This is a genomic window from Sporolactobacillus caesalpiniae, assembly GCF_040513385.1.
Lineage (GTDB): Bacteria > Bacillota > Bacilli > Bacillales > Sporolactobacillaceae > Sporolactobacillus.
In genome coordinates this window covers 57,672-173,014 of the sequence record NZ_JBEVCB010000005.1, presented here as the reverse complement: position 1 = coordinate 173,014, position 115,343 = coordinate 57,672, and the positions used below count along the sequence as shown (strand labels likewise).

The 115,343-nt window shown below is 44.9% G+C and carries 113 protein-coding genes and 1 riboswitch (2 of these 114 cut by a window edge); of the genes, 74 read left to right on the top strand and 39 right to left on the bottom strand.

The features are described from left to right. From ABWW58_RS11240 to ABWW58_RS11230, 3 genes are all read left to right on the top strand, one after another. Positions 1-379: the 3' end of a sensor histidine kinase gene (locus tag ABWW58_RS11240; protein ID WP_353869231.1), read on the top strand. Its footprint begins 623 nt before the window's first position; 379 of the gene's 1,002 nt are visible here — the last part of the coding sequence; its start codon lies beyond the left edge, outside the window; the stop codon is at positions 377-379. A 74-nt stretch (positions 380-453) separates the two neighbouring features. Next, positions 454-1,203, top strand: a complete 750-nt coding sequence (locus ABWW58_RS11235; protein WP_353869230.1) for an ABC transporter ATP-binding protein — start codon at positions 454-456, stop codon at positions 1,201-1,203. After that, positions 1,200-3,191, top strand: coding sequence for an FtsX-like permease family protein (locus ABWW58_RS11230; protein ID WP_353869229.1), 1,992 nt, complete (start codon positions 1,200-1,202; stop codon positions 3,189-3,191). The genes ABWW58_RS11235 and ABWW58_RS11230 overlap by 4 nt, the downstream gene beginning before the upstream one ends. 73 nt (positions 3,192-3,264) lie before the next feature. On the opposite strand, the gene ABWW58_RS11225 is transcribed toward ABWW58_RS11230, so the two are convergent. The 3 genes from ABWW58_RS11225 to ABWW58_RS11215 all read right to left on the bottom strand — a co-directional run bounded on the left by ABWW58_RS11225 (position 3,265) and on the right by ABWW58_RS11215 (position 5,878). Beyond that, positions 3,265-4,410 carry a YhgE/Pip domain-containing protein gene (locus ABWW58_RS11225; protein ID WP_353869228.1) on the bottom strand — a complete coding sequence of 382 codons (1,146 nt, stop codon included), beginning with the start codon at positions 4,408-4,410 and terminating at the stop codon, positions 3,265-3,267. A gap of 71 nt (positions 4,411-4,481) precedes the next feature. Beyond that, entirely contained in the window at positions 4,482-5,126 is a 645-nt protein-coding gene (locus ABWW58_RS11220) for a TetR/AcrR family transcriptional regulator (protein WP_353869227.1), read from the bottom strand. Positions 5,127-5,275: 149 nt separating this feature from the next. Further along, a complete protein-coding gene (locus tag ABWW58_RS11215; protein ID WP_353869226.1) occupies positions 5,276-5,878 on the bottom strand; it encodes a TetR/AcrR family transcriptional regulator in 603 nt (200 codons plus the stop codon). A 188-nt stretch (positions 5,879-6,066) separates the two neighbouring features. Here ABWW58_RS11215 and ABWW58_RS11210 point away from each other — a divergent pair, with 188 nt between their 5' ends. Continuing rightward, positions 6,067-7,539 carry an MDR family MFS transporter gene (locus tag ABWW58_RS11210; protein ID WP_353869225.1) on the top strand — a complete coding sequence of 491 codons (1,473 nt, stop codon included), beginning with the start codon at positions 6,067-6,069 and terminating at the stop codon, positions 7,537-7,539. A 137-nt stretch (positions 7,540-7,676) separates the two neighbouring features. Here the strand turns inward: ABWW58_RS11210 and ABWW58_RS11205 are convergent, their stop codons facing one another. Continuing rightward, complete coding sequence (locus tag ABWW58_RS11205) at positions 7,677-8,534, bottom strand: DMT family transporter (protein WP_353869430.1); 858 nt, start codon at positions 8,532-8,534, stop codon at positions 7,677-7,679. A 250-nt stretch (positions 8,535-8,784) separates the two neighbouring features. On the opposite strand from ABWW58_RS11205, the gene ABWW58_RS11200 reads away from it, so the two are divergent. Then, positions 8,785-10,452: an alpha-keto acid decarboxylase family protein gene (locus ABWW58_RS11200; protein WP_353869224.1), complete on the top strand. Its 1,668-nt coding sequence runs from the start codon at positions 8,785-8,787 to the stop codon at positions 10,450-10,452. A gap of 25 nt (positions 10,453-10,477) precedes the next feature. Here the strand turns inward: ABWW58_RS11200 and ABWW58_RS11195 are convergent, their stop codons facing one another. The 3 genes from ABWW58_RS11195 to ABWW58_RS11185 form a co-directional block, all read right to left on the bottom strand. Beyond that, a complete protein-coding gene (locus ABWW58_RS11195) occupies positions 10,478-11,908 on the bottom strand; it encodes a transposase (protein WP_353867738.1) in 1,431 nt (476 codons plus the stop codon). Positions 11,909-12,559: 651 nt separating this feature from the next. Then, positions 12,560-12,925, bottom strand: a complete 366-nt coding sequence (gene crcB / locus ABWW58_RS11190) for a fluoride efflux transporter CrcB (RefSeq protein WP_353869223.1) — start codon at positions 12,923-12,925, stop codon at positions 12,560-12,562. Beyond that, positions 12,922-13,311, bottom strand: coding sequence for a fluoride efflux transporter FluC (locus tag ABWW58_RS11185; RefSeq protein WP_353869222.1), 390 nt, complete (start codon positions 13,309-13,311; stop codon positions 12,922-12,924). The genes crcB and ABWW58_RS11185 overlap by 4 nt, the downstream gene beginning before the upstream one ends. A 78-nt stretch (positions 13,312-13,389) precedes the next feature. Continuing rightward, positions 13,390-13,456: riboswitch (Fluoride riboswitch) on the bottom strand. A gap of 284 nt (positions 13,457-13,740) precedes the next feature. Here ABWW58_RS11185 and ABWW58_RS11180 point away from each other — a divergent pair. From ABWW58_RS11180 to ABWW58_RS11145, 8 genes are all read left to right on the top strand, one after another. Then, the gene (locus ABWW58_RS11180) at positions 13,741-14,547 is read left to right on the top strand and encodes an SDR family oxidoreductase (RefSeq protein ID WP_353869221.1); all 807 of its coding nucleotides are present in this window, start codon (positions 13,741-13,743) and stop codon (positions 14,545-14,547) included. Between the two features lie 49 nt (positions 14,548-14,596). Next, the gene (locus ABWW58_RS11175) at positions 14,597-16,516 is read left to right on the top strand and encodes a BglG family transcription antiterminator (protein WP_353869220.1); all 1,920 of its coding nucleotides are present in this window, start codon (positions 14,597-14,599) and stop codon (positions 16,514-16,516) included. 20 nt (positions 16,517-16,536) lie between these two features. Continuing rightward, a complete protein-coding gene (locus ABWW58_RS11170; protein WP_353869219.1) occupies positions 16,537-17,007 on the top strand; it encodes a transcriptional regulator GutM in 471 nt (156 codons plus the stop codon). 5 nt (positions 17,008-17,012) lie between these two features. After that, positions 17,013-17,567, top strand: a complete 555-nt coding sequence (srlA, locus tag ABWW58_RS11165) for a PTS glucitol/sorbitol transporter subunit IIC (RefSeq protein WP_353869218.1) — start codon at positions 17,013-17,015, stop codon at positions 17,565-17,567. 13 nt (positions 17,568-17,580) lie between these two features. Further along, on the top strand, positions 17,581-18,588 hold the full coding sequence (srlE, locus tag ABWW58_RS11160; protein WP_353869217.1) for a PTS glucitol/sorbitol transporter subunit IIB: 1,008 nt from the start codon (positions 17,581-17,583) through the stop codon (positions 18,586-18,588). A gap of 32 nt (positions 18,589-18,620) precedes the next feature. Further along, positions 18,621-19,013 carry a PTS glucitol/sorbitol transporter subunit IIA gene (locus ABWW58_RS11155; protein ID WP_353869216.1) on the top strand — a complete coding sequence of 131 codons (393 nt, stop codon included), beginning with the start codon at positions 18,621-18,623 and terminating at the stop codon, positions 19,011-19,013. 689 nt (positions 19,014-19,702) lie between these two features. After that, positions 19,703-21,763 carry a YcaO-like family protein gene (locus tag ABWW58_RS11150; protein WP_353869215.1) on the top strand — a complete coding sequence of 687 codons (2,061 nt, stop codon included), beginning with the start codon at positions 19,703-19,705 and terminating at the stop codon, positions 21,761-21,763. A gap of 15 nt (positions 21,764-21,778) precedes the next feature. After that, positions 21,779-22,162, top strand: coding sequence for a hypothetical protein (locus tag ABWW58_RS11145; RefSeq protein WP_353869214.1), 384 nt, complete (start codon positions 21,779-21,781; stop codon positions 22,160-22,162). Positions 22,163-22,217: 55 nt separating this feature from the next. On the opposite strand, the gene istB is transcribed toward ABWW58_RS11145, so the two are convergent. Further along, entirely contained in the window at positions 22,218-22,961 is a 744-nt protein-coding gene (gene istB / locus ABWW58_RS11140) for an IS21-like element helper ATPase IstB (protein ID WP_353868040.1), read from the bottom strand. Then, positions 22,958-24,508 carry an IS21 family transposase gene (istA, locus tag ABWW58_RS11135; protein ID WP_353868039.1) on the bottom strand — a complete coding sequence of 517 codons (1,551 nt, stop codon included), beginning with the start codon at positions 24,506-24,508 and terminating at the stop codon, positions 22,958-22,960. Before istA ends, istB begins: the two co-directional genes overlap by 4 nt. 69 nt (positions 24,509-24,577) lie before the next feature. Here istA and ABWW58_RS11130 point away from each other — a divergent pair, with 69 nt between their 5' ends. Both ABWW58_RS11130 and ABWW58_RS11125 read left to right on the top strand, forming a co-directional pair. After that, positions 24,578-25,513, top strand: coding sequence for an arginase family protein (locus ABWW58_RS11130; RefSeq protein ID WP_353869429.1), 936 nt, complete (start codon positions 24,578-24,580; stop codon positions 25,511-25,513). Then, positions 25,497-26,171, top strand: a complete 675-nt coding sequence (locus ABWW58_RS11125; protein WP_353869213.1) for an MFS transporter — start codon at positions 25,497-25,499, stop codon at positions 26,169-26,171. The genes ABWW58_RS11130 and ABWW58_RS11125 overlap by 17 nt, the downstream gene beginning before the upstream one ends. Here ABWW58_RS11125 and ABWW58_RS11120 read toward each other — a convergent pair. Further along, positions 26,154-27,515: an IS4 family transposase gene (locus tag ABWW58_RS11120; protein ID WP_353867754.1), complete on the bottom strand. Its 1,362-nt coding sequence runs from the start codon at positions 27,513-27,515 to the stop codon at positions 26,154-26,156. The genes ABWW58_RS11125 and ABWW58_RS11120 overlap by 18 nt on opposite strands. A 75-nt stretch (positions 27,516-27,590) precedes the next feature. On the opposite strand from ABWW58_RS11120, the gene ABWW58_RS11115 reads away from it, so the two are divergent. From ABWW58_RS11115 to ABWW58_RS11090, 6 genes are all read left to right on the top strand, one after another. Next, complete coding sequence (locus ABWW58_RS11115) at positions 27,591-28,271, top strand: MFS transporter (RefSeq protein ID WP_353869212.1); 681 nt, start codon at positions 27,591-27,593, stop codon at positions 28,269-28,271. Beyond that, the gene (locus ABWW58_RS11110; protein WP_255747571.1) at positions 28,252-28,599 is read left to right on the top strand and encodes a DUF6176 family protein; all 348 of its coding nucleotides are present in this window, start codon (positions 28,252-28,254) and stop codon (positions 28,597-28,599) included. Before ABWW58_RS11115 ends, ABWW58_RS11110 begins: the two co-directional genes overlap by 20 nt. Before the next feature lie 205 nt (positions 28,600-28,804). Continuing rightward, the gene (locus ABWW58_RS11105; protein WP_255747573.1) at positions 28,805-29,374 is read left to right on the top strand and encodes a recombinase family protein; all 570 of its coding nucleotides are present in this window, start codon (positions 28,805-28,807) and stop codon (positions 29,372-29,374) included. A 31-nt stretch (positions 29,375-29,405) separates the two neighbouring features. Then, a complete protein-coding gene (locus ABWW58_RS11100) occupies positions 29,406-30,848 on the top strand; it encodes a TnsB C-terminal domain-containing protein (protein WP_255747575.1) in 1,443 nt (480 codons plus the stop codon). Continuing rightward, on the top strand, positions 30,841-31,653 hold the full coding sequence (locus ABWW58_RS11095; protein WP_255747577.1) for an AAA family ATPase: 813 nt from the start codon (positions 30,841-30,843) through the stop codon (positions 31,651-31,653). Before ABWW58_RS11100 ends, ABWW58_RS11095 begins: the two co-directional genes overlap by 8 nt. 17 nt (positions 31,654-31,670) lie before the next feature. Continuing rightward, positions 31,671-32,237 (top strand): recombinase family protein, encoded by a 567-nt coding sequence (locus ABWW58_RS11090; RefSeq protein ID WP_255747578.1) that lies wholly within the window; start codon positions 31,671-31,673, stop codon positions 32,235-32,237. 243 nt (positions 32,238-32,480) lie between these two features. Here the strand turns inward: ABWW58_RS11090 and ABWW58_RS11085 are convergent, their stop codons facing one another. From ABWW58_RS11085 to ABWW58_RS11065, 5 genes are all read right to left on the bottom strand, one after another. Continuing rightward, the gene (locus ABWW58_RS11085; RefSeq protein ID WP_353869211.1) at positions 32,481-33,575 is read right to left on the bottom strand and encodes a metallophosphoesterase; all 1,095 of its coding nucleotides are present in this window, start codon (positions 33,573-33,575) and stop codon (positions 32,481-32,483) included. A 166-nt stretch (positions 33,576-33,741) separates the two neighbouring features. Then, a complete protein-coding gene (locus ABWW58_RS11080) occupies positions 33,742-34,185 on the bottom strand; it encodes a ferritin family protein (protein ID WP_353869210.1) in 444 nt (147 codons plus the stop codon). A 206-nt stretch (positions 34,186-34,391) separates the two neighbouring features. Further along, the gene (locus ABWW58_RS11075) at positions 34,392-35,429 is read right to left on the bottom strand and encodes a DUF5808 domain-containing protein (RefSeq protein ID WP_353869209.1); all 1,038 of its coding nucleotides are present in this window, start codon (positions 35,427-35,429) and stop codon (positions 34,392-34,394) included. Next, the gene (locus ABWW58_RS11070; protein WP_353869208.1) at positions 35,426-35,815 is read right to left on the bottom strand and encodes a GntR family transcriptional regulator; all 390 of its coding nucleotides are present in this window, start codon (positions 35,813-35,815) and stop codon (positions 35,426-35,428) included. Before ABWW58_RS11070 ends, ABWW58_RS11075 begins: the two co-directional genes overlap by 4 nt. Before the next feature lie 295 nt (positions 35,816-36,110). Beyond that, the gene (locus tag ABWW58_RS11065) at positions 36,111-36,461 is read right to left on the bottom strand and encodes a winged helix-turn-helix transcriptional regulator (protein WP_353869207.1); all 351 of its coding nucleotides are present in this window, start codon (positions 36,459-36,461) and stop codon (positions 36,111-36,113) included. A 118-nt stretch (positions 36,462-36,579) separates the two neighbouring features. On the opposite strand from ABWW58_RS11065, the gene ABWW58_RS11060 reads away from it, so the two are divergent. Both ABWW58_RS11060 and ABWW58_RS11055 read left to right on the top strand, forming a co-directional pair. Beyond that, a complete protein-coding gene (locus tag ABWW58_RS11060; RefSeq protein ID WP_353869206.1) occupies positions 36,580-37,599 on the top strand; it encodes a zinc-binding alcohol dehydrogenase family protein in 1,020 nt (339 codons plus the stop codon). A 523-nt stretch (positions 37,600-38,122) separates the two neighbouring features. Then, complete coding sequence (locus ABWW58_RS11055) at positions 38,123-41,152, top strand: efflux RND transporter permease subunit (protein ID WP_353869205.1); 3,030 nt, start codon at positions 38,123-38,125, stop codon at positions 41,150-41,152. A 145-nt stretch (positions 41,153-41,297) separates the two neighbouring features. On the opposite strand, the gene ABWW58_RS11050 is transcribed toward ABWW58_RS11055, so the two are convergent. Beyond that, positions 41,298-41,939, bottom strand: a complete 642-nt coding sequence (locus tag ABWW58_RS11050) for a DUF421 domain-containing protein (protein WP_353869204.1) — start codon at positions 41,937-41,939, stop codon at positions 41,298-41,300. Positions 41,940-42,094: 155 nt separating this feature from the next. Here ABWW58_RS11050 and ABWW58_RS11045 point away from each other — a divergent pair, with 155 nt between their 5' ends. The 3 genes from ABWW58_RS11045 to ABWW58_RS11035 all read left to right on the top strand — a co-directional run bounded on the left by ABWW58_RS11045 (position 42,095) and on the right by ABWW58_RS11035 (position 45,195). Next, on the top strand, positions 42,095-43,015 hold the full coding sequence (locus ABWW58_RS11045; protein ID WP_353869203.1) for a ketopantoate reductase family protein: 921 nt from the start codon (positions 42,095-42,097) through the stop codon (positions 43,013-43,015). A gap of 105 nt (positions 43,016-43,120) precedes the next feature. Further along, positions 43,121-44,161 carry a DUF1835 domain-containing protein gene (locus ABWW58_RS11040; protein ID WP_353869202.1) on the top strand — a complete coding sequence of 347 codons (1,041 nt, stop codon included), beginning with the start codon at positions 43,121-43,123 and terminating at the stop codon, positions 44,159-44,161. Positions 44,162-44,166: 5 nt separating this feature from the next. Further along, on the top strand, positions 44,167-45,195 hold the full coding sequence (locus ABWW58_RS11035; RefSeq protein ID WP_353869201.1) for an NADH:flavin oxidoreductase/NADH oxidase: 1,029 nt from the start codon (positions 44,167-44,169) through the stop codon (positions 45,193-45,195). A gap of 157 nt (positions 45,196-45,352) precedes the next feature. Here ABWW58_RS11035 and ABWW58_RS11030 read toward each other — a convergent pair whose 3' ends face one another. Both ABWW58_RS11030 and ABWW58_RS11025 read right to left on the bottom strand, forming a co-directional pair. Continuing rightward, entirely contained in the window at positions 45,353-45,685 is a 333-nt protein-coding gene (locus tag ABWW58_RS11030) for a helix-turn-helix domain-containing protein (RefSeq protein ID WP_353869200.1), read from the bottom strand. A gap of 22 nt (positions 45,686-45,707) precedes the next feature. Further along, positions 45,708-46,286 carry a hypothetical protein gene (locus ABWW58_RS11025; RefSeq protein WP_353869199.1) on the bottom strand — a complete coding sequence of 193 codons (579 nt, stop codon included), beginning with the start codon at positions 46,284-46,286 and terminating at the stop codon, positions 45,708-45,710. A gap of 709 nt (positions 46,287-46,995) precedes the next feature. Here ABWW58_RS11025 and ABWW58_RS11020 point away from each other — a divergent pair. From ABWW58_RS11020 to aac(6'), 5 genes are all read left to right on the top strand, one after another. Beyond that, positions 46,996-48,471, top strand: a complete 1,476-nt coding sequence (locus ABWW58_RS11020; RefSeq protein ID WP_353869198.1) for an MDR family MFS transporter — start codon at positions 46,996-46,998, stop codon at positions 48,469-48,471. Positions 48,472-48,499: 28 nt separating this feature from the next. Then, positions 48,500-49,102 carry a DUF4811 domain-containing protein gene (locus ABWW58_RS11015; protein WP_353869197.1) on the top strand — a complete coding sequence of 201 codons (603 nt, stop codon included), beginning with the start codon at positions 48,500-48,502 and terminating at the stop codon, positions 49,100-49,102. Between the two features lie 363 nt (positions 49,103-49,465). After that, the gene (locus ABWW58_RS11010; protein ID WP_353869196.1) at positions 49,466-50,932 is read left to right on the top strand and encodes an MDR family MFS transporter; all 1,467 of its coding nucleotides are present in this window, start codon (positions 49,466-49,468) and stop codon (positions 50,930-50,932) included. A 146-nt stretch (positions 50,933-51,078) separates the two neighbouring features. Then, positions 51,079-52,443: an amino acid permease gene (locus ABWW58_RS11005; protein ID WP_353869195.1), complete on the top strand. Its 1,365-nt coding sequence runs from the start codon at positions 51,079-51,081 to the stop codon at positions 52,441-52,443. Between the two features lie 175 nt (positions 52,444-52,618). Beyond that, a complete protein-coding gene (aac(6'), locus tag ABWW58_RS11000; protein WP_353869194.1) occupies positions 52,619-53,056 on the top strand; it encodes an aminoglycoside 6'-N-acetyltransferase in 438 nt (145 codons plus the stop codon). A 41-nt stretch (positions 53,057-53,097) separates the two neighbouring features. On the opposite strand, the gene ABWW58_RS10995 is transcribed toward aac(6'), so the two are convergent. Both ABWW58_RS10995 and ABWW58_RS10990 read right to left on the bottom strand, forming a co-directional pair. Then, positions 53,098-53,721 carry a cupin domain-containing protein gene (locus tag ABWW58_RS10995; protein ID WP_353869193.1) on the bottom strand — a complete coding sequence of 208 codons (624 nt, stop codon included), beginning with the start codon at positions 53,719-53,721 and terminating at the stop codon, positions 53,098-53,100. 77 nt (positions 53,722-53,798) lie between these two features. Next, positions 53,799-54,677 (bottom strand): cation diffusion facilitator family transporter, encoded by an 879-nt coding sequence (locus tag ABWW58_RS10990; RefSeq protein WP_353869192.1) that lies wholly within the window; start codon positions 54,675-54,677, stop codon positions 53,799-53,801. Positions 54,678-54,809: 132 nt separating this feature from the next. Between ABWW58_RS10990 and ABWW58_RS10985 the strand changes: the two genes are divergently transcribed. Both ABWW58_RS10985 and trpB read left to right on the top strand, forming a co-directional pair. Continuing rightward, on the top strand, positions 54,810-55,196 hold the full coding sequence (locus ABWW58_RS10985; protein ID WP_353869191.1) for a DUF2500 domain-containing protein: 387 nt from the start codon (positions 54,810-54,812) through the stop codon (positions 55,194-55,196). A gap of 140 nt (positions 55,197-55,336) precedes the next feature. After that, a complete protein-coding gene (gene trpB / locus ABWW58_RS10980) occupies positions 55,337-56,512 on the top strand; it encodes a tryptophan synthase subunit beta (protein ID WP_353869190.1) in 1,176 nt (391 codons plus the stop codon). A gap of 353 nt (positions 56,513-56,865) precedes the next feature. Here the strand turns inward: trpB and ABWW58_RS10975 are convergent, their stop codons facing one another. Next, entirely contained in the window at positions 56,866-57,369 is a 504-nt protein-coding gene (locus ABWW58_RS10975) for an AAA family ATPase (RefSeq protein ID WP_353869189.1), read from the bottom strand. 30 nt (positions 57,370-57,399) lie between these two features. After that, positions 57,400-57,840, bottom strand: a complete 441-nt coding sequence (locus ABWW58_RS10970; protein WP_353869188.1) for a hypothetical protein — start codon at positions 57,838-57,840, stop codon at positions 57,400-57,402. Between the two features lie 161 nt (positions 57,841-58,001). On the opposite strand from ABWW58_RS10970, the gene ABWW58_RS10965 reads away from it, so the two are divergent. Then, positions 58,002-58,943, top strand: coding sequence for a hypothetical protein (locus tag ABWW58_RS10965; RefSeq protein WP_353869187.1), 942 nt, complete (start codon positions 58,002-58,004; stop codon positions 58,941-58,943). Between the two features lie 266 nt (positions 58,944-59,209). On the opposite strand, the gene ABWW58_RS10960 is transcribed toward ABWW58_RS10965, so the two are convergent. Continuing rightward, positions 59,210-59,896, bottom strand: a complete 687-nt coding sequence (locus ABWW58_RS10960; RefSeq protein ID WP_353869186.1) for an NAD(P)H-dependent oxidoreductase — start codon at positions 59,894-59,896, stop codon at positions 59,210-59,212. 325 nt (positions 59,897-60,221) lie between these two features. On the opposite strand from ABWW58_RS10960, the gene ABWW58_RS10955 reads away from it, so the two are divergent. Then, the gene (locus ABWW58_RS10955; protein ID WP_353869185.1) at positions 60,222-60,863 is read left to right on the top strand and encodes an NUDIX hydrolase N-terminal domain-containing protein; all 642 of its coding nucleotides are present in this window, start codon (positions 60,222-60,224) and stop codon (positions 60,861-60,863) included. Positions 60,864-60,870: 7 nt separating this feature from the next. Here ABWW58_RS10955 and ABWW58_RS10950 read toward each other — a convergent pair whose 3' ends face one another. After that, the gene (locus ABWW58_RS10950) at positions 60,871-61,071 is read right to left on the bottom strand and encodes a hypothetical protein (RefSeq protein ID WP_353869184.1); all 201 of its coding nucleotides are present in this window, start codon (positions 61,069-61,071) and stop codon (positions 60,871-60,873) included. A gap of 342 nt (positions 61,072-61,413) precedes the next feature. On the opposite strand from ABWW58_RS10950, the gene ABWW58_RS10945 reads away from it, so the two are divergent. The 3 genes from ABWW58_RS10945 to htpX all read left to right on the top strand — a co-directional run bounded on the left by ABWW58_RS10945 (position 61,414) and on the right by htpX (position 64,312). After that, a complete protein-coding gene (locus ABWW58_RS10945; RefSeq protein WP_353869183.1) occupies positions 61,414-62,190 on the top strand; it encodes a tyrosine-protein phosphatase in 777 nt (258 codons plus the stop codon). A gap of 673 nt (positions 62,191-62,863) precedes the next feature. Continuing rightward, entirely contained in the window at positions 62,864-63,409 is a 546-nt protein-coding gene (locus ABWW58_RS10940; RefSeq protein WP_353869182.1) for a LemA family protein, read from the top strand. A gap of 12 nt (positions 63,410-63,421) precedes the next feature. Further along, entirely contained in the window at positions 63,422-64,312 is an 891-nt protein-coding gene (gene htpX, locus ABWW58_RS10935) for a zinc metalloprotease HtpX (protein WP_353869181.1), read from the top strand. A 113-nt stretch (positions 64,313-64,425) separates the two neighbouring features. On the opposite strand, the gene ABWW58_RS10930 is transcribed toward htpX, so the two are convergent. Genes ABWW58_RS10930 through ABWW58_RS10915 form a run of 4 tightly spaced genes read right to left on the bottom strand, consistent with a single transcriptional unit; the run spans position 64,426 to position 67,347 of the window. Then, on the bottom strand, positions 64,426-64,647 hold the full coding sequence (locus ABWW58_RS10930) for a hypothetical protein (RefSeq protein ID WP_353869180.1): 222 nt from the start codon (positions 64,645-64,647) through the stop codon (positions 64,426-64,428). Next, the gene (locus ABWW58_RS10925; protein ID WP_353869179.1) at positions 64,644-66,053 is read right to left on the bottom strand and encodes an ABC transporter ATP-binding protein; all 1,410 of its coding nucleotides are present in this window, start codon (positions 66,051-66,053) and stop codon (positions 64,644-64,646) included. Before ABWW58_RS10925 ends, ABWW58_RS10930 begins: the two co-directional genes overlap by 4 nt. After that, the gene (locus tag ABWW58_RS10920; protein WP_353869178.1) at positions 66,050-66,739 is read right to left on the bottom strand and encodes an energy-coupling factor transporter transmembrane component T family protein; all 690 of its coding nucleotides are present in this window, start codon (positions 66,737-66,739) and stop codon (positions 66,050-66,052) included. Before ABWW58_RS10920 ends, ABWW58_RS10925 begins: the two co-directional genes overlap by 4 nt. Continuing rightward, positions 66,736-67,347, bottom strand: a complete 612-nt coding sequence (locus ABWW58_RS10915) for an MptD family putative ECF transporter S component (protein WP_353869177.1) — start codon at positions 67,345-67,347, stop codon at positions 66,736-66,738. Before ABWW58_RS10915 ends, ABWW58_RS10920 begins: the two co-directional genes overlap by 4 nt. 374 nt (positions 67,348-67,721) lie before the next feature. Between ABWW58_RS10915 and ABWW58_RS10910 the strand changes: the two genes are divergently transcribed. From ABWW58_RS10910 to levB, 7 genes are all read left to right on the top strand, one after another. Next, the gene (locus ABWW58_RS10910; RefSeq protein ID WP_353869176.1) at positions 67,722-68,330 is read left to right on the top strand and encodes an MptD family putative ECF transporter S component; all 609 of its coding nucleotides are present in this window, start codon (positions 67,722-67,724) and stop codon (positions 68,328-68,330) included. An 18-nt stretch (positions 68,331-68,348) separates the two neighbouring features. Then, entirely contained in the window at positions 68,349-69,017 is a 669-nt protein-coding gene (locus ABWW58_RS10905; RefSeq protein ID WP_353869175.1) for an energy-coupling factor transporter transmembrane component T family protein, read from the top strand. Positions 69,018-69,046: 29 nt separating this feature from the next. Further along, positions 69,047-70,516, top strand: a complete 1,470-nt coding sequence (locus ABWW58_RS10900; protein WP_353869428.1) for an ABC transporter ATP-binding protein — start codon at positions 69,047-69,049, stop codon at positions 70,514-70,516. Between the two features lie 22 nt (positions 70,517-70,538). Beyond that, the gene (locus tag ABWW58_RS10895) at positions 70,539-72,359 is read left to right on the top strand and encodes an ABC transporter ATP-binding protein (RefSeq protein WP_353869174.1); all 1,821 of its coding nucleotides are present in this window, start codon (positions 70,539-70,541) and stop codon (positions 72,357-72,359) included. Continuing rightward, entirely contained in the window at positions 72,356-73,942 is a 1,587-nt protein-coding gene (locus tag ABWW58_RS10890; RefSeq protein ID WP_353869173.1) for an ABC transporter ATP-binding protein, read from the top strand. The genes ABWW58_RS10895 and ABWW58_RS10890 overlap by 4 nt, the downstream gene beginning before the upstream one ends. Before the next feature lie 1,226 nt (positions 73,943-75,168). Then, entirely contained in the window at positions 75,169-76,626 is a 1,458-nt protein-coding gene (gene sacB / locus ABWW58_RS10885) for a levansucrase (RefSeq protein WP_353869172.1), read from the top strand. A 561-nt stretch (positions 76,627-77,187) separates the two neighbouring features. Then, on the top strand, positions 77,188-78,672 hold the full coding sequence (gene levB, locus ABWW58_RS10880; RefSeq protein ID WP_353869427.1) for a 2,6-beta-fructan 6-levanbiohydrolase: 1,485 nt from the start codon (positions 77,188-77,190) through the stop codon (positions 78,670-78,672). 269 nt (positions 78,673-78,941) lie between these two features. On the opposite strand, the gene ABWW58_RS10875 is transcribed toward levB, so the two are convergent. Next, positions 78,942-81,875 (bottom strand): insulinase family protein, encoded by a 2,934-nt coding sequence (locus ABWW58_RS10875; protein WP_353869171.1) that lies wholly within the window; start codon positions 81,873-81,875, stop codon positions 78,942-78,944. 184 nt (positions 81,876-82,059) lie between these two features. Here ABWW58_RS10875 and ABWW58_RS10870 point away from each other — a divergent pair, with 184 nt between their 5' ends. From ABWW58_RS10870 to ABWW58_RS10860, 3 genes are all read left to right on the top strand, one after another. Further along, positions 82,060-82,497: a DUF1801 domain-containing protein gene (locus ABWW58_RS10870; protein WP_353869170.1), complete on the top strand. Its 438-nt coding sequence runs from the start codon at positions 82,060-82,062 to the stop codon at positions 82,495-82,497. A gap of 200 nt (positions 82,498-82,697) precedes the next feature. Then, a complete protein-coding gene (locus ABWW58_RS10865; protein ID WP_353869426.1) occupies positions 82,698-83,492 on the top strand; it encodes an aldo/keto reductase in 795 nt (264 codons plus the stop codon). Positions 83,493-83,957: 465 nt separating this feature from the next. Beyond that, a complete protein-coding gene (locus ABWW58_RS10860) occupies positions 83,958-84,470 on the top strand; it encodes a coiled-coil domain-containing protein (protein WP_353869169.1) in 513 nt (170 codons plus the stop codon). Positions 84,471-84,851: 381 nt separating this feature from the next. Here the strand turns inward: ABWW58_RS10860 and hemH are convergent, their stop codons facing one another. Beyond that, positions 84,852-85,841 (bottom strand): ferrochelatase, encoded by a 990-nt coding sequence (gene hemH, locus ABWW58_RS10855; protein ID WP_353869168.1) that lies wholly within the window; start codon positions 85,839-85,841, stop codon positions 84,852-84,854. Between the two features lie 144 nt (positions 85,842-85,985). Here hemH and ABWW58_RS10850 point away from each other — a divergent pair, with 144 nt between their 5' ends. Beyond that, the gene (locus ABWW58_RS10850) at positions 85,986-86,489 is read left to right on the top strand and encodes a P-loop NTPase family protein (protein ID WP_353869167.1); all 504 of its coding nucleotides are present in this window, start codon (positions 85,986-85,988) and stop codon (positions 86,487-86,489) included. 238 nt (positions 86,490-86,727) lie between these two features. Beyond that, positions 86,728-87,912 carry an RNA-guided endonuclease InsQ/TnpB family protein gene (locus ABWW58_RS10845; RefSeq protein ID WP_353869166.1) on the top strand — a complete coding sequence of 395 codons (1,185 nt, stop codon included), beginning with the start codon at positions 86,728-86,730 and terminating at the stop codon, positions 87,910-87,912. A 242-nt stretch (positions 87,913-88,154) separates the two neighbouring features. On the opposite strand, the gene ABWW58_RS10840 is transcribed toward ABWW58_RS10845, so the two are convergent. Beyond that, a complete protein-coding gene (locus ABWW58_RS10840; RefSeq protein WP_353869165.1) occupies positions 88,155-88,298 on the bottom strand; it encodes a hypothetical protein in 144 nt (47 codons plus the stop codon). Positions 88,299-88,725: 427 nt separating this feature from the next. On the opposite strand from ABWW58_RS10840, the gene ABWW58_RS10835 reads away from it, so the two are divergent. From ABWW58_RS10835 to ABWW58_RS10805, 7 genes are all read left to right on the top strand, one after another. Further along, the gene (locus ABWW58_RS10835) at positions 88,726-88,938 is read left to right on the top strand and encodes a helix-turn-helix transcriptional regulator (RefSeq protein ID WP_353869164.1); all 213 of its coding nucleotides are present in this window, start codon (positions 88,726-88,728) and stop codon (positions 88,936-88,938) included. Positions 88,939-88,940: 2 nt separating this feature from the next. Further along, on the top strand, positions 88,941-89,342 hold the full coding sequence (locus tag ABWW58_RS10830; RefSeq protein ID WP_353869163.1) for a hypothetical protein: 402 nt from the start codon (positions 88,941-88,943) through the stop codon (positions 89,340-89,342). A gap of 171 nt (positions 89,343-89,513) precedes the next feature. Then, entirely contained in the window at positions 89,514-89,849 is a 336-nt protein-coding gene (locus ABWW58_RS10825; protein WP_353869162.1) for a winged helix-turn-helix transcriptional regulator, read from the top strand. Positions 89,850-89,932: 83 nt separating this feature from the next. After that, the gene (locus tag ABWW58_RS10820) at positions 89,933-90,544 is read left to right on the top strand and encodes a nitroreductase family protein (protein WP_353869161.1); all 612 of its coding nucleotides are present in this window, start codon (positions 89,933-89,935) and stop codon (positions 90,542-90,544) included. 215 nt (positions 90,545-90,759) lie between these two features. Further along, on the top strand, positions 90,760-91,575 hold the full coding sequence (locus ABWW58_RS10815) for a basic amino acid ABC transporter substrate-binding protein (RefSeq protein ID WP_353869160.1): 816 nt from the start codon (positions 90,760-90,762) through the stop codon (positions 91,573-91,575). 79 nt (positions 91,576-91,654) lie between these two features. Continuing rightward, entirely contained in the window at positions 91,655-92,314 is a 660-nt protein-coding gene (locus tag ABWW58_RS10810) for an amino acid ABC transporter permease (protein WP_353869159.1), read from the top strand. Further along, positions 92,314-93,036, top strand: coding sequence for an amino acid ABC transporter ATP-binding protein (locus tag ABWW58_RS10805; protein WP_353869425.1), 723 nt, complete (start codon positions 92,314-92,316; stop codon positions 93,034-93,036). Before ABWW58_RS10810 ends, ABWW58_RS10805 begins: the two co-directional genes overlap by 1 nt. A gap of 115 nt (positions 93,037-93,151) precedes the next feature. Here the strand turns inward: ABWW58_RS10805 and ABWW58_RS10800 are convergent, their stop codons facing one another. From ABWW58_RS10800 to ABWW58_RS10775, 6 genes are all read right to left on the bottom strand, one after another. Continuing rightward, entirely contained in the window at positions 93,152-93,898 is a 747-nt protein-coding gene (locus ABWW58_RS10800) for an EcsC family protein (RefSeq protein WP_353869158.1), read from the bottom strand. A gap of 20 nt (positions 93,899-93,918) precedes the next feature. Then, positions 93,919-94,353 carry a DUF4064 domain-containing protein gene (locus tag ABWW58_RS10795; RefSeq protein WP_353869157.1) on the bottom strand — a complete coding sequence of 145 codons (435 nt, stop codon included), beginning with the start codon at positions 94,351-94,353 and terminating at the stop codon, positions 93,919-93,921. Positions 94,354-94,366: 13 nt separating this feature from the next. Next, complete coding sequence (locus ABWW58_RS10790; RefSeq protein WP_353869156.1) at positions 94,367-95,047, bottom strand: DUF1129 family protein; 681 nt, start codon at positions 95,045-95,047, stop codon at positions 94,367-94,369. A 12-nt stretch (positions 95,048-95,059) separates the two neighbouring features. Then, positions 95,060-95,752: a DUF1129 family protein gene (locus tag ABWW58_RS10785; protein WP_353869155.1), complete on the bottom strand. Its 693-nt coding sequence runs from the start codon at positions 95,750-95,752 to the stop codon at positions 95,060-95,062. Then, a complete protein-coding gene (locus ABWW58_RS10780; protein ID WP_353869154.1) occupies positions 95,718-96,080 on the bottom strand; it encodes a PadR family transcriptional regulator in 363 nt (120 codons plus the stop codon). The genes ABWW58_RS10785 and ABWW58_RS10780 overlap by 35 nt, the downstream gene beginning before the upstream one ends. Before the next feature lie 495 nt (positions 96,081-96,575). Further along, on the bottom strand, positions 96,576-97,532 hold the full coding sequence (locus ABWW58_RS10775; RefSeq protein ID WP_353869424.1) for a nuclease-related domain-containing protein: 957 nt from the start codon (positions 97,530-97,532) through the stop codon (positions 96,576-96,578). A gap of 254 nt (positions 97,533-97,786) precedes the next feature. On the opposite strand from ABWW58_RS10775, the gene ABWW58_RS10770 reads away from it, so the two are divergent. From ABWW58_RS10770 to ABWW58_RS10760, 3 genes are all read left to right on the top strand, one after another. Next, positions 97,787-98,239: a hypothetical protein gene (locus tag ABWW58_RS10770; RefSeq protein ID WP_353869153.1), complete on the top strand. Its 453-nt coding sequence runs from the start codon at positions 97,787-97,789 to the stop codon at positions 98,237-98,239. Positions 98,240-98,365: 126 nt separating this feature from the next. Next, on the top strand, positions 98,366-98,824 hold the full coding sequence (locus ABWW58_RS10765) for a hypothetical protein (protein WP_353869152.1): 459 nt from the start codon (positions 98,366-98,368) through the stop codon (positions 98,822-98,824). A gap of 143 nt (positions 98,825-98,967) precedes the next feature. Then, positions 98,968-99,333 (top strand): hypothetical protein, encoded by a 366-nt coding sequence (locus tag ABWW58_RS10760; protein ID WP_353869151.1) that lies wholly within the window; start codon positions 98,968-98,970, stop codon positions 99,331-99,333. A gap of 30 nt (positions 99,334-99,363) precedes the next feature. Here the strand turns inward: ABWW58_RS10760 and ABWW58_RS10755 are convergent, their stop codons facing one another. After that, a complete protein-coding gene (locus ABWW58_RS10755; RefSeq protein ID WP_093672299.1) occupies positions 99,364-99,735 on the bottom strand; it encodes a ParB N-terminal domain-containing protein in 372 nt (123 codons plus the stop codon). Positions 99,736-99,912: 177 nt separating this feature from the next. Between ABWW58_RS10755 and ABWW58_RS10750 the strand changes: the two genes are divergently transcribed. The 6 genes from ABWW58_RS10750 to ABWW58_RS10725 all read left to right on the top strand — a co-directional run bounded on the left by ABWW58_RS10750 (position 99,913) and on the right by ABWW58_RS10725 (position 106,182). Then, the gene (locus tag ABWW58_RS10750) at positions 99,913-100,404 is read left to right on the top strand and encodes a YbaK/EbsC family protein (protein WP_353869150.1); all 492 of its coding nucleotides are present in this window, start codon (positions 99,913-99,915) and stop codon (positions 100,402-100,404) included. Positions 100,405-100,637: 233 nt separating this feature from the next. Next, the gene (locus tag ABWW58_RS10745; RefSeq protein WP_353867754.1) at positions 100,638-101,999 is read left to right on the top strand and encodes an IS4 family transposase; all 1,362 of its coding nucleotides are present in this window, start codon (positions 100,638-100,640) and stop codon (positions 101,997-101,999) included. 73 nt (positions 102,000-102,072) lie between these two features. Then, on the top strand, positions 102,073-102,912 hold the full coding sequence (locus ABWW58_RS10740; protein WP_353869149.1) for a DUF4097 family beta strand repeat-containing protein: 840 nt from the start codon (positions 102,073-102,075) through the stop codon (positions 102,910-102,912). Between the two features lie 152 nt (positions 102,913-103,064). Beyond that, entirely contained in the window at positions 103,065-104,465 is a 1,401-nt protein-coding gene (locus tag ABWW58_RS10735) for a DHA2 family efflux MFS transporter permease subunit (RefSeq protein ID WP_445783437.1), read from the top strand. A 50-nt stretch (positions 104,466-104,515) separates the two neighbouring features. Further along, positions 104,516-104,683, top strand: a complete 168-nt coding sequence (locus ABWW58_RS10730) for a hypothetical protein (protein WP_353869147.1) — start codon at positions 104,516-104,518, stop codon at positions 104,681-104,683. Between the two features lie 263 nt (positions 104,684-104,946). Next, positions 104,947-106,182, top strand: a complete 1,236-nt coding sequence (locus ABWW58_RS10725; protein WP_353869146.1) for an AGE family epimerase/isomerase — start codon at positions 104,947-104,949, stop codon at positions 106,180-106,182. On the opposite strand, the gene ABWW58_RS10720 is transcribed toward ABWW58_RS10725, so the two are convergent. Beyond that, positions 106,153-107,499, bottom strand: a complete 1,347-nt coding sequence (locus ABWW58_RS10720; RefSeq protein ID WP_353869145.1) for a glycosyltransferase family 2 protein — start codon at positions 107,497-107,499, stop codon at positions 106,153-106,155. The genes ABWW58_RS10725 and ABWW58_RS10720 overlap by 30 nt on opposite strands. Before the next feature lie 312 nt (positions 107,500-107,811). Between ABWW58_RS10720 and ABWW58_RS10715 the strand changes: the two genes are divergently transcribed. The 8 genes from ABWW58_RS10715 to ABWW58_RS10680 form a co-directional block, all read left to right on the top strand. Beyond that, on the top strand, positions 107,812-108,306 hold the full coding sequence (locus ABWW58_RS10715) for an RrF2 family transcriptional regulator (protein ID WP_353869144.1): 495 nt from the start codon (positions 107,812-107,814) through the stop codon (positions 108,304-108,306). Beyond that, on the top strand, positions 108,306-108,671 hold the full coding sequence (locus tag ABWW58_RS10710) for a response regulator (protein WP_353869143.1): 366 nt from the start codon (positions 108,306-108,308) through the stop codon (positions 108,669-108,671). Before ABWW58_RS10715 ends, ABWW58_RS10710 begins: the two co-directional genes overlap by 1 nt. Positions 108,672-108,806: 135 nt before the next feature. Next, positions 108,807-109,637 (top strand): aldo/keto reductase, encoded by an 831-nt coding sequence (locus ABWW58_RS10705; RefSeq protein ID WP_353869142.1) that lies wholly within the window; start codon positions 108,807-108,809, stop codon positions 109,635-109,637. Positions 109,638-110,327: 690 nt separating this feature from the next. Beyond that, positions 110,328-111,755, top strand: a complete 1,428-nt coding sequence (locus tag ABWW58_RS10700; RefSeq protein ID WP_353869141.1) for an MDR family MFS transporter — start codon at positions 110,328-110,330, stop codon at positions 111,753-111,755. 41 nt (positions 111,756-111,796) lie between these two features. After that, positions 111,797-112,495: a YwaF family protein gene (locus ABWW58_RS10695; RefSeq protein WP_353869140.1), complete on the top strand. Its 699-nt coding sequence runs from the start codon at positions 111,797-111,799 to the stop codon at positions 112,493-112,495. Between the two features lie 29 nt (positions 112,496-112,524). Next, complete coding sequence (locus ABWW58_RS10690; protein ID WP_353869139.1) at positions 112,525-113,544, top strand: nuclease-related domain-containing protein; 1,020 nt, start codon at positions 112,525-112,527, stop codon at positions 113,542-113,544. Between the two features lie 727 nt (positions 113,545-114,271). Next, positions 114,272-114,541 (top strand): sporulation transcriptional regulator SpoIIID, encoded by a 270-nt coding sequence (spoIIID, locus tag ABWW58_RS10685; RefSeq protein ID WP_353869138.1) that lies wholly within the window; start codon positions 114,272-114,274, stop codon positions 114,539-114,541. A gap of 160 nt (positions 114,542-114,701) precedes the next feature. Beyond that, positions 114,702-115,343 carry the 5' portion of a rod shape-determining protein gene (locus ABWW58_RS10680; RefSeq protein ID WP_353869137.1) on the top strand. Its footprint extends 360 nt past the window's final position, so the window shows 642 of its 1,002 coding nt (coding positions 1-642); it begins with the start codon at positions 114,702-114,704; the stop codon falls past the right edge of the window.

Sequence of the window (115,343 nt, the reverse complement as noted above, 5' to 3'; positions counted from 1 at the left end):
CGCTGAAGAGGCAATCATTAAGACTGATAAAAAATGGTTTCAGTTCGCGATTGGCCAACTAATCACCAATGCCATCAAATACTCGCCAACAACCGGAAGCAAAGTCACTATTAAAGCAATCAGCCGCCGGCAAAATCTGTACCTAACGATTACAGATCAGGGCATCGGCATTGAATCGTCGGATTTACCGCGCGTTTTCAATCCCTTTTTCACCGGAGAGAACGGGCGTAACTATGGACAATCAACGGGTATGGGGCTCTACTTGGTCAAAGAAATATGCACGCATCTCGGCTATACGATCAAAATTACCTCCACGGTAGGCGCTGGTACAACAGTATGTATTGAAATTCCTCATGAGTCATCTCTTACAAAAATGTAAGCTTTCCGTCATCTACATCAATAGGACAGATCCCGTGATCACGCTAAACTTGCACTAACAGGGAAGGTGATTCGATGGTGTTATTAAAAATAAATCATTTAAATAAAATCTATAATGGAAAAGTCAATGTCCGGGCAATTTCAAACTTAGATCTGGAAGTCGAAAAAGGTGAATTCCTTGGAATCATGGGTCCGTCCGGAAGCGGAAAAACATCACTACTGAACATGATCGCGACCATTGATCCACCGACTTCAGGAAGCATCCGTTTAAACGGGAAAGATCCTTACGCACTGAATTTTGACCAGCTGGCCGCGTTTCGGCGTCAAAAACTCGGGTTCATCTTTCAGTCCTTTAACTTATTAGACACGTTGACTGTTAAAGAAAATATTTTCCTGCCGTTGACGCTGGACGGTGCGCCACTTTCAGAAATGAACGCGAAACTGGAACGGATTGCCGAGAGACTAGGAATCAAGCATATTCTTGAAAAACGAACGTACGAGATTTCAGGCGGTGAGGCGCAGCGAACGGCAATTGCGCGCGCAATCATTCACAACCCGGAACTTTTCTTGGCTGATGAACCAACGGGAAATCTGGATTCGAAAAACAGCGCTGAGGTCCTGCAACTGCTCGAACAACTGAACAGCGAAGAAGAGGCAACCATCCTGTTGGTTACTCATGATCCGCAAGCGGCAAGTTTCTGCAGCCGGGTGGTGTTTATCAAAGACGGTTCGCTCTATAACGAAATCTATCGAGGAGATAGCCGGACGGATTTTTACCAGCGGATTATGGATACTCTGAAACTGCTGGGAGGGGGTCCAAGATGACCTTTTTCCGTTTCGCGATGCTTAATGTCAAACGTAATCCAAAGGTCTATGGGCCTTACTTTTTCAGCAGCTTTTTCGCTGTATCAATGTTTTTTGTTTATGCGCTGCTCATTTTTCATCCCGATTTATCCGGACAAATCAACTCAGTGAATGGGAGCATGAGCGAGCTTGCGACGATCGGTTTTCAAATCAGCCAGGTCGTGATCGTGATTTTTTCTGCGTTTGCAGTTTTTTACGCAGTCAGTACTTTTTTAAAGATGAGAAAGTATGAGTTTGGTATTTTATTTATTCAAGGGCTTTCCAGAAAACAAATGGTTCGTCTGATCTTTACGGAAAATGTCTTGACCGGATTCGCGGCCATAATTGCCGGTATCTTCTTTGGTTTTGCTTTTTCAAAAGTGATCTTGCTTGTCTGCTCAAATCTGCTGGCGCTCGATCATTCACTCGCTTTTTATCTTCCGTGGAAGCCGATTGCCATCACAGTTCTCGTCTTCGGCGTGATGTTTGTGCTGATTAGTCTGCTCACGACACTGACCGTGCGCACGAGTCATGTTCGTACATTGATTGATGCGAAACGCATGCCGAAAAAGGAACCGCATGCGCATGCAGCGCTCGCTGTATTTGCAGGCCTTCTGATTGCGTCCGGATACGGTATCGTTTTAAACATATCAAACAGAATATCCTTTTCTTTTCTTCCGCTTTTCGGAGGCGTTATTCTTGTTGTCATCGGAACCTATTTCTTCTTCAGTCAACTGCTCGTTTACTTGCTCCATATGTTAAAAAAACAGGAAAAGCTCTATTTTCATCGAACCAATCTGCTCAGTTTATCCGAACTGATTTTCCGTATGAGCGATAATGTCCGTACGCTTTTCATTATTGCCATTATCTTTGCGACAGCGATGACTGCTGTAGGTACAAGTACGGCAATCGGAAGTTCGGAGCTGACAACTGAGGTGAGCAGTCCCTACGCATTCACGTACATAAGTGATCGGGCAGTTGCCCTTTCGCTCATTGATGGGGCGGATCATGAATTGAGGGCGACAGGAATTAATGATTACAAAAAGGCCTATGGGCAGATCTACACGAGTCACATTATTGATACATCAAAGAGCACCGGTGAGTTGATCAGGAATTCAGATTATAATCAATTGCGCGCTTTGCAGGATAAAAAAGCGGTGCACTTAAAAAAGAATGAGACAGTTCTTGTTCCCTATACAGCGGTTGCGGAAAAGCATTTGAAATCGATGGAGTTGCCAAAAATGATGACCATGAGGATTAACGGAGCCATGCATTCGATGAAAGTCCGAAGTGTTGCCGCCTTGAATCGCTTTCCGGCATTGGTCGGCGTCAGCACAGACAATCCGAACGCCTATGTCACGATTGTTCCCGATAAAGTGATTGATCAGCTGGATAAAAAGGAAAAACAGAAAAATTATTCAGTAATGAATTATGTCGTTCTGCATACATCTCAATGGAGAGAAACCATTCAGGCATCGAGGAAAATTGAAAACAACTATTATCGATTTACTCACAGTAAAAAGTATGCAAAAAATGGCTATTATCTTAATTTTGATTCTCTGGCACTGAACTGGCAGCGGACGAATCAGCAAAACGGCTTGCTGCTGCTCTTGACGGTTCTGTGCGGTATTGTTTTTTACACCTTTGCCGCAGGATTCCTCTATCTGCGCCTTTACAGTGATCAGAAGCGCGACATCAGCCAGTATCAAATGCTGAATAAAATTGGCTTAAAGCGGGTTGAGCTCAAAAAAATTGTCACCAGTCAGCTCGCATTTCTGTTCTTTCTTCCGCTCATTATTGCGATACTGCACAGTGGCGTCGCGTTTATCGCACTTCATAACCTGATTCACTTTTCGATTAGCGGAAGTGTGATTGCCGTCATCGGTTCATTCCTGGTACTTCAAATCATCTACTTTTTTGTCGTCAGGCACCACCACTTGCGACTGTTGAAGCTAGCGATGCAGGCTTAAACGAAGGACAAGTTTAGAGCACAAAAAAAGATGAGACTGTCTCTATTAGACAGCCTCATCTTTTTTATTAACTTTAGATTGATTTGAGATTCTTCCGTCCTTGCCACCATCCGGCACCAAGTACAAAAATGAGTGCGCCAAGTCCGATATAACCGAGGATTGAAGCCATCGTCCATAAATCCGCTTTTGCACCAAAGTAGAGCACATCTTTGATCGTGTCCATGCCGAAACGTACTGGCACCCAACTGTGAATCCAGTAGCGGAAGAAATGGTTCAGCATTTCCGGAGGGTAAGGGAGAAGCGGTGATCCGAAGAACCAGATCAGAATGACAATTGGCCATCCCTTGAACCCGAGCCAGTCCAGAACTGCTGTTTGAATCAAATAATAAACGAATGCACTGAATGTGAGCGCCCAAATCAGGTTCGATGTGTCAGGCACATGAAGATTCATCATGCCGCTGACCACAGTGAGCAGCGTGAGCGCCTGAGTGAAGGAGAGGACAAGACCTGCGAGCGTTTGCCCAACGGTGAGGCGCAGCGAAAGCGAACCATTGCCCATCTTTTTGAAGGTGCGCCACATAAGCAGTGAGCTGATGAGTCCGCCGAGCCAAACGAGCATCGTCAAAAGTACCGGAGCGTTGCCACCTGCGCTGTGCGTGCCGACCTTATTCATCAGATGGGTTTCAGTGGTGATCGGCTGAGCCAGCACCTTTGCCTGTGCAGGAGTTAGTTTCAAATGATGTGCATCTGCTGCTTGAAGTGTCTGATTGCTAATGGTCGCCGTTAATTTCGTGGATACTTTAGCGAAAATCGTTTGAACGGCTGTTGCGGCTTGGGCGTTCATGCCTTGGTTTACCCATAATTCAATCCTTGCTGCTTGCGGGTTTACGGTTTGGAGCGTTGTGAGCTTCTCCGTAAAATTTTCAGGAATAATGACTGCCGCATAATAGTCTTTGTTTTCCATTCCTTTTTTTGCTGAATGGAGACTGCTGCGAGAAACCCACTTTATCGGCGCGTCTGATTTGTCGAACGTGTCTTGCAGCTTTTCCTTAATGACTTTTCCGTTTGGCCCCTGATCTTCATTAACCAGGGCAACCTTTAAACCTTTAATTTTTGATGTGCTCGATGGACCAAATTGAGCGAAAGAAAAGATCGAGAGAACCAAAACGACGATGACAAGATACAGCCAAAATGATTTTCGAGTAAAAATACGTAGCATATGAAGCCTCCTATATATTCATTGACCAATCAGTGAATAAAAATGCAATTTTATACCGGAGGCTTTTTCATTCATTTCCAGCATTCAAGCAGAAAGTCGATGTTCGTCAAAAAGTAGCGCTCGGAATCCTCGGTTAATTTATACTCGCCCAAGATGAAGACACGCTCAAAAAGGTAACTCTGAAAGAGGGCAGACAGCTGGCGGGCCATCAGTCGGCAGTTGAGTGGACGAAGCTCCCCGTGCTGTACCCGTTCTTCAAGCAGTTCGGCAATTTGCTCAATGACTGAATGAAAGGTATCAATGATCCAAGAGGTCTGTTCTTTTTTCAGCAGCGGTTGTTCGTGAAACATGATTAATAGTACTTTTCGGTTACTGTCGGTAGTTATCAGTGCCCACATAGAACGTAATAGTCCAACAAGCATGTCGCGAACTGAATCGTCAGGATTCACGTTCTGTAAGATTTGACTGATAAATTCCGCTTTGCTTTCAGTCGCTTCCTGAATGACCGCATCGAGAATCTGCTGCTTTCCCTCTGGAAAATAATAGTACATGAGTCCGTCTGCCATGCCAATTGCTCGATTAATCTCTTTTGTCGAGGTATTGTGAAAGCCTTTTTCAGCAAATAAATTCCGCGCAGAGTCGAGCAACTGCTTTTTGCGTTCAATGGCTTGCAAATCTCGACTGGTTAATTTCTTTTTCTGTGTTGATCCGTTCATCGATTCATTCACCTCATGGTCAATGTTAGCCAAGTTGAGTAGGTGACGTCAAGCTGGAGGCAGAATCAAATTATATTTTCATTAACTGATCGGTCAATGAAAATATAAACGACTTTTCATTTGGTGTCAATATTTAATTACAAACTATGTTAAGAAAACAGCGGATCAATTAATGTTTTGTTCATATTTTCGATCATAGCAGCCTCGCTGTATCCATTCTTTTGGCGAAGAAAGAGGTAGACCTTGGGGTTAAGTGCCGCGATCAATATATGAGCAGTAAAATCCGTATTGACTGGTCTCGCTGCTTTCGTCTTAATTGCTTCATTGAGCAGGTCACAAATCGTTTTGTGACTAAATTGATAGGGCTTTGATTCGAAAAATGTTTTCTTTTTTCCCATACAGGTCATGAAGTTATGAATGGTTTCAATAAGTGCAACATGGGTCTCCAGAAAGTGTATATGTTCTTTAAGCAACGTCTGCAATCGTTCTTTTGCAGGCTTTGATTGTGATTTCTCTAAGTATGCGGCGGTTTTTGCCTGCATCAGGTTGAACTGTTCATGCAAGAGCTCCATGCAAAGATCACCTTTGTTTGCGTAGCGTCGATACATTGTGCCTTGTCCTACATTTGCAGCTTTGGCAATCTGATGCATGCTGACATTCTCAACACCGTGTTTCGAGAATAGGGCTTCAGTTGTTTGCAAAATAGATTCGCTTATCTCGTTGGCATCTTTGCGCTGCGCTCGATCAGGCATACAAAACAGGTCTCCTTTTTTGTCAGGGTCAATCATTTGACAAGCGGACAATTGTCCGATACTATTTCTATGCAAGCGGACAATTGTCCGCAGTGACTAACTTTTCTCTTGATTTATTGTAAACATTAAATGAAAACAGGTCAATAATGAGGTCACAGGATAAAGGCACGTAAAATGGAGGATGACAGATGGCTTTAAAGAAAACATCAGACATTCGTTCTGGTCAGGCAACGTCGATAAAAGCGATTATTGCGCCACTTCTCGCAATCATTGTCGGTATGTTCATGGTCATTTTGGATGGAACGGCAATGAATGTCGCCCTTCCCGGACTCGTAAAAGATTTTGACAGCAAGATTTCTGTTGTTCAGTGGGCGGTAACAGGGTATGCGCTCGCCCAGGCAGCGGTTATTCCGCTTGCCGGCTGGCTTTCCGATCGTTTTGGAGCAAAACGGATTTTTCTCTTTTCGGTAATTATGTTTACGGTTGGATCCGGGTTATGCGCGCTTTCTACAGGCGTTGAACAGTTGATCATCTTCCGAGTGATTCAGGGACTGGGCGGTGGAATGGTTGCGCCCATCGCGATGGCCTTTGTTTATCGGCTGAGTCCTAGGGATAAAGTTGGCGCTGTAATGGGGATGATCGGTATTCCGATGCTGCTCGCCCCGGCACTCGGCCCGGTTTTATCAGGATGGCTCGTTGATTATGCGAGCTGGCATTGGATTTTTCTTATTAACCTTCCTGTCGGTGTGCTCGCCGTTATTGCGGGCATTCGTACGATGCCGAATCTGGAGCGTCAATCCGTTCCTGCGCTGGATTTCCTAGGAATGATTCTCGCGCCGATTGCCTTTGCTTCAATTGCCTATGGTGTGAGTGAAGGCGGGACAAGTTGGACATCTGCGAAGACGATTACCGGATTGGTTGTCGGTGGGATTGCACTTAGTTTATTTGTTATTGTGGAACTGCGTCGCAAGCAGCCGCTGCTGGAGCTTCGCGTTTTTCGTTCCGCTGATTTTAGACGAGGGATCATTGTTCAGTGGATCACACAAATCGCATTGTTCGGAACGATGTTTCTCATTCCTCTGTTTCTTCAGCAGGGTAAGGGATTCAGCGCGTTTGAGTCAGGATTAGCAGTACTTCCGCAAGCGATTGCGGCAGGCATTTTCATGCCGATTGGCGGGCGATTGTTTGATCGACTCGGCGCGCGACCCGTTGTCATTACCGGCTTAGTATTTATTACATCAGCGGCCTATCTGTTATCGGGGATTTCAGCGGAAGACGGATCGAGGGCGTTGATTCTTCCACTGGCACTGCTGGGCGGAGGAATGGGCCTATCAATGATGCCGTTAAATACACATATTATCCAGGCTGCTCCGCAGAACATTGTCAGCCGTGTCACATCGCTGACAAACGCTGCGCAGCAAGTCATGATGTCTTTCGCAGTTGCAGGATTATCGACCATTCTTTCACAGCGAATGGAGCAACATTTGAAAGATGGCAGTCAGCCGCTTCAGGCACTGTCCACATCTTTTGGTGACACATTTTTTGTTTTGATGGGAATCGCCATTGTCGGGATGATCCTGAGTCTCATGCTGAAGCGTCCGAAAAAAGATACGGATGGAACAGAACCTTCAAAAGCGCCAGTTGTGGCGGAGCAAAATTGATTAAAGATAGTGGAAAAAGAGAACAGGCAGAGAAAATCGAAAATGATTTTCTCTGCCTGTTTTTGTGTAACTATAGGAATTAGTGTTGATCTGCACGACATGCCGGGTATGAAAAGCTAGCTTCCTTCTAAAAGGTGCTAGTTTTCGGTGTGGTTTTTTCCGCTGGAATCTGCCGGTTTCTGCTCAATGAATGTATAGGATAATGCGATGAAAATCAGCAGTACACCCGCGATCTGCAAAGCGGTGGGAACAAACCCGGTGATCACGACATCAAGTAGGATCGCAACGAGCGGATCCAAGTATGTGAGTGCTGAAATGATGGGCGTCGAAAGTGACCGAATGCTTCCATAAAAAAGCAGATATACGATGCCGGTGTGGACGATACCGGTGAAAATGCTGTAAAACCAGTTGGCTGCAGTTAGATGTGTGAAAAATGAGTAATGAACAAATGGCAGGAGCATGAGCACACCGATAAATGTTTGGATGATCGTTACCAAATAGGGACTGGCATAGTTAATATACTTTCCGGTGATGATCACCAACGCGTAAAGACATGCGGCAATTAAGGCGTAGACCGGTCCGGCAATCGATGTTCTGCTCATTAGGTCGCTTGGATGGACCCCTGAAATCAGCACGGTGCCAATAAAAGCAAGTGTAACTGCGCCAACACCGATCCATTTGATTCGATCTTTGAAAAAGAGCCAGCCGATCACCAGAACAAGAATTGGCGCTAAATTGTAAATCGAGATGGCGACAGTGACCGCTGTTTTTTCAAATGAAGCGAAGAAAAAAATCCAGTTCAAGACAAGAAAGACGCCGCCGATTATGATGGTGGCCATTTCTTTTCTCTGCCACTTTTCTTGCCGGTAGTGCCCGCTGATTAGCCAGTAGGCGGAGAGAAAAACAGTCGCACTGATGCAGCGAACAAAAACCAATTCCATAGACGGAAGACCGGTTAAACGCGAGAAAAAGCCAATCGAACCAAAAATGGTCATGGCGATGCTCAATTTTATAAAAGCAGATTTAGTCACAGAATTATTGCTCCTCAAATAGCGATGCCGTCGGGCAATGGCTATGCGCGTGGTTAATGTCTTTTCATTATATAGGGTCAAACGAAAACGGTACACTATGTAAATCGATTTTGTTGAAACAACGCAGTAATCGGAGCTATGGACATTCATACATATCTCTTACCCGCTTGGTAAAAATAAGGCACATGACAAGTCTTAACAAGGGGGCAGAGTGATGCAGGTCGGTGAATTTTTGTTGGAGTGCTTGAAAAACGAAACCATTACAGACATTTTCGGGGTCCCGGGTGATTATAATTTTTCATTGCTTGATCAGATTGAAAGGGATGGAGAACTTAATTTTGTCCACTGTCGGAATGAGTTGAATGCGGGTTATGCGGCTGATGGCTATGCGCGTGTAAAGGGGATTGGTGCACTGATCACGACGTTCGGCGTTGGTGAATTGAGCGCATGCAACGCAATTGCCGGTGCCTATAGTGAATCGGTGCCGATCATCCATATTGTCGGTGGCCCGAAAGCGATAATGCAGACGCAGCACAAACTGATGCATCATACGCTGCTCGACGGTAATTTTGACACGTTTAAAAAAGTGTACGAGCAAATTACGGCCTATGCGGCCGCCATCACTCCGGAAAATGCCGGTGTTGAGATCCCCAACGCAATCGCCAAGGCTCGGGAAACAAAGAAACCTGTTTATTTGACGATCCCTACGGATGTTGTGACCGCAACGATGACTTCGAGAGCGGGAAATCCGCAGCGAAAGAAAACGGATAAAGCTTCATTAAAAGAAGCTGTCCGAATGATTTCCGCGCGCTTGCAAACCGCCGAACGCCCCATTATCCTTCCTGATGTTTACGCAATGCACTATGGACTTGGTGAGCGGGTAGAAGAACTTGCTCAGAAAATGAATGTTCCATTTGTCACGATGATGATGGGAAAAGGGGCTTGTGACGAGAGCTTGCCTAACTATGCGGGCTTTTACTGTGGACAACTTGGCAGCAATGAAGCAGCGCGGCAGCTCGTTGAACACTCGGATTGTGTGCTTGCGTTCGGAGCGGTTTGGAACGATTACAATACCGGACTGTTTACCGACACCATTGATCCGCTCGCGGTCATCAATGTGATGCCTAATTATGTTCAAATCGGAAAAACAATGTATCCGAACATTATCATTGATGATATGATTGACGCGTTTCCAACAGGGGATCATTCATGGACCTTGCCGCAGCAGCCGGTGTTTCCTTTTGATCACCAAAAGACGGACGATGGCACGCTATCTGCGGATGGCTACTATCCGCAGTTCCAGACTATGTTTCAGGAACGGGACATTGTTGTTACCGAATCCGGAACATTTGCTTGGGGATTGGCGGAGACTCGATTGAAAAAAGGAGTTACCTATATCACGCAAGGCGGATGGGGCGCGATCGGTTATGCGCTTCCGGCGGCATTCGGCGCATGTGTCGCTGCTCCGAACCGACGCGTCCTGCTCTTTACGGGTGAAGGCTCGATGCAGATGAACGTGCAAGAATTAAGCTCAATGCTGGAAAACGACTGCAAACCAATCATCTTTGTGCTGAACAATAAAGGCTACACGATTGAAAAATACATCAATACAGTAAAAAGCACGGTATATAATAACTTTCCTGACTGGGATTATCATAAATTGCCCGAAATCTTTCGCCATGAAGCATTCACTGTTCAAGTATCCACAGACAGTGAATTGCGTCAAGCAGTTACTGAAGCAGAGAAAAAATGTACCAGGCAGCTCTGCATCATTGAGATGATAGCCGACCCAATGGATGCACCGCAAATCATTCATAAAATGCATGAGCAGGTACTTGCAATGGAGAACAAGAGCAAGGGCCTGCTTTCCGTATTTAAATAACTGGGCAGTCAAAAGTTCTAGGCTCTTAAGAAATCATTAATTCGTCCTGTAACTCAGGTGTTTCCTGCTTTTCTCGAATTATTTGCGTTATGGCTAAATGCTGATTTCGGGCAAACCGTTGAAAAATCGTCTGACGTAAATGAGCCATAATGGTTGCTTCTGAAGCTGCTCCCTTGGATGGGGTTCGTAAAAAGCGAAAAAGATTCTTTTGTCTCTTCGTGTCATGACGCAACGCAATCATCTGAAGCAAGCCCATCGCGATGCAGTGGCACATCATGGATCCTTCAATCGCTTTGACCGTTTGAACAATCCGTTTTTGTGCGCGGTCTTCGGTTATGTGATCCAGCGGATCGGGTTCATCCGATTTGCGATAACGGTTCAGTTTGGGCATCGAACGGCTCCAAAAATGATAGGCAAAAGCACCGAGTGACTGTTTCATCGCTCGAAAAGTAGTTTCGGTGGTAAAACGCCAGGCATAAAGCCGGATGATGGCCTCCGGTTCTAAGGATTGATCCGTGCTGGCAAGAATCGAACGGCGTCCACCCATCACAACGAGCACAAAACGCAGTTCTTGATACAGTCCTTGCCCCCAAAGCAGATCAAGGCAGAGATAAGAGACCGTCTCTTTTTTCCCATAAAGAGACAGACGGGTCGTTTGAAACTGGTTCTCCTGCGTTTCAAACAGTGTGCTTACATGCACTTTGGTTCCTTTTTTCCGTGGACGTCCCCGTCCGCCCGTTTGAACGGGGTGTTCATAAGCCACGCAGGAGGTTTTTGCTTTCGTCACCAGATCCAGTTGCGTGCTTCCTTCCTGATTCCGTTGATTCAACCGACGAAGTGCAGGTACAGACAAGAAATAACGGTCAAGTAGAAACAACGCACGTCCCAGCACCCGAGCGGCTGAAAATCCTTGATCAATCATTTGCACCACGTGGGAGTCTTGATTTTCATCGCACGTTTCCCATTGACGAATCGTCTGGACACCATCATGAAGGCGAAGAAAAAGAGGTAGGCAGAACAACTTTCCAGCGTTTCCGATCAGGATGCCCACAGAACCCCAGAGATGTCCAAAGATGAAGGCGGACTTGGATACATCCTCGGACTCTTGAAACAATTTCTTCACAGCGGGCATGTAGCGGGCTTCTTTCGCCTGTTTGACGCCATCGCCAACGAGAACCACGGCGCCCGCTTCATGCTTGAGCGGCGCAAACTTGAGCACCACGCGCAGCCACTGTTGCCGTAGTTCGCTCAAAGACCATGCGGAAGAACGAAAGAAATGAATCATGGACTCATAACCCTTCGGGTTTAGGGACAAGTCACGAATCACCGAAGTGATTCCGAGACAGTCAGAACGTATCATCAAACCGATAATGATCACAACAAACCATTGAAACGTAGCGAATCTATGGAAACAAGAACGGAAGAACAGAAGTACAGAATCAATAAATTTTAACATGGCACTAGTCAATCGCGAAGGAACACGATAGAATAAGAACTACGATAACCCTTGGCGATTTTATCCTCTCTTTTGTCGTAGAAATAGAGGATACCATAAAATCCCATTTAAGGGTTATCCTTTTGTTTATTCACACAGAACTTTTCACTCTCCAGTAAATAAATGAATGTTAAAAAATGAGCCGGTCATCGATCTCGAACTTTTCGAGCCGATGATCGGTTTTTTCATCAAATTGGAATTCAAGCACAGCTGCAGAGAAGACGGAAACTGCGCAACAACATGGTACGTGAAAATTACAAGATTAAGTCCCGACTTGCCGGGATAAAGCTTAAGCTTGGCGTCCATTTCCGTAGGTTCAGGTATTCCACAGCTAGCCGTTACTTTTTTCGAGTTTGTTTTTTAAACTTTGCGTTTCTGCTTTCCTTCACCGTTCTGGGCATACTTCGCACTTCGCCTTTACTCTGCCACGCAACTTTAAACCACGACGTTTTTACTTGCCGTGGTCTTAATTTCTCATTGATTTCCTAGAGCGGCTTTCAATCCACTTACTGATTTCATATGTGCCTATTTTATTTGGGCATAGTGTCGCTTCAAAATTTCCAGCCTGCGTGATTCCCATATCTTCCAATCTTTCATTAAAATGATCATAATTCAGACAATCAAATGCCCGGTAGCTAAACCTGCATAAATCAATAGAATACCGCCTACGTAGGTGCTGCCCGCGTAACTGAGAAGAAGGGCATACCTTTTCTCACGGAGAAGGTTCATGTTTTCCACATTAAAGGTTGAAAAGGTCGTAAACGTGCCAATCAGCCCGGTGGCGAGCATTAAGAGCAGATGCGGATTGAGTGGCAGAGCGATAATAATGCCCAATATAAAGCAGCCGATCATATTGATGATGAACGTAGCGACAGGGAACACAGATCTTTTTTCCGTGTTAATATTTTTTGATAAGTAGGCGCGTCCGACTACACCGAAAACGGCGCCGATTGCGACCATCAGTCCATTGATCATCATGACTTCGTTTCCTCCTTCACCCTGAAAAGCGAATGGCCGGCGATGAATCCAAGCCAGCAGGAAGCCATTCCGCTGATCATCGTTGTCGCAAAATAAAAGGCGGCAAGCAGCAGATGTCCGCCGTGAACCATAGTGACAACTTCAAGCAGAAAGGCAGAGAGCGTTGTGAATGAGCCGATAAAGCCGGTGCTGATTATATAGAGCCACTTAGCGGAAAAATTTCGGATAAAGTGCGATGATTGCGCGAAAAAAGTGATTGCGAAGCAACCGAGCACATTAATCAAAAGCGTTGCGAAAGGGAAAGCGGTGCCGTGAATCAAGCATTCTAATGAATACCGTGAGAGGGCGCCTAATACGCCAAACAGAATAAGCCATAAATAAAGCAAAACGATTCCTCCTTGATGAATAAATGAATAAATGAATAAATGAAAAACGCCTACCTTAAGTACCCCTTATTAAAAGGGTACAAGGTAGACGTTATCAGCGGGCAGACTCCAGCAGTTAAAGGCGAACGTCATCGCCTATTGATAGAAAAATAATAACGCATGACAAAGGTTTTGACAACCCGATCATTAATTGGACTGTTCTGATCTAATTCATTTGCGGCTTGAGATTCGGCAGAATTTTCGTGACACGCATTCATACAATGCATTTCCAAGACATGAGAAAAAGTCCGTATTAATTATTTATGAAAGCGCTATTATAATGAAACCGTAAAGAGATAAACACATGAATCAATTGAAAATGTTAATCCCGTTGTAAGAAATGATGAACATGAAGATTAAAAAAGTTTAAAGTAGAGGGAGCGATTGAAAATGGTTGATGCATCATGGCTTGGATTAGAAAATAAGGTAATCATTGTGACAGGCGGCGCATCAGGAATTGGCAAACACATTGCGCATACACTTAAAGAATCGGGCGCTCAGGTTGTTGTTGGCGATCTGAATGCAGAGACCGGATCACAGGATGAAGAAGGAATCTATTACGTTCAGCTTGATGTGACAAAAAAAGCAAGTGTTGAGCACTTAGTTGATCATGTAGTCGCTAAATTTGGAACCGTTGACGGGCTCGTGAATAATGCCGGAATTAATCTTCCAAGGTTATTGGTTGACTTTAAAGGAGAGAAGCCGGAATATGAGTTGGATGAAAAAGCGTTCGACCTCATGATTGGCGTTAATCAGAAAGGCATATTCTTAATGACTCAAGCCGTTGTCCGTCAATTTCTTAAAAAGGGTCAGGGCGTTGTGGTCAATCTTTCTTCAGAAGCGGGTATGGAAGGCTCCAACGGCCAGAGTTGCTACTCCGCTACAAAAGGCGCCGTGAACGGATTTACACGTTCATGGGCGAAAGAACTCGGCAGTCACCATATTCGTGTTGTTGCTGTTGCGCCGGGGATCAATGAAAAAACAGGACTGACGACGGATGCCTACAATGAAGCGCTTGCCTATACGCGAAACATTACGGTAGATCAATTGGGCACGGGTTACGCCAAAGCAGTACCACTCGGGAGACCAGGTCGTCTAGATGACATTGGTAATTTAGTTACCTATTTGCTTTCAGAGCGCGCTTATTATATTACTGGGACTACAGTGAACATTACGGGAGGTAAGTCAAGAGGTTGATGCTGAGCTTCATAACCTTCCCAATGTAGAACAGTCAAAGGGGAATAAAATGAGCAGATTCACACAGGATGACCGTCTCTCAATTATTCTACATGAATTTCGAGAAAAAGAAGTCGTGTCAATGGAAGATTTGGCTAAAGAACTGTCTGTGACGCAGCGAACGATAAGAAACGACGTAACCGTACTCAATAATGAATTCAAGAAGACCGCTGAAATTCAATTAAATAAGGGGCAATACGTTTTACGCGTCTACCGCGAGCAGGCTTACAAGAAAATAACGAATGCATTAATTAGAGATCAAAAATCATCAGACTCACCGGAAAAACGAGCGAGAAATTTAATCGCTCAGTTATTAACTGCCAAACAGCCGATAACAATGGATGATCTATCCGAACAATTAAGTGTAAGCCGTTCAACACTGGTCAATGATTTGACACGATTGCGTGTGACGCTTGAACCCTATGATTTAGTAATTAAAGGAAAACCAAATCAAGGGATTCAATTGCAGGGATCGGAATGGCACAAACGGCTTTATATGCTACAAAATAATGATCATATACTGGATCATCCAATTGAGAAAAAGGTACTTGATTTGGTTCATCAGTTTTCTGCAAAGTATCTATTGGCAGAACCGACAGAGCAGGAGTTTGCTCGATATATTAGTGTCGCGCTCCATCGTGCTGTGGATCATCCGTTAACAAAAGACAGTGATGAGTTTGATCAACGGTATGTCATAAAGACGAAAGAATATCAAATGGTGGACGCGCTTGCTTGTAAGCTGGAAAGACAAAGTGAGACGCCGCTTTCGTTGACAGAACGTGCCTTTATCACGGTTCCAATTTTGGGAAGGCGTTCGCCGATTCATCTTCCCAATATAATGGCCGCCTCACTTCCCCAATCTATAAAGGAGCTTATTGCGGATATTGAGGAGCAAGTGGTTAAGCAATTGAACATTACCATTGATTTTACGAATATTACAAATGAATTGGGTTACCATCTGCTATTCATGTTAAATCGCCTGATATTCGGTGTGAAAATTTATAACTCATTGATGAACGAGGTCCAAGAAAAATACCCGCTTGCCTGTGAAATTGCAACTATCGCTCATGATGTTATAAAAAGAAAGTACCAAATTGACGTGTCGGAAGCAGAACTTAGCTACCTTGCTTATTATTTTGGGATTGCTGTTAAAGAAAGTCAAAATCATAATAGGCGGCAATTGGCGCGCATTGCCATTGTATGTGATACGGGACGCGGATCTGCCCGAATCATCTCAATGCAATTAAAAGAAATATTGCCTGAACATGTAGCGATACAACTTTTTTCTTCACGAACGGCAACAAAGGAAGTAATGGACACATTTGATTTAGTTTTTTCAACAGTATCATTACCCAATCATATAAAACCACCGATTATTGAAGTAAAGGATATCTTTGATGAGCGAGCGCTTGCTCAAAAAATCAGTAAACTATGTGTACTTGATCATCTGCACATAACAGGCAATCGACAAGAAGAATCGATTATTTGCCGATTATTGAATACGGATCGCTTCTTTCTCTTGTCAGATCGCAGGCCGTATTATGAGAATCTGAAACGGATGATTCATCACTTGGAAGAAGTAAATACAGTAGACGCTCAATTTAAGGAGCGCTTAATCAAGAGAGAGAAAATGAGATCCACTGTTTTTGACCATGGTATTGCGTTTCCCCACACTGTAAATATGGGGAATTCGGATATTGTTCTGGCTGTAGGCGTTTATCCGGAGAAACACCAAGAAGAGCATCGTGAAATCCGAATTGTTTTCCTGCTCGGGATACCTGAAAACAATCAGAATGAAACTCTGCTCGTCCAACTGTACGAAGAAATGATAGCGCTTGCAAAAAATGATGATTGGCTTCATGATTTGTCTAAAGAAACAACGTGTTCAGATTTTAGGCTGCTCGTGAAGCGTCAGCTGCTTCATCACTAATCGGAAGAGAGTGAAGCCCAATGTTTTACTTTACTTTAATGATTTTTATCGGTGGTGCGTTCTTATTGCAAATTTTCCTTGGTTATTTTCAAATCAAGCATTTTTCCAATGTATTTGTAGAGATGCGTCGAAAAGGGAAGGTAGCCATTGGACGAAAAAAAGGACATTTCAAGTCCGGAACCATTGTCTTTTTTACCGTTGATCAAGACGGTAACATCGTGGATGCGCGGAAGATGCAGGGGGTCACGATACTGGCCCGTTTTCATGAAATGAATGAGTTTCTTCATGAGAATATTCAGCGCTTGCCGGAACTGAAAGTCAAACGATGCAACAAGCTGCTCCAGAGGGCCATCGCCGACAGTGTGCATAATTACACGGTTGTCGCAAATGGCGGGGTCATCAAGGAGGCTCCGAGAACTCCGGCGGCAGGTGCGTCAGTTATGATTAAGAGCCTATTCCAGAAAGTACGGAAATCAAATAATCAGGGGTGAACAAAATGGATCTATTAGTAGGTGCGGCAAAAGGATTTATCTATCTTTTTCAAATGGGCGGCAAGACATTTATGTCCTGGATGACCGGCATTGTGCCGCTTGTACTCATGCTTCTCGTTGCGATGAACGCTTTAATCGGTTTAATTGGTGCTGATCGGATTAACAAGCTGGCGGCCAAATCCGCAAGCAATCCGCTTCTTCGTTACATGGTTCTGCCTTTTCTCGGCGCGTTTATGCTGGCCAATCCAATGGTGCATTCGCTCGGACGGTTCATGCCTGAGTACTATAAGCCGAGTTATTTTGCTTCTGCTGCCTATTTCTGCCATACAAGCAACGGTGTATTCCCGCATATTAACGCTGCCGAACTCTTTATCTGGCTTGGCATTGCTCAAGGAGTTCAGCAATTGGGGTTAGACGCGACACCTCTTGCCATCCGATACTTGCTTGTCGGTCTTGTCGCTAATTTCTTCTGTGGATGGATCACCGACTTTATGACCGGATGGGTATCAAAACAGCAAAATGTGACGTTAAGTAAAACAGCAGATCTAAAAAATAGTTGAGAGGGTGAATAACATGTACAAATCAGCTCGAGTTGTCAAAGGAAGCGGCGGCTATGGCGGACCGCTAACGATTACACCTACCGAAGGAAAAGATAAAATTGTCTATATTGTCGGGGGCGGCAATAAGCCTGCGGTTGTTGATAAACTTGCTGAAATTACCGGCGGGGTTCCGGTTAACGGATTTAAAACAAGTGTCCCTGATGAAGAGACTGCTGTCGTTATCGTGGATTGCGGCGGAACACTCCGATGCGGCATCTATCCGAAAAAAGGCATCCCAACGATTAATGTCATGCCAACCGGTAAAAGCGGACCGCTCGCTCAATATATTAATGAGCGTATCTATGTGTCCAACGTTGGTGTTGATCAAATCTCTGCATGGGAAGGCGCAGCGGATTCGTCCGAAGCGGGTGGAGTGTCACCATCAGATACGCAGAAAACCTACAAGTACAGCTCAGATAAGAAAATATCTGAGACTTTGGCAGCGAGCGAGCATCAAGACCTGTTTACGAAAATCGGACTTGGCGCAGGGAAAGTAATCAGTACGTTGTATCAGGCGGGACGTGATGCCGTTCAGACCATGATTAATACAATTCTTCCTTTTATGGCGTTTGTGGCGATGATTATTGGTATTATTCAAGGCTCCGGGATCGGTAATTGGTTTGGTAAAGTGATGTCTCCGCTTGCAGGAAATATATGGGGCTTGATACTGATTGGGTTTATCTGCTCACTTCCTTTCCTTTCACCGTTGCTTGGACCAGGCGGAGTCATCGGGCAAGTCATCGGAACATTAATCGGTGTAGAAATTGGCAAAGGAAATATTCCACCGCAATTAGCATTGCCAGCACTTTTTGCGATTAACACGCAAAACGCTTGCGACTTTGTTCCGGTCGGATTAGGTCTTGCCGAAGCGAAACCGGAAACCGTAGAAGTTGGTGTTCCAGCTGTACTCTATTCACGGTTTTTAACCGGTGTGCCGCGTGTTGTTCTTGCTTGGCTCTGCAGCTTCGGACTCTACGTTTGAAACAACCGTTTGCGCTTAAAGGAGGGTGAAAAATGTTCGGTATGAAAAAAAAATCAGCGGATAGTATAGAGATCTATAAAACGGAAATTAAAAGCATTGGAAATCTAGCAAAAGATTTTCTTCAGGAAAAAATGCTTATTTTGTTTGGCAGTGAGGCACCTGATGGATTAAAAGACTATTGCTTCGGTATCGATGTAAAATCGGTTCATGATGCGATTCAAACAGGCCAATATTTATTTATAGACGACAGCAGATTCAAGATAACAGCCGTTGGACGTCTCGTTCAGAAAAATCTCGCCGATCTTGGCCATATCACCATGCGATTCGACGGCAGTACGAAGGCAGATCTAGCGGGAACCTTATATCTCGAAAACAACCCCATTCCCAACATTGACATCGGAACTCAGATTACGATTGAGTGGTAACCGATTGAAAAGCGAGCACCTGTTAGGCGGAAAACGACTTACCGCCGTACAGGTGCTTTTGCAGATAAAGAAAGTTTATCGTTTTGTCTTGCTGGGACGACGATAAACGTCATAAGATTCCGCGGGGCGATCAAGTTAGCGCCCAATCTGAGAAATAGACGGAGAAATTCCGGTTATTTTGAAAATGAATGTGAATTTTAATAATAAATTGCACATATGAAAAATAATATTCTGCACTTTTTATTCTTGGTAGGATGTTGATCAATCATTGACAAATGTGCTTTATTGATATTTAAGCACTGAAAAAAGCAAGAAAAAGAATGGAGCGATAAATAAATACCCTATTTGTTTATCTTGAATTTATTTTGGCCGTTCTTGTCCCGTGACAAAGTCGGTTACGCCAAATAAAGTTTATTATTATTTTTAATATCGACAATTTATGACACCCTTTCCATTATTAACTTGTTAACATAGTGGAGTAAGCAACTTAAATGATATTTATAGGAGGTGATATCCATGGAGAAGTCACAAAAGAATAAAAAGAAACGTTTAAATCTGGAATTTGGCATTGAAACAAAGGAAGTAAATGCTCAGGCTAAACGCAGTTATTCAATTGAACGATAACACCTATTGTAGCTACACCGGATTGATTTGGTGTGGCTACAATATTTTACGAGGGGGATATTAAAATGAAAGATAGAAAGAGTGAACGTTATAATCTAAGATTTTACGAAAATGATTTAAAATCATTTTTCATTAGAGAGCCTAATAAAGTACATTTGATAAAGTCGGATGATGCAAATACAGCAGTAAAGATCGGTAACGTTATAGCGAACAATGATAATGTAGACCAATTTGACCCAGATAATGTATCTGAAATGCGTGATTTTATTGAACTTCATTTTAACAATTTAAAACAAATAGTGAATAATGATGAAATAATAATATACATAAATAGCAACTTTGAAAGCTTTTCAAAAGATATTTCTTTACCTATAAAAGTTAAGTATACCAATAATTTTAATGAATTTATGAATAGCAAAATTAAGAAAAAAATAGTCCTCTTGTCGAATCTTTCTGTAAATCAAATTAAGAAGTACGCTAAACAACTCTACAGTATGGACAACTATTATGCAATTGTTTCACTAGATGGTTATTTACTATTTACTTATATTAACAATTCTCATTACTGTCTGAATTGTGTTATAGAACGCTGGATTGAAACACATCCTTATATTTACAAATTTAATAAAATTAGTAATATTCCTTACTCTTCGAATGTGGCACTAGAAAAGTTATATTTCCAGTTTTTGATTAATGAAATTATTAATAATGAAGAATTAATTGGAAAGATTATTCTTATCAGCCTAAAACAGTTAAGCATTAAAAGATATTCCATAATTAAGAAGGAAAGTTGTTATTGCAATCCACACACTATAAAAACTAATAATATAAACATTATTGATAGAGATATTAAATATGATATTAGTGGAAGTCGTATAAAAAAACCAAAAGATGCTTTTCAACAAGTACAGAATTATATTAGTCCTTTTGGACCCGTATATGATCTAAATGATCAAAGTAATTACGATAAAAAATTGTATCTCCCTGTATTTGGGTGTCTAATGGCTAGTAACCCCTTAGAAAAATCGTTTATTGTTCATGGCGGCAAAGGTCCAGATGCAGATCAAGCAAAAATGAGCGCCATTGGTGAAGCTCTTGAGAGATACAATGCTAGAGTTCACGGGACAGAACCCATGATAGAGGCTTCTTATAATGAATTACTATTAGAAAACAAGCCAGTGCTTAATCCTATTAAGTTAATTCTAGATCCAGAATACAGTTTTCCTTATAGTTCTGATAAAAAAATTGATTGGGTAAAGGGAGTAAAGCTGTTAGATGAAAAGGATGTTTATATACCAGCAAATGCTGTATTTTTCATTTATCAACCCAAAGTAAGAGAAAAACAGTTTATCCCTCAAGATACCACTGGTCTAGCATCGGGATCCTCAACTGAGGAGGCAATTTATCAAGGTCTGTGTGAAATAATCGAAAGAGATTCATACGCAATTTATTACCGTCAAGGCTTGATTGGAAAAGATGTTGATCAAAAAACAATAAAAAACTATAAAATAAAAGAACTGATCGACTATTTAAAAAGCAATAGCATCAAAGTCCATCTTAAATATCTAAAAAATGATACTCATATCTGCGTAATTCACTGTGTTACTGAAGACAGAAACAATAATTTTCCAATTTTTACTCACGGTGCCGGCGCTTCTCTTAATCCATCAACAGCTATTTTAAGATCTATAACAGAAGCAATTCAATTAAGAGTTTCTCAAGTTATGTTAAATAAAAATCCTTCTTCGGAGACCATTAAAAATTATAAACCATATTTTGCTTGGGGACACGGTGATACAACGTGGATCAACAAATTTTTAGAAAATTCAAAAATTAATGATGTATCGTTTGAAAGCTTACCAAATCATTCAAGTGATAACTTAAAGTCAAATATACAGTTTATTATTAATAAATTGCATGCCTTAAATTATTCAGTTTATGCAGTAAATTTATCAAGAACTGATAACCCAATAAAAACTGTTAGAGTAATTGTACCTGGATTTCAATCAACTGACGATACCTTAAGACGTATATCTCCACGTATGTTTGAACTGCCTAAACAACTAAAGATGTCAGATTTTAAAACAAGTATCGATGACCTTGAAACTAAACCGTTTTTTTCATAACAATATGGAGGAAAAATGAAATTAGTACAATCACCGCACCTAATAATATATAAAAATAAACTTATTAATAAATTAACTGGGTTTTCAGTTAAAGTATCACCTGATGTTGTTTATCTTGTAAACCTTTTTAAAACACCAGTATCATTAAGTGATATTTTAAATGTTGTCGAAGCGGATAATCTGGAATTAATTGTACGCAATTTAATTGAAGAAGGATTTATAGAAGAAATCCCTAAAAATTACTCGAAAGAAGCGATGTCTGCCAAGTATTTGATGGATCCAAGATCCGGTACATTATTTTGTTCAAATCAAGGTAATCTCATTGTTGATGATAATTGTATATTGCCATCGGAGAAGTCCACTTGTGCCATATTTCGGAGCCACTTCGGCCAGATTTGAAAGCCACTCTTGCCATCATAAGAGCCACCATCGTTCGATGGTGGCTCAACTTCAATTATTTCTTTATCCCATGCCGTTCTCTCATAGATACTTCTCCGTCAATTAAGAGACTATAAGAGTCATGAATGATTCGATCCAAGATCGCATCGGCTAATGTTGCTTCACCAATACTTTCATACCATCCTTGTGTATCGAATTGTGAGCAGAATATTGTGGAGGCTGTTTGGTGTCTTGCCTCTACAATTTCAAGTAAATCTCGTGCTTCGTTTCCCTTTAATGAAGTGAGAAGCCACTCATCGAGAATAAGAAGATTTACCTTTCGGTACATTTTCATTACTTTTTGGAAAATGCCTTCTCCTCTGGCGACGGCGAGTTCATCTAATAGATCTGGCAAGCGAATATACTTTACTGTATAAAATTGTCGACACGCAGCGATCCCAAATGCACAAGACATGTAAGACTTACCGTTCCCAGAGGCACCTTTGATAATTAAGTTATGCTTTTCTTGTATATAATGGCCTGAGGCTAATCGTAGAATTTGAGCCTTATCCAGTTTGCGATCAGGATGATATTCAATATCTTCAATACACGCCTGAGGGTAGCGGAACCCGGCATTTTTAATGAGACGGGCAAGCTTGTTGTTTTTCCTACGATCCCATTCTCGATCCACGAGCAGGCTGAAACGTTCTTCAAAGGATAGGTCGTTAAATTGAGGATTGTGAAGTTGTTCATGATAATACTCAGCCATTGCACTTAAGCGTAGATCATTTAATTTTGAAAGGGTACTTTCGTTGGTCATTTTTCTTTCCTCCCGTAATAAGCTGCGCCTCTAATAAACCCATGAGATTTTTGCTGTTCATTTTTATTTTCTTGTTCGAGTGCTTCTTGTTTCTGCTTGTCCTGTCCGGTTTTTAAGATCGTTGCGATGCTCTTAATATTAGGCCGTGGAGAGTAGTTGAGCGCTCTCATGCATGCGGACTCTAACCGTTCTACTGAATATTTGTCCGCCAGTTTTGAAAGGGCTAAACAGGATTTCAAAGCTTGTTTCTCAACCTTATAGGATGTAAGAATCGCTTGGATCATTGTATGTGTATGGGAGCCAATCGTTTTTGACCAGGATAAAAAATGTTCTGGTGTAAAAGTTAAATAGTCTTTATGTTGATCAGGCATATGATCAGGATTTGTTGATAATTGACCCATTTTTCCATACAGTCGAACATGCGAGGCAATGCGCATCGTGTGATAGAAGACTTCGATTATGCGTTCGGTCACGCGAATATCTACTTGATGTTTTAAGTATTCATAGGGAACAGAGTAATACATTTTTTCTACAGATATGTGATAATCATAGGGTACGGTAGCTGTTTTCCAAGTGGCTAATTCGTATGGGGAAGCTGGCAAAGGGAGCAGCGCAAAGCTCTCTTCCTCCGTGAAGGCGGATTGTCTGCTTCCATTTTTCTTTTGAAACGGTTTTTGATTGTATTCTACTAATTTTTCTTTAATGGATTCATTGAGTTCTTGGATGGAAAAGTACTGACCATTTCTTAATGCGGCAATAATCCAAGTGGATATGATTTTTACGGTGCCTTCAACATTAGGTTTATCTTTCGGATGACGAACTCTAGCAGGGATAATCACAGTTTGATAGTATTCCGCAAATTCTTGGTAGGTCCGATTAATGATCGGATTTGTACTTGAAGAATGATCAACACCCGTCTTAAGATTATCGGGAATAATAGTTCGAGGAACACCATTAAAAAAATGAAAGGCATGGATATGTGCGTGTATCCAACTCGTCGTGTTCATGGATAAAAAAGCTTCAACGTATGCGTATTGGGTGCAGGGAAGGACTGCGACAAAAACATAAGCTGGATGCACTTGTCCAGAGATCGAATCCTTAACTGACGCCGTTTGTCCTGCCCAATCGACTTCCATTGCTTCTCCTGGCTTTCGCTTAATCCGCATCGTTGCTTTTGTCTTAGTGACGTAACGGGTATAAAAGCGACAGAATTGCCGATAGCTATAAGGAATCTCTCTTCGCTCGCGGCACGATTGAACGTATTCATGCCAAAGCAGAGATAGAGTTACACCGCTCCGAGCCATTTCCTTATGAATGTAGTCACCGTCCGGTTTCTGTCTCACCTCTGATTGATTCTTTTCCGGAAACAGTAGTGTCTGCAGCTCTGCATCATCAACATCTTTTTCAAGTGGCCATAAAATATCTTTTTCCTCAGCCTTTTTCAAGACGTCACTGACTGTATTCCTAGAACTACCTACGCTTGAAGCAATGCTTCGAATGCTTAACTCCTGTGCATGAAGACGTAGAATCTCACGGTATTTAACCACACAAAAACCTCCTATTAAATGAATTTGTACCTGTGGTACAAGACAATTATACAGGAGGTGGCTCTGGTGATGTCACAAGTGGCTCTATATTATGTCCTAACATGCTCTAAAATATGGCGCAGTTGGCACTATTCAATGGCAATATACAATAATGAAAGTGGTAAAACTATTATTGGCTTTTTTGGAGTTGGGTACGATAATGGTTCAGCTTTTTTTTCAGGTTCTCGTGCTGCTCCAGATGCGATTAGAGATTTTTCAAAACAAATTGGATTTCTGAACAGCGCACCTAATGGGCTTACACTTGGTTATTATGATCCCATTGAGCATAGCCAAAAATTGAAAGGACAAATTATAAGAGATTACGGAAATCTTAGCCTAACTAATAATCAATTACTTAATATAGACCGCATAGAAAAACTAAGCAGGTTCATTTATACTTGCACAAACATAAAACCAATTTTTATTGGAGGAGACCACAGTATAACTTATACAATAGTAAAAGGTCTTATAAATGCATATGAGTCTTTACAAATCGTTCAATTAGATGCTCATTCAGACTTGGGGTATACAAGGTGGGAAACTGTTGAACATGGGAGTTTTATGAGGGAACTATTAAAAGAGGAGAAAATTGAAAATATCATTCAAGTAGGGATAAGAGGTCCTCAAAATAATAATATTAAGGAAGGTAAGGTCACCTACTTATCTTTAAATCAACTTAATAATCTTAAAAGTATAATTCGAGAGGATATCCCTACATTTATTACAGTGGACTGCGACGTTTTTGACCCGAGTATTTTCCCTGGTGTCGCTTACCCCATTCCAAATGGATTAGATTATGAAAAATATAAAAATATTATAAATTGTTTACCCAAACAAATAGTTGGTATTGATTTTGTTGAATTTTGTCCGAACTTGGATATGTCAAATCTTAGTGTATCAACCATTTCTTATGCAATCTTAGAAATTCTTAGTGTTTGGGAGGACAGAGATGGGTCAATCTATTAAGAACATTAAAATAAAATATTATTTAATAAATGCTGTTTATCAGCTAAGTTTAGCGTTATTCAGTGCCCTGTTTTATGTGTATTTGGAAAAACAGGGCTTTAGTTACTTAGAAATTAATTTTTACTATGTACTTTTTTGGATTGTTGGTTTGTTAACTGAAATACCAGCGGGCGCACTATCAGATTATTTCGGAAGAAAAAACTCCTTGATAATCAGCATAATTGTTAGGAGTATTGGTTTGTTTTTTTTATTTTGGTCTTCCAATACATTTTATCTTTTTTCGAGTGCTGTCCTTACAGCAATTGGAGAATCCTTTAAATCCGGTACGCTTGAATCATGGGCGCTCGATAGGATTCATCAATTAAAACCGCAATTTAAATCAGACAAGTTTTTTTCCATAGATAATATTATTTCGAATACAGTGGGCCTTGTAGGAGGATTTATAGGAGCGCAAATATTAGGTGAATACAACCTGAGTCTTCCATTCTTGCTTTCTCCTTTTATCCTAATGTTTACTGGTATACTAGTTTCCTTTTTAATGGAACAAGACGGGCATAGGAATATAGCACAGAATGATAAGATTATTGACAGTTATAAGAATACAGTAAAAGAAATAAAAAATGGATTCATTTATATTAACTCAACTTTCGCACCCTAATTTGGGCAGATAAACCTTGATATAGTTGGGTAAGCTCTCAATCCATTGTGTCAGTTGACAAGTAACCCATCTTTTGATTGATTTTTTTGTTTTTGTTAGGGCGTCATGAAGAATATCCATGAGCTGCGTCAGTGCTACAGCCCAATCCAGTTCATTCATTTCGTCACAGAGTTCATAAAACATACCACCAAGGGTTCGATTATCTGTACTGCAACGGTTTTGCCAAGACAGGAGAATAAACCTTGTAAAGACAATGGTTGTGTGGCTAATCAGCAGATCGTACGATCTGCCCTGGAACTCTTTTTGAAGCTTAAGAAATGACTTCGTTGCTTTAAAAAATAATTCAATGTCCCATCTCATGCCGTACGTACGAATGATTTCCTGTTCTGTAAGTGTGCAGTCAGTACTTAAGATGGCTAGCCATTCACTTTGTTTATTGCGGTTTTGAACGAACACAACTTTGACCGGGACTCCATTAGCCATTGTGGTACGAATAGAACGTAAAATTTCTTTGTGACTGGTTACGGGCTTCGACAGTCGATACAGCGTTCTTAATCCAACCCATTGAGAGCCTACTCGATAGCGCTGATTCGTTGGTTTCACCATACCAATAACATCGATACCTTGATCGGTCAAAGCCTTGATCAAAGGTTGTTGGGTAAACCAGCTGTCCATCAGAACATAGGATGCATCAATTCCGTTCAACAAGGCCCGTTTAACCATCCCAGGGATTTGTTCAGGAGCTGTTTGTAAAGCTTCGATTCGTCTTTTATAGCCGGAACAACGCTTATCAATCGTCGAATTGATATCATTAATTTTTGCCTTTTCTTTGCTTGAACTAAGGAGTGAAAAATCAATGGGCAGGAACGTTGATCCGTCGGACCATCCTAATGTCAGCATACGAAATCCTTTGTAGTGTCTTCTCCTGGCATGGTCAAAACAATGAGCCAAAAGTTCGACGCGCTTACTGCGGTCGCGATAAAAAGATGAATCATCCAGAATGAGTACTTTAGTGTGGCAGGTGCTCGTCAAACGGCTGACTTTCATAATCGTGAATACGCTTAGTGCCGTCAGGAAGCGGCGCCAGGCAAACTTCGGGTAGTTTAAAAAACGATAAACAGCATCCTTGCCTGGTAATTCATCTGCTTTATTACTCTCCAGTAAACGATACCAATTTCTTTGGGTAAAGATCAGACGAAAAATAAGCTGAAAAAGATAACCACTGGAAAAGCCGAAGGCTTTTTGAATTCCTGCCTGACGTAAATGTTTTAGAATCTTCAACTCATCGAATTTTGCTTTTATTTCTAATGGTAGTTGATTATTTTGACCTTTTTTCGCTATCATATAGAGGGCACCTCTTCTGTTTGGTAGTGTATTTCGTCAAAATCACTATACCAAAAGTTGAGGTGTCTTTCTATTTTGTCAAGAAACATAATGAATAGGCCACAAAGTACGTTATATCAAGGGTTATTTCGGATTTTCACTCTGCGAAAGTTGAGTATTAAAAAAAATAAATATTTCCTAAGGCTGTGTCTATCGCTTTTACCTCTTCAGTTTGTCATGACAGGTCCTGCATCTCAATGGCAGCTTTATTTTCAAAATGGTCACCACAATATTATTGTTGGTTATTTATTTGTCCTTATTAGCTTATCTGCAATGATTGGTCACTATATAGCACCAAAATTCAGTAGTTTGTTTAAGAGTAGAAATCGATATCTTATTCTAACTACAAGTGTTAACGCATTAATGGTTTTTGCTGTTATATTCACTCAAATATATTATTTGTCTATTATCTTTTTTTTGATTCATGTTGTTTTCATGTCCTCAGAAGAAGTAACAAGAATATCATATCTAAACGACGAAATTAAATCTAATAATAGAGCAACGGTCTTATCAATATTTAATACATTAGAGGCACTGGTAACCATTGCAGCCTACATCATCATTGGTTATATTGCAGATAAGTACTCACTCAGTGTGTCATGGGCGTTTTCAGCCATTGTTATGCTGGTGTTTGCCATACCTTTATTTATAAGTCTTGATAAAAATCAAAAGAAAAATTACAGAGGGAGATTTTTTCATGAAAACAGAGCTAAGTAAGTTTCGTGTCAAAAAGGGGAAGACGAACCAAGTGGATGAATGGCTGGATTTCTTGAATAAAAGGATGCCAGAGGTTCTTCTAACACTAAAAAATGAGAAAATGTATGTTGAAGCCATCTTTCGCGAAAGAGATGCCGAAAATGAATACTTGTATTGGTTCTCTATACAAGGAGAGGGCGGCATAGATGTCGAAGACTCAAATAAGGAAATAGACAAAATACATTTACACTATTGGTATGAATGTATCGATGAATCTTTTCATGCGCCAACGTTGTTGCCAAAAGTTGAAATGATTTCCGAGAGAATAAAGAAGATAATGAATGATTAATTCATAAGATTTGTAGTGAGCGTACTATAAACAACAACAATTTTCTTATTGATTGTTTAAAAAACGATTGTTTTTGAGACACTTTTTATTTTGGCATAAGTTACGCGTATTTTGTTAAATTTCATGTATTAAAACATTGCTCATAAACTATATCTCTATAACCACCCTTTGTGCTATTATTAAAGTCAGAAGGTGGTTTTTTATTATGGAATCTTATGTTTATGGTTATGCTCGAGTAAGTACACGTCAACAGGATTTAGCACGACAACTTGACTTACTAAAAAAATATAATTGTAATGAGATACTGACAGAAAAAATGACAGGAACAAAAGCTGATCGGCCACAACTTAATCGACTAAAAGATAAATTGCGTCCAGGGGATGTTGTCGTTGTGGAAAGCTTCTCACGATTAGGGCGAAGCACAAAAGATCTAATTGAACTTGTGAGCTATTTTGAAGAAAAACATGTCAAATTAAATAGTATCAAAGAAAGTTTCGATACATCGACACCACAGGGACGTCTCATGATGACTGTATTTCAAGCGTTCAGTCAATTTGAGAGGGATTTGATTGTCGAAAGAACTAAAGAGGGATTAAAAAGTGCCAGAGCCCGTGGCCGTAAAGGTGGTCGTCCAAAAGTTAACTCACGTGATATTAACAGAGCAGTCAATTTGTATCGTTCAGAACAATACAGTGTTAAAGAAATTGTGGAAATGACGGGTATTAGTCGAGCAACTTTATACCGTTACTTGAATCAAGAACTGGTTATATCCTAAGTACCTACCAAAATATGAAGGGAGCCTTTCTATGCAAGAGCCTCCTCCACTTACATTCTTCTCAGATGAACAAAGACAAGCTGCTGTGGAAAAGTTTACTATTATTTCTCCGTATCTTACGAATGAAAAGAAACTACAGGCAATATCAAAGGAATTTGGCATTTCGAGAAGAACATTGCATTATTGGGTCAGCAGTTATGAGAAACTTGGTTTAAAAGGTCTTGTACGAAAAAAACGAAATGACGCAGAAATCATAAGGGTGGATTCACAAGTCAAAAAGCAAATAGAAAGGCTGATTCTTCAACATAAAAGGAACTCTGTAGCATCCATCTACAGAAAGGTATGTACGTATTGCAAACAAAATCATTTAGAGCAGCCGAGCTATTATCAGGTAATGGCTGTGTCTAAATCGCTAACGCCTGGAATGAAAAAACTTGCGTTTGAAGGAACCAAGCAATATAAGAACGAATATGATTTAATCCATACAAGACAGGCTATATTTCCTAATGAAATATGGCAAGCAGATCACACTCTTTTAGATATTTTTGTTTTAAACGAAAAGGGAAATCCGCAAAGGCCTTGGTTGACTATAATCATGGATGACTACAGTCGAGCAATTGCTGGTTACTTTTTATCTTTTCACGATCCTTCAGCAATGCAGACCTCTTTAGCATTTCATCAAGCGATATGGCAAAAGAAAAATAAAGATTGGCCTATTTGCGGTATCCCAGAGAATTTTTATACAGACCATGGCTCTGATTTTACGTCGAATCACCTTGAACAGGTTGCCATTGATTTAAAGATAAATTTAATCTTTTCATCAATTGGTGTTCCCCGTGGCCGTGGCAAAATAGAACGCTTTTTTTCTACAGTTAATCAACTTCTTCTTCAGGATCTTCCTGGATATATTGGTCAGGACGATAACGTTTCTCTACTAACCTTCAAAGAACTTGAGGATGCTGTTCGATATTTCATTATTCATAATTATCATCATCGCATTCACGGTACGACGAAAAAAATGCCAATTATCTCATGGAATGAATCAGGATTTTTACCCAATTTACCGGAAAGCCTAGAAAGTCTTGATCTACTTTTATTGAATGTTGCAAAGGCGAGGAAGGTTCAGCAGGATGGGATACACTTTCAAGGATTAAAATACTTAAATACTAATTTGGCTGCTTATGTTGGTGAAATGGTATTAATTCGTTATGATCCAAGAGATTTGGCCGAAATACGTGTTTTTTATCATAATGAATTCCTTTGCACAGCCATCTCTCCAGAAATATCCGATTACACCGTAGATATACAAGATATTATCTCTGCTCGAAATAAAAGGAGATGTGATCTAAAAAAGCAAATCGATAGTGCTAAAACGGTTGTAGAGGAAATTGTTCTTAAACAACAAGACAGTCTACCGAATGTGAATGATAAAAAGCCGAAAAAAACAAAATTGAAGAGGTACCTCAATGAATAAAAAAATAAGTTTTATCGAAACCAAGGAATATAAACGTTTTGCTGAATTTTGCGATGCATGTATTAAATATCAGTACATTGGGATTTGCTATGGCTTGCCCGGAGTTGGGAAGACACTTTCTTCAAGGTATTATTCGAATTGGGACTATATAGATCAGCACTTAAACTATAAAACTGCTCCACAAGTAGTTGAGACCGTAGACAAAAAAATCCTTGATCATCAGATCGTTTTCTATACAGCACCAGCTGTTCGTGCAACACGAATGACTGGTGATATTGAAAGAATTGCAGCAAAGTTAAATATGGTAAAAACAATGTATCGAGTGAAAACATTTGGAGCAGAAGAAAAATATTCACACAATCATTTTGAGAATATTTCCTTAATTATTGTTGATGAAGTTGATCGATTAAAAATGCAAGGCCTAGAGCAACTTCGAGACATTTATGATCAACATGAACTGGCGATCATTTTTGTCGGAATGCCTGGAATTGAAAAACGTCTATCGCGTTATCCTCAATTATATTCACGGATAGGATTTGCACATGAATTTGACCGTTTAAGCAAGGATGAAGCACACCACATCCTAGAGTATAAGTGGCATGAATTGGGATTGTCTGTGAGATTAGAGGACTTTTCCGACTATGAAGCCATTTCAAATATCATAAGAATTACAAACGGTAACTTTAGATTGATCCACCGTCTCTTTGCACAAATTGAGAGGATTCTTGAGATAAATAACCTTCAATCTATTTCATTGGATGTTGTCAACGCTGCACGGGACAGCCTGACACTGGGAATAAAATGAATTCGGAGAGTGATACGATGATCTATGGTTATGTCCGCATTTTTCTGCAATCTCAAAGTTTGGAGAAGCAGTATCAAATGTTACATTCTGCTGGATGTACTGAAATTTTTTTGGATAGAACGTCTGAGTTAAAGCAGGATTTACCAAATTTCAAAATTCTTCTTTCACGTTTAAAAAGTGGCGATTCGTTAGTCGTCCCAAAACTTGACTCTTTTGCACGCAGTTACTCAGAGGCAATGACAATAGTCAGTAACCTGTTTCATATGCAAGTAACAGTTAATATACTAAATATGGGAATTATGGATAGCACGCCAGATGGAGAGCATATTTTTAAGATTTTCTGTGCATTTACTCGTGCAGAGAGAGAGTTCGTAATTACACGAACGCAGGAAGGTAAAGAACAAGCAAGGAAACATGAAGGGTTTCGCGAAGGAAGACCAAGAAAATTTAATGATCAACAGATCGAATACGCACTATCTCTTCTTACATTTTCTTCATTCGGTGAAGTAGCTGAAATCACTGGAATAAGTGAGAGTACATTAGCAAGATATAAAAGGAAATCATTCTCAGAAATGAGAAATTAACCATCTATAATCATAATAATCTGATGTGCAGGTTAATGTTTCATAGATGTGCAATTTAATTTTAAAAGTAACAAAAATGAACGAAAAAATAGCTTAAATAGACGGAAAAATTCCGCTTATCGCATCGAAAAACGGGAAAATGGAGGTTATTTCTGTGCATAAGCGGAAAAATTACCCTTATTTACCTGTGAAACAAGCGCCAGGATGCATATAAGCGGAAAAACTCCGCTTATTTTACGCGTTTCACAAACATTCCTTCGGTACCCAGCCGACCGCTCCGTCTTTTTTGACGAGTGTATAGCCCGCGCATGTATCATTAATGACGGCAACCTGATCGTTCTTCGCAACTGTCAAACCACTCGCGCTGACATCGTTGTCCGCGAAAAGCGCGCCCAGCTTTTTCACCAAATAGTCATTTTTAAGCCATTGCTTGAGCCCCAAATTCACATTTTCACAGAGGCTGAAGTATTTTCCGGCCTCAAGCAGCTTAACTTCATAGTTGGGATAATTCAGCGTGCCGATGAAATCTGCTGGAGCGGTATACGCTTTTCTAATCGTTGCGAATTGGTGAAAATGATCTGCATAGGTGTAGGAAAACTGATCGCCCCGCGGATGGCGTTCAATGATCAGCGCGTTCAGCTGTCCGTCGAAGCGTACCTGATTCCCGCCGTCGATGCAGATCATTCGTTTAGCGTGATCAATGATCGGGTTATGGCAGGTGAGCGTTTCCGCGCGATAATTGACAACCGGCCAGTGTCCGACGACAACGGTCTTTGTGCATTGGTGCTCGCGGGTATAAAAATGAGGGAGCGCAGTGGCTGAACGGTGGCTGGTTTCGCGCCAATCCCTAATGTTGTCAAGCCCCGCATGAATAAAGAGATAATTATCGGTTTCTAGAGCGGTCGGCAGAGAAAAGAGCCAATCAATTTCAGCGCCACAATGAGCTCTGTAGTAATTGCTGAGCGCGAAAACCGAGTCAAAATCGGCATAGGTGTGTCCGTGCTCCTGCAGCCACTCATTCATGATCGAATGTGGATTGCGCTCCAAATGATCAAAGAATGTCGGATCATGATCGAAAGCATGATGAATCAACCGATCACAGTTGCCTTCCGTTATATAGGCGTTGCCGTTTTCCTCTGTCAGTTTTCTCGCAAAGCGGATCACGCCTAAACTGTCCGGTCCTCGCTCGCATAAATCGCCATTGATGATGAGCGTATCGTCTGTTGTATAGTGAACTTTTTTTAGCAGCGTCTGAAAAAGCTGCAGATCGCCGTGGATGTCGGATATAACGATCACTCGTCCAGTTTCCGGGAGCGTGATGTTCTGAATGTGAAGCATGGAAATTCTCCTTCTGCAAAAAAAAGCCAAGATGAAAGTTCTTCCTCAATAGCTCTCATTATAGCTTAATTGACGAGTGGAGGTATGTAGAAACACCTGCAAAAAAACACCTGCCGTATTCCGTGTCGGCAGGACTAAGGCAGACTGTTCTGGATTCGTGATGTTGTTAAGCTAGATTGGTTGTCATGAACCCAAATCGGATGGCGTGTTTGATCTCGTCTGAAAATGCTCGTAATAAAATGTTTCGAACAGTCGGATCTGAATGCGTTAAATAGAGATTCCGGTACGTCTCATAATCTTCCAGTTCATCACGATAAGCGATTCGCAAACCTTCTGAGAAAGATCGAAACTGAACCGGTGTGATTTGAAAGACAGGCTGGTTGCCGGTCAACTGGGCATAGAGCCAACTGAATAATTGAAAATGATCGTGCTCATCTTGACGAATACTAAGGATATCTGCTCTCATTTCTGCGTTTGGCGCTGCTTCAGCCAAACGTCCATAAAAATCGACAGCCGTTGCCTCACCCTTCACGGCATCGAGAACGGCAGACGCAAATGAAGTATCACCGCCTTGGCTGATCTGCCGATAGTGCTGATCATCGTAATACAACCCCAGGTCACCACCTATTTTGTTATCTCATTATAGGCTATGGTGACTAAAGATTTATGTGAATACTCAACAGGTAGGTTGCCCGAATACGACGTGAAAGGATACCGTGAAAATTCAGGATTATATACTCTTTTTCTTAAATACGGCAATGGCGAGGATCAGAGCGGCAAGCGCGTAGCTTAATGTCCACAGAATTAAAATCATGGTTACCGCGAAAAAACAATTGCGATGACAATAATACCGATCAAAACAATCCATGCAATTGGACGAGCCATATTTACTGTGTAGCCGATCCCAACCCTTTTTTCCACAAAAAGTGATGGATCGGAACGATTGAAATAGAAGAGCCCCCAGATCCACTTAGCATCGTCATCAAGGATTGTTCCGGATGAGCGCATGTTTCGAACAAAGCGGTTAAATAACACGAATAGTGTGATGAGAAAGCCAAGATCGATAAGCGAAATGGCGAGATACCACAGCGAGTGGATGGGCGTGATGAAACTAATGACGCCGAGCAGGAAAAGCAGCTCGGTCATCAGACAGAAACCAATCAGCAAGATGCCCATCATTTTTCGATACTGCGCATAACCCGGAGCAGCGTTCGGATTACCTTTTACCGATGCCGGGGCACGCCGGATTAAAAGAATAAGGATACCCAGCAGCACTTCAATAAAGACGGGCGACAATACGCTCCGCCATGATTTAGGTGCCCATTGATCAGGGCCGGCGATTCCAAAGTGCGTCGGAATTGAGTCGGCCATGTACGGATACCCAAACCATACGACAGCGAGTGTAGCTATGAACAGTGGAATCAAGATGAGAAACCAACGGAGTGACAACACGGTTTCTCGATCACTTTTTCCAACGTCAACAATGACTTTATCCGTGGCCAGCTTAGCATTCGGTGTCATGGTCTGCTTCAGTATCCGTGTCCGCCTGTTGGCAAGAACGTAAACGAACGATTCGATGAGAATGAGCGCAACCATGATGCAATTAAAGACAATTGCCAGCGGTCCTTTTGCTAAGAAATAGGGAAGGAAAAAGAGAATGAGCAAAAGGACCAGTGCGGTGCAGATCGCCTCGTTCAGGTAGCGTCGACGGATCACGGCAGCTTGAGCATGCTGCCAGACGTCATCATCCGCAAAAACGACACCAAACAAAACATTTTTACGTGAAAGCCAAGGCTGAGCAACAAATAGTGCAGAGACTAAGAGATAGGTCCCTATCAAAACAAAGATATTCATGATTCATTCCCCTCCAGTTCGTCATACATGTGATCGATCATTTGATGCAGCACAGCTCGATCAACGCGGCGTGTAACGGCTTCGGAGACGATTGTCTTCAATGGATCACCGCAGTTTTTCACGAATTCAGCCGCATTTTTTGCTGCATTTCCGGCTTTAATAAAGGTTCCGCGCCGCCGCTGAATTTCAATAAACCCTTCACTCTGAAGTAATTGGTAGGCTTTATTGACGGTGTGAAGATTAACCCCAATTTCTGCTCCCAGAGTACGAACAGATGGCAGCGAATCGCCGTCCTTCAAAGTACCGGAAGCAATTCCGGTGACGATTCCATTACGTATTTGCGTATAAATCGGCTGATCCGATCCGAAATCAATGGAAAGAAGCACGTTGCTCTGTCTCCTTTTGTTCTATCTGTTATATACTATATATAACACAAATGAGACGAATCGTCTATGACATTATTAATTATTACTGGAAGCCTGCTTGGGGGAAAATGATCGCTTGATTCAATTGACAATTATCCGGAATTTAAAATACTTCTAAAATCGAGAGTACGGGGATGTAGGAGCAGTTAAAGTGAGACGCATTGAAATGTACAATAAGTTTCAGTATGTTTTGAGTGGATTTTTGAGCAAAAATAAATAAGGCGTTGTTTGTGCTCAGTAAAGAGCTTAACAGGCCTTATTTTTCTAAGAGATCCTGATGGGTTTGCTCGTAGTGATCGCCCCAACGTTTCATTTCTTGAATAATCGGCTTCAGTGTTTCGCCAAACGCAGTCAGTGAGTATTCCGTTTTTGGCGGAACAACCGGAAAAACTTCGCGGTGAATGACGCCGTCTTTTTCCAATTCGCGCAGCTGCAGCGTCAGCATGCGCTGGCTCACACCGGGCATCAGGCGGCGCATCTCGTTAAATCGCCGCTTTTCCGTTATTAGATGATAAAGAATAACACCTTTCCATTTCCCACCGATGATATCAAGCGTTGTTTCAACAGGGCAATGCTTGCATGCATAGCCTGTTTTTCGATTGCGCATGGATAATCCTCCTCAGTTACATTCTTGTTTCTACGTTACGCCATTGTGCGTTCTAGTCGCGTTGCTTTAGTGCCATTATACTATTAAGTGTAATCAATCCCACAATGGAGGCACTAAGATGAAAGCATTTGGCACACATGAAGTAACAGATATTTCAAATTCAGACAGTATTGTTTCCATAGAAATCCTCAATCAAGAACCGACGGGGCATGATCTGCTTGTCCAGGTAAAAGCGGTGTCCGTGAATCCGGTCGACACGAAAGTGCGAAACGCGCGGAATGGTCGAACGAACGGCGCGCGTATTGTCGGCTACGATGCGAGCGGTATCGTTATAGCGGCAGGAGAAAAGGTGACGCTTTTCAAACCGGGTGATGAAGTCTATTATGCGGGCGATATTACGCGAAAAGGAACAAACGCCGAGCAGCATCTTGTTGATGAGCGGATTGTTGCTGTGAAACCGAAAACCTTGGATTTTCTAACTGCAGCCGGGATGCCTTTGACCAGTATTACTGCCTATGAAGCATTATTTGATCGGTTGCCATTCAGTGCGGAAAATCATGAAGAAAACGTTGGCAGGCGGCTATTAATCATCAATGGTGCTGGAGGCGTCGGATCGATTGCGATTCAGTTGGCCAAATGGGCGGGACTTCACGTCACAGCAACCGCCTCGCGCCCGGAAACAGTCCAATGGGTGAAAAATCTCGGCGCGGATGAAGTTATTAATCATCGAAAGCCATTCAAAGAAGAGTTCGAAAGACTTCCATTTGATACGGTTGACGCCATATTGTGTCTGAACAATACGAAGGAACACTGGCAGAACATGTATGACGTGATCAAGCCCCAAGGTCGCATCTGCTCGATTGTGGAAATTGGAGAGGGCATCAATCTCGATTTGATTAAGTCTAAAAGTATTACGTTCAGCTGGGAGTCCATGTTCACGCGCTCAACCTTTGAAACCGAAGATATTATTGAGCAGCATAACCTGCTGACAAAAGTTGCGAAACTGTTGGACAACGGTGTCCTCAAGCAAACCGTAACAAAGAAACTGACACCGCTAAATGCAGAGAATTTACGTGAGGCACACAGGCTCGTTGAAAGCGGAGGAATGATCGGCAAAGTCGTTGTTGGCGAAAATTAAATTGGTGAACGAGCTGCCCTCAGAAACAAGCTGGGGGCAGTTTGTTATGGAGTCAGTTAGGACTTAGAAGGAAGGCAAACAAGGCTATTGGAAGAACAAGAAAAGCCTAAGTATAACGCAGGCTTCATTATCTCAACCGATCTAATAAATTTTAATAGTAATACGTTCTTGAACGACTTAATTTTTAACCGTGATTGAATAATGCGTGTTAATAAATTTCACGACATTGCCTTATTTGCTTTATTTTGCAAGACAGTCTAATAAAAGCGCCCATGGTATGATTGGCTTGAAGCTTCACGAATCCCGCTCATTTCTTAACCAAAATTTAAACCGGATCGTCTATTAAATTCACCTTCTTAATTTAGTATTGAGAAAGTAAATCTTTTCCGCGAATTTTATTTTTTCCCATGCCCACTACATCTTAAGTCTTACAGCAAACTACCATTCAAGTCCGTATCAGGACACATGCCTCAACTGTAAAATTAAAGAAAATAATACAGCAATTATCTTGAGGAGGAAATTTATGGGTTCGATAATCAAATTTTCATTAAGAAACGCGGCAGTGATTATCATTGCGATGATCTTAATCGTTGTCGGCGGATTGTATTCGGTTAAGACGATGAAAATGGAGTCGATGCCGAATGTTGATATTCCCTATTTGGTCGTTCAGATTCCTTATCCCGGTGCCACACCGGAACAATCGTTAAACGATATCGGCAAGCCGCTTGAGCGTTCACTTTCAGGAATCGATCAAGTCAAGAACGTCTATATCGAGAGCTACAGTAATGTGGCAGTTGCTGTCTTGGAATTCGATATGGATAAGAAAATGGACGAGGCGAAGAAAGATGTGACGTCTGCGATCGCCTCGACAGATCTTCCCGATGATGCGGGAAAACCGGTGCTTCAGGAGCAAGGACCGTCGGCCGCGCCGGTATTCAGCTTCGCACTCTCATCGAAAGATGCAGATCAGTCGGATTTGACCCAATTTATTGATGAGCAAATCAAGCCTGCTTTTTCAAAAATAGATGGAGCGGGGACGGTAGATGTTTACGGTGAGACGGACAAGCAGATCCATATTGAGCTGAATACGAAGAAAATGAAGCAGTATGGCATCACCTATGATGCGGTGAAGCAGGCAGTTCAAGCAAATAATTTTTCATTTCCGGCCGGTCAGGTTTTCATAAATGATCAGACGCTCAATGTTCAGAGCGACGCGACGCTGCAATCTCTGAAGGATATCCGTTCCATTGTGCTGCTTTCGAGCGGGCCAAATGGTGTCCAGAAGATGAAACTCTCGGATTTGGCAAAAGTATCGTATGGAGAAAAGTCGGAAACGGTCTATACGCGGTTAAACAAGAAACCGGCTGTGCTTGTTGAACTTAAAGCGCAGTCCGGAGCCAACGCTGTGGAGGTTGTCAAAGAAGCGAAGCAGAAACTATCGGATGTATCACTGCCTCAAGGTTACACGCTGACAAACCTCTATGACAGTTCAAAAGATGTGCAGGATTCAGTGTTCAGCATGCTTCGCGAGGTATTGCTGGGCACATTATTCGCCGTGATCGTCACGTTTGTTTTTTTACGAAATATTCGTGCAACCATCGTTGCGGTGCTCTCGATTCCGCTCTCGATTCTCGCGTCGATGATTGTTATGAATTACATCGACTACAGCATGAATATGATGACACTCGCGGGTATCGCTGTTGCGGTCGGGCGCGTGATTGATGATTCTATTGTTATTATTGAGAATATTTACCGGCGCACATTAAAAAGTAAGCAGCGCGATGAGAGCCTTGTGCTGAATGCGGCAAAAGAGGTAGGCGGCGCCGTTCTCGCATCAACGCTGACGACAATTGCGGTTTTTGGCCCGCTTTCTTTTGTGCCCGGAATTGTGGGCAAATTCTTTGCGCCATTCGGAATTACCGTTATCGTCGCTCTGGCATTTTCATTCATCGTGTCGGTGACGGTTGTGCCGCTGCTGGCAAAATTCTTCTTGCTGACTATGAAATTCAAAGAACCGAAGATCAGCATTTTTCACAAGGCATATCGATCAGCCCTGAATTGGTCGTTAACCCATAAAATCATTACCATTGTGCTTGCGGCGCTTGTATTGGCAGGATCGGTTGCGCTCGTTCCAACCATTCCAAAGAACTTTTTACCTGAAGAAAAAGCGACATCCTACACATTGAGTGCTGAGCTTCCAATTGGGACATCGCTCGCGGAATCCAATAAAACGGCCGAGCAGCTCGAGAATATTTTGAAAAAAGAAGAACATGTGAAGTATATTCAAACCTATGTCTCCGGCGATCGCGTGACGATGACTGTTGATTTAACAGATGATGTGACGGTGAAACAGAGCAAGACGTTTGAGAAGGAAACACGGAAAGCCGTGGAGGTATTAGACAACAGTGTGACTGTGACCTTGTCGCCGATTGGCATGACCGGCGACACCGGATTCGCGCTCATTGTCGAAGGTGGAAACAAAGCGCAGCTCGCAAAGGCGAGCGATCAGATCGTCAAGAAGCTAGAAAGTGTAAAGGGCCTGACCAATGTGAAGACGAATCTTGCCGGGGTCGAGCCTCAGATCAAATTGACGATTGATAAAAATAAGGCGGCAAATAAAGGATTGAATCCGATCATGGTTGCCGCTTATGTACGCAGTGTGCTGTCCGGCGACAGTGCCGGAAACGCTCAGGTGGACGGCAAGACGGCAACGATTAATTTGTCGCTGGCGCATGATCCATTGAAATCGATTAAGGATATTTCCAATTTGCAGATGACGAACACGTTAGGGCAGCAGGTTAAGATTTCCGATGTGGCGACTTTAAAACGGCAGCCGGGACCATCCGGATTGTACCGCTTGAACGGTCAGGAATATGTCCAGATCAGCGGTCGGTTCACGACAGACAATATATCGGATGTCCAGGCGACGATTGACAGCCGAATCAAATCATTGGATCTTCCGAAGTCGGTGAAGACTCGATCAGAAGGTTCATCTCAAGCGATGAATGAAGGATTCAGCAACATGATGATTGCGATGGGCATCGCTGTTGTGCTTGTGTTCATGGTGATGTTGCTGACATTCGGCAATTTGCTCGCACCTGTTGCCATTCTTTCATCACTGCCTTTTATCTTCACAGGTGGGCTATTCGGACTCTTTATCAGTAAAAAAGCGCTCGGAATGCCGGCTTTGGTTGGGTTCCTGATGCTGATTGGTATTGTGGTTACCAACGCGATCGTGCTGATGGATCGTGTGATGCAGAATCGGAAGAAAGGCATGCAGATCAACGACGCCCTGATTGAGGCGGGCATGACACGCGTTCGGCCAATTCTGATGACCGCACTTGCGACAATCGGCGCGCTTCTGCCGCTTGCCATCTCAACAGAAGGCGGCCTCATCTCAAATGCACTCGCAATTGTCGTCATTGCCGGGCTGATCACGTCTACTCTTCTGACACTGATCATTGTGCCGACCGTGTATGATCTGCTTGTTTCGATTAAAGAACGAATTTTTGGAGGTAAACGTAAACTCGATCAAAATGAAGAGACTGATTAAGTTCCAGTATAAAAATGTCGCGGAGAATCAGCCGCGGCATTTTTTTGTCCACGTACTGAGCGTGATTGACGAGAATAGCCGAGGTTGAACAGGAAGGCTGAACCGAACGAGACAATAGTTCAACTGTAAATGAATAACGAGGCATTCAGCGTAATTTTCGCGGCAAGCGCCGTTTGTGACCTTGTTCAATCTCAGTAAATAGATTGGTATCCGGCTTTTTTTCAGCATGCGTTGACGGTAGCTGAACATTGAGCGCGCGAGCGATGGCGTTCAAGTCGCCGCGCAGCTCAGCGATATCTGCTTTTGTCGCCGGTCGCTGATCGGAGACGAGCAAATAGCCGATCTGCCCACTCTGTTCCACTGTCGCCGTTTCGACATCCTCAATCCGCTCAATACCCAGTTGACGCAGCTGCATTTCGATATGATCAACGGTCATCTTCAATTTTTTCAGGCGATTCGTGCGCAGTTTCCCATTTTTAATAATGACTTTGGCATGACCGGAAAAAAGTGCCTCTGCCCAGTCCCATTTCAACTGAATGAAATCAATCAGAAATAGAGTGAGTACAAAAATAGTACCGATCACAAAGGAAAGGGTGATACTTTTTCCACTGATCGGTTGGACAAGCAATGTCCCGATAGAGATCATAATGACGGTTTGAGGAATGGTCATTTGCGAGATCGATTTTCGACCCGAAATCCGAATCAACATAATGCCAAACAGAATAATAACGACGGCTTTCCAAAGCCAGCTTGGGTGAAAATCAATAAAACGCATGATAAAATTCACGGGACTCCAACCCTCCGTATCATTTTCATGGATAGTTTGGCAATCGACGCCATTTTCTATGTATGGCTGATTAGTTGTGAGCTTAAGCGGCGTCCGTTTATAATAGATGTAATATAACTTTACAGAAAAATTAAACGGGGCATGGAGGAAGAGGAATGGAGATTAAGACGGTAGCGATTGTTGGGCTCGGTGCGTTGGGGATTATGTATGGAAAACAATTGGCGGATCATCTAGGCAAAGACGCGGTACGGATTGTGGCCGATCACGATCGCATTGAACGTTACAAAAAAGAAGGCATTTACTGCAATGGGGAGCTTTGTGACTTTCATTATGTGGATGCAAACGAGCAAGGAAATCCGGCTGACTTATTGATTTTCGCGGTGAAATACACTGGGCTAAAAGGTGCAATTGAAAGCGCCCGAAATCAAATCGGCAAGCAAACAATCCTGCTTTCCGTATTGAACGGCATTTCCAGTGAACAAATGATCGGTGAGGCATTCGGCTTTGATCAACTGCTTTATTGTATTGTTGCCGGAATGGATGCTTCAAAAATCGGTAATGAATTAAGCTACTCAAATATTGGCTTCGTTAGTTTTGGAGAGGCCGACGATACGCGCAGTGAAAAGGTGGACGCGCTTGCCCGCTTATTTGAGAAAACGGAGATTCCCTATGAGATTCCTGAACGGATGCTCCATAAAATGTGGAGCAAACTGATGGTCAATACAGGCGTGAATCAGTCAACCGCAGTATTCGAAACCAATTACGGCGGCGTGCAGGTGCCGGGCAAGCCGCGTGAAACGGTCATTGCCGCGATGAAGGAAGTGGTCAAAGTCGCCAATGCTGAAGGCGTGCCGCTGCGCGAAGAGGAAATTGCCGGATGGTTGGAAATCAATGATTCTCTAAACCCTAAAGGCATGCCGTCAATGCGGCAGGATACGTTGCAGCACCGTCCGACCGAGGTCGACCTGTTTGCGGGCACCATTCGCAAGCTGGGCAAAAAGCATGGAATCCCAACGCCGGTTAATGATTTTCTTTATGACCGTATTCACGCCATTGAAGCGAGCTATGCGAACTAAAAGATCACTAAACTGAATGTCTTCACAGCATTCAGTTTTTTTAAGTCTTTATGTTTCGTAAGCACTTAACGATTTTGTTAGAATTTGAATGGAGGCGAGTTGTCTGTGTATGAGAAGCTGGCGGAAGCCATTAACCAACTGAACGAACGAGAGAGCAAGCGGATGCTGCTGCATCTGTTTCGGGAAGCAGAAATGGCCGAGCATAATCTGGACGAGCAGCGGCTGATTAAGCGGTTTCACCGCGTGTATGAAGATCTGATCCGCTTGCAGCCGGAGAAGCCGCTGACCAAAGATACCTTGAATCACTGGCATATTGTGTTCGGCGATTCAGTTGCCGGGAGTTTGAAGGTTGGGCTAGGCAGTATCCATGCTCGGCGCGAACGGATACGTGTCATCACAACGGACCTTTCAAAAGGACCGTTAACGCATTTAGATGAAGCGGACGGAGTGCGTAATCGAATGGCCTGGATCAAAGAGTTGATGGATGGCTATCCTTATGATGACGATTCGATTCATTCGTTGGCAGATCAACTGGACGCAATCAGATCCGTCCCTGAGCAGGTGCCGATTACGATTTGGGCATCGGATAATGCTTGGGAGCAGTGCGGACTCGATCTCGTAGTCTATCTTTTACGCGGCCGGATGAATCCAATTCATGTCATCAATCCTTCTGTCTATGAAAAACAGTTGTCTGAGGAGCTTGGGGAAGAGCGACACTCGGCATATAGCGGCGAATCGCTTCCGGAAACGCTGGTGATGCTGTTCAAAAAACATGCGCAGAATCCACCGTTGACCGAAAACGAGCGTCGCCAATTGGAAAACGAATGGCGGCGCCTGTCTGATGATTCTGCGGTTCTGCGCATTTGGGAAGACGACCGTGTACAGCCTGTGACACCGGATTATTTTGATGATGATATTTTACGGTGCGCACGCCGACTTGCGCAACAAGAGGAGGATAGCCGTCAGGGCTTTCTCTGTCTTCGTTTAATTGGTGAGGTGATCGGCGAGGTTCATGAAAAGCAGTGGGTTGGTGATACATTTATTTATTGGCGCATTAAAGCGCTGGTTGCTGCAGGAAAAATGACGGTGATAAAGGCACCCAATAAGCTGATGCATCAACAATTAGTCCTTAATAATAGGAGTTGACTTAAATGATTGATCTTTTTACACCATGGACGTTCAAAGGCTTGGCACTCAAGAATCGTGTTGTTATGCCGCCGATGTGTCAATATTCCGTTGGAGAAAAGGACGGCATTGCGACGGATTGGCATTATGTACACTATGTCAGCCGGGCGATTGGCGGCGCTGGACTCATTATCATTGAAATGACGGATATTGAACCGGATGGCCGAATTACCGACAATGATCTTGGTCTCTGGTCCGATGAACAAATCCCTGCACTGGCGCGAATCGTTGAGGCTTGCCATAAATACGGTGCAAAGGTTGCTATTCAGATCGCGCATGCTGGGCGCAAGGCACAGGACGCTGCGGTACCGGTTGCCCCGTCGGCGATCGCGTTCAACGATCGGTATAAAACGCCGCGTGCATTAACCACTGATGAAGTGAAGGCGATGCCTGAAAAATACGCGCAGGCAGTGAAACGGGCGGTTCAAGCGGGATTCGACGCAATCGAGCTGCACGGGGCACATGGTTATCTTATTCATGAATTTCAATCGGCTTTTACGAATAAACGAACCGATGAATACGGCAAAGATCTTACCAGGTTCGGGACTGAAGTGTCGCAGGCAGCGAAAAGCGAAATGTCGGCTGAAATGCCGCTGATCATGCGTATTTCGGCCATTGAATATGTGGATGGAGGGTATGGACTGGAGCACAGCACTGCTTTGGCGAAAGCATACAAAGAAGCGGGTGTTGATCTGTTCCATGTCAGTGCCGGCGGCGAAGGTCCAATAGCCGCAGCCGGAAAACCGGGCACGCATGCCGCCTATCAAGTGCCGTTTGCACGCGCGATCAAAAAGGCAGTGGGTACGCCGGTGATTGCGGTCGGCCGTTTGGATGATCCGGTGCTGGCGAATGCGGTGATTGGCAATGAGGATGCCGAACTTGTTGCTGTCGGTCGCGGCATGTTGAGAAATCCGTACTGGACATTGGAAGCGGCTGCCAAGCTTCATAAAGAAACAAATGTGCCGAATCAGTATCTAACCGGATTCGCGCACTGATCAAAAGGACAAAAAGAGCTTTCTCCTGAGTTAGGAGGAAGCCCTTTTTGTCGGTTGATGTGTTTTTCTTTCATACATATAACGAACTCACACACACTCATGCAAAAAGTGGGTATGGTTATAAGCCATTTCCAATCTATCTTTTACATCGAATCTATCAAATCTTTACTGGTTTTTTTTTATCAAAATAACTGTGTTTTTCTTTTTTAAGATGTTCTCTCGCAACATCTGCAACTTCTAACGTCACATCTAATGCTTTCAATAATTTATTATAGGTTTCAGTTGAAATGCTGCTGTGACCGCTCTCGACGCGATAAATAGTCTTTTTATCAACCCCAGCTTTAGAAGCTAATTCATCTTGACTGAAGCCGCGGCGCATCCTATAACCAAAAATTAACTCACCCATCAAGCTTTGCAAAGAAAACGTGAGTTCTTTCCCACCAGGAATTTGAGTAGTTAACTGATGCGTCAATTTAACTAAATCAGCCATAATTAGCCCCCCTGAAATTATATTAAAACATAAATTCATCCACAAATCCTTGAGGATCTTCTCTAGATTTTTTCAAAATCAGAAGTGTTTCCTTAATTCTCAAAGATGTATATGGATCATACATTCCGTAACTACCTCGAAAGGTTTCCTTTTTCTCATATGCATAAGGAAAACAATAAACCAACTCATCATCTGCATTTAAAAATGGGAAAAATATTGCTCTAAAGTGACGGGCACCTTTAAAAATTCCAGGCAATTTCCTATCACCCAAACTAACCCTAAGTTCATAAATTCCTTCTTCATCAAGAATTTTTACCAACTCAAAATTCAATGAAATATCCTCATTACCTGGACATTCAATATTTAAGCAGGTACGCAAAGAATTATCCCCAGTTTTCGGTAAATTGGATTGAGCAACATATTGCATGTAACTAAAAGCTTTGGTAATAAACTCAAAAAAAACATTATCCCCAGTCAAAGAAGAGCCAGCTTCTTTAACTGATTTAGAAGCCTTATCAGCAAATCCTCTCAAGCGATCTTCCACATTTTTATTATGATGTAAATCTAAAATCGATTCGATTTTCGCTACTACGTTCTCCATATATCATAGCATATATACGCTAAATTGTGAAAAAAAATAAGGAATATATGCCTTTTCACCTCGGCCTTCTATGATTGTTCTGATAATCTCTGATACAAATAATATAATATATAACCGAGTTCCAACAATTACTATAAAGTAAGGAATGATGCGGTCTAATTAAGTTATATCCAAATAAAATCATTATGTAAATAAGTATATTCATAAATATTCGACAATATTCTACAAAATAAATGAATGTTTTTTAGTTTAATAGATTCTGTTCAAAAAGGGGGACAAAAAGAGCCGAGAAGATCAAGGAAGCGCAGTTTTGAGCTACCCGCACGTACTTCCACAGGATGTGGTGACTTCAGCGTTATTCACAGGACGTAACTTCCACAGGATGCGGTGACTTTCGCGTTGCATACAGGACGTATGCGTAATTAGCGAAAGCTCCTCTTTATAGCGAAAGCTCATTACCCTTAGCGAAAGATTCAAGTTACATTTGCTGCTTATAGAACGCCATTTGCGACACCTTTGTAACTGCTTCTAAGTTTGACCTCAAAGTCCAGGCGCATTGACCGAAATAATTTTTCTTAACTGAAGAAAAATTGACAGCATTCATAGTAAGTTCATAAATGAGGGGTACCCTTAATCATGGATCATTCAGTCAATAGATCAGATGAATCGCGAGAAGAATTCATCTGAATTAAGAAAAGGAGTTAGATGCATGGCCAAAGAAAATACGACCGTTGATATCAACGGAAAACCGTATAACCGAACCTTTTTAATGATTATATTGCTGACCGGTGCGTTCTGTACGATTTTGAACCAGACATTACTTGCGACGGCACTCCCGGATATCATGAAAGATTTTGATATTACCGCGGCGACCGGGCAGTGGCTGACCTCCGGATTCTTGCTGATGAACGGCGTGATGATTCCGGTTACCGCGCTGCTTATTAATAAAATCAATTCAAAAGCACTGTACATCAGCGCCTTGACCGTTTTCCTGCTTGGGACGATTGCGGCCGCAGTTGCACCGAACTTTTCGATGCTGTTAACCGGACGAATTATTCAGGCTGCGGGTGCAGGAATTATGATGCCGCTGATGCAGACGATTTCGCTATTAATTGTGCCGAGAGAAAAACGTGGAATCGTCATGGGGCTTGGTGGACTTGTTGTCGCTTTTGCGCCGGCGATCGGTCCAACACTTTCCGGATGGATTGTCGACAGCTACAACTGGCGAGTGCTCTTTTATATGATGATTCCGATCGTCGCCCTAGTCATCGGGCTTGCTTTTGCGGCTATGAAAAAAGTTGTGCCTCTGACGGATCCGCGGATTGACTACTTGTCCATTGTCCTGTCGACGATCGGATTTGGCGGCATGCTCTATGGATTCAGCAGTGTGGGCAACTACGGATGGTCGGATGGACGTGTGATTTGGCCGCTTATTGTCGGCTGTATTTTTATCGTTCTCTTCATTTGGCGGCAGCTGGCGATGAAAGAACCGATGCTGGAACTGAGAGTATTTAAGTCGCCGGTCTTTACGCTTTCGGTTGTCATCAGCAGCATTGTTATGATGGCGATGATCGGCGCAGAACTGGTTCTCCCACTTTATATCCAAAATCTCAGGGGCGAAAGTGCTTTGCATTCGGGACTGATGCTGCTTCCCGGCGCTATCATCATGGGCTTGATGAGTCCGATAACCGGCTTAATTTTCGACCGGATCGGTTCGCGTAAACTGGCGATTACCGGAATATTTTTGCTGACGGCCGGAACATTGCCGTTTATGTTCCTAACGCAGCATACAAGCTACGCATCCATTATTGTTCTGTATGCCGTGCGCTTTTTAGGAATTTCTATGGTCATGATGCCGGTAACAACTGCCGGGATGAACGCATTGCCCGACTCGCTGATGAGCCATGGCACCGCAGTCAACAATACGATCCGTACGGTGGCGGGTTCCATTGGAACGGCTGTTCTGATCAGTATTCTAACTAATGTGACCAAAAACAATGCGCCAAGCAGCAGCTTGAAGCATAGCGATCCGGCACAATTCATGCATCAATCGATTGATGCTGCTCTAAAAGGCATGAACACTGCGTTCATGGTTGCTATTCTTTTCTGTCTGCTGACGCTCGTCCTTACCTTTTTCATCAAGGGCAAGGAGAAACATGCAGTGACCGCTCAAGACGCTGATTAATCTGATTTTATAAATAGGAAGTGATGGTGTGATTCTATATACGTTAATCATAAGTGTTCTACTCTTCGTTATCTTCACCTTCACGAGTGGATCGAGGAAGTATGCAAAGTATCGATGGCTTCATTATAGTTTGGCAGGACTCGCGTTGATCGTTTTTCTCGGCAGCGAGACACTGCTCATCATGAATGAGCACGGTCATTTCGGTATGAAAACAAAGGTGTATACTCAAAAAGTTTCGCTGTACTCTGCAACCGGTGCCGCGGTGAATTCGCAGATTCCGTTTATGCTGCTTCATCAAGATGCGGGCAAGGACCGGATCTACATCTATAATACGGAGAAACAGGGCAAGCCGAAGATGAAACACACACAGATTACTGACAAAAATGCGGTAAAGACTACGAATCAGACGGCTTATCTTGCCATCGAGAAGAAGCGGCGCGTATTCAAAAACAGTTTTTATAAGAATTTGTTTGCGTACAGTGGAAATAAAAATGTACTCGTTTCAACACGCAATGTTTTCTATCTGCCTGAAAATCATCAGGTGATGAGTGTGAACGAGATGAAGAAGATGCAAAAAGAGATGCTGGAAAAACAGAAAAAAATGCAGAAACAGCAATCTAAGAAAAAATAAACGATCATCTAAAAGAAAGTGATTCTGAAGGACGGCTCGAAATTCATTCGAATGATCGAGACCGTCTTTTTTGCCGGAAATCAAAGCGGAGGTGCGAGGGCGCTTGCGGGATCAGCTCCGCAGATTTCTGCCTGTTTGAGGAGGCTCGCGGTGCGCCCGCGGCAAGCGAGTAACCGAAGCGACGATTCAGCACTGAAAAGACACAAAACCATCACACATGGCTGGAGATTAAGGACCAGGCGCTTTATGCCTGGTTTTTTTGCGTTTTATCCAGTAGGGAATGAGTGAACAGGTGTCGGCTGAGCCATACTAATCGGCAGAAGTGACGAAATTCGAGCGGGAGAATAAAAGGAGAATGATGCAATGACGTTGAATACATGCAGCCTCGATTGTGACGGAAGACCGTACAATCGATCCTTTTTGGTCGTTATTCTGCTCATCGGCACTTTTTGCGTTGTGGCCAACCATACGGCCATCACAACCGCGCTCCCGGGTATTATGCGCGATTTTCATATTGATGCGGATACCGGGCAATGGCTGACCTCCGGATTCCTGCTGATGAATGGAATCATGATTCCGGTTACGGGGATGCTGATGCATCGAGTCAATTCCAAAAAGCTGTATATAGCTGCGATGCTGATCTTTCTATCGGGGACCTTGCTGGCGGTGCTCGCACCTAATTTCCCAATTTTATTGATCGGACGCCTCATCCAGGCGGTTGCGACGGGAATCATGATCCCGCTGATGCAGACCATCCTTCTACTCATCTTTCCAAAGAGAAAGAGGGGGGTAGCGATGGGATTGGATGGTCTTGTGCTGGCGTTTGCGCGTGTCATCGGACCAACGGGTGCCGGACTAATCATTGACCATTTCAACTGGCGCGTCCTTTTCTGCGCCTTTATCCCTGTAGCACTATTGGCGGCTTTCCTTGCGCCGGCAGCCATGCGAAAGATTGTTCCTCTTGAACAGAAAAGCATTGACTATGTCTCGCTTGTACTGTCGACTTTGGGATTCGGTGGTTTGCTTTATGGATTCAGCAGTGTTGGTCATCACGGCTGGGCGTCGCCTATTGTACTTGGGTGGCTTTCGGTTGGCGCAATCGGTGTTATTGGGTTTATTTATCGTGAGCTGACCATAGACAACCCCATGCTGAATCTGCGTGTTTTTCGATCGCCGCTGTTCAGTATTTCTGTTGTTGTCGGCGGAACGTTGATGGTCGTCATGTTCGGTGCGGAGCTTGTGCTGCCGCTTTATATCCAGAATGTGCGGGGGGGAAGTGCCTTTTTTTCCGGCCTGGTGATGCTGCCCGGCGCTGCTGTCATGGGACTCATGTCTCCGGTAACTGGTATTATTTTTGACAAAATAGGTGTTCGTAAGCTCGCAATTACAGGTATGGGGCTGCTAACATTGAGCACGATTCCGTTTGTTTTTCTCACCATGACGACACAATTAGGCGCGATCATCATTCTCTATGCGTTACGATTTCTCGGAATCTCTATGGTCATGATGCCGATGACTACTGCAGGCATGAATACACTGCCCGATTCGCTCATGAGCGACGGCACTGCGGTTACCAATACGTTACGCACCATTGTCGGCTCAATTGGCACCGCGATTTTAATTAGCGTGATGTCCGATGTGACGAAAAGTGAATTACCGGAATCAGGCATGTATGGCTCTAACCCTGCTTTATTCCAATTACTTAAAACCGACGCGGCACTTAATGGCGTGAATGCCGCATTTCTTGTCGCCATTGGCTTTTGCGCAGTGACTTGGGCGCTGACTTTTTTTATTAAAGACGTCCGGCACAATACGCGTTCTATTCGGTGAGTGGTAGGCAAAATGCTCAATGAAAGTAAATATATGGAAATGGGACAATGTTGACACGCTATAGGAAACACGTATAATTGAAAACGCTATGGGATTTATCGCATTAAAGCACACCTGTAAAACATAGAGAGAAAGGATAGGAAAAAATGGCTGCAACAGAAGGAAAGAAGGAATCACTCAGGCGCGGGTTGCTTCCGCGCCACATAATGCTTATGGCAATGGCCGGCATGATCGGCACAGGCATTTTTAAAGGAAGCGGCGATACACTGAACATTGCCGGTCCGAGTGTCACAATCGCGTACTTAGTATGTGGATTAATTTTGTTTATTGTTATGGTCGCGCTTGCGGAGATGGCGATTGCCTATCCGGGATTGAATATCCAGCACCTGATGCATAAAGCGTTCGGTTTCCGTATTTCAATCATGATCGGCTGGTTGTACTGGATTAACTGGATGATCGTGACGGTTGTTGAAATCTTGGCCGCAGGCAGTTTTCTTCAGTATTGGTTTCCGCAAATACCTTTGTGGGTGCTTGCCGGACTGTGCGGTCTCTTTATCGTTGGCATTAACCTTTTCCAAGTGAGTCTTTATGGCGAATTCGAATTTTGGTTTGCCGGAATTAAAATAGGCGCGATTATTGTATTTATTATTCTTGGGCTGTTGATCCTTTTCGGCATTGTCCCAAGCCCTGCCGATCCGATGAAGAACTTGTTTGGACACGGCGGCTTTTTCCCGCACGGGTTCGGCGGCATGATCTCTGCACTTCTTGTTGTTATTTTCTCATACGGCGGATCGGAACTGATCGGGTTGACGGTAACGGAGGCCAAGGATGTGGAGCATGTTCTGCCGAAGGTCATAAAGAGCGTTGTATCGCGGGTGATCATGTTCTATATTCTGCCGATTATCATTATTTGCGGCATGATGCCGTGGAGCAGTGTTTCAGCGACCGAAAGCAGTCCGTTCGTTCAAGTATTTGAAACAGTCGGTCTGCCGGGTGTGCCGCATCTGATGAACTTTGTGCTGCTGACAGCCGTACTTTCGGCAGCGAATTCGGGGATTTACGCGACGACGCGGACGCTGTATGCAATGGCTGAACGCGGCGAGGCGCCGGGCTTTGTGCGTAAACTTTCAAAAAGTGGTGTACCGCTTGGCGGGATCGCGCTGACGACAAGTTTTCTAGCCGTCGGTGTTGTGCTGGCATACTTATCGCCAAGTCAAATTATCAATCAATTAATGAGCATACCAGGGTTTACCATTTGTCTTGTCTGGATCGCCATCTGTGCAGCTGAATTGAGGCTGCGCCCGAGCTATAAACAGCTCCCATTTTTCAAAATGGCCGGATTTCCATACATGACCATTGTCGGCTTAGGTGCGCTGTCGTTAATCTTCGTAACATTCGTGATCAATGCAGCCAATCTTGTGGGGACGGTAACCTGCCTTGCGATCATGGCAATCTTGATTGCTGTTTCGTTCCTCGTTAAGCCAAATGAGAATTCGCATGAAAGTATGTAAGATGAAGATTTATGAAGATGCTGTCCTTTACGGGGCAGCATCTTTTTGAGTTAGATTCAATCCATAATGTACGGAATTCACGGCCTCGTGCAGAAAAATTCGTGTTTTTCGCTTTCGCTTATCTGATTTCACTGTAAAATAAAGAGAGAAGATATGCCGCATGAAGGAGCTGCTCATGGAAATTTTTAAAGGAACGATCAATCAATTGGATGCGCTTGTCGATTTGGAACTTGAACTGTGGCCGGGTCATACGCGCAAAGAATTACTGGAAGAAACGCAGACGCTGCTTCAATCTGCCGACCATGTGTTTTACATGATAAAACAGGAGCGAGCATTCATCGCGTTTATTCATATGTCGCTCCGGAAGGACTATGTTGAGGGAGCAGTTGGGAGCCAGACTGGATATATAGAAGGAATTTACGTGAAGCCTGAATGCAGACGTAATGGCGTCGCGCACAATTTAGTGGAAGCGGCAGAACTTTGGGCGAAAGCTAAAGGATGCAAACAGCTCGGTTCTGATACAGAGTTGTCAAACCAAGCGGGCTTTGCTTTCCACGTTGGTGCCGGTTTTCGCGAAGCTAATCGAACAATCTCGTTTATTAAAGATCTGTAGTCCAAAGGCGCGCATCATCTCGGGATGACTCGCGCCTTTTGTCACGAGAACGAATTCGGATTCGCAGCAGCGGGACCGGCAAAATAGCTCTGGTGCTGTTGTCTATTCGGTTGCATAGGATTGGCATTCGGCATACCTGCATTTGCGCAGTCTGTCGGGGGGCCGAGAATGGTTGACTTGCGAATGGGCGCGACGGTTCGCGCATAGGCCGCCGGATCAATACAATAAGCGCGGTTCATCACTTCTGCAGGTGTGAATCGGAGAAAGTCAGAGCCGAAGACAACGTCAGGTGTGGGCACGTCAAAAATAGTGAGCAGATGAACATCATCGGTCAATGCGATAATCCAATGAAACCAGCCCTTCGGCAGCATCGAAACTTCGCCGGGACCGATTTGATAACTCATCAGCTTTTGCGTAAAGGGATTGAAAACGGAAGTGATCACAGATCCACGAATCATGAAGATCATTTCAGAAGCGTTCGTGTGCCAATGCGGCTGGATGATGATGCCGCGAGTCATATGAGCATTAAAAAAACCATTTTTTATTTCCGGAAATTGCGGACCGAACAATTGGCTGATGTAATTGTTCGCGTCACGCTGCTCTGCAATCTTTTTGGTCGAGTCAGCAGATAAGCGAAAAGAAGGATCAGATGGATTTAGTTGCATGTGCGTCATCCTCCATTTTAATGGGCTAAACGCTATACCCTATGACAAGGCATGATGGAGGGTTCCACAATTCCAAATTAATTCTGTTCGTTTGGTTCAACATGCACCTGTACATCGAAGACATCATAGTTATCCATCAACACTTTCTCGACGCGCGATGAAATTTGATGTGCTTCCCTAAGTCCCATGTCCGGATTTACAACAATGACCAAATCGATAACCGTATTGTTGCCGTATTTTCTGCCGCGGATATCGCGTACGCCTTCAACGCCGGCAACTGAATGGACAATTAAATTAAATGAGTTCAAGGTTGAGTCATCAAAACCGTCGGACAAGTAATAGGACGACTCTCTGAAAATATCCCAGGCCGTTTTGCAGATCAGGACGCCGATCAAAAGAGCGACAACCGAATCAAGCCATGGGAGATGGAGCTGTGCGCCGATAATACCGACGCTCGCGCCGACACTGACCCATGCGTCAGACAGATTGTCTTTAGCGGCCGCCAAAACCGATGTGCTTTTTGTTCGTATCGATAAGCGTTTATTATACGTATATACCGCAAACATGACTGCAGCGCAAAATAAACCAATCCAGGCAGATACAAGGTCCGGCGTTTCCTCATGACCTGCGACTACTGATTTTGCCCCATCAAATAAAACTTGAATACCGACAGCCATCATGACAAAGGAAGCAAATAATGAGGCGATTGTTTCACTCTTCCAGTGGCCGTACGGATGGTCACTGTCTGCGGGACGCTGGGAGAGCCGCAATCCGATCAGCACGGCGACCGACGCAACAATATCGGTCACATTATTAAATCCATCGGCACTCAGCGCTCGCGACCCCATGGTCAAACCGACAAACAATTTCAACGCAGATAAAACGAGATAGGTCACAATACTAATGATCGCGCCGCGCTCGCTTAATTTTAAATTCATGTATTTATCTTGAATCATTACAAACACCTGACTTTCTTTTCGCTGAAGTCATTTACAGGCAGATTTTTCATATAATGATGACAATTTTAACACGATACGGATACGTTACTCAAAAATAGAAAAAACGAAGCCATTCAGGGAGGTTCGTTCATGTTCAGTGACTCATTTAATGCCAGTTTTCAGGGCATGCAGATTTTGTTTTACATTGGATTTTTCGTCGTTATTACCGTCATTGTCGCAAGCGCCATAAAGAGAATGGCAACGTGGTCTTCGAATCAGCAAAAACCGCGGCTGCGTGTACGTGCCTTGGTTGTGGGGAAACGAACACAGACGTCGGGCGGAAATCAAACCATAGTGTCTACACACTATTATGCCACATTTGAAGTGGAAAGCGGAGATCGGATCGAGTTTCATCTAAACGGTTCTGACTATGGCTATTTAGTTGAAGGAGATCGTGGAATGCTTGATTTTCAGGGAACCATTTTTCAAGGCTTTACCCGTGAATCAGAGAGAGCAGATGCACAGAATCATGATTAATGCCTCATGTTTGGAAAATTTGTGTCAGTCAATTAATTTAGCTTGACTTCATGAACTGTTTATCGGAAACTTATGGGGCACCACATTTTCGGCATCTTCCATAGGGCGGATGCGAAAAAAAGAACGGGAGTTGAGTAGAGATGAGTAAGAGCACGAGCGTAGTAACAGAGGCAGGAACATTTGGTGAATTCGGCGGAAGCTATGTCCCGGAAGAGCTGCGGAAGGTCTTGGCGAAAATCGCTGAGGCATTCGACAGGTACAAGGATGATCCTGAGTTTAACAAAGAGCTGCGTTATTATTTGAAAGACTATGTGGGACGCGAAAATCCACTGACGTTCGCGAAGAATCTGACGGAACAAGCAGGCGGCGCGAAAATCTATCTGAAAAGAGAAGATTTGAACCACACTGGCGCGCACAAGATTAATAATACCATCGGACAAATTCTGCTCGCGAAGCGGATGGGCGCCAAGCGGATCATTGCCGAAACCGGCGCGGGTCAGCATGGTGTCGCGACCGCGACTGTAGCCGCTCTGTTTGGACTGCCGTGCACGATTTACATGGGAAAATATGATACGGAACGCCAAGCATTGAACGTCTTCAGGATGGAACTGCTTGGCGCAAAAGTCGTGCCAGTGGAAAAAGGGCAGGGACGTCTGAAGGATGCCGTCGATGTCGCATTAGGTGATCTAATTCAAAACCATGAGACAACCTACTACCTGCTTGGTTCGGCGGTCGGACCGCACCCTTATCCGACGATGGTGCGCCATTTTCAATCCGTGATCAGTGAGGAATCGAAGCGCCAGATCCTGGAGAAAGAAGGCAAACTGCCGGCTGCGGTTGTTGCCTGTGTCGGCGGCGGCAGCAATGCGATTGGCGCGTTCGCGCATTACATTGACGAACCGAGCGTCCGTCTGGTCGGCGTTGAACCGGTGGAGGCGGCAAGTATTGCTGAAGGCGTACCCGCGATTATCCATGGGTTCAAATGCTACGCGTTGGTCGACGAAAACAATAATCCGAAACCAACCTATTCCATTGCCGCAGGCTTGGACTATCCGGGCGTCGGACCGGAGCACAGCTATCTGAAGGCATCCGGGCGCGGCGAATACGTGACGGTGACCGGCCAAGAAGCACTGGACGCGTTCTTGAATCTTTCGAAGGTTGAGGGAATCATTCCGGCACTGGAAAGCGCGCATGCCGTTGCTTACGCGATGAAGCTGGCAAAGACGCTGCCGAAGGACGAAAGCATCATTGTCAACCTTTCCGGGCGCGGCGATAAAGATGTGAAGCAAGTGTATGACATGTTGCAGAAAAAATGAGAATGACGATGCAATCTGAAAACTAGATGTGTGAAACAAAAAAGGCGGCTTGGCATTTAAATGAATGCTTAAGCCGCCTTTTTTATCGTTTGCCTCGCTGGGACGACGTCATAATATTCCACTGGGCGATCAGGTAAGCGCCCAATCTGAAAAATAGGCGGAAAAATTCCGCTTAATTCGAAAATGAACGAGAAAATAGCTTAAATAGGCGGAGAAATTCCGCCTATCGAATCAAAAAGTGTGAAAATGGAGGTTTTTTCTGTGTATAAGCGGAAAAATTACCCTTATTTACCCCTGAAATAAGCGCCATGATGCATATAACCGGAAAATCTCCGCTTATTTTACTCGGTTTTTTATTTGTGAATGGCTTTAACGATTGCTTCTAGTTCATCAACAACTGCGTGAATCGGCTTTCGCGTATCGATTTCCGTTGTTGCCCCTGCGCGAAGAAGTGGTACAACTGCGGCAAAATCACTTATAATCCGCGTGCGATCTTCTACCGTTTTTCCAAAGGGATTGTTTTTGCGCATCCTGACACGCTCAAGGATCGTTTCGAGCGGGGCGGACAGGAGTACAATTGCATCGAATTGAGGGTAAAACTTGACCTGATTGGTGACGCAGCCGGAGAGGAACAATGTACCTTCATCATGCTTGGCAAGAAGTTCGCCTATACGTTTCTCATGCCATAGTTGTTCAAAGCCTTGACCATTCGAAAGCGGCACGTCCTCGCCCCAATTGCCATAATCCGTATCGACAACTTTATAGCCTCTGCGCGCAAGTCCATCTAGTGTGGATGACTTTCCGACACCGGACATGCCGGTGATGAAGATGACGGCTTTTTTTAGATGATCGTTCATACAGAAATCTCCTTTGGCAATCCATAAGGTTTAGTTGGATACTTTAACAGAGAATGCGTAATAGGAATTTCCACGTACCCATTTTGCGTGAAGGAGAATAACATAACTTCCTGCTTTTCTCGGCAAAGCGAGCTGATTTTGGCGAATTGGCAGTTCCGTTCCTTCTTTTTCATTGCGCCAAATGTGTGCTGTGAGTTTCGGATGCGATTGATCGGAGAACGAGATAATCGCTTTATCGCCGGTGGTGACCGGCTGAGTCTCCATCCGTTTTGCAATTTTCGATGGAGAACTGGCATCTGCAACAACCGCGTTATGATAGAAAAATCCATACCGCCACTCATACGTGCCTTTTCCCGTTTCTACTTGTGAGTGATTCACCTTGACCATAGCATCTGGCGGTTCTTGTTCCGATGAACATCCGTTCATTGTAAGCAGCAGTAGACATAATAGCAGAAATCCGATCTTATTCATCAGCCTCTCTCCAATGCTTTTCCACCATTTTAACCCATATGCTCCGCTAATGAATGATACAATAGAAAAAAATGAGAGGATGCGTCCTATGTTTCTTCATAAGGTTGATAGTGAGGTTTCGACTCGCTGCTAAATGGATTACCTATTAGGGAGGAATTACAATGCTTGACCGATTCGACAGAGAACTTCAAGAAATCAAAGAGCAGGTGAAGTACAAACGAAAATGGGAGGATCAGCTTGGCCGTTTGCAGGATGAGGCGGAGCAGCAGGAAGTGAAGCTGAATATGCTCAGATCCATGCGTAACAAGGAACAAAGGGATGTTGACCGCATGGAGTCGTTCAGCGTGCCCGCTATTCTTTATTCAATAATCGGGCGGAAGCTGGAAAAAATCGACAAAGAGAAGCAGGAAGCAATTACGGCTGAACTGAAATATCAAGAAGCTTGTCGCGCTGCAGAGGATATGAAAAAAGAACTGGCTGAACTGCAAAACCGGTTATTGTCTGTGCAAAATGCGGATCAGGAGTACACGGAGTGGATGAAGAGAAAAGAACGACTCATTCATGACGCCCAATCGCCGCTCAGTGAAGAACTCTACGCATTGATGGATGAAGAAGCGGATCTTCGCGCGAATCTCAAGGAGTATGGTGAAGCGTTCACGGCAGGCGCGCAGGCACGCAACGCACTTGAACGCGCGCTGAAATCATTGGGGTCTGCGGAAGGTTGGTCGAACTGGGATATGTTCGGTGGCGGCTTTCTTTCAACAGCGATAAAACACGAAAAGATGGACGACGCTCATGGCGATATTCATGAAGCGCAACAAGCGTTGCGACAATTTCAGAATGAATTGAGTGATATTACCGATGCCGCGTTAACTGATCTTGAAAACGATCAGCTTCTGAACTTCGCCGACTACTTTTTTGATAACATTGTGACCGATTGGATGGTGCACAGCAAGATTCAAAACTCAGAGTCGCAGACGAGAAAGATTCTGCAGCAAACCAACGAGCTTCTCGGTAAACTGGATGAGGAGATCACTGAGCTTAAGCAGCAGCGTGACGCAGTCGCTCAGAAAAGAGTGGCACTGATCGAAATGGGACAGTAATTCAGCCGGATATCGGTCTGTTTTCGGATTTTATCGGTCTGTTTCGCGGATCAGATACGACTTCGGGATTTGGCTACGACTTTTCGCGGATCAGATACGACTTCGGGATTTGGCTACAACTTTTGATGATTTAGCTACGACTTTTCGGGATTTAGCTACAACTTTTCCCGGATTAGCTACGACTTCGGGATTATCGGTCTGTTTCGATAAGTGTCGCAAAAAAACCTGCGCAAACGGATTCACGCAGGTTTCTTCTATAATAAAGGTTAGTTTTTCCACTCGACGACGTCCTCAATCGGCTGTCTGACTTTGGGACGTGGGTCCTTGGCGCGATAACCGAAGGCAACCATACAGGCGATGCCGAAATCATTGCCCTTGATGATGCCCTCGTCCTGAAGTACTTGTTCAACCTGCTCCTTGTTAAAGCCTTCCATCGGGCAGGAGTCAATACCGATTTCCGCGGCAGCGGTCATCATGTTGCCAAGGGCGATGTAGCTTTGACGGCAGCCCCATTCAAAGAAGACGCGCTCATTGCTGGTTAGATCAAAATCAACTTTTTGAAAATTATCAATGGCACTTGTCATCATCGTTGCGACGTCCTCAGGGCATTTCTGCACGTCATTGATCATGTGCTGCACATGTGCGGAGTGCGCACTCAGTCCAAATTGCAGCCGAGATAAAATCAGTACAAAATGGCTCGCGGTTTTCAACTTTTCAGTGGCGCCCCATGATGCCGGAGCGAGCTTGGCGCGCAGATCTTTATTCTGGACGACAACAAACTTCCAAGGCTCAAGACCAAATGAACTCGGTGACAGATGACCGGTCTCCAGAATGAACTGAAAGTCCTCATCGCTGATTTTCTTTGCAGGGTCGAACTGCTTGCAGGCGTGTCTAAATTGAAATGCCGACAGAATTTGTTGCTTAATTTGTTCCTTGTTCATGATCTGATTCATGACTCATTCCTCTTTCTTTCATTGATGTGCCGCCGGTCAAGGCGTGTGCCTAGGAGGACGCCTCGTCCAGTTACGGTCAGAAGCAATAATCATGCTAACAGGGATAAGTATAGTCTAATATCGCGAAAAGTTAACTAAAGTGGCTTTTAGGTGGTCAATGGAATAATGCGTTCATCCCTAACCGGTGAGCATTGAATCAGTATTCTTGATAGTTATGGCGATTTTTTTCACAATAAAAAAAAGACTTTTTGGAGAGATTCGATGTACCCGGAATTTTCGGAAGGAAAGGGTTGAGCCTTCGATAAAAAGTTAGGAGGAATAGTTCATGAATGAGAGAAACAGCGAACTTTTTAAAAACAAGCCTTGGTTGAGCTGGGCAATGGAGCTGCAAGCCCTGGCGCAGGCAGGCCTCGCCTATTCAAAGGACCGCTTTGATCAGGAACGATTCATGCGCATCCGCGAAATTGCGGCGGAAATGCTGAGTCTGAAAACCGGTTTCTCCCCTGACCATGTCAAAGAAATTTTCTGTAATGAAACCGGCTATCAAACGCCGAAGCTTGATACGCGCGCGGCGATTTTCCAGCATGATCGGATTCTGCTCGTTAGGGAAACGAACGGCACATGGTCGCTGCCTGGAGGATGGGTCGATGTGGACCAATCGATAAAATCGAATACGATCAAGGAAGTAAAAGAGGAATCCGGTCTTGATGTTGTTCCGATCAGGCTTATTGCCGTTCAAGACCGCAACGTCCATAATCTGCCGGTGTACGCCTATGGTGTGTGCAAGGTGTTCGTGCTCTGCTCACTCATCGGCGGACAATTTGAGAAAAACAGCGAGACAACTGAGACCGGATACTTTGGCATCGACGAACTGCCGCCGCTTGCTGAGGAAAAGAATACCGCGGAACAAGTCAAGATGTGCTTTAAAGCGGCAAGCGATCAAAATTGGGTTGCGGCGTTTGATTGAGTACATGCTACTTTTTCTTCATGCCTCTAATCATTTCAGAGCCAATCGCGCCAACGACTAAAATGATCAGAGAAATCACGCTGTAATCTCTGAAAAAGCGTGTAAACGGAACATCCATTAACCGAAAAATCAGTGTCAGCAACCGACCGAAAAGCAGAATAATACCGATAAAAAGCAGCCAGTTAAAGAGCTTTTCAAAGAAAGTCATTTGTTTTCCTCCTTGTATCAATTGGATTAGCTCACGGCAATACGTTTCACGATTCGAGCCGGTCAACACGTATGCGCCCAATCGCACCGCTGATTGACGCCGTCTATTGTTTGATGGGAAAGTTCGCTTGATGCCGCGCATATAATACGTCAAAAGCTTTCTGGTCCATGCAGGTTCGCAAAGTCGATCCCTCAAAATTGAAAGTGACGCATCGAATACTTTTTTGATTCGTTCTCTCTATATAAAAGATTGACAGATCATTAGCATTGACGCAACAAATTGAATAAAAAACTATGATAAAATAAATGAAAAAGAAAAACTGAATGGGAAGAGGGGATGCTGATGGAAAGCGATGCATTGATGGAACGAGTGCTGCCTCTGGAAGGCGTGTACAATTTCCGCGACATGGGTGGAATCAAGACCAAAGACGGACGGAAGGTAAAGAAAGGACTCCTTTTTCGTTCGGCGGAACTAACCGGAATGACGAATGAAGATAAAAAAAATCTAAAGCCTTTGAATCTCAAACTCATCTACGATTACCGTGATAAAGCGGAAGCTATCGTTAAGCCGGATCCGCAAATCGGAAACGAACGGCATGAACGGATTGCGGTAAATGGGGAAGATAAATCGACCGCCAAAGATGAATGGGATCCGGCGACTTTTTATAAAACGTTTACGCGTGATAAATTTGCGCAGGTCTACAGGGAAATGCCGATTCAGAACGGCTCATATAAACGGTTGATGCATCTGTTTAAGAAGCCTGAGGAAAATCTGCCGGTGCTCCACCACTGCGCCGGCGGCCGAGACCGGACCGGTGTCGGCGCGATGCTGCTGCTTCGTACCTTGGGCGTAACCTTCGAAACCATTATGGAGGATTACCTGCTCTCGAATAAAACCTTGGTCGCTTATCATCAGGAAACGTTTGCCGAAGCGGCGCAGTACGTGTCCGGAGCACAACTGAAAAACTTTGAAGAAGGCTTCTTGTTGCATGAACAGTATCTGGACGCCTCGATCAGCTCCATTTTCGGCAACTACGGAAAGTTCGGCAAGTATCTGGAACGAGAGTTCGACATCACGCGTTCCGATCGTGAGCGAATTAAGGATTTTTGCTTAGAATAATTTTTTGAAAAGGGCGGCTTGATGGAAGCCGTCTTTTATGAGGCTTAAAATTATGTGCACAATGTACGTATTTGCCGGAAATAACGGAAGTGGTAAAAGTACTTTTCGAAGCCTAATTTTGGATAAAATTGATTCCCAATTCGTACGGATCGGTTGGACGATCAGGAGAGCGCCCAATCTGAGAAATAGACGGAGAAATTCCGCTTAATTAGAAAATGAACGAAAAAATAGCTTAAATAGACGGAGAAATTCCGCTTATCGAATCGAAAAGCGTGAAAATAGAGGTTTTTTCTGTGCATAAGCGGAAAAATTACCCTTATTTAGCTGTGAAACAAGTGCTACGATGCATATAAACGGAAAATTTACGCTTAGTTACTCTCGCTCGATTTAATTAAAGAACAATAAGACGGATGAGCCCCCTTCCAAGAACGCCGACTACAGTAGCGATCAAAGAAAATGGAAAAATCGTTTCCCAACATAATAATGCAGTACCATCATGGATGATCGAGTATTTTCAGGGAAAAGAAAATGAACGATAAATTGAGCAGCATCCTACATCGTATGGAGCTGTTTTTCGTATGCCTTACATTATTGAAAGTATTACATGAATAGGTTGTTGACGGATTCCAAATGGTATACTTAAGTTAACATGAACTAAAGGAGAGAAAAGCCAATGACACTGTGGATTATTATTGCCATCCTAGCCATTATCGTGATTTATTTTATTGCGCAATACAACGGTTTGGTCAAGCTGCGCAATTGGGTGCAGGAATCGTTCAGCCAGATCGATGTGCAACTGAAAAGGCGCCATGATTTGATCCCGAATCTCGTTGAAACGGTTAAGGGCTATGCGAAGCACGAAAAAGAAACACTGAATCAGGTGATTCAAGCACGCAACGGCCTGATCAGCGGCACACCGCAGCAGCGAATCGAAGCGGACAACCAGATCGAAGGCGCGCTGAAATCGATTTTCGCACTTGCAGAGTCTTATCCGGATCTGAAAGCGAACCAAAATTTCTTGCAGCTTCAGGAAGAACTGGCGACAACAGAGAACAAGGTTGCTTATTCGCGCCAGCTGTACAACAAAACGGTCAAGGACTACAACATCAAGCGTGAATCATTCCCGTCGAACATTATTGCCGGTATGTTCAACTTTAAAAGAGAAGAGCTGCTCACAATCCCTGAGGCTGAACGCGACGTGCCTAAGGTTACCTTTTAACGGAGGCCGCTCATGCTCTATCAACAAATCCAGCAAAATAAGCGGAAAACGCTCGTGTTGCTCACCTTTTTCTGCCTGCTCGTTCTCGTGATCGGCTGGGCGGTCGGCTACTTTTTGAACGGTGACATGCTGTCCGGGCCGATCATCGCCGCGGTGGTACTCGCATTTTATGTGCCGATCACATTTGCCAGTGCACGCGCGCAAGTCCTGAGCATGGCCGGCGCGCATGAGATCAAGAAAAGCGACAATCCAATGGTTTTTAACGTGGTCGAAGAACTGTCGCTCGCGGCGAATGTTCCGATGCCGAAAATCTACATTGTCGATGATCCGTCACCGAACGCGTTTGCGACCGGTATGAAACCGGAGTCGAGCGTGATCGCGTTCACGAGCGGCTTGCTCGAACGCCTCAACCGTGAGGAAATTGCCGCAGTTACCGCACACGAATTTTCTCACATTCGAAATTACGACATTCGACTGATGACACTCTGTATCGCGCTTGTCGGCGTGATCGTTGTTGTCGCAGACATTGGCCAGCGCATGTTCTTCTGGGGCGGCGGTCGGAACAATAAGCGAAACAATGAAAAATCGAATCCGATTTTCATGGTGATCGCGCTCGTACTGATTATTCTTGCACCGCTCGTTGCGCAGTTCGTTCAGCTCGCGGTATCGCGTAACCGAGAATATTTGGCCGATGCGTCAGCGATTGAACTGACTCGTGATCCACAGGGCTTGATCAATGCGCTGACCAAGATCAGCAGCGATGACAAAGGTATGAAGCATGTAAAAGACGCGACTGCCTCGATGTATATTTCCAATCCGTTTGGCAAGAAACACAAGAAGACCAATTGGTTCGCGACTCACCCGTCGACCGAGAGCCGGATCGAACGGCTCAAAGCGATGTGAAAAATAAGCCGGTCCCCTCGCAGAAAATCAACGAGGGGGCTTTTTGTTTGCTCAAAATGTGCCGGACAACACAAGAACACGCGAGAAAATCAGACAGTCGGTGCATGACCTGATTATAACAATTGGCTCAATGCACGAAAATCAATGCCCAATGCACGAAAGTCATCGCTCAATGCACGAAAAGGTTGGCTTAATGCACGAAAATCAATGCCCCATGCACGAAAAGGTTGGCTCAATGCACGAAAATCAATGCCCAATGCACGAAACCGTGCCAGTATCGGAGGCGGGCGCAATAAAATAAAAAATGCGCCGGTAACTGGGTCGGCGCATTTCATCTTATAATTGCTTCATCTTTAATTTTCTGTCCTTGCTCCATATGAATGATACGGGTGCAGGTAGACGCGATGAATTCCTGATCATGGCTGATCACAAGTATCGCTTTTCCGCGGGCGGCGAGCACGCGCAGACGCTCAGCGAGTAGACGCATCGTTTCACCGTCAAGTCCGCTGGTCGGCTCATCAAGTATTAGAATTGAGGAATCCATACTTTCAGCGACGGCTAGAAGCAAGCGCTGCTTTTGACCACCGGAAAGTGTCGATGGATGAGACGCTTTGAATGGAGCCAGTCCGTACGATGCGAGTATTGATTCAGCCTTTTCTGGTTTTTTGGCGCTGAGCCGTACTTCCTCACGTGCGCTCTCGGCGAACAGCTGGCTGTCAGTATGCTGCATGACAAAAAAGATTTGCTTTCTCCGTTGTTTGCGGTCATTCATACGATTGCGGAACCAAATGTTTCCGGTTTTTTGTTTAAGCAGTCCGCACACTAGTTTTGCCAACGTGGTTTTCCCCGCGCCATTTGGTCCTCTGAGTGCGATAATTTCACCTCTGCCAATCTGCAGGCAGAAGTCGTGAATCACGGGAACGTTCTTATAGGAAAAATTGAGCCGATCGATAGTGATGACTGTTTCTTTTTCCTGGATTTCTTCAGACACACGGATCTTGGGCAAGCGGGCGAATCGCAAACCAAGCTGTTCCAGTTTGGCAGGCTCGGCAGCGCGCAATTCGGCAGAAGAAAAGTGACGCGTGAGCTGCCCGTTCTCCATGTATAGGATACGATCAGCGAGATGAGTCAAGTAGAAGAGCCGATGTTCGGCAATAATAATGGTTTTCCCTTCGTTCTTCAGCACGCTGATCAACTGGCTCAACCGTTCCACCGCGGCCGAATCAAGATTCGCGGAGGGCTCGTCGAATACATAAACATCCGGATTGACTGCATAAATGCTGGCAATCGCGAGGCACTGTTGCTGACCGCTCGAAAGATGGAACAGGCTTTTGTCGAGCAGCTGTGAACTGCCGGATTTCTCTGCGGCAATGGAAATGCGTTTCATCATTTCATGGCGGGGCATGCCATAGTTTTCACAGCCGAACGCAATTTCATCAGCTGCTTTTTCCGCAAAGAACTGACTGCTCGGATCCTGAAGTACGGCGCCAACTCGTCGGCCAATTGACCAAAATGGAAAGTCGCGTTGATCGACACCATTAATAATGACGCGTCCGCTCAAGCTGCCGTTATAAAAATGTGTCGCCAAACCATTAATCAAACGTGTAATGGTCGTTTTCCCGCAGCCGCTTTTGCCGGTAATGACAACGCATTCCCCTTTATTTACGGAAAGACTTAGATCTTGAATGACCGGTAAACCATCCCCATTGTAGGAAAAAGTGACCTTTTCCAGTTGAATCATAGGATCACCCACCTATCGAAATACAGGCAAATAGCCGCTAAGCCAACCGACATGAGGATAAGAACACCATCCATTGTGCGAAAACGAATGTCACGGAGGCAGCTATGCGTTCCGGGATTTGCGATGCCCCGCAATTCCGCCGATGCAGCTAAATCATCGGAAATCGAGGCGCTGCGCGTAATGACGGGTATGAGTATATATTCAAACGCGCGCATTGGATGAGCAAAGGAAAGCAGCCCGCGCATACGTAACGCGGAGAATACGGTACGGAACTCGCCCCGAACTGTTGGCGCAAAGCGCAGCATGAAGGTGATCGGCAATGCGAGCGCGACCGGAAACCGCATTTTCATAAATGCCGCAGTCACTTCGCTCGGTGGCATGCGTACCATCGCATACGCTGCCATCATCACAAGTGAGATTCTTAATAGCGCAAAGAGCAGAACATCCGGCAGAAAAATAGTTACGCCGCCGGATCCTGTTAAGGTGCGCAGGAAAGCGATCAGAACTCCGGCAAAAAAGTAAAAAACGCCTGCACGATAAAAACCTTGCATCCATAAGTAAATCAGCATGAACACCAGTGCAATGCATATCGAAACATCATGCGTCAGCAAGGCTGAGAGCAGAAACATCAGCGTAAAAACGGCCAGTTTTGCCCGGAAATCCACATGAAGTGCGGGAAGGTTCATCGCAAAAGGCCACTTTTAACAAAGTGTTTCTTCATCAGTTTTGCAGAGACATAGCCGCCAAGCAGCGCGCCGATTGCAGTCAGTACCAAGATGAGCAGCACCCATGGCGCGGAGTAATAGAAATGGGCTACCTGATTAAAATGTTCTTTGCTGACTCCGGATGCAAGATATTGTTTCGAAAAAAACCAGATGTCGATCATGCCGTTGGTTGCGCGGAATAGCGAGCAGATGATCCAGCTAATGGTGATCCGGACGAAGTTTTTATAGGCATCCTGGCCGCTCATGACGAATTCGCCAAGAATGGCGGATAGTACAAACCATGCGGCAAGATAAGGTGTGCCGCTGATCAAGTAGAGAACGGCCATGATTAGACAATAAACGAGCACGGTGCCGCGCTTATGTACCTTAAGAAGCATAAATGTGAAGAGCGGTGCGGAAAGAAAGGCAATCAGCGGGCTGCTGATGAAGAGAGAAAAATAGAGAACGGACATTGCCGGTATCGCTACGGCAATTGCTAATATAATCATAAGTACGCTGAAAATACCGATTGTCGCCAGATTGCGGACCGACAATCGTTTTGATTCCGAACTTAATTTTGATGAATACATAATAATTCCTCATTTCGACATGGATTTGTTACAAAATAGACAAAAATAGAAGCAATCATATCGTAGCACAGCCAATCAATTTGAAAAGGGAATCCGATAAAATGTATGATATTTGTCACATTTTTATAATGAAAACGCGTTCATATGGATGGATTAGCCTAATTGACAGATAAACTGGGAATAACCGGGACACAATTTCGACAAAAATAAGTTTTCGAAAAATTATTGACAAAAAGAGGCAAAAACACTTTAATTAATAATGAAAATCATTATCAATTATGAAGGGCGGTTTTGCGGATCGATTCATGCGTTGTTTGTGGAATGTAGGATACACCCGTAAATAATAGTGATTGCAATTAGGGGAGTGACGGTTAATGAGTCAAAGTAAGAAGTTGAAAGCGCGTGATTACATTACGATCGGTTTGTATACGTTGCTTATTTATCTTGTGAACGCAATTGTCGGTATGGCACTGAGTCCGGCAATGTTTGTCGCTATGCCGTTTCTTTCGGGCGTTTGTTTGTTTTTCTCATCTATTGTTTATTTGCTTATGGCAGTGAAGGTTGGGAAAAAGGGAGCCATGCTTCTTATGGCTGCGGTTACGGGACTTATCTATACGTTAATGGGCATTGTGCTGATGCTTCCATATTTTATATTGGCTGGTATCGTCGGCGAGATTGTTCTGTGGAGGGGGGACGGCAGCCAGTATCGCAAAATTAAGCGACAGTCTTTTGCCTATGCAGCATATGGATCTATCTTTGGTATTGGTAATTTTATGGCTATCTATATCATGGGAACAGGTTTGTTCGAGAAGTTCAACTACTCGTCCGATATGATTCAACGAATGGTCTATTTTGCCTATTCACCGCTTTGGATGTCGGCAGGTCTTCTTTTCTCGTTTGTCTTCACCTTGCTGGGATGCCTTGTATCCAGCCGCCTATTGAAAAAGCATTTTGTTAAAGCGGGCTATCTCGCAAACTATTAACAGGCGGTGGGTAAACGAATGAGCTTTGATGTACGATTGCAGTTTGCCATGCTTGTATCATGCAGTATCTTGGTATTTCTCGTCGGCACGAACGGATTAGCGGCTGTGGCGATGATTACATTCCTTTTCCTGCTGTCACAGAGGCTAATGAAACAAGCGTTCAAGTGGATCATCATTTTTTTCGGATTGTTTGCCTGCTCTGTTGGCTTAGTTCACGCACCATGGTCGGTGTTGAACTATTTAAATTTTATCCTGCTGATTATTTTGCGGTTTATCCCGCTGCTCATGGTTGCCGCATCGCTCGGCGCTTTGCCTACGGGGGAACTTGTGGCTGGTTTGAAAAAGTTAAAAATACCTGAGAGCATTCTGCTGACTTTAACAGTAGCATTACGCTTTTTCCCGATTTTAATGGATGAGATCAAAATGATCAACGATAACGCATATCTGCGCGGCTTGTCCGTCCGCGATTGGCGCAACTGGAAGCATCCGCTGCTTTTATTTGAACACATGATCGTTCCTCTGCTCATGCGGACACTCAAGCTTGTTGACGATCTTTCGGCATCCGCATCAACGCGCGGCATCGATGCACCAGGCGAGAAGACGAGCTTGTATCGAATCAAATTCAGACGATTTGATGTCGTCAATATGCTTCTGATCGGACTCATTGGTGCCAGTCTCTTAATTTAGATTTGTTAAGGAAGTAGAGGGTGAATGGAATGCTTACTCTGAGTCATGTGTCTTTTGGCTATCAGGGACAGTTGAAACAACTCAAAGACATTAATTTGGAAGTCAAAGAGGGTGAGTGTGTCGTTGTTACCGGATCTTCCGGATGCGGGAAAACGACACTTACACGCGTCATGAACGGGCTGATCCCCCACTTTTTTGAAGGTGAGCTGACCGGGAACGTTGCGATTAAGAATCAGGATACGCGGCAATGGCCGTTATGGAAAATCGGCCAAAACGTCGGCAGTGTGTTTCAAGATCCAAAAAGTCAATTTTTCACATCCATTGTGCGGGATGAGCTGGCATTCGGCATGGGCAATTACGGTGCACGTAGTGATGAAATAAGCCGGCGGCTGACCAATATCTTAGAAAAGAGGTCGCTTCGCGAGTTGGAATATCGTCCGCTCATGCAACTGTCGAGCGGTCAGAAACAGTCGGTGGCGGTAGCAGCCGCCGAGATGGTTGAACCTGACCTTTATATTATGGATGAACCTTCAGCCAATCTGGATATGCGAGCGACTGAGCAGATGCGCCGGATGCTGCTTCAGTTAAAAAGGCAAGGGAAAACAATTGTCATTGCCGAACATCGCCTTTATTATCTGATGGATGTAGCCGATCGAATCATTTATATGGAGGACGGGCAGATTTGCGACACCTTTACTCCTGATCAATTGACCGAATTTTCTAATGAAAGGCTTGCCAAATTGGGACTTTGCGATCCTGTATTGATTCATGACCGTATCTGCTGTTCGGCTGCCTGCCAAAAAACAGAGCACTGTTTACGCGTACACAATCTGCGTGTACAGCACCGTCGAGCGAAACAACCGGCACTTTGTGATGTGGATCTGAATGTTTCCAAGGGAGAAGTCGTCGCGTTAATTGGCAAAAACGGCGCGGGTAAAACCACCTTGGCACGCACAATCTGCGGATTAATTGGTGAGAAGCGTGGGCTGATCACCTTTAATGGACAGCGTACACCAAGGAAACGGCGAAGAGAGAAGTGCTGGTTTGTCATGCAGGATACGGTGTATCAATTATTCACAGACAGTGTCTGGAATGAAATCATGCTCAATCAGCCGGTCAATGCTGAAACGGCAGCCCGGGCAGAACTGCTCTTGAAACAGCTGCACCTCTGGGCGATTAGGGAGCGGCACCCAGCTTCACTGTCCGGGGGTCAAAAACAGCGTCTTGTCCTCGGTGTGGGGTTAATGCAGCAGACGGACCTGATGATTCTTGATGAGCCGACATCCGGACTTGACGGGAAGAATTTGTGCCGAGTCATTGATCAAATTAAAGATCTTAGCGCGAGAGGGTGCGGCATTTTAATCATCACGCACGATCATGAGTTGATTTCCAGAGCGTGTGACCGCGTTGTGAAATTAATAGAAGGTCAAATCGTCCTCAATAAAAAGACAAGTGACTTGGGCTTGGAAACACTCGTTCATGAAATGATAACGAATTAGAAACATTGCGGAGGTGACAGAAATGAATGGAAAATCAGGAATTGCCCGGTTGTTTGAGCTGACCAATGAAAAGAAAGGGCTCATCGTTGCCGCCAGTATTCTATCTGTTTTGGCGACATTCATGATGGCTGTTCCATTTGTATCAGTATATTTTGTCGTTCGAGAGATTCTTAACCATGCGCGAAACATCAGCACTGTTGATGCAAGCTGGATGGCCATGTGGGGCTGGATGGCACTGATTTCACTGCTTGCCGGTATCGCCATGCTTTATGTCAGCATTATGTGTTCACACATATCGGCATTTCGAATTCTCTATCAGCTGAGAATCGCACTTGCCGAGCATCTTGCCAAGCTGCCGATGGGCTATCATACCCGTAATACAACAGGAGCCATTAAGAAAACACTTGAGGTCAGTGTAGAAAAAATTGAAAATTTTGTCGCGCATCAGCTGCCTGACTTGGTCAGCGCCATTTGCATGCCTATTATAATGATCGCGATTATGTTCGTGCTTGATTGGCGAATGGCACTTGCGGCACTGATACCGGTTGTCGCAGGCTTTATGATTCAGGTCGTTTTGTACAGCAGCAAGACTGGAAAAGACGCGATGGTACAGTATCAAGATGCCCTTGAAAACATGAATGCCGCCGGTGTCGAGTATATTCGCGGTATGCCCGCGGTTAAGGTGTTCGGTCTGACTGTTGATACATTCTTGCGATTTAAACGGACGATTACCGATTTCCGTGACTGGGCAGTGACCTATACCAAATTTTGCCGTACACCGTACATGATTTACTTAGTCATTCTGTCGTCTATTTTGACCTTTATTCTGCCGGTTGGAATTTTTCTAATCAGCGGCCAGCCGAACAATCAGGCATTCGCACTGACGCTTTTACTGTTCCTCACCATTGCGCCAAGCTTGGCGGCCCCGATGATGCGTCTGCTCTATCTGGGCGGAAACCTGCGAATTATTTCTGAAGGCGTGAGCCGTATTGATAAGATTTTCCAACAAGAACCAATCGAGGAGCCGGCGCATCCAAAACAAGTGCATGCGTTTGATGTCGGCTTCCACAAGGTGTCGTTTGCCTATGCAAAGAAGGAAGATGCGGACTACAAACCGATTTTGAATGAGGTCACCTTCACAGCAAAAGAAGGAACACTGACAGCGCTCGTCGGTCCGTCCGGTGGAGGAAAATCGACGATCGCCAGCCTGATTCCGCGTTTCTGGGATGTCCATCAAGGCAAGATTACGATTGGCGGCACGAATATCCGTGATCTCGGAACAGAAGCTCTGATGGATCATGTGTCCTTCGTTTTCCAAGATGTTCATCTTTTCCTCGACACGATTGAAGAGAACATTCGCATGGGCAATAAAACAGCGACTTTTGACGATGTTGTTGAAGCGGCAAAAGCGGCCTGCTGTCATGAGTTTATTATGCAGCTGCCAGGCGGCTATCAAACAAAAATCGGCGAATCCGGGGTCTACCTGTCGGGGGGCGAGGAACAGAGAGTAGCCATTGCCCGCGCCTTGCTGAAAAATGCGCCGATTCTCGTACTGGATGAGGCTACCGCTTACGCTGATGCTGAAAATGAGGCACATATTCAAAAGGCGATCAATGTATTAATTAAAAATAAAACGGTGATTATGATTGCTCATCGCTTGTCAACGATTCGTTTGGCAGACCAAATAGTGGTGATCAAAAAGGGCACGATTGCCGAACGCGGCACTCATGACGAATTATTAAAAACCAATGGTATCTATGAGCACATGTGGCGCGCTCATCTTTCCACGGCGCAATGGCGGCTGGGGCGCACGCAGCAATCCGGTGAGGTGAACACGAAATGAATTATTTATACAATATCAGTTCCGGGAATCCAAAATCACTGCTCCCGTCAATCTGGTCTTCACTCGTAGAGGGACTGCTTCGGCTTATGCCGGCAATCTTGATCATTGATGTATTTAACACGATTTACATCTCCTTTGCCAATCCGGGAACCCCGCTGAATGTGGCGCGTCTCTGGATCACGAGTAGTATCTTGCTCATTTGGCTGGTGCCGCAATTTATCAGTTCAGTGATGGCTTATAATCGAAGTTTTCTTGCAGCCTATCAGGTATCCGCTGATGGACGGATCAAGCTTGCTGAACACATCCGCAAACTATCACTTGGATTTCTTGGCTCAAAGGATCCGGCTGAGCTGACCAATATGATGCTCAGCGATTATGCGCTCGTGGAGCAAGGCGTGTCCCATCATGTGCCGCAAATGGTCAGTTCGATTGTTTTTCCTATTTTAGCGTTTGCGGGTCTGTTGTTTGTGAACTGGCAGATGGCTGTTGCCATGTTCATCGCATTGCCGCTTGCGGTGCTCGTTGTATGGTCAACGGACCGTTTCCAAGAGAAATTGAGCAAGAATCATATAGAGGCAAAAAATGTGGCGGCCAGTCGGCTTCAAGAATATTTGCACGGAATACGGGAAATCAAGGCCCATAATATGGGCGGCGAACGCTTCGAGCGGCTGCGCCGGTCCTTTGAAGAATTGATGCGTCATTCCATTCGGATCGAAGGCTTAATGGGCCCGATTCTAATGGTTGCGATCGTTCTGGTCCGTTCAGGGCTCCCAATCATGATTTTTGTCGGTACCTATCTTGTCGTCAATGGTCACGTGACCTTGCCGATTTTCCTCATGTTCCTACTTGTCGGCGTCCGTGTGTTCGAACCGATGACGGTTTTATTAACCAGTTACGGCGAACTCCGCTATGGCGCCTTCAGCGCAAAACGTGTGATGGCGATTATGAAGGAAGCGCCGCTTTCCGGTGATCGAGAGGTAGCGGCACATCAAGCAATTACCTTTGATCGGGTGACCTTCGGCTATCAAAAGGATGAACCGGTTTTGAAGAATATCAGCTTTTCCATTCCGGCAAATAAAATAACGGCACTAGTGGGTCCTTCGGGAAGCGGGAAGAGTACCATCACGAAGCTGATCGCTCGATTCTGGGACATTCAGTCCGGTCAGATCCGCATCGGCGGTCAATCCCTTTCTGAAGCGGATCCTGAAAAACTGCTGCGCCATGTATCCATGGTCTTTCAAGATGTATATCTGTTCAAGGATACGATTTTAAATAATATTCGTGTCGGGAAACAGAACGCCACACGTGAAGAAATTGAAGAGGCAGCAAGGAAAGCGCAATGCCATGACTTAATCATGGCGCTCCCGCAAGGGTATGATACCATGGTCGGCGAAGGCGGATCCACATTGTCAGGCGGCGAAAAGCAGCGGATTTCGATCGCACGAGCACTGCTCAAGGACGCTGATATTATACTCCTCGATGAGGCGCGGCCTCGCTCGATCCTGAAAACGAACAGGCGGTTCAAGCGGCGATCAATGCACTCGTCGTTAATAAGACCGTTGTCATTATCGCGCACCGACTGAAAACCATCAAAGAAGCCGATCAAATTATTGTCCTCGATCAAGGCGAACTTGTTCAGCAAGGCAAGCATGATCAGCTTGTTGAAGCGGATGGTGTCTACGCGCGTCTTTGGCATCTGCAGCAGGCGGCGGAAGGCTGGAGCGTGCAATAAGCTTTGGAATAGGAAAAAACCAAGGGGCACAGTCGATAGCTGTGCCCCTTGGTTTTATTCTAAAAGCACAAACAGAGGGTGAGCCAAGTTCATGCACGAAAATAGTGGTCCAATGCACGAAAATTAAGGTCCAATGCACGAAAATCAAGACCCAATGCACGAAAACCCGAGTTCCATGCACAAACAGGGTGATGAGCCAAGTTCATGCACGAAAATAGTGGCTCAATGCACGAAACAGGGGATCCAATGCACGAAAATCAAGATCCAATGCACGAAAATCCGAGATCCATGCACAAACAGAGTGATGAACCAAGTTCATGCACGAAAATAGTGGATCAATGCACGAAACAGGGGGTTCAATGCACGAAAATCAAGACCCAATGCACGAAACAGGAAGTCCAATGCACGAAAATCAAGACCCAATGCACGAAAATCCGAGATCCATGCACAAACAGGGTGATGAGCCAAGTTCATGCACGAAAATAGTGGATCAATGCACGAAAATCAAGCTCCAATGCACGAAAACCCGAGTTCCATGCACAGAACCGTTTGCATTATAGATGAGTTCATCGATTCTTAAAGGTCGCTCATTTTTTGATCAAGAGAATTAGTCCAATTATATTTTTTGATCATAGGTCATTCAGCCTGCTTTTTGTTACTGAAAAATTACATCAATTAGCTTTGCTAACGTTTTTTCCGGCTGCGCTTACATCGGTTTTTATTTATAGATCGACCTGTTGACATAACAAGCTTTTTTCATTAAAAAGTTTATAAAGATCAATATTCTTTTTTCTGGAAAATATTACATTATTAGTTACAAATGAAATAATATATATGTTCAAAGTCATAGTCATCATTAAAATCCATTTTCCAAAATGGAACAAAATTTCCTCTTTTTTTACCATTGACGGTCTTACGTGCTACCACGTATTCTTGGGTAGACCCGTCAGTGGCTGATTGACAACCGGTTGACAATTTGCCTGCATGCAGCGAAAAAACAGAGAAGCACGTCAATGGACTTGCTCGCGTTCATGAGACGGTGTTCAACAAAAATGAATACAGGGAGAGGAAAACACAATGAGATTTGGCAAAATCGCAAAACAGACAGCAGTTGCGGCTTTAGCTGCAACCTTCTTGCTTGGCGGCACGGGGCATGTGTCGGCGAAGCCAAGTGATGCTTTTGGTAAGTACAAGACTTATGGCATTTCGCACATTACACGTTACGATATGAGCAAGATTCCCGATCAGCAAGATAACGAACGTTTCCAGGTACCTGAATTCGATGAATCTACAATTGAAAATCTTCCATCGGCAGTTGGTAAAGACAAGGATGGAAAAGAAATTGATTTGGATGTTTGGGACAGCTGGCCGCTGCAGAACGCGGATGGAACCGTTGCCGATTATAAAGGATACAACATCGTCTTCGCGCTTGCTGGTGATCCGAAAGTTGGCAGCGACACGTTCATCTATCTTTTCTATCAAAAGAAGGGTGACACATCGATCGACAGCTGGAAAAATGCTGGTCGCGTGTTCCAATCTGATGATCATTTAAAGACGAACGATCCGATTCTGAAAGATCAAGCAGAGGAATGGTCCGGATCGGCGACACTGACCCGAAGCGGTAAGGTTCGTCTGTTCTACACCAATCGCCATCCGTGGAATGAAGTTAAGAAACTTTACGGAAAACAAACACTGACAACCGCGCAGATCAATCTTTCACAGCCGGACGCGGATACATTGAAGATTGACGGCATTGAAGACTTGAAATCAATCTTTGACGGTGACGGAAAATACTATCAAACGGTTGATCAATTCGTTGCCGGCGATAAATCAATGGACAACCACACTTTCCGTGATCCGCACTATGTTGAAGACAAGGGTCGTAAATACCTTGTTTTCGAAGCAAACACAGGAACGAAGGTCGGCTATCAAGGCGAAGATCAATTTAACAACCGCGCGTACTACGGCGGCGGACTTCGTTACTTCCAGAAAGAACGCCAAGCATTGCTTGACAGTCCGAAAAAGAATCTTGCGACACTTGCCAACGGAGCACTGGGCATTATTGAGCTGAACGATGACTATACGCTGAAAAAAGTCATGAAACCGTTGATTGCATCCAATACGGTAACGGACGAAATCGAGCGAGCAAACATTTTCAAAATGAACGGCAAATGGTATCTGTTCACCGATTCGCGCGGTGCGAAAATGACGATTGACGGCATCGGCGATAAAGACGTCTACATGCTGGGCTATGTTTCCAACTCGTTGACCGGCACTTATCACCCGCTCAACGGCAGTGGCCTCGTACTTCAGATGGGCTTGAATACCGATGACATCACGTGGACCTACTCGCATTTTGCAGTACCGCAGAAACGTGGAAATAAAGTAGTCATCACGAGCTACATGACGAACAGAGGGACGTTTGACGACCAGCACTCAACCTTTGCCCCAAGCTTTCTTGTGAAGCTGCAAGGTTCGCGGTCATCCGTTGAACCGAACAGCATCCTTGATCAAGGTCAGCTCACGATTGATTAATAATCAAGAAGAGAACATGAATAAAGTAAGAACATGTAAAGACTCCTTTGACAGGAGTCTTTTTTACAGGTGAAGAAAGTTTATCGTTTTGCCTTGTTGGTACGACGATAAGGTCATAAGATTCGGTTGGAGCGATCAGGTAAGTGCTCAAGCTGAGAATTAGGCGGAAAAACTCCACTTATTTTACTCGTTACCTAATGAAGCAGAAATGGTTGTTCACGCACAAGAGTGATGATTCAAAACGACATTTGGAGCAAAGGAGCTTTCGCTAATGACGCATATGGCATATGACCTGCAAGCAACGCGAAAGCTACCGCATTCTGCGGAAGTAAGCACCGGGCGCTTTTTGCCCGATTTTTCTTACGTAATGATTATTCATAGCCATGAATGGATTGGCTCATAATAATACGAGGTGAAAATGGTGTCGATTAAAGGCGACATTTTCTTTTTTTACTTGTAGATATACAAAAATGGAAAAGTGACAGGTTGGAGGTGTTCCCTGTGAATAAAAAAGTTATGGTTGCAGTGAGCTTAATTGTACTTAGCCTGCTTTTTGTCGTTATGGCGCTTGTATTTTCCGGAGTATTTCGTCCGAAAGAAAAAATCGGCGTTCAAAAACCGGACCGTTCTTATCGGCCGGTCTATCATTTTTCAGTTCCGGACAAGTGGATGAATGATCCTCAACGGCCGATCTATTTTAACGGAAAGTACCATTATTACTATTTGTACAATCGTGATTATCCGAAAGGGAACGGGACAGAGTGGCGTTTAACGACGTCGAAGGATCTCGTGCACTGGAAAGATGACGGGGTTGCGATTCCGAAATACACGAATAAAAACGGCGATATCTGGACCGGATCGGTTGTGCGCGATACGGAAAATACGGCCGGTTTCGGCAAAAATACGCTGGTGGCGATCGTGACCCAGCCTCCTGCGCAGCGAAATCAAGAGCAATTTTTGTGGTACAGTACCGATGACGGGAAAACTTTTAAACAGGACAATGAAAGATCTGTACTGCCCAATCCGGGAGTGAAGGACTTCCGCGACCCGAAGGTGATCTGGGATGGCGCGCGTCATAAATGGCTGCTGCTGCTTGCCGAAGGATCGAAAATTGGTATTTATGAATCAAAGAATTTAAAAGAATGGCAGTACACGAATGGGTTCATGACCCACGATATTGGGATCGTCGAATGTCCGGATCTGTTTCAACTGCGTGCTGATGACGGAACGGTCAAATGGGTGCTTGGAGCGAGCGCGAACGGAAAAGCAGCGGGTCTGCCGAATACATACGCCTATTGGATTGGTGATTTTGACGGTGAAAAATTTATCGCGGATCACGATATGCCGCAATGGCTGGACTACGGATTCGATTGGTATGCCGGCGTGACATTCGAAAAAGCGAAGGCGTCGCTTGATTCGCGTTACGCGATCGCTTGGATGAACAATTGGGATTACCCGAACAACACGCCGACCTTAAAGATGGATAAATTCAATGGTGTGAATTCGATTGTGCGTCACATCCAATTAATGAAGAAAGGCGATCAGTACAGCCTCGTTTCACAGCCGATAGACAGATTGAACCAACTCGTCGAATCAACGAAACAACTGAAAACGGTACGAGTCAATGGGACAAAAACACTGGACGTGCGCGGAATCGCATATCAACTTGACACCGACATTTCATGGACCGATGCCGGCAACGTGGGACTTAGGCTGCGTGAATCCGAAGACAAAGAACGGCATATCGATAGTGGTATTTTTTCGACTGGCGGCTATCTCTACGTCAATCGCGCGTTTACCGCTCAACCGGATAAAAAGGAGAACAGCGTGGAAAGTCGCGCGCCGCTCGCGGCAGGCACCAAGCGTGTACATCTGAAAATCCTCGTCGATAAAACAAGCATCGAAGTATTTGTCGATGACGGCCGGACCGTACTTACCAATCAAGTGTTTCCGCGCCAGAACGACCAAGGCATCAGCCTGTACTCCGAAGGCGGAACCGCAGTTTTTAAAAATATCGTGATCAAACACTTCCATTCGATTAACTAACATCGAAGTTAAGCGAATTGACCCGAAATCAGAAGCGAGACCAAAACTGTGAAAAGTAAGACCAAACGGGGTCAAAGTTCAACCAAAGGAAGGGAAAGATGAACTGAAACAGGTGAAGTTCAACCCATCAAATGAAAAGTCGCAACAAAATTCCGAAGTCGTAACCAACACATGAAAAGTCGCAACAAAATTCCGAAATCGTAACCAATAAATCTTAATACGAAAAAAGAGCTGTGAGCGAAGCGCCCACAGCTCTTTCCTTATCCCATTCAGTCGAACACGTTGATGCATGACTGAAACAGGTCTTTATTTTGTTGAATTTTTCCTTCGCTGCCGAGTACACACACCCAGCCCTGGTCGGTGACGGATTTCAGCAGCTTGCCGAAATCTTTGATGTCAGCGAGCTTGGTATCAAGAACTGCGTCGCGAGTTCCTTGTACATCAGCCTGAGTGATGTGCTTGAAATACTGGGCGTCAGCCATGCTGCCTTTGCCGCGTGGCGTCAGCGGTGTATCAAGATCGGACAGGGTCCCGATAATGTATTTTGTCATTTCGAAATCGTCGGCGTCAAACGCTTCGGCGAATTTCGCTGCTTCATCATAGATGTTCAGGGTTTCCTTCAAGTTCGGATCGCGGTACGACCAAAAGATCAAGTTGCCCGCCGATTCGAGCGCAACTCCTGCGCCGTAAGCGCCGCCCATCACGCGCACTTGATTCCACAAGTAGTCAAGTGACAGGATCTTTTTCAATACCTGAAGTTTGCCGGTATAGTCGTAGCCGAGTGACTTAAAGTTCGCGCCTTTTGCCGCATATTGGACTTTGCTTGATGTCATCAAGCCTTCATTTTTTGCTTCCGGTTCCGGCAGTTTTTCCAAATCGCGTTCTGCTGTCTCGGATTGCGTTTGCAAGTCCAACTGAGTGAATTGCGCCTCAACGGCACTCAGTATCGCGGCGTCACCGGTAATGCTTGCGACGAGTGATTCTTTGTTGAACAACAGCTTTGCCAGTGCGGATAAAGTACCGGACAATTCGTTAAAGCGCGCGTCCCAATTTTTATCCAAATCCGAAATGAATCGGTAGAAATCCAGCCCTCTCAATTTTTCGCTATAAGCGGCAGCCTGTGAAAAGTAGGAGCCGAGCCGGCGGACAACAACCGATTGGCCGTTTTGGTTAAAGGACATCTCTACGCGCGACTTAATTTCTTTGACGATTTCCCGAATGCGCGATGCGTTGTCAAATTTACTGTGGTAGATGATCTCATGAATGAGCGCAAACGCCTGGGGTAATTTATCTTGAAGCACCTTGGTTTTTGCGGAAAATTTAGGCGCATAGGTATCGTCATCGGATTTGTCGCTATACGTCTGATTATCAAAATCAATGCCGCCGGTCTGACTATTGATCGCACTGACCAAATCCGAATACGCATAGTTTTCGGTATCGACCTTTCCAAGAATCTCTTGCAAAAGCGTAAGGGCGGAAATCTGATCAGCAGAAACCGCTGACGCATCGAAATAGAGACTGACATAGGCAATTTTATTTGTTTCCAGATCATGATGCAGCGCCTTGACACTGTCGATCGTGACTTCCTTCAGCGGGAGTTCCTCAGCTTTTTTCTCTACGTCGGCAACCGACAGCGTTGGAATTTTACGCAGGTCTTCCGGCTTATCTGCGCCGGACTGACGTTCCTTCAGCTTTTTCGTTTCTTCAATAATCTGCTGCACGCCTTCTGCACTCAAACTTTTCTTGACGTCGGCCAGTTTCGTTTCAACGAACTTGGCTTCCTTATCTGCAATTGTTTTTGAAGGGGCGATCGTCACAAAGGTTTGATGGTTGCTGTTCAGCAAGTATTTTTCAATCAGCGCCTCGAAGTAATCAGTAGTCAGCGCCTGCTTGATTTTTGCCAAGGTACCTTCAAATTTCAGATGTATAAACGGGTCTTCATCATAGAGCCAGCTGTCCATGGCCATGATGCTATAGATCAGTCCCTTTGGCATGGAGCCGTAATCGGCCTCGCGCAGCTGGAATTCTTTAACGTTGATTGCCGCTTCAATTTGTTTTTTGTCCAATCCGTCTTTCACGAACAGGCGCAGCGTATCGAAAACAACTTTTTTGAACGCTTCCTTCTGGCTCTCGTTTGCATTTTTCACATTAACGGAGAAAAACGGCTGCAGAATACTGTTATCATAGGAACCGAATACGTCCTGACCGATGCCCGCATCAAGAATTGCTTTCTTCAGCGGCGCTGCCGGGCTATCGAGCAGCAAATAGTCGAGAATGTCAAACGCCAGATAGGTTTCCGGATCGGTAGATGTTGATACGGCGAAGTTCATGCTTAAGTAGGTTTTATCATTCAGATCCGCATCAGGGAGTACAGGGTATTCCTTGATCACTTCATTGATTTTACCAATTGGCTTCTGCACGGCGATCGACGAATCGACAGCAACGCGATCGTAGCCGGCAAGATAGGCCTGGTCAAGGTAGGCAAGTTTTTCCTCAATATCCATATTGCCGTACAGATAGATGTAGCTGTTGGCCGGGCTGTAATACTTCTTATGGCATTGCGTGAAGTAATCCTGAGTCAAATCAGGAATATAAAGCGGATCGCCACCGGATTCATAGCCGTAGCTGGTGTCCGGGAACAGCGAGTTCTGGTTCGCGCGCATCAGCAAGCCCTCAGGCGAGGAAAAAGCGCCTTTCATTTCGTTATAGACGACCCCTTTAAAATTGATCGGATCATCGGCTTTTTCCAGTTCATAATGCCAGCCTTCTTGCTGAAGAATTTCCTTGTATTTATAAAGGTTCGGATGGAAAACAGCGTCGAGATAGACGTCCATCAGATTCTGAAAATCTTTATCATTTTTACTTGCCACCGGATACATCGTTTTGTCACTGAAGGTGAAGGCGTTCAAAAAGGTATTCAGCGAACCCTTGAGCAGTTCGACAAACGGTTCTTTAACCGGATATTTGTCGGAACCACAAAGAACCGAGTGCTCAAGAATATGAAAAACGCCGGTGTTATTTTCCGGAGGCGTGCGGAAACTGATCGAGAAGACCTTATTGTCATCGTCATTTTTCAGAAACAATAACCTCGCGCCGCTTTTCTCATGCTCGAACACATAGGCTTCTGAGTGAATGTCTTGGATTGTGTCGGTATGGAGCAGTCGAAAACCATGGACTACCTTATTTTGAGTGAGTGTTTCCATTAAGTAACCTCCTATTAAAACATGTTTCGCTTCCAAGCGAGCGCACGCCACGTTGAAAATGGCAACACTTTTATTATACAGTATTATTTAGAAAATAATGCCTTTAACAATCCGCGGTTTTCGTGATCTCGCATCTTTGTTTAAAATGTACAGAAAGGGTAATTTTCATACTGATGGCAAAAAAATGAGCGAGGTGACGGATATGGGTTATGTACCGAAAACAAAAGAGACCGACAATAGTGTGATTGATTTTATTGAAACGGTGGAACGTCCGAAAAAACGCGAGGATGCTTATCTGTTGCTCGATCTTTTTACGGAAGTGACCGGCTTTGAGGCGAAAATGTGGGGACCGAGCATCATCGGATTCGGTTCGTATCATTACAAGTACGCTTCCGGGCATGAAGGCGATGCACCGCTTACCGGATTTTCTCCGCGAAAAGCGAAAATCAGCCTGTACCTGATGATGGACGATGAGGATTATGAAAAATTCGCACCGGATTTTGGCAAACACACACGAGGAAAAGCGTGCATCTATGTAAATAAGCTCGCGGATATCAATGTCGCGGTGCTGAAAGATATGATCAAGGTATCGGTCGCTTTTTCAAAAAAGCAGAATCGGTGAATCGGGTGTGGGCAGTTGCCCCAACTCTAACGTGGCAGCGGCATACATACCGAGTTATGTATAGTTACTTTTTTGTTCCTATAGTACATTAAGGTGCGTACTAGTCGAAAATTATGTCATTGGTTACACTGAATAAGAAGACTTATTAAGGAGGATAACCAGTGACACAACATACGGTGGTTTTAAATAATGCTGTGAGCATGCCAACCATTGGATTAGGTGTATTTCGAGTAGAGGATCAGGAAGTTGCCGCGAGCTCGGTGCAGGCAGCGATTCGCTCGGACTACCGGTTGATCGATACAGCTGCTATTTACCAGAATGAAACGGGTGTGGGGCGAGGCATTAAGGCCGCACTCGAGGAAACCGGTGTGGCGCGCGAAGATCTGTTCATCACATCAAAAGTGTGGAACGCAGACCAAGGTTACGATGCCACACTGAAAGCATATCAAGAAAGTCTCGATAAGCTTGGCCTCGACTATCTAGACCTATACCTGATCCACTGGCCGGTCGCCGGAAAGTATAAAGACACATGGCGAGCGATGGAGCATTTATATAGGGAAGGAAAAGTCCGCGCAATCGGTGTCAGCAATTTCCAAATTCATCATCTTGAAGATCTGCTTAACGAGGCTGAAGTCATACCAGTCGTAAATCAGGTTGAGCGCCATCCGCGCCTGACGCAAGAGCCGCTGAGGGCTTATTGCGAGCAGCATGGGATTCGTCTCGAAGCCTGGGCACCACTGATGGTCGGCGAATTGCTTCAGAATGCGACGATCAGGATGATTGCTGAAAAATATGGAAAATCTGCTGCTCAAATCATCTTGAGGTGGCATGTCCAGGGCGGCGTGATCGCCATTCCCAAGTCAGTTAATGAGGACCGAATTCAGGAAAACGGACAAATAGTCGACTTTGAACTTACTACAGAAGATATGGCGGCAATCAATGCGCTAAACCAGGATCATCGCACCGGACCCGATCCGGACAATTTTGATTTTTAATTTGGCAGAGAATGAATACGGCCGACTCCTATTTGCGGAGTCGTTTTTTTGCAAGTAAAGAAAGTTAGCGTTTTGCCTTGCCGGTACGACGATAAGGTCATAAGATTCGGGTGGGCGATCAGGTAAGCGCCCAATCTGAGAAATAGACGGAAAAATTCCGTTTAATTAGAAAATGAATGAAAAAATTGCTTGAATAGACGGAGGAATTCCGCTTATCGAATCGAAAAACGTGAAAATGGAGAGTTTTTCAGTGCATAAGCGGAAAAATTACCCTTATGTACCTGTGAATCAAGCGCCACGATGCAAATAACCGGAAAATCTCCGCTTGTGATTCCAATTAGAATTTGACAATTAGGTAATTTTATCTTACACATTTCTTAAGTTAAGGCGCGTTTTTGCTATACTAAAAGTACAACATGTAGAGACACCATGACCCGAATAAATTTGATGAAAGGAGGAAAACACATGAGCGAAAAAGTGCTCCTGCAGATTTTGGACAAGCTGACAGGCATGGACGAGCGATTCGATCGCTTGGAAACGCATATGGCCCGAATCGAAACACGCATGGAAAAAATGGAAACACGTATGTCCCAAATGGAAACACGCATGGATCGAATCGAAACACGCATGGAAAAAATGGAAACACGCATGGACCGAATCGAAACACGCATGTCCAAAATCGAAACACGCATGGATCGAATGGAAGAAAAGCAAGACCTGATGCAAACGCAGCTTAATGAAACGAACCGGATACTTAAAGCGGTTTATGATCGCCAAGAAGTATCGGATGCGAAACTGGCGGCATTGAGCAGCGACGTCGACAAGCTGCACGGCTACGTCAAGAAGATCGACACAAAAGTAGACCTTAATCAGAAGTCGATGGACAAAATGCTCGAAAATCAAGCGGCTGTCTTTGAAATGCTGGGCGAACACGATGTCTCGATCCGAACACTGAAAAAGAAAGCAAGATCATCGTAAGTTAAAGCAATACCACAGATAAAATCCGCGTGAAAGTTCCTTCAAAAGAAACGCGTATACCGGCAACGGTGAAAAAAACTCCATCATCTAATAACTATCATGAAAATGCCGGTGCCGTGCAAAGGTTCCGGCCATTTTTATAGTTCGGAAAAATAGATAAAGAAGCGTCGCTCTGCTCCGGAATGAAGGTGAATGGGCTTTAGGCCCGGAACTTGGTGAAACGGTCCGTCTACTATGGGGACTGCCCCCTTCAAATTACCAAGAAAGTTGAAGATCTTTTCCGTTTGGTGTGAAAAATGTTGATGTCATTTGCTCTGTCCCCGTTGCCGGATGCTCGTTTAATAGGATCATGACCGTGCGGCGGCAGGCGTCCAATCTTTTTCATTTTTGACTAGTTTGTATTGCGGAAGGCAATCTCAAATTCTGCCGCACAAAATCCTCGAGACAATCAATAAACAACGGATGATCATTAACAGCTGCAATATAGCCGAACTGCTGCCCACCCGCCTCGTTAAAGGCTTTAGCATTTTCTTGTGCGAGCTCCTGCAGCGTTTCCAAACAGTCCGCGCTGAAACCGGGCGCGATCACGGCCACATGATTCACACCTTGCCTTGCTAGATTGCGGACGGTATCAATCGTCGCCGGAGTCAGCCATTCCTCGTTGCCGAATTTAGATTGAAAGGTTTCCAAAATGGCGAGTTCGGGCAGTTTTTGCTTCATTAATTCTGTTGTGATTCGGCAGCGTAGCGGGTAATCGTCACCGGTCTGCGCGTAGCGGATCGGAATCCCGTGGTAGGAGAGAATGAGCCGATCAGGCATGCCATGCGTGGCAATATAGTTCAAGACGCGCGCGACCATGGCGGCGATGTAGTTTGGATGATCTGGATAATCGCGAAGGAACATCAATTCCGGCAGATCGCGCCACCCGGCGAGCGATCGCTGCAAGCTGTCCCAGATCGGTCCAACTGTGGTCGAAGAATACTGCGGATAGAGCGGCAGAACAACGATACGGCGCACACCCCAATCATGCAGCTTTTCTAATTCCTCATTCAGGTTTGGTCGACCATAACTCATTGCGAGCACAACGTGTACACCGGTTTCCGATAAACGATCTTGCAGTGCTGCCTGTTGCTTTTGACCATTGAGCAGAAGCGGCGAGCCTTTGTCCGTCCACACGGATTGGTAGAGTTTTGCCGATTTTTTGGGGCGAACGCGCAAAATAATACCGTGAAGAATCGGCAGCCATTTCCAGCGTGGCAGATCGATGACGCGCGGATCACTGAGAAATTCGGCTAAATAGCGGCGGACCGATTTCGGATCCGGCGCGTCTGGGGTACCAAGATTCACGAGCAGTACAGCAGTTTTTTCCATGAAGAGAAGCTCCCGTTCACTACATAATATAGATTAAGTGTATCAAAAAAAGGCACGCGTAAACGCAGAGAGAACAAAAAATTTATTTGCCTGATCCGGTGCGAAATCGCTAAACTGAAGAAAAAAGGGACAAGCGGTGAACGTATGAAAATCTATATCATTGGCTCGGTCGGCAGCGGCAAGACAACCTTGGCTAGGAAAATCGCAGAAAAAAAGGACATCACCGCTTATGAACTCGATAATGTGGTGTGGGAGCGGCATCCGGATGGCGACAGACGGCGAGCGTCAGCAGAACGTAATGCCATTTTGCAAGACATCGTGAAAAAAGATTCGTGGATCATCGAAGGCGCGCAACATGCCGATTGGGTGCTGCCAGCAATGCAGAGCGCTGACCAGATTCTTTTTCTCGACCCTCCGAATCGGGTCCGTCAGTATCGGATCGTCAAACGCTTCATTCGCCAGAAACTGCATTTGGAAAAAGCCAATTATCGACCAAGCCTGCACATTCTGCGGAGAATGTTTGCGTGGAATGCACAATTTCAGAATCAGGATCGCAAGCAGGTGTTCCATAGTCTGCGTTCATTTTCGAAAAAAATAGTCCTATTGAGAACAAAACGGGACATTAACCGCATTGTTGATCTGATATAATTAAAGAATTAAAAACTAGGGGGGAACCACACATGCAAAAAAGACAACGCTTCTTCTCAAATCAGAAAGCAGGAGAAACAAACAGTTGACTAAATCATCGGCAAATATTAACTAATGCGGTACATTGCGTACACTCTATTAAGGAAGTGCTTATACTCTTTTATCGGATATACGGACGACGCAAGTATAAGAAAAAATAGAAAATGATAAAAATCTTCACTAGTGGAGCTGAAGGAAGGTGATCAAAACACATAAAATTAAACTATACCCTAACGCAACCATGAAGCGTCATCTTGACCAGTTGTTCAACTACCACAGATATTGTTGGAACTTGGCTCTTGAAACATGGAATACTCTGTATGAGTTACATCTTATTGACAAAGAAAATAATAAAAAACCTAATGAGTACGCTGTGCGAAATGAACTAGTCGCACACAAAGAAGATTGGCAGTATGGATTATCCGCAAGGGTACTCCAACAATCCGTGGCATCATTAAGCAAGGCTTGGAAGAACTTTTTTAATCCGCAAATGCCTCACCATGACCGGCCGAAATTCAAGTCAAAGAAGTTGAGCAAGAAATCATTTGCTACGGATCGAGCGAAGATCAAGAACGGTAAATTAATACTCGATAAGCCTAGAGACAGGAATGTCACCTGGTATAGCATTAAGATGGCAGAATCACCTCGGTTTGAAGGACAAATAAAGATGGCTACAGTTGTCGAAGAAGCAGATGGCTTATACGCATGTTTAAATATCGACACAAATGATAATCAGTTAAGCCAAGGTAAAGATGTTGCAGGTGTTGATGTAAATATAGGACACTTTAACTATAACGATGGCAAAACGATTAGTACTTTACCTGATCATTTAATTAAGTTATATGAGCGCATCACGCATTATCAAAGACTTCTCGCTCGAAAAAGAGTCTCGAATCCGAATCAGTTCAGAAGTACTAACTATCGTAAAGTGAGAACCAAACTTAAACGATCGTACCAAAGAATTGCTCGAATTCAAGAAGATCTTTTAAAGAAGTTTGTCCATCAATTAAGCGCGGATTTCCACACGATCTGTATTGAAGACTTGGATGTCAATCGGATGAAGATGAATAAGCGTCTAGCGAAGAACATTCACCGTTCCATGTTTCGTAAATTTAGAGATATGATTCACTACAAAAGTGAATGGAAAGGTAATCGCTTCATTGTGGCAGATCGTTATTACCCAAGCACACAAAGATGTTCGCATTGCGGTCATGTTAAAACAGGATCAGATAAAATGACATTGCAAGGCGACACCATCTATCACGAGCATCATACGTATCGTTGTTATGAATGCGGAACTGTGATGAATCGTGATGAAAACGCAGTAAACAATTTGATTCACTATGCAGTAGGGCTTACTACTGAGGGTGCACAATCCACCTAAGAGGGTTCGAGAGTTGGTCCATGTGATAAGGTGTCCCTCACCCATTCAGAATACCAATGATGACAGGACTGACTAAAATGGAAGATACACAAATAGATGATGTGTATCTGATTGAATACATTATAGAAAGCAGGTTGCCTAGACTGACGATCGACTAATCTCCTGCTTTCCTAATTAACCCAATAAATTAATTAGAGAGTGGGAAACCAATTTTGAAATCAATTGCTTCATATAATATACGGTTATTGTTTTGGAACAATGATCGTTTTTCTCACGTTGTCGTTTGTCGCAGCCGGTAATTCAATGCAGTGGATCTTTATCGGCGCCGCAGTGATTGCCTTGATCGGTATGCTGCTGCCGATTCGGCCGTTAAAAGAATAAATCATTATGAAGGAACCAGGTGTACCTGGTTCCTTTTGCGATGAAATCACGAATCAATGCACGAACCAGAATCCCGAGCCGGGCCAATGCACGAAATCACGAATCAATGCATGAACCAGAATCCTGAGCTGGGTCAATGCACGAAATCCGCGATCCAATGCACGAAAAACAAAGGCTAATGCACGAAATCACGAGTCAATGCACGATTCAGAATCCCGAGCCGGGTCAATGCACGAAATCCGTGATCCAATGCACGAAAATAGAGCGCCAATGCACGAAAAACAAAGGTCAATGCACGATCTACAATACCGAGCCTGGTCAATGCACGAAAATAGATTTTTCACCGGCTAATATGTAAAGGTATGTTTACATACCTATTAATTGATGATACTTTATATGTAAAGATATCTTTACTTCAAAGAAGGAATCTGTATGAAAGTAGTTAACCATATTCGAGAAATCCGCCTTAAGAATGGGATCACGCAAGTGAAAATGGCACAGGATTTGAAAATTACGCGCCAAACCGTCAATGCGATTGAAAAAAACAAATACAATCCAAGCCTGGAACTCGCCTTGAAATTAATTAGATATTTTAACGTTCCCATTGACGAAATGTTTTATCTAGAAGGAGACGAGGAGGACTAGAAATGAAAAAGAAACGGTTGGAACGGCTCACTATGGGCATTATTTTACTTGGCATGATCATTGGTGGATTGATCGGTCTGCGCATAGCTGGCGTAACCATCAATTTTAGCATTGCGGCGGCAATTATCGGCGCGCCGCTGATCGGATTTTTGATCAGCTATTCATTGAGCAAGTGGCGCAAGAAAAGAATCGGGACTATTCCCGAAGCTGACGAACGCACCCTATTAATGCTAAAACGTTACTTTTTGGGTGTCCTCTACTTTGTGCTTTTTGGAAGCGGCGCGGCACTGCTTGTCTTGTATGCCATGGGGATTCAGACCATTGAAACCGGCATGCTGATTGTCTGCATGATGATTTTGTATCTCGTGATTGGAATCGGAACGCTGATCGCAGCAAAGCTATGAGATCCTGCACAATTCGGCACATCCTGCAGGGTGAACCCAGCCACCCACGATACATTGAGCCAGAATTGACTAGTTGTTCGCAAATTGTCCATAATAAAAAGACACTTAATTAATAAATGTTAGTAGGTAATTTATTGTGCGTGTAGTACAATGGATATAGGGGTGATTAACATGCAACCAGCAGTTTCAGTCTGTCCCAAATTAGAAAAAGCTTTTCAGATTTTAGGAAAAAAATGGAATGGTTTGATTATAGAAGTACTCTTAGTTGGAGAAACTCACTTTAGTACCATTTCCGGGTCAATTCCCGAATTGAGCGATCGGATGCTTTCTGCGCGATTGAGAGAGCTGGAAGGAATGGGTATTATTGACCGTATGGTTGATACCGGATACCCAATTCAGGTGACCTATCGCTTAACTGAAATGGGCAAAGAAATAAAACCGATCTTAGATGAAGTTCACAACTGGGCGAATAAATGGTACGGAGATCAAGCTACTGAAAAAAAGTAAGTCAAAACGTTTTACTTTTTTTTAATAACAAACTATACTTATGTAAGAAGTTAAAAATAAATTAGTTAGGAAGTGTTTTACCTATGTCAAACGCATTTATTGAAGCAATCGAAAACCGCAGATCCATTTATGCTCTAGATAAGAATGTGAAAGCAAGCAAGGAAGAAATTATTAAAACGATTCAGGACGCTATAAAATTCTCACCATCCGCATTCAACTCACAAAGCGCGCATGCTGTTGTTTTGTTTGGTGCTGAAAGCGACAAACTGTGGGGCGAAGGCGGAATCGCAGAAACGGAATTGCGCAAGGTTATTCCTGCCGGTCAATCATTCGAATCGACCGCGGCGAAACTCGCCTCATTTAATGCCGGCGTTGGTACGGTACTCTTCTTTGAAGATCAGGATGTTGTTAAAGGCTTGCAAGAACAATTCGCACTGTATGCAGATAACTTCCCTGTATGGTCGGAACACAGCACAGGTATTGCACAATTTGCGGTATGGACTGCACTGTCTGAAATCGGCGTTGGTGCTTCGCTGCAACACTACAATCCGCTGATCGACGAAGCTGTCGCAACGGAATTTGATCTGCCGAAGAACTGGAAGCTGCGCGGACAGATGCCATTTGGTAATAGTGCGGCTCCGGCCGGCGAAAAGGAATTCGCGCCGATCGATTCACGTGTCAAAGTGATCGGCTGATTCGGTCTTTCAATAAAATACTTAAGTAGAAACCGATGGGGAATGACTTCTCATCGGTTTTTTGGTGTGTCGCAAAGGGTATAAGGAGCATTCGCGCCCTTCGCTCAAATATTTTTAAAATTCAACATTTATCTTGCTATCACTTTTATGAAGAGGGTATAATGAGAATAATTCATAGCATGTACATATAAGAAAGATACAGGGGGAACTTTTCAATGATAAAGAAATTATCTGTACTATCACTTTTATTGGTGTTTGTTTTGGTTTTTACTGCCTGTTCGTCAGGCAGCGGCAGCAGTTCGTCAACTAAGAAAGCGACAAACAAAAAGGTATTGCGCGTGGTTAACGATGCGACCTATCCTCCGTTTGAATCTTTGGACAAGGGTAAAATGGTCGGCTTCGATGTTGACATCATGAAGGCGCTTGGCAAAGCTTCCGGCTATAAATACAAACTGGTCAATGTCGGTTGGGATCCTGTGTTTGCCGAATTGAAATCAAAGACGGCCGATATGAGTATTTCAGCAATCTCGATTACAAGCGATCGTGCGAAGACTTATGATTTCTCAAAACCGTACTTCCTTTCAACGAATAAAATTCTTGTTTCTAAGGACAGCAGCATCAAATCGGCGGCAGATCTGAAAGGTAAAACGGTCGCTGTTCAAACCGGAACAACGGGACAAGCTGCGGTAGAGAAAATTGTCGGCAAGAATAACCCTAAGGTTAAAAAATTCAAGACGATCAGCCTCGCGATCATGGAAATGCAGAATAAGGGTGCTGTCGCTGTCGTTGCCGACAACACCGTCATCGAACAGTATGCGCGCAACAACCCAGGCAAGAACTTGAAAGTTGTAGAAGACAAAGATGCGTTTGAACCTGAATTCTACGGCATCATGTATCCGAAGGACAGCAAACTGAAACCGGTCTTCGACAAAGCAATCAACAAGCTGTACAGCGATGGCACGTATGAAAAGATCTATAAAAAATGGTTCAAAGTTGCACCGGATCTTGATACACTCAAAGCACAACAATAAGATTAGATAAAAATGAGTAACAGATAAAGGTTGCTTAACTGAGATGTTAAGCAACTTTTTAAGTTGGGGGAGGATTCATTTGGGCGTTAACCCTATAGACATCATCAGAGAATATTTGCCCTTCTTTGCAAGCGGAACCCTATTCACAATCGGTTTTTCACTTGCCGGCATTGTTTTCGGCACACTCCTTGGTCTGCTCGTTTGTTTTGGCAAAATGATTAACAATAAATTGTTACGGGCGCCGTTTGTCTGCTACATTACTTTTTTCCGAGGTACACCGCTTTTCGTGCAGATTTTGCTTATTCACTTTGGTGTTGTTCCGGCTATTTTCGGTCAATCAAATGGGATTCTTTCGGGCATTATTGCCTTATCGTTGAATGAAGCGGCGTATATTGCCGAAGTGTTCCGCGCAGGCATTCAATCCATTGATGAAGGTCAGACCGAAGCCGCGCGTTCACTCGGAATGAATAGGTTGCAGGCCATGCGCTACATCGTATTGCCGCAGGCGGTTAGGCGTGTGCTGCCGCCAATGGGGAATGAGTTCATCAGTCTGATTAAAGACAGCTCACTAATCGCGGCAATTGCCGCGCCGGAATTAACCTATTGGGCACAGGCAATGGGCGCGCAGTACGGAATTACATGGACACCATATCTGACCATTTCCTTCATTTACTTGATTCTGACCTTGACCATGAGCTTCCTAGTAAATCGCCTGGAAAGAAGGATGGCGACAAAATGATGATCACAGTAGAAAATCTCAAAAAATCGTTTGGTGAAAATGAAGTTCTGAAAAAGATAAACCTTGAGGTGGAGAAGCAGGAAGTAGTGGTCGTGATCGGACCATCCGGCTCTGGAAAATCGACACTGCTCCGTTGCATTAACTTGCTTGAGGACATTACCGACGGCCATGTGTTTATTGAAGGCACCGACATTGCGGATAAGACGGCGAACATTAACAAAATTCGTCAGGATGTCGGCATGGTGTTCCAGCAATTTAATCTATTTCCGCATATGACCGTGCTCGACAACATCATGCTCGCGCCGACCAAAGTTAAGAAGGTCCCTAAAGAGCAAGCAAAAGCGAAAGCGATGGAGCTGCTCGGCAAGGTTGGTCTCGCGGAAAAAGCGGACGCCTATCCGGATTCACTATCCGGCGGACAGAAACAGCGCATCGCGATCGCGCGTGCGCTGGCAATGGAGCCGAAGATGATGCTGTTTGATGAACCGACCTCAGCGCTTGATCCGGAAATGGTTGGCGAAGTGCTGGATGTGATGAAGCAGCTCGCCAAGGACGGGATGACGATGGTTGTCGTCACCCATGAAATGGGCTTCGCTCGCGAAGTCGGCGACCGTGTCATTTTCATGGATGGCGGCTATATAGTAGAAGAAAATGAACCAAACCAATTGTTCGAGCATCCAAAAGAGGAACGAACGCAAGCATTTCTAAGCAAGGTTTTATAAGCAACAGGTGAGCGGTGAATCGTGAGGATTCGCCGCTCACTTGTTTTTGCAAGCAGATTTATCGGGGTGAGGATAATTCATGATGCCGTACCAACGGCCTTACTCATGAAAAGGCTTAGCCCTTTTGCGATGACTCGTCAATCCATTTTGGCTGCGCGATCAGCAGGCGCAGTCGATAGCAGTTTTTCGCCGTTTCACCGAGCCGGTCGAGCAGATTATAGTTGACCACTGCACCGACTGCGGCACCGATTCCGGGCATCAGCTGCAACATTTTCGCAAAGTCGAGATAATCCCGATATTCCTGCTGGAACTCTTGCCAGTCCATCTCCATGAATTCCTGCTTGCGCGTCTCCCAATTCTCAATGATTGCGAGCGTCTCATTCCGTACATCATCGCTCGAAAAAGCAAGCTTGAACACTTGAAGAATGAAAATTCGTTCTTCATAATTTTTCGTATCAAAGCCGTAAACCGATGCCGCGTCAAAAAGAAATTTCATCTTGATGGACAACAGAAGCGGAAAATCAGCTAGACCAAGCAGGATACCGCCGGCGCCGGTTCCCGCACCTTCTACGACAGCGGTTTTTCGATAATTGGACAGCTTCTCAGTCACCAATTGATCTTTTTCTTCCAGTGACAAACCGGCAGCCTGATTCTTTTTTGTGATCCAATGCGAACCGGTCAACGTTGATTGAACCATACCTTTTATCGCGCCGGTAATCGCGGTTTGCACTTTTTCAGGTATATACCCGTTCATTTTTGCCTGAATTTTTTTAGACATCCGATTCAGCACACTCGAAGGCTTGAGCAACTTTCGTTTCCACGCTAGGATTTCATCATAAGCTTTCAACTCATACTCGTTCATCGGATCCCTCCTCAGGTCATTTACGTGTGGTGCGGATCCGGCGTTTCACTTGCGATGGGTTTTTTACGCCAAGCGATAATGCCGGAAATGACAAGCAGAAACGCAGAAAAGATTCCCGGGTTGGGCCCGGCGAAAATCAAGTTTCCCGTGATCAGCACACCTGCAGCAATCAGTAGAATGGCTGGTACAGTTGCCCGCTTCTTTTTGCTTAACAGGCAAATCGCAACCAGCGCGAGCGCGAACGCCAAACCGCTGAAGGTGAGAAAGGATGTGCCGACACGCTGCATCTCGGCAACTTGCTCGTTCACATGCTTCGCGGAATCTGATTCCAACATGATTTTTTTTAATTCGCTGCTTCGCGAAGCCACCAGTGAAAAGATACCGGCGCAAGTCTGCAGCCCTGCAATGACTAGTCCTATGATACCCACAATTCGTTCAGCCGTTCGTTTGTACATAATTTTTTCCTCCTTAAAAAATGGTGAACTTTTTCTTCGCCCAAAAACTGATCAGCCACAGGATGGCACCACTCGCAAGCGACGGCAGCCAGCCGAATGAAAAGGATGGGCCGAAGTTGGGAAGAAAATGCATAAGTACAAATCCGAGGCCTGATCCCAGCGCACCGACAATCCCTGCGATAATCATTGTCTTCAAAAGTGTACTCTTTTTATTAAAAAGTGATCGTTCAATTAAACGAAAGATAAACCAGATCATAAAAAGGGCATATATTGCCCAGAAAGCAGTGACGATTAATGCTGTGTATAAATGAACACTATTGTTTATTGCTGTAAAAAATCTGGTGATGAGTAAGATAATGCCACGGCCGATCAGATACCAAGTAAGGAAAATTCCAATTAAGCAGCTGAAGAAGGGGAGTGCTGTCCATGACCCACCTTTTGGCAGTTCACGAATCAATTCATCTGCGTAGCCCTTTGGGTCATGACCGAAGATGTTGACCGCGGTTTTTCCATCCTGCTGTCCCTCGATCAAATGGTCGAGAAGCTCCATCAAGATCTCTTCACTTTCCTGGTCGGAAGCCTTGGACTTAATTCGGATATAGACAAGCATATCATCATAGTATTTTTCATTTTCCTTGGTCAGAAGCTTACGTTTCTCATTATTATCCGAGACTAATTGTTTCGAGCTAATCAATGTTGAGCCTCCTCAAAAAATCTGGAATTTTTTCTTTGCCCAGAAACAGCCAATCCATAAGAGCGTCCCGCTTGCCAGCGACGACAGCCATCCGAATGAAAAGGATGGGCCGAAGTTGGGGATTAGATACGTTAGCGCGATACCCAGTCCGATAACTAATGACCCGCCCAGCCCGGCTTTTAAAGCATCCTTCAAATTATTTTTCCAATTGCTCGAGTTTTGTTTAAAAAGAGATTTTTCGACGATATGAAAAATGAACCAAATGAGACTGGCAATGGCGAGCAGCGAGTAGAGCGTAGCAAGCGTGGATTTGAGAATGAAAACCGATGTGTCCACTGGCTTAAAGAAACTGCCAATTAATAAAGCTGCACCTCTGACGAGTAAAAATATAGAGATAAGATTGATCAGCAGATAGCTGAGAAACGGCAGTCTGCTGCACAGACTTGCCTTTGGCAGTTCACGAATCAATTCATCTGCGTAGCTCTTGGGATCATTGCCGAAAATGTGGGCTGCGGTTTTTTCATCCTTCTGACCTTCGATCAAATGATCCAGAAGCTCCATCAAGATCTCTTCACTTTCCTGTTCAGATGCTTTTGATTTAAGCCGGATATAGACGAGCATGTCATCATAATAGTTTTCATTTTCCTTGGTCAGCAGCTTGCGCTTCTCATTATTTTCCGAGATTAATTGTTTTGAACGAATCATCTGCGCGCCCCCTTTGCATTAATTTTGTGACCGGATCGGCGATGCGTGCCCACTCAAGTGCCAATTCATCGAGTGCCCCGCGCCCATCACTGGTCAACATGTAATACTTGCGGTTCGGTCCTGATTCCGATGGACGCATTTCCCCGCTAATGTAACCATTTTTTTGCAGCCGCAGCAGTACCGGATAAATCGTTCCTTCACTGACATCATCCAGTCCGGCTTTCTGCAGCTTTTGTGATAATTCATAACCGTAAACAGTCTCTTTCTCAATGATTGACAGCACACAACCATCAAGCACACCTTTCAAAAGCTGGCTCCGAACAGACATGGCTGCTCCTTTCTTTAAATGGTATATTGCAAAACAAGATACCGATGTGAAAAATCAGCTATTTGGTATTACCAAGTAGCTGATCTCATTATAAAATGGAAGGTGCTGGATGTCAATCATCATAAATAATAGATCAATGCACAAAAAGAATGCGTCAATGTACGAAATCCATGGTTCAATGCACGAAAACAAAGATTCAATGCACGAACCCAATCTTGAGCGGGGTACATGCACGAAACCCATGGTTCAATGCACGAAAAGAATGCGCCAATGCACAAAATCCATGAACCAATGCACGAAAAAAGTGATTCAATGCACGAATCCAAGGTTGAGCTGAGATCATGCACGAAAAGAATGCGCCAATGCACGAAAACCATGGTTCAATGCACGAAGAAAGTGATTCAATGCACGAATCCAAATTTGAGCCGTGTACATGCACGAAAACATAAGAGGAGTGCACAGGCAGAAGCCTGTGCACATTTATAAAAACAATTTTCAACTCTCATCTGGTCTGTGATATATCGTATGTCGATGTGTGCCTGTGTGGCGAAGATTCATTTTCTCTAGCAGATTCGTTGCCTGCATTCGAGAATCTAGATGTGCCCAGTATCGGAATTCGCGGTTCGTTATGGTGGGGGACATCAGCAAGAAGTAGTCATCGAGCAGGGCGAGATGCGCGGTTTTTGAATAATGGCCGCAGTGGGGACAATGCCAGCTGCCATGGACTCGAGTCATGGGGATGGCGCGGCAGCTTGGGCATTGCACACCGGTGATCAGGTCTTTGCAATCAATATGATAAAGCTGGAGCACATTTTGAATGAGGGGCGTATGGGCTTGGATGAGTTGATCGTTGAATCGGTCGCGTTCCTGGTCGGTCAGGCGTATTTTGACAGGCGCGCGTGTGAATGCTTGAATGCGGCCCGGGACTTGGTGCATGTGACAGATTTTTCTAGGAGTGATACTGTTGCCAGGCTCCGTTTTGAGTATGGTTTCGGGATTGCTGAACGTGACAAAGTCTTCGATCGGAGTTTGCGGGAAGTGATGAGCCGTGCGCCAACGGCTCAGACAGTCGTTTTGCCTTTTAACTTGCACGATTGGATCACGAAATCCGTCCACTTTACTATTGAAAGTACGGATCATTTGCTTGAACACCGGATCGAAATACACGCTCCCCTTTAGCGCCTTAATTTCAATAATTAATAGGAAGGAGTAGGTCAGAATGAGTGTGTCCATTTGAAAAAAGGAATGGTTCGTCGGCAGGCGCAGGCCGTGATAGATGAAGAAATCGTCCGGTAAATCGGCGAGGTAATAATCAATCGCTTCCTCACCTTTATATCCATTTGAGTAATTCTTCTCTTCCTGGCGAATCAGCACCAATTGCGGATGATTAGGCGGCAGGCGGCGTTTCAACGCTTGAAGTTGACGGAGGATATAGGGCATCGTTCTCTGCATTTTGATCAATGAATCATCTCCTTAGCTTCCACAAATTTCTTAAAACTAGGATAACAAATTTCCTGGAAAAAGACGAAATGACAAAACAACAAAAATTCAGCTGAAACAAAGCCAGGCGGGAAAATTCCATAAGGATTGCTGCCATATAAAACGCTTACATAAGTGAAATCTATAAGATTAGATTTAGGCTTGATCGCGCCCAGTTCAATACAATCGCCCGGCATATAGTAATACATAATGGGAGGGGTGATTGCATGAATAATGAGTATGGAGATGGCTATTTTTACAACCCTTATGACGATGATTATGGAAATCAATTTAATGAAAATGCGTACGATCCTTATCGTGAACAGATGCCGACGCTGCTGCCGGCGGCGACAATTGAAAATGAAATCAAGCTGGGCAGAACCGGACACTATTACCGTACTAGACTGGCAAGCTTCAATGAACTCGTGACGATCCAACTGCTTGGTATAAATACAGCGACCGGTATGGTCAGTATGAATGTCTACATGCCGCAAACCGGGCAATGGATGTTTCATCAGGAACACAAAACGGATATGTTCGGGCTGACCTATCTCGGTCCGACACCTCCGTCGCTCGGCGGCCAGGGTGGAACGCAAGGCGGAACTCAGGGCGGTGGACAAGGTACCGGCACGCCGCGTCCGCCATGGTGCCAGCAATATCCTTGGCTTCCCGGATGCTGAACAAAAAGACGACGCCCGCGTCATGCGGGGGCATCTTTTTCATCATGCTTTATTGGGCACCTGCCCAGTCCGATGAAAACGCCCGGCATACATTATTACAAACAGGATAGGCAGGTGTTTAGAAACATGTATTATGATCAGAACGGATATGACTATCCATTCGAAACTCCTTATGAAGACTATACGATCGACGGTGACTATGATCCATATGCGAGTGATGACAGTGCTTATTACTATGATGGACGTGAGCAGCCGCAGACCTTTCTCGTTCCGCCGAACGCGATTCAGCAGGAATTGAACCGAGGCAGGCGCGGTCACTTTTATCAAACGCGGCTCGCCAGCTACAACCGGATGATGCTCATCCAGCTGCTCGGTGTCAACCAAAACACCGGCATGGTAAGCATGAATGTCTATTTACCGCAGCAGAGGCGCTGGGTCCAGCATCAAGAACACTTCACAGACATGTCCGGGTTGACCTATCTCGGTCCGTACCCGCCACGCGGTGTTCCATTTCCACAGCAGCCGCCGCGTCCGCCGAGACCGTGGTGGTGCTCGCAATTTCCATGGTATCCGGCATGCCGATAAAAATAAACGAGATGGCCCCGACTATCCGGTGCCATCTTTTTCCTATTATTTGATACAATGGATAAGAGAACAACTGCATTTTTTTGAAAATGTTGACAATTCATGTTTGCGAAGTGGATCAGCGAATTGAAGAGGTGGGCGGGGTGTTTTTCTACATAGCGATTTCTGTGTTCAGTATCGTCATCGTATGCATGCTGATTGGATTTATTAAGTTTAGAAGAGGCGAATTTACCAGCAACTTTGTTCCATCTATTATGAATGAAAAAGCGGTAAAAGCGCTGAAATCGAACAAGGAAATCAGTGCCAAAAAGCTTGAGCAGATCAGCAATTTAGTGATCGCGCAGGTGACAATTGAAGGAATGCTGATGGCGTCTTATCTCATTATGACCGCTAAGGACCAACTGGGCGGCAGCGGTCATCTGCTTGTTCTCGCCATTGTTGCGATCAGATTCTGTTTTGGTTATTTGATTACACGCATTCTCGAAAAAGGCGCGGATCTCACAAAATAAAACGAGAGTGCCTGAGCACTCCCGCTTTCATTACACTTCTTTATAAATCTCAATTTCTTTAATGTCCGGGATCAGGCTGTAGGCCGTCAGTCGGTGCTGACCGTCGTAAAGGCAGAGATCCTTGTTGACAATCATCGGCGGCAATTTTCCACCCTCATGTATATAATCAACCATCTGTTTGACGTTATCGGTATGATAGTCATCGTAATTTTCCGGATCGTTTGCCCATTCTTTGTAGGTCACGAGATTCTTTCCATTGTTACTGAACGAGCAAGGCACGTCGTACAGCTTTTCCTTCTCGATCGTGATCAGCTCGAAGCGGTGGTTTTCCGTGCCGAATGCATCGTTCTCAAGATCAGTGTACCGCCCGCAAATTTCTTTTCCAGTTAATAATTCTACCATGCGCAACCCCTTCTTTATGGTTTTCCCAAAACATTCGCGCACGCACGCGAATGATAATAGTTTAAATTTATAATAGATCCATAGATTTTGCAAAGTAAAATTCGACCAGATACCAATTGACAGATCACTATTTTTTGCTAAACTTGACGATAATATTAAAGGAACGGGGGCACAGGCATGACTGTAGAAAAAGTAAAGGACTATTTTCGGTCGGTAGGTCGGGAACAAGACATTATTGAACTGGAACTCTCAAGCGCAACGGTTCAGCTGGCGGCGGAGCATCTGCATGTGGGACCGGAACGAATCGCGAAAACACTCGCATTCAGAGGAGAAAACAAAGAGGGCGCGATGCTGGTTGTCGCGGCGGGCGACGCTAAGATTGACAATAAAAAATTTCGTCATGAATTCGGCTTCAAGGCGCATATGCTCTCACCGGATGAGACGCTGGAGCTCGTTGGCCACGCGGTCGGCGGCGTTTGCCCATTCGCTTTAAACCAGGATTGGCCGGTGTTCATGGACGAATCACTGAAACGATTTGAAACGGTGTTCCCGGCGTGCGGCAGCAGCAATTCCGCGATCGAGTTGACAATTGATGATCTGTATACATTGGGTAACGGAAAGTCATGGGTGGATGTCTGCAAAGGTTGGCAAGACGAGCCGGAAGCCTGACCCCTAGAACTTAAGTCGTACACATGCATAGAACGTCGGACGGTTTCTCAATCGCCGGCGTTTTTCTATACTATAAATCTCAACTTTCGCAGAGTGAAAATCCGAAATAACCCTTGATATAACGTACTTTGTGGCCTATTCATTATGTTTCTTGACAAAATAGAAAGACACCTCAACTTTTGGTATAGTGATTTTGACGAAATACACTACCAAACAGAAGAGGTGCCCTCTATATGATAGCGAAAAAAGGTCAAAATAATCAACTACCATTAGAAATAAAAGCAAAATTCGATGAGTTGAAGATTCTAAAACATTTACGTCAGGCAGGAATTCAAAAAGCCTTCGGCTTTTCCAGTGGTTATCTTTTTCAGCTTATTTTTCGTCTGATCTTTACCCAAAGAAATTGGTATCGTTTACTGGAGAGTAATAAAGCAGATGAATTACCAGGCAAGGATGCTGTTTATCGTTTTTTAAACTACCCGAAGTTTGCCTGGCGCCGCTTCCTGACGGCACTAAGCGTATTCACGATTATGAAAGTCAGCCGTTTGACGAGCACCTGCCACACTAAAGTACTCATTCTGGATGATTCATCTTTTTATCGCGACCGCAGTAAGCGCGTCGAACTTTTGGCTCATTGTTTTGACCATGCCAGGAGAAGACACTACAAAGGATTTCGTATGCTGACATTAGGATGGTCCGACGGATCAACGTTCCTGCCCATTGATTTTTCACTCCTTAGTTCAAGCAAAGAAAAGGCAAAAATTAATGATATCAATTCGACGATTGATAAGCGTTGTTCCGGCTATAAAAGACGAATCGAAGCTTTACAAACAGCTCCTGAACAAATCCCTGGGATGGTTAAACGGGCCTTGTTGAACGGAATTGATGCATCCTATGTTCTGATGGACAGCTGGTTTACCCAACAACCTTTGATCAAGGCTTTGACCGATCAAGGTATCGATGTTATTGGTATGGTGAAACCAACGAATCAGCGCTATCGAGTAGGCTCTCAATGGGTTGGATTAAGAACGCTGTATCGACTGTCGAAGCCCGTAACCAGTCACAAAGAAATTTTACGTTCTATTCGTACCACAATGGCTAATGGAGTCCCGGTCAAAGTTGTGTTCGTTCAAAACCGCAATAAACAAAGTGAATGGCTAGCCATCTTAAGTACTGACTGCACACTTACAGAACAGGAAATCATTCGTACGTACGGCATGAGATGGGACATTGAATTATTTTTTAAAGCAACGAAGTCATTTCTTAAGCTTCAAAAAGAGTTCCAGGGCAGATCGTACGATCTGCTGATTAGCCACACAACCATTGTCTTTACAAGGTTTATTCTCCTGTCTTGGCAAAACCGTTGCAGTACAGATAATCGAACCCTTGGTGGTATGTTTTATGAACTCTGTGACGAAATGAATGAACTGGATTGGGCTGTAGCACTGACGCAGCTCATGGATATTCTTCATGACGCCCTAACAAAAACAAAAAAATCAATCAAAAGATGGGTTACTTGTCAACTGACACAATGGATTGAGAGCTTACCCAACTATATCAAGGTTTATCTGCCCAAATTAGGGTGCGAAAGTTGAGTATAAATGAAGAAAAATTTTTCGATAAGACGGTTGACACAGCCATAGATGATAAAACGAGGAGGCGATTTTTATGAAAAGGTTCGTGATTGTATTGGCCATCGTGGTCGCTGCCTATGCGGTTTTCGTCAATCCGATTCATTTGCCCGGACTGCCCTTTGGCAAGCAGAAAAGTTCGGCGACAGTGACGGAGCAGGTGAATCAGATGGATGTAAAGGTCGGAACTATCAAAACTGATGTGGTACTTGGCGGCGGCAATCGGGTGCACGCGAAGCTACGCGGCAAAGGGAGTGTCTCGGTTCAACGGTCGGGCAACTCGATTCAGATAAAGACGCGCCGGCAATTCACTTTTTTCTCATGGTGGGATCGCTCACAGGTAACGATCACGATTCCGCGTTCGTATGCCGGTGCACTCAATCTTGACGTCGGCTCCGGGATGCTAGAATTTGATGATGAGGCAAACTATCGCGAATTAGCGGTGAACATAGCATCAGGATCTGCAAACCTGAGTGGGATTTCCGCCGACTTTGCTCAAATCGACGTGCATTCCGGCAATCTGAGGATGGATCAGCTACATGTACGGTCGGCAACGCTTGATCTGCGCTCAGGCAATTTGAATGTCACTCATTTCTCGGGAGCGTTTAATGCGCAGGTGCATTCCGGTAATTTGAAGATGGGGATCACCGAATTGAGCGGTCCGGTCAAGGCTTCGGTCAACTCGGGGCTGGCAAATTTTGATCTGCCGAATGATGCAGACTTCCGCCTGAACGGTAAGACGAACAGCGGTTTGCTTCGCTGCATCCTGCCGCTCAAAGAGAAGCAATCCGGCAACGGTACGATCAGCGGTATCCATGGTTCGGGAAAAGCTACGTTTGACGCGACGGTGAACAGCGGTTTGCTGCGTATCTATTAAGGCTCCCGGCTCGATTAAGAGTAAAACATAATGCTTACACGAATAAAATTTTCATGATATGATAACTAAGTTGCCCGGTGCTGATGATCGGTGAATCATAATCAGCATTGCCAATCATGAACATTTTAGAAAGAAGTGTTGGAATGAGTATTATGGAAGAAAATAGAATTCAGGTTCACCGCAATCTTAATGTGGTGCCGATTGTTCTTGTTTTGGTTTTCGGCGGTTTTATAACGATTTTAAATCAGACCTTGCTGGTTACGGCACTTCCAAGTATCATGCATGACTTGAATTTGACGTCGGTCATGGTGCAATGGATTCAAACTGTATTCTTGCTTGTCAACGGAATCATGATTCCAATAACGGCCTTTCTCGAGGGAAGGTTCACCACACGCGCTCTGTTTTTATCGGCGATGGGATCGTTTACTGTTGGCACGCTTGTATGCCTGGTCTCAAACACTTTTGCTTTTCTGATTATCGGACGTATCATTCAGGCGATGGGCGCGGGGATTATGATGCCGCTGATGATGACGATTATGTTCATCATTTTTCCGATTGAGAAACGCGGCTCGGTCATGGGCATCTTCGGACTTGTGATCGGCTTCGCGCCGGCGATTGGACCGACCTTGTCCGGTTGGCTGATTAATCATTATTCATGGCGCATCCTATTCTATGTTGTGCTTCCGGTTGCGCTGCTCGATTTTATTCTCGCCTTTTTCATTTTGAAAAATGTGACCAAGCGTACTTATCCGAAGCTGGATATTCTGTCGATCGTTCTCTCGACACTCGGTTTCGGCGGCTTGCTGTACGGTTCGAGTATTGCCGGCAGCCATGGTTGGGGCAATCCCGAAGTACTGCTGACGCTCGTGCTTGGTGCTGTTGCCCTCACGGTGTTCATTATCAGACAGCTTCGACTTGAGCAGCCGATTTTGGAATTCAAGGTGTTCCGCTACCCGATTTTCACCTTGACAACGGCAATCGGGATGCTCTGTTTTACGGCATTTATTGCCGGCGCGACGATGCTGCCGATCTACATGCAGACGATGCTCGGTTTCTCGCCGCTCAAGTCCGGACTGATGCTGCTGCCCGGAGCAATTGTGATGGGCATCATGTCGCCGATCACGGGACGCATTTTCGATAAAATCGGCGCGCGCGGCTTGGCAATCACCGGTCTCAGTATTGTGCTTCTGACGACCTTGCTGCTGTGCCGACTCGATGCCGCAACATCGTTCACCTATTTAGCGTTAGTGAATGTGGCGCGAATGTTCGGCCTGTCAATGGTCTTGATGCCAACAACGACAGCCGGTTTGAACCAGCTGCCGCATCATATGATTCCGCACGGCACAGCGATGAACAATACCATGCGTCAGGTTGCCGGGTCAATCGGAACGGCACTGCTGTTCACCGTCATGGCGTCAACGGCGCTCAACCCGCATAAATATGGCGTCGACGGGCTGATTCGCGGCGTCAACGCGGCCTTCTTTGTCGCCGCGTTGATTATTGCAGTGGCATTGATTCTTGCACTTTTCGTGAAAAAACCAGCTACTAATTAAAATGAATCCTCCCCGTACCGGATATGAACAACGGTATAGGGAGGATTTTTTTGCTCTTTATTTGGGTAGCGGTTCGTGCATTGACCCGGCAATTTCGTGCATTGGATCACGAATTTCGTGCATTGGATCATGGATTTCGTGCATGGGCTCGGTTCTGGCTTGCGGTTCGTGCATTGAGCTGGTATTTTCGTGCATTGGATCACGATTTTCGTGCATAGACCGATCAATTTCGTGCATGGACTCGGTTCTGGCTTGTAGTTCGTGCATAGACCCGGCAATTTCGTGCATTGGATCGCGATTTTCGTGCATGGACCGATCAATCTCGTGCATTGACCAAGCTCACGATGAAGTTTATCGCTTCGGTTGACCTTTTTCATCATTAGAATATTTTTTATATGGGGAGCTGAAGCTTTCTCTTCATAGCCGATCGGCTCTCTGCATACATCTAGTATGAAAATCTGCAGAGAGGAGTTGTGCGGCGATGAGCGATGAAAACATGGATGGCGGCAAAGTATTTTTCAATCCGGAATGGCTGCGTACGCAAATTTTCGAAACGATTCGTTTTTATGATCCGCAGTGTATCGATCAGGTGAGCGGCGGCTATTATCATTGTTACCTCGACGACGGCACGATCTGCGATTACGAAACCAAATCACTTGTCGGGACCGCTCGCTTCATTTATATCTTCAGCGTGGGGACGATGCTCGGCGGCCCGCGGTATTGGAAAGCGATGGCGGAACATGGGCTGCATTTTCTTGAAGAGGTTTTTCACGACCAGGAATATGGCGGCTACTATTGGCAAGCGGAAAAGCGCGCGCCCACCGATACCGGAAAATATGCGTACGGCCAAACCTCTGTTCTGCGCGCGCTCGCGACAGCAGCGAAGGCGGGCATTGGCAAGGCGCGCCCGCTCATCGACGAACTCGTGCAAACGCTGCAAAAGCATCTTTGGGACGATGCGCATCAACTTTATCTCGACGCGAAAAGTCGCGACTGGAGCGCATCCGATCCGTATCACGGCCAAAATGCCAACATGCAGATGTGTGAAGCGATGATCGCCGCCTTTGAAGCGACCGGTGAACGCGCCTTTTTGCACAGGGCACGCGCGCTTGCGCACTCCGTAACCGTCACACTCGCGGATCAAACGGGCGGGCTCATTTGGGAGCAGTACGATCCGGAGTGGCGGCCGGACTGGAGGCAGCACGCCGGATATCAGAATAATGAATGTCGACCATTCGGATTCGTGTTTGGTCATTCGATTGAATGGAGCAAGCTGTTGATGAAGCTGCACGACTATACGCGCGAGCCGTGGCTCGTTGACCGGGCAGTTTTTCTTTACCGCAATGCGTGGAAAGCCGCATCCGATCCGATATATGGCGGTCTTTATTTTTCGATGGCAGCCGATGGACGCATTTTTGATCACTATAAATACTATTGGGTAATGGCCGAAGCACTCGGCGCCTCCGCGCGTCTCGCCGGCGGCGCACCGGACGCGGCGTTTTATCTGAAGCATTATCGAGAGCTTTTCGCTTACTGCTGGGCACACTTCATCGATCATCGCTATGGCGCGTGGTATCCGAAACTCGGGCGCGCGAATCTCCGCGTCATCTATGAAAAAAGTCCGCTTACGAAAGCGGACGACTACCCGATCGCCAACTATTATGAGGCGATGCATGTATTCGGAAACTTATTCCCAGACGCGTTTCAATTTGAATAATTCTTGCATGTAGCCCCACACAGAAACCGGTGACATGATTAGTTGATAGCACAAGATAAACAGCAGAAACCCAATTTTGTTTTTACGGACGCTGAGTCCCAATTTTTTAAACACAACTTGTTTCTGGTAAAGGTAAAGCGAGCCGTAGCTCAAAAAAGTCAGCGGCAGCACAAGTAATGTGGTCAATCCGACGATCCAGTAGATGCCGAAGAATGCTAAAACTAACCCGGGAATCCAGCAGAGCGTGTAGACAATATCCAGATACGGCATCATCAAATTAACGCCGGTCAGGTATTTGGTGAAAAGCCGCGGTTGATGCCATGGCTTAATTTCACCAAGCCCTTCAAGCATGCCGCGTGCCCAACGCGAGCGCTGTTTGGCAAAATGCGGCAGCGTTTCCGGAACATCGGTGAATGCGGCGGCCAGCGGTTCAAAATACACCTTCCACTTTTGACGGAGGAGTCGCCACGTCAACACGATATCCTCGCCGATCGCGTCCGGCCATCCGCCAACCCGGCGAACACAATCTGTTTTGTATAAGCTAAACGCGCCTTGAGCGACAAGTGTGCCTTGGTAAAGCCCTTGCAGACGCTTGATCGACGCAATGCCAAGAAAATAATCCCATTCCTGCATTTTCGTACAAAGCGACGCGCGGCTGTTGCGGACAAGCATCGATCCGGCAACCGCGCACACGTCACTCGGACTGCTTTTCATTCGCGCCATCAGATAGCGCACCGCCGATGGATGGAGCAAAGTGTCCGCATCCAAGGTGATGACGTAAGGCGTGGTCACGTGCCGCAGCCCCCTATTCAACGCATGAAATTTGCCAGGTGTTTGCTCATTCAGAATGGTCACGTCAAGATCAAACGTATTTGCCGCGCGCGCAATCTCGCCGTCGGTATCGTCGTTCGAATGATTGTTGATAACAACTACGCGCAGATATTTTTTATAATCCTGATTTGCAACATAGTTCAAGGTGTTAAAAATGGACGCTTCTTCATTGTGAGCCGCAATAAGTATGGTAACCGGTTCAGTAGGAAATGCGTGCTTCAACTTCGGCTGTCGGTCGATCAGCAGACTGATCATTAAAAAGGCATTCATATATCCGGGAACATAAGCAATCCCGCCAATAATTATGATCGCAACAGGATAGGTGACAATAGAAGAAAAATCTTCGAGCCAAGGAATAGAGAGATAGATAGAGAAAAGGAACCATCCAAAAGCAAAAGCATGGCTGGTCCAGAATTTAATGGACACGCTGACATAGAATCTATGAGACAACCTTTTCGGTTCAAGAGGAGTTAAACTTGGATACATCGAATCCTCCTAAAAGTTATCGTCTAGTCGTATCGTTTCTGATACGTGACCATTATATGTAGATTCTTGCATGCGGATCAAGAATCAAAAATTACCACAGGATAACTGAAAATCGCACCACAATAGAGAAAAAAGCATGGTGATGCCTTATCTAGTATCATATGCCGCGTTATTAAGTAAGGGCCGGAAGTCGGAAAATCTATTATTTTCCGTGTAAAATGCTGCCAATGGCACTTTTAACGGATTAATGAATTGATTTTGTAAACTGTATCTATTATAATTACACTAATCTCCTAAAAGGGGAATCATAGAATGAACAGTCAGTATACCATTGCCGTTCACTGCTTGATTGTGCTCGCGAAGAAGCCGGATCATGTCTGGAACAGCGAGTCGCTCTCACAGAAGGTGCACGCGCATCCGGCCCGAATTCGCAAGATTATGAGTAGTTTGCGCAAAAGCGGCCTCGTCGAAACAAAAGAAGGACTGGGCGGCGGCTATCGAATGGGCTGCGATCCACGCGCCTGCACACTGGCGCGGATCTATCAATCAATTTCATGCGAGCCCTTGAAACTCAGTTGGTGCGCCACCGGTTGCGCGCAAGATCCTGAATTTGACCGCATCCGCTCGGTGATGGATTTCGCGTTTACCGGCGCAGAACGAGGACTTGAAGAATATCTTGATCATTGGTCGATCGATACGCTGATCAAGCGAACCGAACAGTCGGTCACGCAGAAACCGGAGACGATGGCTGCCGGAATTAAAGAACAAATGAATGCACATATAAAAAAGATCGGTGGTGAAGGTTAATGCAACAAGAATCCAGATGGAAAAAAGGCGATTGGGTAAAAGGCAGAACGGTGAATGGCGAGCTCATGCATGGGTTCGTCGTTGACTACAACCATGAAGAAGGAACCGTCAAAATTCACGTTGTTGCTTGCGACCGCGAATCAACGGTCGGCAGAGTGATCGAAACACTCGGCTACCTGATCAAACCGTTCCCAGATATGGAACTGAACGGTCAGCAATTACGCAGTATGGCGGATATCGCGCTTATCACATCAGATCGCGACTGGTTCATGAATCTCTCCGCTCAATTGTCAGAGCGCAGCAGCGAAACAACCAGTGATGACCTGACACCGGCAAGTCCATGGTACTGGTCGGCACAACACTAATAAATCAATGAATAGGAAAAGGTGCGTGCGCGCACCTTTTTTTTCGTTCTTTGAAGTGAGTATTTGTAGTGAGTAAATTTCTTTTCTCTGATTTGAATCTGTGAGAAAATAAATAGGACAAGGAGGTCGAACGATATGATTCATGCATTGAATGACACAGTTAAATTGAATAATGGATTACCCATGCCGGGATTCGGACTGGGTGTTTGGAAGGTCAAGGACGGTGAGGAAGTGATCCATTCGGTTCGTTCCGCGCTGAATGCCGGGTATACAATGATCGATACGGCGGCCATCTACCGCAACGAGACCGGTGTCGGCGAGGCATTGCGTCAATCCGGACTGAAGCGGGACGATGTGTTCGTGACGACTAAAGTGTGGAACGCCGATCAAGGCTACGATTCCACGTTGGCCGCGTTCGAGTCGAGTATGAAGAAGCTCGGGATCGAAACGGTCGATCTGTATCTGATTCATTGGCCGACCGCCGGAAAGTACAAGGAAACATGGAAGGCTATGGAACGATTATATAAAGAGGGCAGGGCACGCGCGATCGGTGTCTGCAATTTCCACGTGCACCATCTGGAAGACCTGCTGCAGGACGCCGAAATCAAACCGGCCGTTGATCAGGTCGAGCTTCACCCGCTCCTGTCCCAAGTGCCGCTGCGCAACTATTGCTACAAAGAAGGCATCGCCGTTGAAGCCTATTCACCACTTGGAAGCGGCGGTTTAATCAACCACCCGGGCCTAAAAGCGATCGGAGATAAATATGGAAAAAGCGCAGCACAAGTCATGCTGCGCTGGAACGTCCAGAGTGACATCATCACGATCCCGCGCTCAACTCAGGAGGCGCATATCATCAGCAACGCCGATATTTTCGACTTCGAACTGTCTCCGGAAGACATCGACACCATCGACGCGTTGAACGAGAATAAGCGCTTTGGCGCAGACCCCGACAATTTTGATTTCTAATCGATCGCCAAAAAAAGAAGGGCTTGGCGGAATTCCAACCATTTCGCCGAGCCCTTCTTCTGACCTTTGCTGGATTGGCTACAACTACGGGAATTGGCTACAACTTTTCGAAGATTAGCTACGACTTATGGTGGATTAGCTACAACTTTTGATGGATTGGCTACAACTACGAGAATTGGCTACAACTTTTCGAAGATTAGCTACGATTCTTGATGAGTTAGCTACAACTTTTGATGGATTGGCTACAACCACGGGGATTAGCTACAACTTTTCGAAGATTAGCTACGACTTTTGGTAAATTGGTTACGACTCTTGATGGATTGGATACAACTACGGGGATTAGCTACGACTTATGGTGAATTAGCTACGACTTTTGATGGATTGGCTACAACCACGGGAGTTGGCTACAACTTTTGGTAAGTTAGCTACAACTCATGGTGAGTTAGCTACAACTTTTGATGGATTGGCTACAACCACGGGAATTGGCTACAACTACGGGAATTGGCTACGACTCATGGTGAATTAGCTACAACTCTTGATGGGTTACAGCTCGATGAAAAGTTGGATTAATGGCCATTATCCAGTGTGAATGAACGGGCGCTCCATTAAAAAAGGTGAGCGGACTTCGATTTGATTATCGACTGATTGGCGATAGAATGTGAAATTTACTAGCTGGGGAGTTTTGTATAGATGACAAACAGCTCGACAGGAAAACAAGAGATCAAACGTGGCCCGATAACCGTGGCGCTGATTATCGGCGCGTTTGTCGCGATTCTCAACGAAACATTGCTCAATATCGCGCTCGCCGACTTAATCGATTACTTTAATGTGACGCCGACAACGGTCCAATGGCTGACGACCGGCTATCTGCTCGTTATCGGCATCCTGATGCCGGTGACGGCGCTCTTGACCGGCTGGTTTACCACGCGCCAGATGTTCCTTGGCGCGATGACGATTTTTCTGGTCGGAACAGTGCTTTGCGGCTTTGCGCCGAACTTTTCCTTCCTGCTTGCCGGGCGTGTGATCCAGGCCGCCGGCTCCGGTCTTATTTTACCGGTTATGATGAATACGATTTTGTTCATCTATCCTCCTGAAAAAAGAGGCGGCGCGATGGGCCTGATCGGACTTGTGATTATGTTCGCGCCTGCGCTCGGCCCGACCTTGTCCGGCTTGATCATCGCCTCACTTTCATGGCGCTGGCTGTTCTATCTCGTCATTCCGCTCGCCGTTTTCTCTATTTTATTCGCGTCGCGGTTCTTAACCAACGTCTCCGAAGTAACCAAGCCTAAAGTGGATGTATTTTCAGTTGTACTATCCACGCTCGGGTTCGGCGGGCTTGTGTACGGTATGGGGTCCGGCGCGGAAGGCGGCTGGCTCAGCCTTGTCTTTCTGATCGTCGGCGTAGTCAGTCTGGTACTGTTTGTTTGGCGCCAGCTGGTCATCGCGAATCCGATTCTCGACTTTCGCGCGTTTAACTATCCCATGTTCACGCTCGCGACGATCATTCTGATTCTGGTGATGGTGACGCTGTTCGCGACGATGATTCTGCTGCCGCTTTATCTGCAGCAGGCACTCCTACTGTCGTCATTTGCGGCCGGGATTGTGCTCCTTCCGGGCGGTTTGATCAACGGTATGCTGTCACCGGTGATGGGAAAATTGTTCGATAAATTTGGCCCGCGCCGGCTTGTTACGCCCGGACTGCTGATCATGTGTGTCGTAATCTGGCTGTTCAGCAGGCTGACTGTTGCGGAGACGATGCCGTATATCATCCTATTGTACGCCGCACTGCTGATCGGCATGTCGATGGTGATGATGCCCGTGTCGACAACCGGCCTGAATCAGCTGCCGAAGCGTATGTATCCGCATGGCACGGCGATCATGAACACCTTGCAGCAGGTCGCCGGCGGTATCGGCACCGCCCTGTTTATCGGCATCATGGTGTCCGGTCAGCAGGCATATCTCAGCCAATCCGCCAATCCTAAAGCGCCGTCTCAAATGCTGCAGGCACTCGTTTCCGGCATGAACCGTGCCTTTCTCGTTGCACTTGCCGTCGGCGTGGTTTCACTGCTGCTTTCAATGTTTTTGAAGCGGACCATTGCTCCGGATGAAGAAGGGTAAAAAGCCGGCTTTTGCGGCATAATGCTTATGAGGTGAGAAAAATGTCCGCATATTTTTATCCGCAAATCATCGGTTTCGCACTCTTTTCGGTAGAACATATAAGCACATTACTCGTCATCATGACGTTAGGGGTCTGCCTGTTTCTTTTCAGGCAGACCCTTTTTACGCGCTATTTTCTTGCGGGGGTTTTGCTGATTGGGGAGCTGGGGTATCAGGTTGGTGTGCTTGCGGCGGGAAAATGGTCGGCGCAGTCGTCGTTGCCGCTTCAGGCGAGTGATGTGGCGGCGCTGCTTGCGGCGGTGATGCTGCTGACTCGGAGCCGGTCGCTTGCGGCGATTTTGTATTTCGCGGGGATCGGCAGTGCGGTTCAGGCGCTGGTGACGCCGGACTTGGGCGCGTCTTTTCCGCAGCTGCATTTTCTGCAGTTTTTCGCTACGCATGGGGCGACGGTGCTCGCTTGTCTCTATATGATCGCGGTCGAGCGCGTGCGGCCGGCGTATCGTTCGCTGTGGTTTGCGGCGGGGTGGCTGAATCTGTATGCGGCGCTCATTTTCGTTGTGAACCGGATGATTGGCGCCAATTATTTGTATTTGATGCGCAAGCCGGGTGTGTCGGTGCTGAATTGGCTCGGTCCGTGGCCGTGGTACCTGCTCTTGGTGGAGGTGCTGATGCTCGTTGAATTTCATTTGCTCTACTGGTTTGTTCGCAGGAGGAAAAAGGGCGGCTGCTGTCGAAAATAGACTCTATCACTAGTGGAGGATGATGCCTATTGATTTCGAAAAAATTGCTGATCCCGATGCGTCTGCTCGCTGATCAGGCGCTGCTCGAGCATCTGCCGAGCGGCCACCCGGCAAGGGCGTCTATCGAAGCAGATCTCGATAAGCGCAGCTCAGGTTGGATCGGTGAGCAGAATCTCGCTTATTACCTCGATATGTTCGAAATTGCAGATTTTCATGTGTTTTACGGACTCCATCTGGACGACTGTCAAATCGACGTCCTGATTCTCACACCCACGTTTATCTCACTAATTGAAGTGAAAAACTATTCCGGAATTCTTATTTTCACAAGCGAAAAGGGTCAAGTTATCCGCCGAATGGGTGAGCGCCGCGACGGTTTTCCAAATTCCCTGCTGCAGGTCGGTCGTCATCGCGAATTGCTTCTTCGCTGGCTCACCGCCCACGGCCTGCCGGCGATTCCAATCGAAGCCGATGTCGTGATCTCAAATCCGAGTACCATTATTGAAAATCCCACACATTCGCGTCACGTCCAGAACCATGTCGTTCACGCCGAACAGGCACCGCTCAAAATTCAAGAGATGCTTGAAAAACACAGCGGCGGTCGCCGCTATACCCCGTTTCTGCAGCAAATCGAAACCCAACTAATGCAGGCGCACTCCGATCCATTCGCCAATGTTCTGAACACGTTCGCTATTCCACCATCCGAGCTGCTGCGCGGTGTCCGATGCGCGCGCTGCCGCAACTACGCTATGCGGCGAATCTACGCAAATTGGCACTGTCCTCATTGCGGCAACAAATCAAAAACTGCGCACGAGTCGATGATTCTCCACTACTTCCTATTAATGGGGCAAACCATGACCAATAAACAATGCCGCGAGTTTTTGAATCTAGGAGCAGACCAAAGATTAATCGTAAACCGTCTAATTAAAAAGATGAATCTCACACTCTCAGGAAATGGCCGAGGCAAGGGATTATACTATCTCTCTCCTTCTCATGAACAATTGAGTCAATGCTTAAAAAATACAATTAAATCAAGGCGGAAAAGAAGATAGTACCCTATTAAACAATGAAACTTCAACCGAAGAGAGGAGAAGTCGAACCAAACCATCGAAAAGTCGAACCGAACGCGACCAAAGTTGAACCCAAGGGAGGAGAAGTTAGACCGAACACCGAAAAGCCAATGCCTCAATTACGAAGGAATTTTCCTAGGGGAAAATTCCCACATCCTAATATAAAAAGAAAAATTTCCATATCTAACATCTAGAAAATCTCTCCTGCATTTAATAAGTGCGTACCTCAAGGCATCACATGGGACGCACTTTTTCTCATGATCCAAATTTCCTTAGTCTCAAAAAGCTGCGTCCATCGAATTCAGTCTGGATGACGCACTTTTATTTTCGTACGTGGCTCCCTGATCAGGAGATGGGAGCACTTTTTCTCATGATCCAAATTTCTCATCACCGAAATCATTACGGAGGATGTACCTTTTGGCTGTCGCGCGCATCTTCTGATCAGGCGCGTTTTTTATCCGCCTCTTCAGACAAGATCCGTTCCCCGAGCCGCCGCGGGGATGCGCTGGTCATGCGGCAACCCTTGTCCCTATTGACTTTTTGGCATATAAACGGAACTCGTTTAATAAGATGTTACAAACTCACATACGGGGTTTCGAGGTGAGCGCGGCGGGCTTGGAACGAGCATGATGATGATGCGTTGTTTAAGTTCCGTTTCTTCCAAAGATTGTCTCATTTCGCATCTTCATGACTACAGGAGGCGAGTGGTGTGCATGATTACATCAAAGAGCGTACGATCAAGATTGGAAAGCATATCGTGGAGACAAAGAAGACGGTACGAGTGATTGCCAAAGAGTTCGGAGTATCGAAGAGTACCGTCCACAAAGACTTGACGGAGCGGCTCCCGAACATTAATCCGGAACTAGCCAACGCAGTAAAAAATGTGCTCGATTATCACAAGTCGATTCGCCATCTTCGAGGAGGGGAAGCGACACGGCTGAAGTACCAGAAAGATACCGAAACAGCAGTTCAAAATTGAACCCATAGACCGAACGACCTATCAAAAACTCAAAAACATAATCGACTAAATGCATTATTTTTCGACATACTCCCTGTTTGTATCAATTTATGCTAAAATGAAATAATGATTGGTAAAAATCCTGGATTCGGTCTAGGTGTTTTGACAGGGAGGATTTGACGTGTTTTCAAGAGATATCGGAATTGATCTCGGAACAGCGAATGTATTGATCTATGTAAAAGGACAGGGCGTTGTTCTGAATGAACCGTCAGTAATCGCAATTGATACGGATACAAAGCAAATGCTAGCAGTTGGTGAAGAAGCGAGACGGATGGTTGGACGTACTCCGGGAAACATTGTCGCAATCCGTCCGCTCCGTGATGGCGTCATCGCAGACTTTGAAATCACAGAACTCATGCTGTCGCATTTTATCGATAAAATAAATGTAAAAGGCTTCTTAAAAAAACCAAGAATTTTAATCTGCACACCGACACACATCACATCGGTTGAACAGAAAGCGATTCGCCAAGCAGCAGAACGCAGCGGCGGTAAACAAGTGTACCTTGAAGAAGAACCGAAAGTAGCCGCAGTCGGCGCAGGCATGGACATTTTCCAGCCAAGCGGCAACATGGTCATCGACATCGGCGGCGGAACAACCGACATCGCCGTCATCTCTATGGGCGATATTGTGACCTCCCAGTCCATTAAACTGGCGGGCGACAAGTTCGACCAAGAGATCCTGAACTACATTAAGAAGAAATATAAACTGCTCATCGGTGAACGCACCGCCGAACAAATCAAAATGACGGTCGGCACCGTATTC

Bases quoted from the DNA above. Each gene is read 5' to 3' on its own strand.
- ABWW58_RS11235 (WP_353869230.1), top strand. From the start codon at position 454: ATGGTGTTATTAAAAATAAATCATTTAAATAAAATCTATAATGGAAAA.
- ABWW58_RS11230 (WP_353869229.1), top strand. From the start codon at position 1,200: ATGACCTTTTTCCGTTTCGCGATGCTTAATGTCAAACGTAATCCAAAG.
- ABWW58_RS11225 (WP_353869228.1), bottom strand. From the start codon at position 4,410: ATGCTACGTATTTTTACTCGAAAATCATTTTGGCTGTATCTTGTCATC.
- ABWW58_RS11220 (WP_353869227.1), bottom strand. From the start codon at position 5,126: ATGAACGGATCAACACAGAAAAAGAAATTAACCAGTCGAGATTTGCAA.
- ABWW58_RS11215 (WP_353869226.1), bottom strand. From the start codon at position 5,878: ATGCCTGATCGAGCGCAGCGCAAAGATGCCAACGAGATAAGCGAATCT.
- ABWW58_RS11210 (WP_353869225.1), top strand. From the start codon at position 6,067: ATGGCTTTAAAGAAAACATCAGACATTCGTTCTGGTCAGGCAACGTCG.
- ABWW58_RS11205 (WP_353869430.1), bottom strand. From the start codon at position 8,534: ATGACCATTTTTGGTTCGATTGGCTTTTTCTCGCGTTTAACCGGTCTT.
- ABWW58_RS11200 (WP_353869224.1), top strand. From the start codon at position 8,785: ATGCAGGTCGGTGAATTTTTGTTGGAGTGCTTGAAAAACGAAACCATT.
- ABWW58_RS11195 (WP_353867738.1), bottom strand. From the start codon at position 11,908: ATGTTAAAATTTATTGATTCTGTACTTCTGTTCTTCCGTTCTTGTTTC.
- crcB (WP_353869223.1), bottom strand. From the start codon at position 12,925: ATGATGATCAATGGACTGATGGTCGCAATCGGCGCCGTTTTCGGTGTA.
- ABWW58_RS11180 (WP_353869221.1), top strand. From the start codon at position 13,741: ATGGTTGATGCATCATGGCTTGGATTAGAAAATAAGGTAATCATTGTG.
- ABWW58_RS11175 (WP_353869220.1), top strand. From the start codon at position 14,597: ATGAGCAGATTCACACAGGATGACCGTCTCTCAATTATTCTACATGAA.
- ABWW58_RS11170 (WP_353869219.1), top strand. From the start codon at position 16,537: ATGTTTTACTTTACTTTAATGATTTTTATCGGTGGTGCGTTCTTATTG.
- srlA (WP_353869218.1), top strand. From the start codon at position 17,013: ATGGATCTATTAGTAGGTGCGGCAAAAGGATTTATCTATCTTTTTCAA.
- srlE (WP_353869217.1), top strand. From the start codon at position 17,581: ATGTACAAATCAGCTCGAGTTGTCAAAGGAAGCGGCGGCTATGGCGGA.
- ABWW58_RS11155 (WP_353869216.1), top strand. From the start codon at position 18,621: ATGTTCGGTATGAAAAAAAAATCAGCGGATAGTATAGAGATCTATAAA.
- ABWW58_RS11150 (WP_353869215.1), top strand. From the start codon at position 19,703: ATGAAAGATAGAAAGAGTGAACGTTATAATCTAAGATTTTACGAAAAT.
- ABWW58_RS11145 (WP_353869214.1), top strand. From the start codon at position 21,779: ATGAAATTAGTACAATCACCGCACCTAATAATATATAAAAATAAACTT.
- istB (WP_353868040.1), bottom strand. From the start codon at position 22,961: ATGACCAACGAAAGTACCCTTTCAAAATTAAATGATCTACGCTTAAGT.
- ABWW58_RS11130 (WP_353869429.1), top strand. From the start codon at position 24,578: ATGTCACAAGTGGCTCTATATTATGTCCTAACATGCTCTAAAATATGG.
- ABWW58_RS11125 (WP_353869213.1), top strand. From the start codon at position 25,497: ATGGGTCAATCTATTAAGAACATTAAAATAAAATATTATTTAATAAAT.
- ABWW58_RS11120 (WP_353867754.1), bottom strand. From the start codon at position 27,515: ATGATAGCGAAAAAAGGTCAAAATAATCAACTACCATTAGAAATAAAA.
- ABWW58_RS11110 (WP_255747571.1), top strand. From the start codon at position 28,252: ATGAAAACAGAGCTAAGTAAGTTTCGTGTCAAAAAGGGGAAGACGAAC.
- ABWW58_RS11105 (WP_255747573.1), top strand. From the start codon at position 28,805: ATGGAATCTTATGTTTATGGTTATGCTCGAGTAAGTACACGTCAACAG.
- ABWW58_RS11100 (WP_255747575.1), top strand. From the start codon at position 29,406: ATGCAAGAGCCTCCTCCACTTACATTCTTCTCAGATGAACAAAGACAA.
- ABWW58_RS11095 (WP_255747577.1), top strand. From the start codon at position 30,841: ATGAATAAAAAAATAAGTTTTATCGAAACCAAGGAATATAAACGTTTT.
- ABWW58_RS11090 (WP_255747578.1), top strand. From the start codon at position 31,671: ATGATCTATGGTTATGTCCGCATTTTTCTGCAATCTCAAAGTTTGGAG.
- ABWW58_RS11085 (WP_353869211.1), bottom strand. From the start codon at position 33,575: ATGCTTCACATTCAGAACATCACGCTCCCGGAAACTGGACGAGTGATC.
- ABWW58_RS11075 (WP_353869209.1), bottom strand. From the start codon at position 35,429: ATGAATATCTTTGTTTTGATAGGGACCTATCTCTTAGTCTCTGCACTA.
- ABWW58_RS11065 (WP_353869207.1), bottom strand. From the start codon at position 36,461: ATGCGCAATCGAAAAACAGGCTATGCATGCAAGCATTGCCCTGTTGAA.
- ABWW58_RS11060 (WP_353869206.1), top strand. From the start codon at position 36,580: ATGAAAGCATTTGGCACACATGAAGTAACAGATATTTCAAATTCAGAC.
- ABWW58_RS11055 (WP_353869205.1), top strand. From the start codon at position 38,123: ATGGGTTCGATAATCAAATTTTCATTAAGAAACGCGGCAGTGATTATC.
- ABWW58_RS11045 (WP_353869203.1), top strand. From the start codon at position 42,095: ATGGAGATTAAGACGGTAGCGATTGTTGGGCTCGGTGCGTTGGGGATT.
- ABWW58_RS11035 (WP_353869201.1), top strand. From the start codon at position 44,167: ATGATTGATCTTTTTACACCATGGACGTTCAAAGGCTTGGCACTCAAG.
- ABWW58_RS11030 (WP_353869200.1), bottom strand. From the start codon at position 45,685: ATGGCTGATTTAGTTAAATTGACGCATCAGTTAACTACTCAAATTCCT.
- ABWW58_RS11025 (WP_353869199.1), bottom strand. From the start codon at position 46,286: ATGGAGAACGTAGTAGCGAAAATCGAATCGATTTTAGATTTACATCAT.
- ABWW58_RS11020 (WP_353869198.1), top strand. From the start codon at position 46,996: ATGGCCAAAGAAAATACGACCGTTGATATCAACGGAAAACCGTATAAC.
- ABWW58_RS11010 (WP_353869196.1), top strand. From the start codon at position 49,466: ATGACGTTGAATACATGCAGCCTCGATTGTGACGGAAGACCGTACAAT.
- ABWW58_RS11005 (WP_353869195.1), top strand. From the start codon at position 51,079: ATGGCTGCAACAGAAGGAAAGAAGGAATCACTCAGGCGCGGGTTGCTT.
- ABWW58_RS10995 (WP_353869193.1), bottom strand. From the start codon at position 53,721: ATGCAACTAAATCCATCTGATCCTTCTTTTCGCTTATCTGCTGACTCG.
- ABWW58_RS10990 (WP_353869192.1), bottom strand. From the start codon at position 54,677: ATGATTCAAGATAAATACATGAATTTAAAATTAAGCGAGCGCGGCGCG.
- ABWW58_RS10985 (WP_353869191.1), top strand. From the start codon at position 54,810: ATGTTCAGTGACTCATTTAATGCCAGTTTTCAGGGCATGCAGATTTTG.
- trpB (WP_353869190.1), top strand. From the start codon at position 55,337: ATGAGTAAGAGCACGAGCGTAGTAACAGAGGCAGGAACATTTGGTGAA.
- ABWW58_RS10975 (WP_353869189.1), bottom strand. From the start codon at position 57,369: ATGAACGATCATCTAAAAAAAGCCGTCATCTTCATCACCGGCATGTCC.
- ABWW58_RS10970 (WP_353869188.1), bottom strand. From the start codon at position 57,840: ATGAATAAGATCGGATTTCTGCTATTATGTCTACTGCTGCTTACAATG.
- ABWW58_RS10965 (WP_353869187.1), top strand. From the start codon at position 58,002: ATGCTTGACCGATTCGACAGAGAACTTCAAGAAATCAAAGAGCAGGTG.
- ABWW58_RS10960 (WP_353869186.1), bottom strand. From the start codon at position 59,896: ATGAATCAGATCATGAACAAGGAACAAATTAAGCAACAAATTCTGTCG.
- ABWW58_RS10955 (WP_353869185.1), top strand. From the start codon at position 60,222: ATGAATGAGAGAAACAGCGAACTTTTTAAAAACAAGCCTTGGTTGAGC.
- ABWW58_RS10950 (WP_353869184.1), bottom strand. From the start codon at position 61,071: ATGACTTTCTTTGAAAAGCTCTTTAACTGGCTGCTTTTTATCGGTATT.
- ABWW58_RS10945 (WP_353869183.1), top strand. From the start codon at position 61,414: ATGGAAAGCGATGCATTGATGGAACGAGTGCTGCCTCTGGAAGGCGTG.
- ABWW58_RS10940 (WP_353869182.1), top strand. From the start codon at position 62,864: ATGACACTGTGGATTATTATTGCCATCCTAGCCATTATCGTGATTTAT.
- htpX (WP_353869181.1), top strand. From the start codon at position 63,422: ATGCTCTATCAACAAATCCAGCAAAATAAGCGGAAAACGCTCGTGTTG.
- ABWW58_RS10930 (WP_353869180.1), bottom strand. From the start codon at position 64,647: ATGAAATGCGCCGACCCAGTTACCGGCGCATTTTTTATTTTATTGCGC.
- ABWW58_RS10925 (WP_353869179.1), bottom strand. From the start codon at position 66,053: ATGATTCAACTGGAAAAGGTCACTTTTTCCTACAATGGGGATGGTTTA.
- ABWW58_RS10920 (WP_353869178.1), bottom strand. From the start codon at position 66,739: ATGAACCTTCCCGCACTTCATGTGGATTTCCGGGCAAAACTGGCCGTT.
- ABWW58_RS10915 (WP_353869177.1), bottom strand. From the start codon at position 67,347: ATGTATTCATCAAAATTAAGTTCGGAATCAAAACGATTGTCGGTCCGC.
- ABWW58_RS10910 (WP_353869176.1), top strand. From the start codon at position 67,722: ATGAGTCAAAGTAAGAAGTTGAAAGCGCGTGATTACATTACGATCGGT.
- ABWW58_RS10905 (WP_353869175.1), top strand. From the start codon at position 68,349: ATGAGCTTTGATGTACGATTGCAGTTTGCCATGCTTGTATCATGCAGT.
- ABWW58_RS10900 (WP_353869428.1), top strand. From the start codon at position 69,047: ATGCTTACTCTGAGTCATGTGTCTTTTGGCTATCAGGGACAGTTGAAA.
- ABWW58_RS10895 (WP_353869174.1), top strand. From the start codon at position 70,539: ATGAATGGAAAATCAGGAATTGCCCGGTTGTTTGAGCTGACCAATGAA.
- ABWW58_RS10890 (WP_353869173.1), top strand. From the start codon at position 72,356: ATGAATTATTTATACAATATCAGTTCCGGGAATCCAAAATCACTGCTC.
- sacB (WP_353869172.1), top strand. From the start codon at position 75,169: ATGAGATTTGGCAAAATCGCAAAACAGACAGCAGTTGCGGCTTTAGCT.
- levB (WP_353869427.1), top strand. From the start codon at position 77,188: ATGGCGCTTGTATTTTCCGGAGTATTTCGTCCGAAAGAAAAAATCGGC.
- ABWW58_RS10875 (WP_353869171.1), bottom strand. From the start codon at position 81,875: ATGGAAACACTCACTCAAAATAAGGTAGTCCATGGTTTTCGACTGCTC.
- ABWW58_RS10870 (WP_353869170.1), top strand. From the start codon at position 82,060: ATGAGCGAGGTGACGGATATGGGTTATGTACCGAAAACAAAAGAGACC.
- ABWW58_RS10865 (WP_353869426.1), top strand. From the start codon at position 82,698: ATGCCAACCATTGGATTAGGTGTATTTCGAGTAGAGGATCAGGAAGTT.
- ABWW58_RS10860 (WP_353869169.1), top strand. From the start codon at position 83,958: ATGAGCGAAAAAGTGCTCCTGCAGATTTTGGACAAGCTGACAGGCATG.
- hemH (WP_353869168.1), bottom strand. From the start codon at position 85,841: ATGGAAAAAACTGCTGTACTGCTCGTGAATCTTGGTACCCCAGACGCG.
- ABWW58_RS10850 (WP_353869167.1), top strand. From the start codon at position 85,986: ATGAAAATCTATATCATTGGCTCGGTCGGCAGCGGCAAGACAACCTTG.
- ABWW58_RS10840 (WP_353869165.1), bottom strand. From the start codon at position 88,298: ATGATTTATTCTTTTAACGGCCGAATCGGCAGCAGCATACCGATCAAG.
- ABWW58_RS10835 (WP_353869164.1), top strand. From the start codon at position 88,726: ATGAAAGTAGTTAACCATATTCGAGAAATCCGCCTTAAGAATGGGATC.
- ABWW58_RS10830 (WP_353869163.1), top strand. From the start codon at position 88,941: ATGAAAAAGAAACGGTTGGAACGGCTCACTATGGGCATTATTTTACTT.
- ABWW58_RS10825 (WP_353869162.1), top strand. From the start codon at position 89,514: ATGCAACCAGCAGTTTCAGTCTGTCCCAAATTAGAAAAAGCTTTTCAG.
- ABWW58_RS10820 (WP_353869161.1), top strand. From the start codon at position 89,933: ATGTCAAACGCATTTATTGAAGCAATCGAAAACCGCAGATCCATTTAT.
- ABWW58_RS10815 (WP_353869160.1), top strand. From the start codon at position 90,760: ATGATAAAGAAATTATCTGTACTATCACTTTTATTGGTGTTTGTTTTG.
- ABWW58_RS10805 (WP_353869425.1), top strand. From the start codon at position 92,314: ATGATCACAGTAGAAAATCTCAAAAAATCGTTTGGTGAAAATGAAGTT.
- ABWW58_RS10800 (WP_353869158.1), bottom strand. From the start codon at position 93,898: ATGAACGAGTATGAGTTGAAAGCTTATGATGAAATCCTAGCGTGGAAA.
- ABWW58_RS10795 (WP_353869157.1), bottom strand. From the start codon at position 94,353: ATGTACAAACGAACGGCTGAACGAATTGTGGGTATCATAGGACTAGTC.
- ABWW58_RS10785 (WP_353869155.1), bottom strand. From the start codon at position 95,752: ATGATTCGTTCAAAACAATTAATCTCGGAAAATAATGAGAAGCGCAAG.
- ABWW58_RS10780 (WP_353869154.1), bottom strand. From the start codon at position 96,080: ATGTCTGTTCGGAGCCAGCTTTTGAAAGGTGTGCTTGATGGTTGTGTG.
- ABWW58_RS10775 (WP_353869424.1), bottom strand. From the start codon at position 97,532: ATGCAGAGAACGATGCCCTATATCCTCCGTCAACTTCAAGCGTTGAAA.
- ABWW58_RS10770 (WP_353869153.1), top strand. From the start codon at position 97,787: ATGAATAATGAGTATGGAGATGGCTATTTTTACAACCCTTATGACGAT.
- ABWW58_RS10765 (WP_353869152.1), top strand. From the start codon at position 98,366: ATGTATTATGATCAGAACGGATATGACTATCCATTCGAAACTCCTTAT.
- ABWW58_RS10755 (WP_093672299.1), bottom strand. From the start codon at position 99,735: ATGGTAGAATTATTAACTGGAAAAGAAATTTGCGGGCGGTACACTGAT.
- ABWW58_RS10750 (WP_353869150.1), top strand. From the start codon at position 99,913: ATGACTGTAGAAAAAGTAAAGGACTATTTTCGGTCGGTAGGTCGGGAA.
- ABWW58_RS10745 (WP_353867754.1), top strand. From the start codon at position 100,638: ATGATAGCGAAAAAAGGTCAAAATAATCAACTACCATTAGAAATAAAA.
- ABWW58_RS10740 (WP_353869149.1), top strand. From the start codon at position 102,073: ATGAAAAGGTTCGTGATTGTATTGGCCATCGTGGTCGCTGCCTATGCG.
- ABWW58_RS10735 (WP_445783437.1), top strand. From the start codon at position 103,065: ATGGAAGAAAATAGAATTCAGGTTCACCGCAATCTTAATGTGGTGCCG.
- ABWW58_RS10725 (WP_353869146.1), top strand. From the start codon at position 104,947: ATGAGCGATGAAAACATGGATGGCGGCAAAGTATTTTTCAATCCGGAA.
- ABWW58_RS10720 (WP_353869145.1), bottom strand. From the start codon at position 107,499: ATGTATCCAAGTTTAACTCCTCTTGAACCGAAAAGGTTGTCTCATAGA.
- ABWW58_RS10715 (WP_353869144.1), top strand. From the start codon at position 107,812: ATGAACAGTCAGTATACCATTGCCGTTCACTGCTTGATTGTGCTCGCG.
- ABWW58_RS10710 (WP_353869143.1), top strand. From the start codon at position 108,306: ATGCAACAAGAATCCAGATGGAAAAAAGGCGATTGGGTAAAAGGCAGA.
- ABWW58_RS10705 (WP_353869142.1), top strand. From the start codon at position 108,807: ATGATTCATGCATTGAATGACACAGTTAAATTGAATAATGGATTACCC.
- ABWW58_RS10700 (WP_353869141.1), top strand. From the start codon at position 110,328: ATGACAAACAGCTCGACAGGAAAACAAGAGATCAAACGTGGCCCGATA.
- ABWW58_RS10695 (WP_353869140.1), top strand. From the start codon at position 111,797: ATGTCCGCATATTTTTATCCGCAAATCATCGGTTTCGCACTCTTTTCG.